Genomic DNA, 113552 nt, shown 5'->3' with positions numbered 1-113552 from the left:
GACTTGACCGTTTACCAGGCCGCTGACATGAACGAGGTGCGTCAATTATGGCAAGCTTCTTGGCTGACCACAGCCGCGCCAGTTGTTGTAACGGGGAGCTTTTATTTGATTCGCGCACTAGAGGAGGCGGCCATAGATGGCTAAATCGACGAAACCGCTGCTGGTCGCCGCGACCAACAATCCCTTTAAATTTGCGGAGTTAGCCCGTACTTTTGCCGCCAGTGGCTACTCATTGCAGCCGTATTGGCAATATTTGGGACGACAGCATTTTCCCGCTGAAGGGACGGAAAATTTTACTGACAATGCGATCGGAAAAGCCAATTTTATTGCCAAGCAGCTACCAGAGGCGATTGTTATCGGTGATGACAGTGGCTTGTTTGTTGACGCGCTTCCAGATCATTTTGGCGTTACGACGATTCGTGAGTTAAATGAGCATGCCAAAACGGATGCCCAGATGAATCAATACATTATTGACTTGTTGGCACCAACACGGGCGTCACGGCAGGCAATGTTGACAACGACCTTGACGGTGGTACCACCCAGTCGAACAGCTTTTTCGAAAACTGGATCAACGACTTTTACGATTCCTTTTCAACCAATCGGACGGTATAGTCACGGGTTTGATCGCATTATGTGGCTGTCCGAGATTGGCATGACCTTAGCGCAACTTCCAGATCAGGCGCGTATTCCGTTTACACCTCGTGGTCATGTGGTGCCGCAGGTGATTCATGAACTAGTCTTACACGGCGATTTTTAAACTAAAATTTTGCTAACATGACCGGTTAATTTAAGGAGTGATGAGCAATGATTGTAACTACATTGACGAGTACCGCTCAAGATTTGGCGGGGATTGCTTTAAGCGCGAGTTTAGAACGACAAGAAAAGCTGGCGTTGACATTTAGTGAGTTGACTGAAGGCGAACGCCAACGGTTAACGGTTCTGTTAGATAACTTAGATGCCATCGTTGTGCCGTCACCGATGGCAGTTGAAACGCTAATTGACGATGGCGCGTTACGAACTTTAACGGTCCAATTGCATAAACAATTTCATCAACCCAGCCTGGATCAGGCAATGGTTGCCATTCGCGAGGCTCGAGAAGTCCATTGGCGGGCTGGCCGATTTGATTTTAAAACATCCAGCCAACCAGTTATCTATGGCATTTTAAATGTCACCCCCGATTCCTTTTACGATGGTGGTCGCTATCAGGAACCGACAGCGATTTTAAACCACGTGATGACAATGGTTGAAGCCGGTGCCAACGTGATTGAAATTGGTGGGCAAACGACGCGGCCAGGGTTTACCCCCATTGATGCGACCACGGAAATAACACGAGTTGTGCCCGTTTTGCGGGCCATCAAACAACATTTTCCTGAAGTCGCCGTTGCCGTCGATACCTATAAGTATCCAGTTATGAAGGCAGTTTTAGATGAAGGTGTGGACATCATCAATGATGTGAATGCTTTTACGGACGATCCAGCCAAGTTAACACTTTTAGCACCGCAGGCTGTGGGGTTATTAACGATGCATGCGAGTCGTGGCAAAGAATATCAGAATTTAACTCAGGCAATGTCCCGCTTCTTTTCGGAAAACATCGCGGCTTTGACGGCTGCGGGAATTGATCCCGAAAGAATTGCGTTGGATGAGGGGATTGGTTATGCGAAAATTGCCGATGGTTATCAGGATTTCACAATGATGCGAAATCTCGATCAATTTCTTAATTTGAAACGACCACTAATGATTGCGATTTCACGTAAGGGGTTCGGCCATAAATTGTTTGGTCTCGCTAAGGAGGATCGCTTATCGGTGACGTTGATTGCTGAAGCTTATATGTATTTACATGGTGGGCGAATTTTGCGTGTTCATGACGTTTCAGAGACAGTCCAGTTGGTCAAATTACTCCAAACGATTGAACAGAGTTTCTGGTTTCCTGATCGTGAGGAACCAGGTCGAGTTTGAATTAGAGTTAATTAGCTTTTATTAAAAAGGCGGCAGAACAATTAACTGGCCGTCGTTTTTGATTCTGGCTAGTGTATAATTGGAGACTAAGAAATTAAAGGGAAGTTTGATTATTCATGGCAAAACGAAACTTAACCACGGAACAAATTGAAACCATCTTGCAGGAACATGATTTACTGGTGAAACTGGTTCATCCGCGCGAAGCGACTAACTTCACCGCGATTACTTATGATTCGCGGACTGCTACGGCGGGGAGCCTATTTTTCTGTAAAGGTGCGTTTAAACCGGCTTATTTGCAAGCGGCTGTGGATGCTGGGGCGATTGGTTATGTGGCCGAGCAGGCTGATTCCACGCAGTCCGTCACCGGGTTTATTGTCACTAACATTCAGCAAGCAATGGCTTTATTGAGCGCCGCCTTTTTTGGCTATCCACAAAATGACCTGTTCATCGTTGCCTTCACTGGAACAAAGGGTAAAACAACTTCCGCTTACTTTACACGGGGGATGCTGCAGGCTGCCACGGGCCAAAAAACCGCCTTGTTTTCCACGATTGATCGTATTTTGGGACCTCGGCCAGAACAAGAATTCAAGTCAGATTTAACGACGCCTGAATCATTGGACTTATTTCATGACATGCGTGAGGCAGTTGATTCTGGTATGACACACCTAGTGATGGAGGTTTCCTCTCAAGCCTATAAGAAGAATCGAGTCTATGGCTTGACCTATGATGTCGGCATCTTCTTGAATATTACGCCGGATCACATTGGCCGTAACGAGCACCCAACGTTTGCCGACTATTTGCATTGCAAGCTGCAGTTACTCGTGAATTCAAAACGTTGTATCATTAATGCTGAAACCGACCACTTAAACGATGTTTATCAAGCAGCCAAAGCAACGACACAACCTGAGAATATTTATCTATATGCACGAACAGGCTATCAGCCTAGTGTGGACGTGCCCCTTGATTTTCGTTTTAAAAGTAATGAAGATACTTTAAAAGATGCTAAATTTACGCTAACCACCGTCGCTGCCAAGCGACAGGAATTGGCCCTAGATGGAACGTATCAGCTGGCGATTCCAGGCGATTATAATGAAAATAATGCTGTGGCTGCCATCATTGCTGCCGGATTGGCCGGCGCAACTGTGGCTCAAGCCCAGCAGGCATTACCCACTATTACAGTACCAGGACGCTTTGAGTCGATCACGACGCATCAGCACGGGACAATTTTTGTCGACTATGCGCATAATTATGCATCGGTTAAAGCCTTGTTGTCCTTTTTAAGAAAACAATATGTCGATAGTCGGGTCATTGTCGTCGTTGGTAGCCCTGGAGACAAAGGGATATCTAGGCGCGAAGGATTTGGTAAGGCGCTTAGTGAAGAAGCCGACATTGCCTATTTGACTGCCGATGATCCAGGCTATGAAGACCCAGCCGCAATTGCGCAACAAATTGCGGCACATATTGATCATCAACGGGTGATGGTTCACACTCAAATTGATCGGCCAACCGCAATTCGACAGGCCATTTTAGCCAGTCGCCCAAATGACGTCGTGGTTTTAGCGGCTAAAGGCGAAGATCCTTATCAGAAAGTGCGCGGCGTGGACACACCGTATCCAACGGACATGGCCGTTGCGAAGACAGTTGTGGCTGAACTTGAGCCAGACTTGTAAGCATAAAAACAGCGTGCCTCACGGTTGATTGGTAAAATCAACACGAGAGGCACGCTTTTGGTTATGAACGATTTGAAATAGCTTAAAGCGCTAATGTCAAAGTAGCCAAGATGGTCAAGGTTAAGCAAATTGCTAAGCCCCAAAGCCAGCTGGCATCCACATGAGTCTCTTGTTTGTGGGCAAAGATAAACTCGACCAGTAGGATGGCAATAAGCACCAACACAATTTGACTCAAAGTCCATCCTAGCTGGGTTTGCCAAGTGGAGACGCCATTGATAATACTGATGACAAACAGCGTTAAATAAGTCACGCGACTCAACATTAGCCACAACTTGACCCGTTTTTCGGTTGAGCTGAAGCGACCAACTAAGACAAAAATAAAAAGAATAATTGTGATCCCAACAGCAACATTGAATAACTCGTACATAACAATTCCTTTCGTTCACCGAAAAGCCGACAGTCATTTTTTGACTAATAACCACCGCTTTTGCTTGACATGTTTCATCGCCTATCATAACATGTTCGAATTGCGTTATTGTTCTGAATTCACGATTTAATCATTGAGAGATAGGGAGGCGGCCTAATGCAAGACCTAACCAGCGGGAAGCCGCTGAAATTAATTTTCTTATTCACCATGCCATTATTAATTGGCAACCTTTTTCAGCAACTTTATAATATTTCTGATACCTTAGTGGTCGGGCAGACGTTAGGTGTCAATGCCCTAGCCGCGGTGGGGTCAACCGGCTCGATCAGTTTTCTGATCATCGGCTTTGCACAAGGGCTAACGGCCGGTCTCTCAATCGTAACGGCGCAGTGTTTTGGTGCTCGTGATACAAAGGGCGTCCGTGAGAGCTTCGCCGCAAGTATTTGGATCAGCTTATTTGTGACCATTATTTTGACCATTTTGTCGTTAGCGTTCGTGCATCCAATTCTTCACTTGATGCAGACACCGAGTGCGATCTATGCAGATGCGCAAACGTTTATTTCAATTATTTTCGCGGGGATTTTTGCGTCGGTAGCCTTTAACCTGTTATCGAACATGATTCGAAGTTTAGGCGATTCGCGAACCCCATTATATTTTTTAATTGCTGGAACAGTGATCAATGTTGTCTTGGAATTGATTTTTATTCTGGTGCTCCATTTGGGGGTTGCCGGGGCTGGTTACGCGACCGTGATTTCCCAGCTAATTGCGAGTGGATTATGTATTGGTTACATTGTCCGCCAAGTACCGCTCTTACAAATTACGCGACAGGATTTACGTACAGGTTTATCACAATTAGGTACGCATATCGCGACAGGATTACCGATGGGATTTCAAATGTCGATTATCGCAATTGGCGCGATCGTTATGCAAGCCGCATTAAACAGTTTAGGAACGGCTTCAGTGGCCTCTTCAACAGCAGCCAGTAAAATTGATCAAATCGCGACGATGCCAATGGCTTCATTTGGTGTCACGATGGCGACCTTTGCCGCGCAGAATATGGGGGCTGGGCAGTACGAGCGGATTATCAAAGGGGTCCGCCAAACATTGATTTTGTCGGGAACATTTGCCATTGTCGTCGGGGCCGGCGAAATTATTTTTGGACGTTGGTTAGTTGGCTTATTCATTAATGGTCACGATGAACAGGTCTTACATTTATCACAAACATACTTTAACGTGATCGCCAGCAGTTATGTGTTATTAGCCGTGTTGTTTATTATCCGAAATACTTTGCAGGGCGTTGGACAACAGGCAATGCCAACATTTGCTGGGATCGCTGAATTGGTGATGCGAACGGCGACAGCATTCTTCTTAGTGGGTCCATTGGGATATGCAGGGGCGGTTTCTGCTGAACCGTTGGCTTGGCTGGGGTCATGTCTAGTCCTAATCCCGTCATATATGCGGGCCATTCGGCAGTTACACAACTTGCAATACATGCATGATCAAAACGAAGCCGAGAAACGAGCTGAACAGGCGCAAACACCATCGATACCCGAGCACAACAGTTGAAATATTAAGCTATCTTTGGTACGATACAAACTCGTATGTACGATAATTAACCGCAGCCCCTGTGAAGACGGCTAAGCGGGGTAGAGGTGAGATGAATGGCTGAATTACATGTTGGTGATGTTGTGACGGCGAAGAAATTTGGACCGTTTGAACACGACTTTGGTGGTGAGCTGGAGAAAGTTTACGAAAATTCAGCGTTGGTCCTAATCGATGATTACAACGACGGGGATAGCATGACGGTCAGTGAAATGAATCGACGCGCCGTTGTGAAAAAAGATGCGATTAAGGTAATCAAGGCAGCGCCGGTTCCGGAACCGGCCGAAGATGATGACGATCCTGATCAGGATAACGCCTAAGCATTAATTGAAGAAGTTTCGGTCGCTTCATTGCTATTAATTACTGGCAATGAAGCTTTTTTGTTAGTGAAAAATGAGAATTTGGTTGACGTAAATCTCATTGTATTATAATATCATCACAATACAAATATTGTTGCTAAACTGATTAAACAGAGTCGCTAAGTCGTTGCGTTCAGCGAGTGTCGTCAGATGAAAGGACATCGTGACCGCTTAGTTAAAGGTTTAATCAGAGCGTGGCTTTCACGAGAGCCACCGGGCGCCATCCGCTATCTTGGTACCAGCTACGTTTAGATGCGTGGCTGGGAGGAATGACTTGTCATTCGAACTGAGGTGGTACCACGTCTAACAACGTCCTTGGAATCTAATTGATTCTGAGGACGTCTTTTTTAGTAACAATTACGAAAGGGGTCTTTTGATGGCCGAAACAAAGCAAACACAACTGAAACGAACTCTTACCAGCCGCCACATTACGATGTTGGCATTGGGTGGTGCAATTGGGGCTGGATTGTTTAAAGGTAGTGCTAGTGCTGTTCATACAGCCGGGCCGTCTGTTATCCTGTCTTATCTATTAGGTGGCCTGATCTTGCTGTTCATCATGCAGGGCATGGCCGAGATGGCGGCAAACAACCCGGAAGCAACTGGATTCTCGGGGCTTCTAGCGCCAATCCTTGGACCTTTTGCTGCCTATTTGATTGATTGGGCCTATTTCACCATGTGGTTTTTAGACATCACAGCGGAAGCAATCGCGGCGGCCAGCTTTATCCAAATTTGGTGGCCGCAGTTATCGACCTGGTTGATTGTCTTAGTGATTGCCGTAGTGATTTCAGGAATTAATTTATTATCCGTGCGCTGGTTCGCGGAAACGGAATATTGGTTAGCTATTATGAAAATTACCGTGATCGTATTTTTTATTGTCACGGGATTATTCTTGATTGGCCACAATATGATGACAACACAACATGCTTTCGCCAATTTGACCATTCATGGTGGCTTCTTTCCCCATGGTAGCTTTGGCTTTTTAAGCGCGATGTTGATTGTGATTTATTCCTTTGCCGGCTCAGAGCTGATTGGGATCACTCTGGGGGAAGTACAGGACCCACAAAAGGTGATTCCTCGAGCAGTACACGGCATTATGTTTCGCATTATTTCCTTTTACTTAATTCCATTTTTTATCATTGTCACCTTATTTCCATGGGATCAATTGACTGACAAGGTAAGTCCGTTTGTGGCAGTGTTTAGGCTATTAAACGTCCCATATGCTGGTGATATCGTTAATTTTGTCATTATCTTGGCACTGATTTCGTCGATTAATTCTGGTATTTATTCGGCCTCACGGTTGCTGTTCGTGCAAAATCAGCGCAATCGTCGACAAACATCCGTCACCAGAGCGTTAGTTCGCCTAAATAAGTATTCTGTGCCGTATATGTCCGTTCTAGTTTGCTCAGGATCCTTATTTTTGGGAGTGATCCTATCGTTTTTTATTGGCAATGATTTATTTAATGATCTCGTTGGCTCAATCAGTTACACCATTCTTGTGATCTGGATTCTTTTATGTCTTGGCCATATTCGTAGTCGACAGGTGGCCTTTGATTCGAGCACTTATCATGTTAGTTTTTATCCACTGACTTCATACTTTGCTTTAATCTCACTGGTACTAGTCTTCTTCGGTATTTTGTTTTCAACGAGTATCGTTGTGACGGGGATAACCGTTTTAATCTATGCCGGTTTATGCAGTTACTACTACTTCACACAACGAGCTAGTTGATCTCAAAATCAGCAATTGGTCCGATGGCGTTTAGCCGTGGCGATGGTCATCTTATTCGGTAGTTTCAACTGACAGAATGGCCTTGAATATGGCTGATTAGTTAGTGTTTGAACAGGATAAGCGACGTCATTTATGAGCAAAAATAAAGACGACCACCAAAGTGATCGCCTGGAATGATCCCGAACGGATAAGTTCAGGACTGATTAAGTGTAGCACAGTGAATGACTTAAGGAAAACAAAAGTTGGGACATTAGCGATATATCAGTCCGTTAAAATAACGTTTGCCTTACTTTTTGTGGGTGATGAAATGAGGAAAAGTCCATAATAAGACGTTTGAAATTAAACCAATAAAGACAAAAGGTGGCCACCACAAAGTAATGGCAAGTGATAACAAGTTGATCGCTAGAGAAAGCCATTCTAGAGAAGTGCGGGATTTAATTAGCTTAGCATGGCGAGAAATGTGTTCTCGCAGTAAACCAAATGAAATATTATAACAAACAATGTTAACCGCGTATAAAGTTGCCGGCACGTGGGCATTAATATCAGAACCCACCCAAGCTGTCGTAGCTGGTAAAATCGATGACCAAAATAACAAGTTAATGTTAAGCCAAAGGGTTATGTTTGTAATTGAGGTCACTTTTAAAAATAAGTAATGATGGTTGACCCACATTGTCGAAATTAAGATGAATGAGAAGATGTAAGCAAAGAATTGAGGCGCCAGGGCGGTTAGGGCATTCAAAGAGTGATCTGTGTTTGGCAAATGAAGTTCTAGCACTAAAATGGTTAGGATAATGGCCAAAACACCATCGGTAAAAGTTTCTAAACGATTTTTAGTCAAAAAAACACCTCTGGATTAGAATGTTCACGAGTCAATTTGCTAGTGTAGCATTGATGGGGAAGCTGGAGACTAAGGCTAGCGAGATAGATTAGTCGTTTGTCCTCAGCAATCGCTATTTGAACAAAAAGCCAAACAAAAAGCACTTCACTTAAGAAGTGCTTTTTACATAGCGTGATTAAATGATTTAAAAAGCGGGTGACGAGAATCGGACTCGCGACACAAGCTTGGGAAGCTTGGATTTTACCACTAAACTACACCCGCAAACTTTCAACTTATATAGTTTAGCATAGCGTCAAAATTATGTCAGCAGCGTTTCGAAAAAAACTGTAATTTTCTCAAATATTACCTTAGTGGTGAACCTCGTTACCAATTTCCATAAATCGTTGGAAAATCCGATTCTTAGTAATTTTGCCGACGACCTGTGTTTGATCATCAGGATTGACGACGGGCAGTGAGTCGACTTTGTGGGTTAACAGTAGGTTACCCACATGAATAATTGAGGTCTGGGGCGTTACTGTGATCACGTTAGGCATCCGTGTCATGATCATGCTGGCTAACATCGCATCAGAGTCCGCGTTGTTAAGACTGGCGCGTAATAAATCCTTTCGCGAAATGAGCCCTTGAAGATGATGCTTGTTGTCCACCACGTACAATGAGCCGACATCCTGCAAGAATAACTTGCTGACAGCTTCTTGGAGCGTTGTATCAGCTTGTATTTCAGTTGCTGGCAAGAGAATGTTGGCAATTTGGGTTTCATAGAGATCATGATACTGCAATTTTGCCATTTGTTGACCAGAATACATATACCCAACTTTAGGCTTAGCAGTGAGTTCTCCGACTGCAGTCAATAGCCGCAGATCGCCGCGAATAGTGGGTACAGCTAAATTTAAACGATCTGCGATGATCTCTCCGGTGAGGGGGCTGTTTTCTTTTAACATTTGAATAATGGCTTTTTGTCGATTCGTAAAATTCATGCTGTTTTCTCCGCTGTTTTATTCGTTATTACCGTTATTATAGGCGGTTATTGGTTGTTTCTCAATATGACGTTATACTTAATTAAAAAAACGGCTTGATTGCCTTTAAATGGGTAATCGAGTCGTTTTAATCATCAAGAATTGGTTTAGACAGTTTGTAAGGTTGGCTCAATTGCGCGTAAGTGAGCTTGGGCGGCAGCTAACCGTGCAACTGGTACACGATAAGGTGAACAGGAGACGTAGGTGACGCCAAGCTGTTCAAAGAAGTTGATCGAGGCAGGGTCACCGCCGACTTCGCCGCAAACACCAATTGGTAAGTCAGGGTTTGTTTTTCGTCCACCGTCCACGGCTAGTCGCATTAATGCGCCAACACCGTCAACATCAATTGTTTGGAACGGATCTGCTGGTAGAATGCCCTGTTCCAGGTAGGCGGGTAAGAAAGAACCAATGTCATCACGAGAATATCCGAAAGTTAGTTGAGTTAAGTCATTAGTGCCAAAGCTAAAGAAGTCGGCAGCCTCAGCAACTTGGTCGGCCGTTATACATGCCCGAGGCATTTCCATCATGGTGCCGACGGTGTAATCGACGGTCCAATGTTGATCGACTAAGGCAGCGTCGATTTGGTCAACGACAAGTTGGCGAACCCAGGCCAATTCAGTTTTCGAATCCGTTAGCGGAATCATGATGTGTGGATTGACGATAAGGCCTTCTTGATGCAAACGAATGACGGCGTTCATGATGGCTTGGATTTGCATTTGATAAATATCAGGAAAGGTCACGGCTAGACGATCGCCACGATGGCCTAGCATTGGATTGGCCTCTTTTAACGAGGCGACGCGAGCTCGCAATTGTTCTGGATCAATGTCGAGTTGATCAGCAACTTGATGGAGTTCGACCTCATCATGCGGTAAAAATTCATGTAAAGGTGGATCGAGAAGCCGAATTGTCACTGATTTTCCGTTGGCCAACTGATACAGTTCATAAAAATCGTTCTGTTGCATGTCTAACAGTTTTGCGAGTGGATCTTTACGACCATCAGCGTCTTCAGCAATAATTAATCGGCGCATTTGAAGTAGTCGCTCAGGTTTGAAGAACATATGCTCTGTTCGGGTTAATCCGATACCGTCTGCATCAAAGGCGAGCGCTTTTTTGAAATCAGCAGGTGTATCAGCATTGGTGTAGACGCCAAGCTTGGCAGTGGCTTTAGCCCAAACTAATAATTGCGCTAAATTTTCATCTATGGCAGCATCAGTCGTTGGCAGTTGATCTAGATATAAATTACCAGCGGTCCCGTCGACTGAGACCCAGTCACCTTCGTGAATCGTTAAGCCATTAATGTGAACAACCTTTTGGGTTTCGTCAATCTGTAATGCACTAGCACCAACAATACTAGTGGCGCCCATACCACGTGCAACAACAGCCGCATGAGAGGTCATACCACCTCGCGCCGTCACGATTGCTTCGCTGACCACCATGCCATCGATGTCTTCAGGTGAGGTGTCTTGGCGCATTAAGATAACATGCTGATGGGCATTATCATGGGCCTCTTTGGCAGCTGCAGCGGTGAAATAGACCTGACCACTGGCGGCTCCAGGTGAGGCGGGTAGTCCAGTAGCGATAATTTCGTGATCAAAGAGTGCCTGTGCTTCGAAAGATGCATGGAGCATGCTGTTGACTAACGCCGGCTGAATCCGCATGAGCGCCTCATTTTGGCTAATCAAACCTTCTTTGACAAAATCAACGTCGATTTTCACCGCGGCAGCCGGGGTTCGTTTGCCACTACGAGCTTGAAGCATGAACAGCCGACCATTTTCAATGGTGAATTCAACATCTTGCATATCGCGGTAGTGAGTCTCAAGGGTTTTGGCAATGTCTTGGAGTTGATCGTAGAGGTGGGGCAAAGTTTCTGCCAAGGTAGTCAATGGCTGCGGGGTTCGAATGCCAGAGACGACATCTTCACCTTGGGCATTGAGGAGATATTCGCCAAATAAAATATTGGCGCCAGTGGCTGGGTTACGCGTGAAAGCAACGCCAGTACCGGAACGGTCACCAATGTTGCCGAAAACCATTTCTTGAATATTAACAGCCGTTCCTAGCGTATCAGGAATATTGTTTTCCTGACGATAAACTTCCGCTCGATGATTATGCCAAGAATCAAAAACAGCGGTGACGGCTGCTAAGATTTGTTCATGTGGATCCTGCGGAAAACGACCAACTGCCGACTGTTGATAAAGGGTTTTGAAATCAGCCACGATCGTCTTTAAATCAGCTGTTGTGAGGTCTAAATCAGATTGATAATGTTGCCGTTGTTTGATTTTGGTTAAGACATCATCAAAAGCAGATTCAGCGATACCATAAACGACATTACCGAACATCGCTAGTAGTCGGCGATAGCTATCGTAAGCAAACCGTTCATTATTTGTTAAGCGAGCTAACGCGATGACGGTCTGATCGTTTAAACCAATATTTAAAATTGTATCCATCATTCCTGGCATCGAGATGGGCGCGCCTGAGCGCACTGAAACAAGCAACGGATTCGTCGTACTGCCAAATTCTTTTTCAGTAAGGTGACTTAAATCAATTAGGGCTTGGTCCAGATCATGCAAGAGGCTGGGTGTTAGTTGATGATGAGCCTGAAAGTCGTGACAGGCGGCGGTGGTGATGGTGAACCCACTCGGCACTGGCAGCCCCAAGTTCGTCATTTCAGCTAGGTTAGCGCCTTTACCACCTAATAAATCACGCATTGAACGATTTCCTTCAGCAAACGCATATATTTGTTTCATCATATATCACCTTTCATCGATAAATATAACATAACATTTATGAGCATCATGTTACATTACGATGGTTGGTATTGCAAGCGCTTTCTTTAACGATTGGATATACCAGGAGCTCTGAACGTGGTAATTAGCTTATTGCAATGCGGTTCTTAGTATGAGGATACCGGACTATTTGTGCTGGAGTAAAATTTCGACATGACGAATTTCGTTAATGGCGACATGTTGATCATGACTTAAGTAGACATCATTTTCTTGATAACCAAGCACGGTGCCCGTAATATCAGCCATGAGTTGTCCATCGCTGCGGTGGGAGAGGCATTGAATGCTAACCTGTTGGCGTTTGGCAAATGCTTGCGCCAAGATTGTTGTAATGGTGACGGCGCTTTGCTGTGGCTTGGCCAGGTGTTGCTCGTGCTTAACTGCCGCTTCTTTTTTAAGGGCACTTGTATGATCAGAAAGATAATATCCCTGCCATTTAAGCATCCCACGATCGACATAATCATGATCAAAGAACGCTTGAACGACTTTAGGATCATATTTATAAGGTTCGTTCTTCATCGACATCTTTCTTTCGTTGAATGATTCGCTGGGAGCGTGGCCAGCGCTGACCAGTAAAACCTTTAAAGTGTTGCGTGAGTTGCGTATGCTGTTGGATACCATTGATGATGGTTTCCAGATAGCCTAAATCATGGCGTTCGATTGTATGCAATGGTGTCGATCGGGTCCGATGTGCCTGTTGGCGAGATTCAAAAAAGAAATTGTAAGTTTGATCATAAGAATCATCGACGATAAGTAACCAATAGCGAACCCGTGGTGCACGGACGAATAGGGCGTCAATACGGTCGCAGATAAGGTTGAGATCATTAGTCATAAGCGTTGCCTCCGTTATGGCCACCCACCAACGCTGTCCGATTGGTTGCTGTTCCACCAGGCAATGTGCTGCGGGCAAAGATTGCGGACCGGAATCCGAAACGTTCACGCAGATAATCCACCATGGCTTCAAACCGTTCATTTTTTTGTTGACGCTGAGGATCGACAAACAGATCAAGCTGTTGGCCGGTGTTGGGGCGCAGATAACTGGTATAAACCGCAACATTACGTATTGTTTGGCCCGCCCAGTGATCGTGAAAAATGGTTAATAACGCCGCGACCAGTGGCTGATTATGGTCGGTTGGTTCAATTCGCATGGCTTGGTGAAAACCATCACGTCCGTCTGTTTCACTGGCGGCATAAGAAAACCCGATGCTAAGGGTGATGCAACCGGCGAGTTGGTGATGGTGGCGCAATCGTGCGCCTACTTGTTCGCCGATTTCTTTAATGACGGTTTCAATTTCATTCTGATTATTATAGTCACGTGGAAGCACCTGGGAGTTGCCGATACTGGCTTCATGAACCGGAACAAGTTGCCGTAATTGTGAGCGATCAATCCCCCAAGATAAGGCAAATAATTGGGTTCCGATCACCCCTAGTTCGGCCTTTAAGGCGTAAGGATTGTAATGTGCAAGCTCGTCCATAGAGTGAATTCCCATTCGATTGAGGTGTTGTGCAGTGCGCCGGCCAATGCTCCAAACATCATCAAGTTTAGTGATCGGCCAGATTTTTTCAGGAATCGTCTGATAGCGGATTTCACCAATTAGATCAGGCGCGTGTTTGGCATACAGGTCTAGGGCTAATTTGGCTTGAGCGGGATTTTCACCGATGCCAACCGTCACATAAAGTCCCAGTTCGCGTCGAATAGTATCTTGGATCAAATGAGCAACTGTCAACGGCCGGTCACCAAATAAACGCCAGGAGTGGGTTAAATCTAGGATTGATTCATCAATGGAGTAGGGCCACAAATCCTCGTCGGCCACAAAGCGACAATAAATATTATTGATTTGTAAATTACGCTTGATGTATAGATTCATACGCGGAGGGACGACGAGAATATCTTCATCTTGCGGTAAGTCTCGTTGGCGCGAAACATTGGCTTTTAGTCCATAGCGACGTTTGGCTTCCGGAGAAGTTGCTAAAATCAACCCGCCATTTGTGTTGGCTTGTTCACTCATTACCACTAAACACGTGATCAAGGGGTCTAAATCACGCATCGACGCTTCAACACTGGCGTAAAAAGATTTGTTATCAATCAAAAAGAAGACCCCGTGCGGTTCTTTTTGATCGTCGTAGTCATACGTTTTGTCCATTAAGATCACCTCACATCGGGCTAAGTATGTGTTGATAATACAAACATATGTTCCCTTATGTCAAGAGTAACCATTTTAAAAAATATGAATGGCACAAAAATGGGGCTGTAACATAACGCCGTTTTGCCAAAACGAAAATAGCACTGTTTCCCGAACTCTCGGGAAGCAATGCTAGTTATGTTGGATGGAATTGGCCGTAGCTTGGCGCGCATTATTGAGGCAATGTTCGTCTCACATATACTCATGTCACAAGCCCTTAAAAATAAGCTTAGCAGAGTGCATTAATGGTTGGCTTGTTCAACGGCGGCATCATATTGCTGTTGTAACAATGTGATTGCAGCGGGTTCACTACGCGGAGCAGTGTAGGGTTTCATGGCTAAACGCCGAACCATTGGATCATTATCACCATAGTGAACATCAAATAATTCGTGCACACTATCTGTTTGACCGTAATCGTTATGATCCGCATAGTTGAACGAAGCCCCGTTGATAATGGCGTTTCGCTCCTCGATCGTTAAGTTACGAACATAATTGGGGACATCTGTGACCGTCGCTAGTTGTGCCAAGGGAACAACCAAAAAAGTTGGTATGGGCACAGGTGTAATGATGAATTCACTGTGAAAATTGACTAACCGTTTAAAGTTCGCGGTGGGCAATGCTGGTAAAACACCGCGGGCTAACATTTCAGGCACCTTATTGTGTAGTCTTGATGAACTAGCTTGACTACTAGCTTGACCGTGTCGCCGCGCATCTTGATCAAAATTAATCAGGGCTTCTAGGTCAGTTTGCCCAGTTTGTTGAAAATTCTGTCGAATATAAGCGACGTTATGTGCATCAATATAATAACGCAGTTGATGAACAATTCGCGTATTTGAATCATCCAGCGCTAATCCATTGGGAAACGCCGTCCGAACCGTTTGTGATAGCTGGCCCCAAAAAGCGTCGTTGGGTGCCAACTGTTCGGCAAAGTCACGATCTAAGATTAAATCGCCAGTGGTCTGGTTTAAGTGAGCGCCAAGCGTGGTCAAGACGTGGCCTAATTTATCGGCGGCGGAAAGGGTGCTAGCCGAAAATAGTTGTGAGAACAAGGGACTGCCAGCCTGGATGCTAGCCGCACGCCATGTGTCAAATTGGGTTGCCAGATTGGTGTCGTTAACTTGATGCGCAATCTGTTTGGCTAACGCGGCAATCGCTGCTTCATCCCAATGATCATGATCGGCTAAAGTTACCAATAAGTCGTATGTACCATCCACATAGTTTGGCATATTTGAGCTAGACAAACTAACGGGGGGTTGAATAAAAGAAATTAATGTTTGACGTTGAACCATGGCACAAGCCTCCTGATGTATTAGAACAAGCCTACCATAAAAACAGGGCACGAGGTGGATTTCAGGCGTTTCATTATTTTTTTAAACAAACCGAATCCACTTTCTTAGGTACAAAAAACGCAAAGTCTTTTGTACCGACTTTGCGTTTTGTCTTTCCAGATTAGAAACGAAATTAAAGCGTTGTTTGATTAATCAGTGCTCTTGAACTGTTTGTGGATGTGCTTTTTCGTAACGGTATTCGAAATAAAAGTATAAAGTAATGTATAAATAGCACAGTGCGGGTACGACAAAAGAAAATTGCATGGAGCCCGACAAATCAGAAACGATCCCTTGGATAGCTGGTACAATTGCCCCACCGATTAGCGCCATTACGATTACTGCGCCGGCTGTTTCGGTATGTTGCTTTTCATGAACTTGATCTAATGTGTGGGTATAAATTGTCGGCCATTCTGGACCAAAGAAAAAGCTAGTCATGATAGCGGCGTAAACTGCAATCATATTGGGAACCGTGAAGGTAACGATTAAGGATAAAACTCCGAGTAACGAATAGGCGACTAAGGTTCCAGTAATTGAATATTTACTCATAAAGTAGTTGGCGATTAATTTTCCAATGAACCAGGCAATGTACGAGTAAATCATGAAGGTTGAAGCAGCACTATCGGTAATCTTAGGGTTAATGTTCAAGGCTAGCCGAATCGTGAAAGACCAAACCGTGGTCTGTAGACCAGCGTAAATAAATTGGGTAAAGACCCCTTTTTTGAAGGCGTTATTATGCCAAAGATAACGTAAGGTTTCACTAAGCGCTGGTTGTTTCTCTTCAACCATGTCATTATCAGTGTTAACACGAGTGGCTTTTGCTTGCGGCATTGGCACCAAGGCGAAAGCAATCAGCATGATTAAAAGTACAATCAGAATGTACTTATATGGACGTAATGTTAGCTGCAGCATTTGTTCGCCGTATACGATTCGTGCAGCACCGTGCATATGCGCCATTTTTGCGCTTAGATTACCAACGGCGCCAAAGATTAGAAATTTACCTAGTAAAATACCCGTGATATCACCGAGTGGTACCAGAGTTTGGGAGATGTTGAGGCGCAGGGTAGAAAACTTTTTCGGTCCTAACATCGAACTATAAGTGTCACTAGCCGTTTCTAAAAAGCTAAGGCCGATCGCAATCGCAAAAATAGCGACCAAAAACATGCTATAAGTGGCCACGCGCGAAGCGGGGAAGAAGAGCGAACAACCCAAAATATAAAAGATGAGTCCGGTCATAATTGCAAATTTATAGCTAGCCTTTTTGATGACCAATGAGGCTGGAATGGCAATCAAGAAATAACCGCCATAGAAAGCACTTTGAACAAAGGCAGTAGCTGCGTCATTAAGCATGAAAACAGTCTTGAATTGGGTAATTAAAATATCGTTTAGACTAGCGGCTGCGCCCCAAAGTGGGAAAATTAGGGAGACCATTAAATATTGAAAAATGGGTGTCTTGCTTAGATAACCATCGGAAAGTTGTTCCCAACCATGGCTTTTTTTGTTTTTGGCTTGAGTTGCCTGCATGGTAGCTGCTCCTTATGATTTTGAAATTTTAAGTAAAAGGTTTTACGTAGAAAACGAACGCTAAAAGGTAACCCCGGATTCTAAGATGATATTCGAGTAGGCCGACATTTCACCGGTTCGAACAAAAGCATGCGTTTGGGCTAAGTCACGTTTGAGTTCGACGTGTGGTAGAAAGACAATCTCGACATCAGGTAATAAGGCTTTAATCGCCGTCAGTTGTTGAGGATTAACTGTTTTTATTTCCTCAGCCAAATAAATCTTTTGCACGGCTAGTTCGCTGAGCACGTTTTCTAACACATCGATGAATCGTGGCAGATCTTTTGTCACCGCTAAATCGATCTTTTGGGTCCCGAGTGGTACTGGCATCCCTGCGTCACCGATGCTTAGCCAATCCATGTGACCCATTCCGGCGATGACGGTTGATAATTCCGAATTTATGACGGTTGTTTTTTTCAAAATTAGGACTTCCTTTCAATTTGTGAGGTAGTTATAAATTAGACTAATTTGTAAAACGTTTTACTTCAGCGATTAGCCGCAATCTGTTTTTGAAAACGCTATTAAAATTATCATGGCATGTAACCGATTGCAATACTTTTTTCGGATATTTGTTAAGGAATTGACTAAGCAGCACGACCAAGGTGACAAACTTTGCGCTTGACTTTTGCTACCCTCGCTATAAAATAGTAAGTAAATCAAAGGAGGGTTCGTTGATGACACCAATGGAAAACATGAGTAACGCAGAGTTGGATGATGTAATTAAGCGTGATGGTAAAGTGATGCTTTACTTTTCCGCAACTTGGTGCCCAGATTGTGCCTTCATTAAGCCAGTAATGCCCGATATTGAATCAAAGTATGATCAGTATCAGTGGGTTCACGTTGATCGTGATGCTAACCTTGACTTTTCCCAAGAGCTCGGTGTTATGGGAATCCCAAGCTTCGTTGCTTTTGAAAATGGTCAAGAAATTGGTCGCTTTGCCAATGCCGATCGGAAAACACGACAAGAGGTTGAACAATTTATTGATTCAGTTGAAGGTCAACCTGCCTAAGTTAGGACTGTTTAATATTAGCGTGATCACTTGTTAAGTGGTCACGCTTTTTTGATGACCTTCAGCTTAGCGCTGATTGAAAAATGACAAAAGTGCTAGACTGAGGAAGATGACTAAGGAGGATCGCATCTCATGTTTCTAACGATGAATGATGGCGTTAAATTAGCTTATAGTGATCAAGGAACCGGCCAACCGATTGTGATTCTGACCGGTTTTGGTGGTGCTAAGGAAATTTGGCAAGCACAGATTCCTGCGCTTTTAGCCGCGGGGTATCGGGTTATCAATGTCGACGCGCGTAATCAAGGCCAATCACAACACACGGTTAAGGGCCGTCGAATTAGTCGCCATGGGATGGATCTAGCAGAAGTGATCCAGCAATTAATGCTTAAGCACGTTATTTTACTGGGTAACTCGATGGGTGCTGCCACCATCTTTGCCTATTTATCCTTATTCGGTGATGCCAATGTTGGCGCCGTGATTGATATTGATCAGAGTCCCAAGATGATTAACACACCAGATTGGCCATATGGCTTCAAACAGGCAACGTGGACTGACTATCCTGATTATTTTCGGATGCCTTTAGGGCAGTCAACCTTCAAGCATATTGATGACAAGACGTTTGCATTAGTGCAGGCGGCTGCTCAAAAGGCGCCTTTTGACGCAAAGCTAAATGAACCATTCTTGTTTGATCATGCTGCGGCAGACTGGCGGGATGTTGTTGCTCAACTGAGCAAACCATTGCTGATTTTGGCCGGTGCTCAGTCACCATACTTTAACCCAGATTTTGCGGCGATAACTGCCGCCATGGCAGTTAAGGGTGAGGCTAAGGTTATTCAACAGGCTGGTCACATTGTGATGGCCGAACAAAGTCAGGCAACGACCGAAGCCATTTTATCATTTTTAAAACGTGTTTAACGTATCTAAAGACGCGACAAAATACGCCTAAGTGAACTGCTTGAATACCTTTATTGGCAGTTATCTAGGCGTATTTGTCTTGCTCAACAAAGCATAAAAGTTAATCTTCCCAGTGGTCAACCAATGTAAAGGTTACATTATTGCTACCTGAAACCAATTTGGAAACAGGACAGCGTGACTCAGCTAGTTCAAACCAGGCTTGAGCGGTTTGGCGATCAACCTCATCGGCGGGAATATATACGGTGACATCAACGAAGAATTGAAGTCCATGAGTGTCGTGGGCTTGATCAACGTCTGCTTTTACTTTGGTGCGATGTTCATAACCATTACGTTTCTCAATTGCTTCAAGTGTTGCATTAAAACATGTCGTCAGTGCAAGGCCAAGCAGCTGTTCCGGATTAGTTCCTAAATGATCGTTGCTAGTTGTATTAATCTTCACATCAATTTCATCGGTACCCACAGCGTAGGCATGGCCGATCAGACCATCTTCGTTGATGAGCGTTGTGTGATAGGTTGTTCGTGGACGTTGAGATTTATCGATCATGATTTGATCCTCCCGGCGGTTTTGCCCAAGTTTATTAGCCTTAGTTTAGCGATTTGAAAGCGATTACGCAATTAATTTGAACGCGTGATGCTAGATTAAGCACGATAAAAATCTAAATAGATATTTCAAAAGTATAAAAATAGGCGACTTAATTTGCATTATTTAAAAACAACGGTATAGTTACACTGTAAAATTAAATCGGAGGCACAGAGATGGCAGATCAATTAGATGAAGTCTTGAAGTTACATGCACGCCACAATGGTGTGTTAGGAATCGAGTCAGAAATGGCTGTCAAAAATCGTAGTGATCTAGGGAAGGCTTACACGCCCGGGGTGGCAGCTATTTCCAAGTTGCTGGCCCAGGATCCGAGTTTACGTGATCGTTATACGCTCAGTGGTAAGTTAGTCGCAGTTGTTTCAGACGGTTCGGCGGTCTTAGGCTTGGGCAATATTGGCCCAGCCGGTTCTTTACCGGTAATTGAGGGTAAATCGTTATTGTATAAAGATTTAGCTGGTGTGAATGCGTTGCCGTTGTCTGTTGCACAAGTGTCAACGGATGAATTTGTGGCAACGGTTAAGAACATTGCTGGTAGCTTTGCCGGAATTCACCTTGAGGATATCGCCGCGCCACGTTGTTTTGAAATTGAAGATCGTTTAAGTCAAGAACTAGATATTCCCGTCTATCATGATGATCAAGAGGGCACGGCGGTGGTGGTTATGGCTGGTTTGTTGAATGCTGCCCGGGTGGTTGGTAAGGATTTCGAAAACTTACGAGTTTTAATTAATGGTGCTGGCGCATCTGGGATTGCGACGGCCCGTTTGTTAGCCGCTGCGGGGATTAAACAGATCACCTTAGTTGACATCAATGGGGTCATTACACCAGATGATCAACGAGCTAATACCTATCAGCGTCAATTAGCCGCTCAGCTAGGGCAACACGTGACTGGTTCAACCTTGTCACAGGCGATTGTTGATCAGGATGTTTTCATCGGCCTATCAGATGCCAATGTTCTCAGTGCGGAAGCAGTCAAAACGATGGCCAAGCAACCGATTATTTTTGGGTTAGCTAATCCTGTGCCAGAGATTGACCCTGACGTTGCCCAAAAAGCAGGGGCAGCAGTAATGGCGACTGGTTCTAGTCAATATCCTAATCAAGTTAATAATATCTTGGTCTTTCCGGGCTTATACAAAGGTCTCTTAAGTAGCGGGCTAAAAAAAGTCAGTTTACAGCTAGAGGCCAATGTTGCCAATGCGTTAGCTAATATGGTTCAGGAGCCAAAATCAGATCATATCGTTCCCGGCGTATTCGACGAAGGCGTTGTGAGAACGGTCGCTGAGGCAGTGGTGGATTTTGCCAAGACTAACGCGTAGGCTTAAGTTAAAGTTACGCGATTTTTAGCTATATTCCGATGATTGCGGTTATTTGCTATTAACAAGTGATTCAAAGAGAAGCCGAAATAAGTCAATCATTGTTGCTTAAGTCAGCTTGATAACATGAAGAAAGTCGAGGCGTAGAAGCAATGACCCAATCCATTTTTTCGACTGGCGTCCCCCAATCGATTGCGGATGTATTGGCCAATAAAGATCAACGCGTTCAAAGCCAATGGCGCTTGGCAAAGCGATATCCAGGTCAGACAATTGTTACCTTAAAGTTGAATATTCCTGGACCAATCAAAAATAATGATGCTTTGACCCGAATTTTTGAAAATGGGGAAAGCACTTGGCAAACGAGACTTAATCAGGAACAGTTCGTTATGACTGAAACACAACAATGGGACAAAGAAACTGGCTGTGAAACTCTAATGGTCATTGACGGATCGGCCAAAAGTTTGAAGCAATTGGCGGTTCAATTCGAAGATGAGACGCCATTGGGACGTTTATTTGACGTGGACGTGCTCATTAACGACGACGAACAGTTACAAGCATTGTCACGGACGCAACTAAGTTTGCCGGTGCGCCAGTGTTTTATCTGTGGGCGACCGGCGAAGGCTTGTGCTCGATCGCGACGACATAGTGTCGACCAGCTGCAGGACCACATCAATGATGTCTATCAGGCAACATTCGGGGCAATTTTATGAAGGTTGAACGAACCGAACGACAACAACAAATTGAAAAATTAAGTCAGTTGGCCATACAGGCGCTCATAATGGAAGTCACGGTCAATCCTAAACCTGGCTTAGTCGACCCCGTGAGCCCGGGACCACATCCAGATATGGATGTTTTCACGTTTATTACGAGTGCAATGAGTCTCCAACCGTATTTCAAGCAAGCAGCTCAATTAGGTAGTCAGGCCGGTTTACAGGCTGGGCCTTCATTATTTGAACAGTTACGGGTAATTGGCAAAAGGGCTGAGACGAATATGTTTGCTGCAACCCATGGCGTTAACACCCATAAAGGCGCAATCTTTTCATTGGGAATTATTGTAGCTGCCGCCGGGGCAACAATTGATGTAGCTAGCAATATTCGATCAAATCAAATCTTTGCTATAACCAAGAAAATGCTGACTGGTGTATTGGAAAGTGATTTCAAACACCTATCCCACCGCAATCCGGAGTCGTTAACAGCCGGTGAACGGCAATTCTTGCAATATGGCAAGACTGGTATTCGAGGTGAAGCAGCCGCAGGTTTTCCAACGGTTAGCCAATTGGCCTTGCCATTTTTGCGGCAAACGACTGGCCCAACGATGGATCGGTTACTGGATACATTAATCAAAATTGCCGGCGCAACCAGTGATTCAAATTTAATCAAGCGCGCAGGAACTCCAGCGATTACTGAGTGGATGAATGAACAGAGTCGACAATACTTCGCTCGTGGGGGGAGCCAGACAACCGCGGGGCAGGCGTTTTTACGTGAGTTGAATCAAGTCTTCCTTGAGCGTGGTTTAAGCCTTGGCGGATCTGCCGATTTACTCATCTTGACAATTTATTTTGGCTTATTAGAAGCGTTGTTCTAGATAGGCCTAGATGAGTATGTTGACAGCAATGCTAGACGGAACGTGGGACATCGGTCGAACAGTAACTTCGGTTAAAAAGTTACTGCTCGATTGATGTCCCGTTTTTATTTAGATTTTGAGTGGCTCAATGACAAGTTTTGGCAACCTGAACTTAAATCTGAAGCCGCGACATAAGCGACCATTCAACCGTGCAAACTAGTATTAATTTGATGAACAACAAAGCGTAGATACAACCAATAACCAATCCAAGAGATTAAGTACCAGAGTGCAAAACCGCCAAGTGTCAAGCAGATGCTGAGAACGGATAGTGAAAACCACTGATAGACGGCGGCACAAGTTAAGTAGACCAGACTGGATGAGCCAATTATCAGAGCATATTTTAAAATTGGGACTAACTTAATCGAATTGAGCAAGTTAACCAGGCCTAATAAGAGACATAACCCCCAAATTTGAAGCACCAAATGGCCGAGATGATCCGGATCTTCGATGAGCAAGTTGATGGCCAGTAACGAATTTCCAATAAAAAATGAAATTAAAAAACTGGATAGTAGTTGTTGCCGCCAATTAATCATGAGACACACCTCCAGTTAAAGATTGTGAACGATTGTGAACAGCCTCGCGGAGTGAATGCACATATCGACGGGAAATTGCGATAGACAAGTGGTGATCTAGTTGCGCCATCATCGTCCCGGAGAATGATGCGTCGAGTCGATTAAGGTATCGTAGATTAAGTGCCGCGGACTGAGAGACTGTAAAAAGAAGTCCATCCGGTAGTGCCTTTAGGATTGCAGTCAATGAACCGAATGTATGATACGTCTGCGTCAGCGTTGTGATCGTGAGTTCCTTATGAGCGATCTCGATGGCAATAATCGTGCTTGGGTCCACCAATATTTGCTGACCGTGTTGGCGGATTAGCAGTCGATCATCCTCATCACTGAAATTTTCGAGATAAGTGATTAAACGGCCAACCAATGGTGTTTTTTGTGGTGCGAAGATCGTGACCGAAATTAATGGCTGGTTCCGTAATGCAAAGTTGATTTCCAAAAGACCTCGCCTCCTTTTGTGATTTTAGATTACCACGAGAATCCGCCAATGGAAGTCATATTGCCGATCTGGTCCTTTTAACTGCGTATGCGGTTAAAAAATTAATTTGAATGCGGTTTCATTACAAAAAGGGTACACTAGGGGCAACTAGAAAGGGAGGTTAAATCACTATGTCAAATCGTTTGAACGGTAAAGTTGCCATTGTAACAGGAGCTGCGGCAGGAATTGGTCGCGCAATTGCGGAAGGGTTCGTTCGTGAAGGTGCCAAAGTTGTTGTAACTGCAGATCATAACGTGACCGGTGGACAGGCGGTTGCTGAAAGCTTGGGGGATGCCGGTTTATTCATTCAGCAAAATGTCGCATCTGAAGCAGATTGGGATAAAGTAATTGCCGAAACCGAAGCCACATTTGGACCACTAGATGTTTTAGTCAATAACGCCGGCATTGGTGGCACAAATGGACCGGTGGAGAGTTTGAGTTTAGCTGATTGGCAAAAAGTGATTGACGTTAATTTAACGGGTAACTTTCTCGGGGTCAAAGCCGCCATTAACGCCATGAAAAAGAATGGTGGCAAAGGGTCGATTGTCAATGTCTCTTCTGTGGCCGGGTTGCGCGGCCTACCGATGGCGGCGCCGTATTCGGCAAGTAAAGGTGGATCGCGATTGTTGACCAAAGCCGCTGCATTGTCCGTGGCTCAAGAAGGCCTACAAATTCGAATTAATTCAGTCCACCCAGGTTGGGTTGATACCGCCATTATCCCAGAAGCAATGCGTGAGGCTGTGGTCCAAACAATTCCAGTTGGACACATGGGTCAACCAGAGGATATTGCGAATATGGCAATTTTTCTAGCATCTGATGAATCCGTGTATGCGACGGGGGCTGAATTTGTTATGGATGGTGGTCAGAACGCTTAGTTAATGGCCCCGCTTAAGCACACTTAAAAGCGACAACTTGCTGTTTAAATGACGGTGAAGCTGTCGCTTTTTTGCTGACACAGAGGCAAAATGTTATATACAAATTTTCAATAAAACCTATAAAACTACTTGCGGTCAACCAAGGTGGAGTGTCAATCTGTAATAAAGTACAACAAATCCAGGCTCTTCAGCTTATTGTATACGGCATCTTTCTAAAAATTTACGAGATCATTATTAATTCATTTATCATGCTCAGTATTTTGATCGAAAGCGCAATTTAGCGCTATTTGATCAAGATAGATGAGAAATCGAATCTATTTACGATAGCACAAACGGAAACAAGATTATTGTTAACCGGTGTAATATACAATAATGCATTAAACGGCGAGTTTTGCGCAGATTTTCCGATAAAATGATGCTACTAATTGGGTATAACAAAAAGCTAAAGAAGGCGCTTTCTATTTTTTGCTTAGCTTGTTATAATTTTCGGTAAAGCATTAAGGATATCTAAAGGTGTCACAATGGGAGGGGTAATTTTGGCTAAACGACAAAATCGAACGATCGCGACATTTGGTGCGCTGACAGCAATTCTTGCTGCTACTGGACCAAGCGTATTGGCCGCGCAAGTTAGACAGCGACCGGTGCCCATTCATCAAGATAAGCATTATCATGTTTCTTTGAAGTCGGTTAAAGCGTTGGATGAACTTCGCTCAAAGGCCGGGCAGGCTAAGGCGCCAGCAACGCATCAAGAAAAAATGGCCCCCAAACTTAAACAGTCAACAGTTACCCCAATCGATCCTAATTTGCCGCGTTATGTCGTGGAATCAGGTGATACTTTATGGGCGTTGGCTAATCAACTGGGGGTCACGACGCAGACATTGATGGATATTAATCATCTGAAAAATTCGGTCATTCATGTTGGTCAAACCATTGCCGTCACGGCACCGTTGAATCAAAGCGAAGATCAGTCAGCTGCAGTCGATGCAGCACCAGCCCAAACTAGTGAAAATGTAGTGGTGAGTGGCGACTCAACTGCCACATTAAACCAACCAAGTGTCGCAAGTGCTCCTACAAGTGCGGCGTCTAACGCTGAAGTTACCGTCCAATCGACGGCGGTTAGTCGCCAAGAACAGGCAACAATTGTTCAGCCATTAGTCGCCCATAACACGAAAATTCACTTAACTTCGACTCCTGATGCTGATCAAAATTCAGTCGATCAGGCCTCAGTCAGTTCAATTAGTCTTGACCCACAAAGTTACCTAACTTCAGTTAAGACACAAGCAGTCAACACGGCCGTTGGCTATGTGGATCAACAGATTCCATATCAACCAGGGGGCGCCAGCAACGCCGGAATGGACGGCTCCGGTATTGTCCAACAAGCTTACGCGCAGTCCGGCGTCACATTACCTCATAATACGGTCGCTCAGGAAGCTTATTTTACGCAAGAACCAGTTGATCAAGCGCAACCGGGAGACGTGTTATTCTGGGGAGCACCTGGAATGACCACGCAAAATGCCATTTATATCGGTGGCGGTCAGTATGTGACAGCTGTCGAGCCAGGACAAAATGTGTCTGTTTATACGTTAGATGGGCAAAGTGCGATGCCGAGCTTTAGTGGCACGTTGTCACAAACGACGACCATTATTTAGCCTATTTTAGGTTGCAACTATGTGACAATTCGAATACAAATCAAAATTATGGTTGCAGTACGGGGATTACTCATTAATTTCACAACGTTTCTAAACAGATACATCGATTGATAACAAAAGATATTGTATATAACATTAAATTGATTTTGCTTAATTAGTTTGTTCTACCAAAATCGAGCTAAATTACTGGCTGAAAATTAAAGACAAAAGTGTTCACAGGGCGCGGGAAAGGTGTTATAGTTGCTCGTGAATTTGAAGAAGCTTTTATTGCTTCCCTCATAATCTGGGTCATCGACCTATAGGATGAAATGGAGTGTTAAAGGTGAGTAACAAGTTAGAGATTCTTGAAGAGTATCGTGAAGCAACTGATGAATTAGCGAAACTTCAAGACCACTCGGCCAAGACCGAACCGGTTGCGTTTGAGGATAAGATTGATTTGCTTCGTGGTAAGTGTGATCAATTAGATGCGATTCTTGAGGCAATGGATGCAGCCGAAGATTAAACTGGTTTTTGGTTAGCCAATGCAAAAATAAACGTGAAGCGCCCTTGTCCGATATGATCGTACGGACAAGGGCGCTTCACGTTTTATCATGGCGAGATCTTTAATCACTCAGGTGTCATTTTAGAAATGGCCAGACGCTGCTGCTTGTTCAAGCAGTTGGTCAATTAGCAGACGTCCTTGCAACTGGCTTAGCCATTGTTGTGGCAAACTAGAAAGGTTCGTTTGCAAGGCCATTAAGCCGGCTGCAATACTGGTAATCGTGTCACTATCTCCGCCTAGGTTGACTCCGGTCACGATTAATTGAGCTAAGTTCAATGGTTGGACGAGAAGCCAACAAGCGGTAATTAGGGTCGATACGACATAGCCACTAGTATTGAGTTCTGCCGGCAATGAATCGGCAAAAGCAGAAGTGGTTAGATCAGTAAAATATGGTAGCTGATCGTTAAGCTGTGGTGTCTTGTGAACAAGACGCGCCACAGCAGTGACGGCCCGATTAACGGTTGTTACCGTTCTTGGTTGGTGAGTTAATAACTGAGCGGCTAATGAAACGTATATCAAGCAGGCCACAGTTGAGCGAGGGTGACGATGCGTCAACTGCGCTAAGTTAATTACTTGGTCAACCAGTTCGGGGTGGTCAAAAGGGGTTCCTTGGCCCTGATGACTCACATAAAGTGCCACTGGGAGCATCCGCATTAAAGCGCCATTACCATTATTACGCTCATGTGAACTACCTGAATGAAAGAGATCGTTAGTTATCTGATATTGCGTCAAGGCATCCTGCGTGCCGGCACCGATATCAAAAGCAACGCCAGTGGTCGTGAACTTACCATCACTTAACCACGATGCAAAGTTTTGCATCGTGGTTTTGAGTTGGTCCGACATGGTTATCGGCTGACTTAAGGCCGCTAAGGTTGCTAAGGTCAGACTAGTATCGTCGGACCAAGTCCCAGCAATTGTCCCTAAATCGCCGGGCATCATGGTTTGGATCAATGGATCTGATGAGTTGAGACGGTTACCTTGAAATTGGGTGGCCTGACCCAGTGCGTCGGCAATGGCCGTTGCGTAGATACTATCATGTAGATAATTTTGATTTTGCATCTTTAAAATACCTCGATTCAAAGGTTAAGCTGAAAGCTCAATGTTGATCGCTGGGAACAAACCAGAACGGATAACTATCGATGGATAGATAAATGTCATAGAAGCGGTTACCCATTTCTTCGCCATCAACTTGGCCGTTTTCCAATGAGGAGACGGTTAAATGTAATTGCCGGGCTTGATAGGTATGGACGGTTTTAAAACCCAGGTGACGTCCCATCGTCATCATCACAAATAAACCAACAAATTTTAAGAATGACATTTTTTCGGCCACGATCAGTGACAACTGACCGTCTGTGACGCGGGCCTGTGGAAGAATTGCGACACCACCGCCAAAGTAAGGGTGGTTGCTGGTCGTCAATAAAAAGGCGTTCTTAAAAACATCGCGTTGCTCGTTGATGTGAATGGTGACGGGAAAAGCATCTTGCTGACGGACGACTTTTAGTAGTTGAACTAGATAAGCAAAGCTACCCAAGCCGATTTGATTAAGTAAACGCTTATTAGAACTGTGGTTGGCCGCACTAACAACGGCAGCGTCAAAGCCAATACCAACATTGTTCACGAAGTAGCGGTGCTCTTGCTTAATGGTTTCCACATAGTGGCCAATATCTAATTGGCAAGGTTCAGTAGCCTGTAACACTTGGTCCAGAGCTGTTAATGGATCACGCGATAGCCTAGCCCCCCGAGCAAAATCATTACCGGAGCCAGCTGGGATGTAGGCAAGCGGCAACTGAACGGAGTCCTTGTGGGTTTGCAGCCCGTTTAAAACTTGGTTGAGGGTACCATCGCCGCCAATCACAAGAACAATTCGGGGCTGGTGCGTCATTGACTGTTGGTGTTTGGCGTATTGCTCGGCAATTAGTGTGGCATGACCAGGATATTTACTTTCAGCCATTTGATAATGAATATGTAATTCTGCTAAGCGAGACTGAATCGCTTGCCAAATTTGGGTAGCATGTCCACGACCAGCGTGACGGTTTAAAATAATAAAAAAATGGCGATTCATAAATAATCCTCGTAGTTATACAAAATTGTCACGACAAGTATACAGAATGTTCATCTGAAGACGACCCACTTGCTCGCGTTGTTTAGGCTTTCTTAAATTGTCGATCGCCCAATGATGATGATGAAATTAGCACTTGTGCTTTAAGTGGAAAGTGGTACGATAATTTAGAATGATTCTAATGGAAAGCCATGGCCTTTAATTAAGTTTACCGAATTAATGACAAAAAGGAAGCATGTCTATGGAAACTGAAGCACAAAAGCAAACCAAAAATGCAGGTTCATTAGCTCAACGAATTAATATTATGCGAGCCAGTGTCATGGGTGCCAATGATGGGATCCTATCAGTGGCAGGTATCGTTATTGGGGTCGCCAGTGCCACGAACAATTCCCATGCTATTTTTTTGGCGGGTATCGCTGGCATGCTGGCTGGCACCATTTCAATGGCGATGGGCGAGTGGGTCTCGGTTAGCACACAACGGGACTCTGAAAAACGAGCTATTCAACGAGAAACAGTCGCTGTTAATGATCATTTGGGTGTCGAAATTGACCATATTAAAGAAAAATATATGGATCAGGGCATCTCTGAGACTTTAGCCAACCGTGCTGCCCACGAGATGATGACAGGAAATCCACTTGAGACAGGTGTTCGTGAACGGTATGGCTTCGATCCAACGGTTAAGACCAGTGCGATTGGTGCCGCAGTAGCTTCGATGATTTCCTTTCCGACAGGCTCCATTTTACCACTGGTCGCGATCACCTTTTTTCCGGCGCGAATTCGTATTTTAGCAACCGTAATTTCGGTTATTATTGCGTTGTCGATCACCGGATATACGGCTGCCCGGTTAGGCAGTGCTGATCGACAGAAAGCGACGATGCGCAATGTAATTGCCGGGTTACTCACGATGATGGTGACTTATCTGATCGGGATTATGTTTGCTCGATAGGCGAGTTCGTTAGCGGAGTAAAGCGAGCAATAAAGTTTTAAATGACAAAAGGGGCGCATGTTTATGCAAGTATCAACAAAATCCAGTAAGCGAACAAAGCTGACAATGGCTGAACGCTTAAACACATTACGAGCCGGCGTATTAGGCTCTAATGATGGAATTCTCACTGTTGTTGGGGTTCTGTTTTCTGTGGCCGTGGCCACGACAAACCAATTCACCATTTTTATTGCAGGTCTATCGGATTTATTGGCTTGTGCTTTTTCGATGGCTTCTGGGGAGTACGCCTCGGTGAGTTCACAAAAAGACACGGAAAAAGCTGCCGTAGCAAAGGAAGCACAGCTATTAAAAGAACACCCTGAGCAGGCGGCCAAGGTCATTCGTGATTTTTATATTGGGCGTGGCGTATCAGCGGCGACTGCGCAAGAAATCACTGCCGAATTAATGCAAAAAAATGCGTTGGGTACTTTAGTTAGAATTAAATATGATCTTGATTTGGGACATTATATGAATCCGTGGAACGCTGCCTTTTCGTCATTGTTTGCAGCGGCTAGCGGTGGACTGTTTCCGTTGGTAGCGATGACATTTGCGCCAGTCAGTATTCAATGGCCAGTGACGATTGTCGCAGTGACTTTGTCCGTTGCGTTGACGGGGTACCTAAGTGCTAAACTTGGTGATGGATTAGTTCGCACGGCGATTATTCGCAACGTTATCGTCGGAATTGTCACGATGTTCATTCACTATCGAGTCGGCCTCTTACTTTAGCTTTTTGTAACAGGTATGTGGAAACCAAGGGGGTTGAAAACAATGCGGACAACGATTCAGGCTTTTGATAATTTGACAATTTATCAGTTACATATGCTGTATCAAGCTCGCACGGATGTCTTTGTTGTGGAGCAACAATGTGCCTATCCAGAAGTCGACGCAACGGATTTAACGGCCTACCATGTGTTGATTGAAAATGCACAACATGAGTTATGCGCTTATTGCCGACTGTATCCCGGTCAACAAGCGGCGACTTGGCACATCGGTCGCGTGTTAGTCCGGCAACAAAATCACGGCCACGGGTTGGCAAAGCAACTTTTGGACGCCAGTATTGCGTGGCTCAAATCGCAACAACAGGCTAGCCAGATCGAGTTAGATGCCCAAGTTTACCTAGTGCCATTTTATCAACAAATTGGGTTTGAGTCAGTGGGACAGCCCTTTGATGATTATGGGATTGAGCATCAACACATGCGCTTACAATAAGGCTTGACTGTGAAACCGGTGGATTTCCGGGTTCAGAGCTGGTCCATGGCACTCCAGTTGAATGCCTATGAATAATACTGTAAAGGTTTAACTTAGCTGTCGTCTAAGTGACTAACCTACTAAAAGTTGATCTCATCTAATCTAGGCGAAGCCCTTGTCTTTACGAGGACAGGTTGCTATAATATCGGTTATGTAAGGTACTGAAGGAGTAGTTTGATGGTCGTTTTTTTAGCGAGTCGCGTTGATGGGAGGCGACATTACGAGCAAACGAAGCGCGTCAGTGACCGATAATTTAATGATTAATGAGTGGGCGAATTAAAATTCGTCAAAAAGAGTGGTACCGCGGATCGCCGCCTCTTACATCCCTGTAAGAGGCGGCGTTTTTGCTTGGTAAATACCGAAAGGATGGCAGAATGAATAATAAAACAGTAATCGCAACGGCAATCAGTACGGAGCTAGACGGTGCGTTGAGTGTTGAAGAAGTGTTAGACAAATTAGAACAGCCCAAAACGTCTGATTTAGGGGATGTCGCGTTTCCAGCGTTTACCTTGGCGAAAACGATGCACAAAGCGCCTAATTTGATTGCCAGTGACTTGGCCGCCAAAATCGATCAGCGTCCCTTTGAACAGGTTAAGGCCGTTGGCCCTTATGTTAATTTCTTTTTGAAAAAAGGCTCATTTGCTGCCACGACGTTAGCTGAGGTTCTGACCAAGCAAGCCGAATATGGCCAACTGGACTTGGGCCATGGTGGTAATGTGACAATCGACATGTCATCACCCAACATTGCCAAACCAATTTCGATGGGGCATTTGAGATCTACAGTAATTGGAAACGCACTGGCTAATATTTTAGCTAAGACCGGCTATAACCCAATTAAGATCAATCATTTAGGTGATTGGGGTACGCAGTTTGGTAAACTTATTCAAGCCTATAAAATGTGGGGCAGTGAAGCCGAGGTTAAAGCCGATCCAATTAATAAACTGCTTGAATATTACGTTCGTTTCCACCAAGAAGACAAAGCGCATCCAGAATTGGATGATCAAGCGCGTGAATGGTTCCGCAAATTAGAAGCTGGAGACGAAGAAGCCACTCAGTTATGGCAATGGTTCCGTTCTGAATCGCTTAAATCATTCATGAAGATTTATGACGAGCTAGGGATTGGCTTTGATTCCTTTAATGGGGAAGCCTTTTACAATGACAAGATGGATGAAGTCGTTCAGATCTTAGAAGATAAGCAGCTGTTGCACGAGAGTAAAGGTGCTGAGGTCGTTGATTTGACCAAATATGACCTCAACCCAGCATTGATTAAAAAATCAGATGGCGCCACTTTGTATATTACGCGGGATCTCGCGGCGGCAATCTATCGTAAACGTGAGTATGATTTTGTCCAATCCCTGTATGTTGTCGGTGCTGAGCAGATTAATCACTTCAAGCAATTGAAGGCGGTCTTAAGTGAGATGGGCTTTGACTGGGCGGATGAAATTCATCATATTCCGTTTGGTCTGATTACCTTAAATGGTCAGAAACTTTCGACCCGTTCTGGTCGCGTTGTCTTACTGGAAGATGTCTTGCATGATTCAACGCAATTGGCAATGGCCCAAATTGAGGAGAAAAATCCCGACTTAGCCGATAAAGCTGAGGTGGCCCATGAAGTTGGGGTTGGCGCGGTCATTTTCCATGATTTAAAAAATGAACGAATGAACAGCTTTGACTTTAATCTGGAAGAGGTTGTCCGTTTTGAAGGAGATACCGGTCCCTACGTACAATACGCTCGAGCACGAGCTGAGAGTATCTTACGGAAGGCTGACAAGACCGATTTTGATTTGGATGACCTCACTCTCAGTGATCCGGACGCTTGGGATACACTCAAGTCGTTAAGTGAATTCAGTGGTGCGATTGAGCGAGCTGTAACGAGCTACGAACCCTCGATTATTGCCAAATATGCGATTAATTTAGCTCGTGATTTTAACAAATACTACGCGCATACGAAAGTCTTGGTAGCCGATGAAGGGCTAAATGCACGACTTGCGTTAGTGAAGAGTGTCAGCATTGTATTAAAAGAAAGCTTACGTTTGTTAGGCGTTCAATCACCAGATGAAATGTAAAGGTGGTGAGCTGATTGCGAAAACAAGAACGCCAAGCCATAATTTTAAAACTGATTGAACAATTTGAAATTGGCAATCAAGATGAGTTACAGACACGATTAGCCGACGAGGGTGTCTCGGTCACGTTAGCCACATTATCTCGTGATCTAAAAGAATTGCACGTGGTTAAGGAACCAGTTGAAATGGGGCGCGCCATTTATCGAGTTATGAAACCGACGACCACGCCAGATACTCACCATTTTCAGCAACGGTTTAGCGAGGTGGTGGTTGACTTTACCCAAGTTGAATTTATGAACGTGATTAAGACGACCCCGAGTGATGGAAACGCATTGGCAGCACTGATTGACGAATTAGATGAGCTAAAAATCACGGGGACTTTAGCCGGACATGATACGATTCTGGTCATCAGTCCGGATCGGCAATCAGCCACCCAATTACACGAACAGTGGTCTAAACTATTAGTTCAATAAAACGACTAAATTTATGCGCAATTCTTGTTCACTAAAGTGATCCTATCAGCATGCCATGTGTGCGGATAGGATTTTTTAGTCGATTTTAGTTTGCGTTTACTTGTTATGAAAATGGTTGGTTTAAATCTTTCTTAATTCAATCGGTCGTGGGAGTCTGATAAAAATGTTTTAAACCCATGGGCCTGCAGTCGTTGCCGACTCAGGATGTGGTACGATACATTGAATAACTTTTAGACAGAAAGGTTCAAGTCTATGAATCGAAATCAGCATCCAGATTCTAAACGTGCTTGGTACGAATCGGCCATTGTTCAGTGGCTGACTCGCGTTTGGCTGACGATCTGGCGACACATTCGGCAATTTTGGCATCGATTTCAGCTTACACGATGGTTCATTGTCATAATCTTATCGCTCGTTTTTCTATTGAGCGCTTACTTAACGTTTGAAGCGAAGACGGCGAATGTTAAAAATCTGAAGGCAACGCTCTCACAGCCGACTGTGATCTATGATCGCAACGACAAGAAAGCTGGTGAACTCTATTCACAAAAAGGCACCTATGTATCATTGAATAAAATCTCACCAAACATTCAAAATGCGGTGCTTTCAACCGAAGATCGAAATTTCTATCATGAACATGGCTATTCTGTAAAAGGATTAGCTCGAGCAGCGTTCTTGCTGGTTCGTAATAAACTTTTACATCGCGATTATATTAGTGGTGGTGGTTCAACGTTAACGCAACAACTTGTTAAAAATGCCTATTTATCTCAAGAACAAACGTTAACGCGAAAAGCAAAAGAAATCTTTTTATCCATCGAAGTCGAGAATGTCTATTCGAAACAAGATATTTTGGCGATGTATCTGAATAACGCTTATTTTGGACACGGTGTGTGGGGCGTTGAGGATGCCTCAGAACGTTACTTCGGTAAACATGCGACACAATTAACGGTGCCAGAGTCCGCCGTCTTAGCCGGTATGCTAACTTCACCAAGTGGCTACAATCCGGTTGATCAGCCGAAAGCAGCTAAGCAACGGCGGAACGTGGTTTTGGATTTAATGGCGGAAAACAAAAAAATCACGAGTGCTCAGGCGGCTGATTATCAACGAACACCATTAACGACGACGGATAATTACGCGCCTGATAGCTCATATCGTTATCCATACTTTTTTGATGCAGTGATTGATGAAGCAATTGCCAAGTATGGGTTAACCGAAGCGGATATTATGAATCACGGCTACAAGATTTATACGACCTTAGATCAAACACAGCAGACAGTGATGCAGACGCTTTTTAAGAATCCAGCTAACTTTCCCGCTAATATGGCCGACGGTACAATGGTGCAAGCTGCCAGTGTCGCGATGGATCCCAGTAATGGCGGAGTGACAGCTGTTGTCGGCGGCCGAGGTGAGCATGTCTTTCGTGGTTTTAACCGGGCGACGCAATCACAACGCCAGCCAGGGTCCACAATCAAGCCGTTTGCCGTTTATACGCCGGCGATCCAAAATGGCTATTATTATGATTCAGAATTACAGGATAAAAAGCAAGCCTATGGCGCTAATCACTATTCGCCTAGCAATTATGGGGATACTTATCGTGGTGAAGTCCCGATGTATCAGGCGTTGCAGAATAGTTATAACGCACCAGCCGTTTGGTTACTCAACAAGATTGGTTTGCAAAAAGGATTTGATTCAGTGCAACGATTTGGGTTAAATCTTGACACATCAGATGATAATTTGGCGATGGCGCTAGGCGGAATTAAGAAGGGGGTTTCGCCGTTGACAATGGCGCAAGCCTTTACACCGTTTGCTAACGGCGGCAAACTAACGCAAGCCCATTTTATTACGAAAATTGTGGATGCCTCTGGAAAAGTGATTGTTGATAATGATTATAAAAAGCCTAAGCGGATCATCAGCACAAATGTGGCCAACGAAATGACGAGTATGATGCTTGGCACGTTTTCTCATGGTACAGGTGTTTACGCCAAACCGGCTAACTATCAAGTCGCTGGTAAGACCGGGACGACCGAAGCTGACGGGGTCGATGATACGGCCGGTACGACTGATATGTGGGTTGATGGGTATACACCAGATATCGTGATGGTCAACTGGGAAGGGTTCGATCAAACCAATAAGGGAAATCACTTAGATGTTCCAGATGGCTATTCCGTTGCCCGGCTATTCCGGGCCGAAATGACTGATATTTTGCCAAATACGAAGCAGACACCGTTTACGGTCAAGGATGCTAATACTTTGGCCGCAACTGAAAATAATACCGCCTCTGGTAATATCTGGAATGATATTCAAGATGGCGCGAATAAGGTTGGTAAGTCGATTGGTGATGGCGCCGATTCGTTGATCCAGAAAGGGAAGGACCTTTGGAATCAATTTACGAGTCGCTTTGGTCAATAATCGTGATTAACGTAAATACTTCGTTTGACGGGCTTTTGCCAGTTCGATTGGCATGTTAAACTGAACAAGAACTTTAAAACACGTGGTTAATCATAGAGCTTGTGCTAAATGACAACCGCAAGAGGAGAAAAACATGGCGACAGATATTTTAGCGGATGCTAAACAAATGGCGACTGCCTTACAAGAAAGTGCAGAATTTAAAGCGCTGAGTGATGCTTATGAGACGATGAAGCAAAATCAGACGGCGTTTGAAACATTTAAAAAGTTTCAAACGATGCAGATGAATCTCCAACAAAAGCAAATGCAAGGTCAGGATTTGACGGAAGATGAAATGAATCAGGCCCGTGACTTAGCAAGCAGTGTTGGCAATTTTGAAGAAGTTAAGACGTTGATGCAAAAAGAAGAGGCCGTTAATAACCTACTGAACGACTTAAATAATGTCATCACGAAGCCGATTCAAGATCTTTACCGAGACTAATTGAGACGTTAGACAGTCTGGTGATTGCGGATTTTCCGTAGCACTGGGCTGTTTTTTTGATATTGGGCGGTTTCAGTTGGCAGCTGAATGAGTGTTAATGCGAAATGAATTTAAGCGGCGCTTATTTTACCAGAAGGAGTGGGAGCGACTTTGAAGTTTATTCATACGGCGGACTTGCATTTAGATAGTCCTTTCTTAGGCTTATCGCAGTTGCCTGAGTCGTTATGGCAGACGATTTACCAATCGCCAATGGTTGCCTTAACGCGACTAGTTGACGATGCAATTGCGGAAGATATCGAATTTATGCTCATCACGGGTGATATTTATGATCGTGCGGAGCGGTCTATTTCGGCGCAGGCTTTCTTTTTGAAGCAGATGCTGCGCTTACAAGCGGCGGCTATTCCTGTTTATTTAAGTTATGGTAATCATGATTTTTTGGCAGGCAATCAACAATCATTGGCATTACCCCCGAATGTTCATCTATTTGGACCAACAGTGACTGCAAAAACACTAGTGACCAAATCTCAGGTCCGGATCCAAATTAGTGGCTTTTCTTATGCGAACCGGGCTGTTGTAAATGATGTTGTTCCGGATTTTCCCAAACGCGAAAGTAATGTCGACCTAGCCATCGGCATGCTTCATGGATCATTAGCGGGCGATCAAACACACGCAACATATGCGCCCTTTACGGTGAGTGAGTTATTAACTAAACAGTATGATTATTGGGCCCTCGGTCATATCCATCAGCGGCAAATTTTGCATGAGGACCGTCCTTGGATTATTTATCCAGGAAATCTTCAGGGGCGTCAAATTAAAGAAACTGATGCTAAGGGTTATTATCTCGTGAACGTGGATCAAGCGGGTCTAACGCCAATTTTTCGACCTGTGGCCCCGATTGAATGGCATCGGGTATCTGTAACGGCTCAGGCACAAATGAGTACAACGGCGTTAACGGCGGCGATCTTTGAGCAGCTTGCAGCGTTGGACCAACCAGCTGATCACGTTCAGTTTCGACTGATTGGGGTGACCATTGCGAAAGCGGACCGGCTAGCGGCGGATACGGCAGAACGTCTGATGAATGGCAGCCTATTAACGTTGATTCAAGCACAAAGTCAGTTGCACGGAGATCCATCAGGATTGAATGTGGTTGTTCGTCTTGAGCCAATTTTTGCTTCGACGGCGACCAATGTGGGGCAAGAACTGGATCAAACGTTCTGGCAGCTCGCGGCTAAACAGGTCTTTACTGATGAAAACCTAGCGCAGATAGCGGGGCAGCTTTTCAGCGAACCAGAAATTGCTGGGGCGTTATCGCAGATGTCACCAACATTACAAGCCGCTGCGAAGCAGACGATTGAACATACTAGTGAACATACAGATTAAGCAATAGACTTAATTCACCAAGGGAGGGGAAGCGATGCGACTTAAACAGGCGCATATTGATGGCTTTGGCAAGTGGCAAAATCAAGATTTTACGTTCGAAGAGTCGCTGCAGGTCATTTATGGCCTCAACGAGGCGGGAAAAACGACGCTGCAGCACTTTATTTTGGGGGTACTATTTGGCTTCGCCAGTGGCAAACGACCCGCCGAGCAGTATTTACCCAAAAGTGGTGCTGGGTATGGCGGCTTTTTGATTGTGGCAACCGATACGAGTCCAACCATAACTTATAAAATTCAACGAACCGCTGGGAAAAACGGTGGGGATATAGTGGTCACCAATCTCACACTAGGTCAATCGGTGCCGCCTGAAGAATTAAACCGCTTGTTGAGTTCCGTCGATCAGGCCTTTGTTCAACAGACTTTGATGTTTGACTTGGAGGATTTGCGTCAGTTAACGGCAACGAGTGAATCTACCCTAACGTCAATGATTCAACGGGTTGGCGCTGTTGGCAGTCAGCATTGGTTGAATGTGATTGACCAACTGGCTAAACAAAGTGACGAAATCTATAAACCCCGCGGGCGAAAACCGGCTTTAAATCAAGCTTTACAGCATTATCATCAACTGCAACAAGAATTGACGACGGCGACTGCTAAATATCCAGCCTTCATTGAGTTACAAAGTACGATTAGTACAGCAGAACAGCATTTATCTGAACTGACTGAGCGCCAAAAGAAGTTACAAGCGGCTCAGGGGCGTTTACAGACTGCGCAACGGCTATGGCCGAATTACGCACAATATCAACAATTACAAGAGCGGGCAACGACCAAAAGTTTGCAGATTGACGAGCGAGATTATACGGAAGCACTCAGCCTCTATGCTAACCAGCAGCAACTCGCTGGTGCAGCGGCGCAACAGGTTGAATCGATCCAGGCTGATTCAAAGGAACCCACGGAAGAACTCGCGTTTTTTATGACTCATCGCTCAGAATTTGATCAACAAGCGGCAAAGTTTGATCAGGTCAATGCGTGGATTAATGAGCGGCATGCCAAACGTCAGCAGCTGCAAAATATCGAAGCCGAACAACAAGCGCTTGATCAACGAAATCATTTTAGTGACCATAAAATGACGCCTTTTTCTGAGTCAGAACAGACAACGATTCAGCAACAATTGGCCTCATCGTCCTCACTAGCCGCAAATGGCACCGCTGATAGCTGGTTGGTAGGAGCATGGCCGTGGTTAGCAACTGGGATTGGGCTTTTTTTGGTCAGCCTGCTGATCAGTGGTGGTTTTCGCTGGCTATTGATACTGATGGGAATCGCCTTAGTCATCTATGGCTGGAAACGACCGCAAGGGGCCAGCCGTGACCGTAGTTTACAAAAGGATGATATTAATCGGATTGGTCAGCAACATGGCTTTGATCACTTGCCTTTGACACAGTGGTTGGAGGTGCAACGTGATTTAACTCGTTGGCTTTCGTTGTCTTCACAAGGACATGAGCTGACTGAAGCGATCCAACAATTCAACAAGCAAATTACGCATTTTTTTGGTGAGTATGACTTCGCGAATAAGTGGCTGGCATTACGACCACTGAGTGCTAGTGAAGCATTAGCAACCGCTCGACGCGCATATCAGCGGTTGGCGACGCAGGCCGTTAACGAGGAGGCAGTTACGCGGCAGCGCGAACAGGCTGTCACACAGCTGGCAGATATCCAGGCGAAACAGACTCGCGCTGAGCAGTCGCTGGCGACATTATTAAAACGACTCCAAGTACCTGATGTAGCAACTTTAAAACAGGTCTATCAGACACAACTAAGCGATCTTCAAACAGTCGCGCAAGTCGATGCGATTGAAAATCAATTGACACCAGCATTACAGCAACAGTTAGCCGCTTATGACTCACAAGCCATGATTGATCAGCAATTAACGCAAACAAATCAGGCATTGGCAAGTACCCGCACCGACATAGCAGAACAGCAACAGCAGGTTGCCGACTCACGTGCTCAATTTGAGCAAATGGGGCGTGATCAACAAGTGCCAATATTACAACAACAAGTTGCTAACCAGCGTAACGTAGTCGTTTCGTTAGCTGAAAATTGGTTAGTTAATCGGCTTGCCATGCAATGGATTGACCAAACATTGACACAGGCCTCAGCTGATCGATTACCACAAATTGTGGTGCAAGCTAAGCAGTACTTTGCTGACCTGACCTTGAAGCACTATACTGAAATTAAGTTGAGCCGACAGCAGCTCACGGTGCTCGATCGTAATGGTCAGGAATTTGAGTTATTTGAATTATCGCGGGGCACTGTTGAACAATTGTATCTGGCCATCAGATTGGCTTTTGCGGCAATCATGAATGATCATTTGAGATTGCCACTAATGATCGATGATGCGTTTGTTGATTTTGATCAACCTCGACGTCAGGCGACAGCTCAATTACTTGAGCGGCTGGCTCAATCAAATCAAGTTTTGTATTTTACGGCTGATTTGAGCATGGTTCAAAGCTTCAAAACCGGCCAAGTCATTCGATTATCCAGTGATGAGTCAGCAACCTAGATTGAAGGAGTAATGATTATGACAGAAACACAGTTGATGGATTTTAAAGTCGATGAACCTTTTGATTTGTTTTTGTTATTAAAAGGAGCAGATGTGCGAACCGCGAAAAATGGTAAACGGTTTATTCATCTGACATTTGCGGATTCCTCTGGTGAATTGGCCGGTAATTTGTGGGATGCCAGTGAACAAGATATTAAGGCCTTTATTGCCGGTAAAGTTGTGCTTGTTCGTGGTAAAAAGGAACTTTATCAGGGCAATCCCCAAATAAAAGTTCTAAACTTGCGGCTTGCCAACGATGGCGAACCCAATGATCCTGCCCAATTCGTCGCTCACGGGCCAATGACGACGGCTGAAATGGAAGAAGAAATTTCGCAAATCATTTTTGAGATTACGAATCCGGAGTGGAATCGGGTGGTTCGAGCTGTTTTGCAGCGTCACGCAGAGCGTTTTTATCAATTTCCTGCGGCAAAAAAGAATCACCATGCATTTGCCGGTGGATTGGCGTTTCACACGATTTCAATTGTTCGGTTAGCTAAAACAGTCGCAGATTTACATCCCAATATCAATCGCTCGCTTCTCTATGCCGGGGCTTTGTTGCATGATTTAGGCAAGACTGTGGAATTATCAGGACCAATTGCAACTTCTTACACATTGGCCGGAAATTTAATCGGCCATATCGTATTAGTGGATGAGGAGATTGTTAGTGTTTGTGCAGAATTACATTTTGACCCTGAGTCAGAAGAAATGTTGTTACTTCGTCACATGATTTTGGCGCATCACGGGTTACTAGAATATGGGTCACCGGTTCGCCCCCGCGTCCTAGAGGCAGAGGTTTTACATGATTTGGATGAAATGGATGCTTCCATTCAAATGATGAGTAGTGCTGTTGAACAAACAGCGCCTGGTGAATTTTCTGAACGAATTTTTGGTTTAGATGGTCGGTCGTTTTATCGGCCCGAATCTGGGGAGCAAAACTAACTGCCATCCGTAACTAAACAAACACGCGCGCTTTACTAGTCAGACTAGCAAGGCGCGCGTGTTTGTTTAGTTATTTATTTTGTTTTATTATCGATCAGCTAGTTAGCCGAAGAGGTAGAAGTCGAGGTGTATTGTGACAGAACGTCTTTCAAGTCCTTGTCTTTGATCGAGACATTACCATTCTTTAATTCTTTAGCAATGACTGATTGAAGAACCGTCCCGCCATTTGAGGTATCCATATCTTGATCCCAAATTTGTTCTTTTAGATCCTGTTTATGGTCGGTCCACTTACCCTTAGCTGGTTTGTTGAGCATTTTGATGACGTAGTAGCTCTTTTCACCAGTAGAAGAATTCGTGTCTGTGACCGGTTCCTTCGTGTATTCACCGTTATTTAGCTTGAAAGCAGCTTTTTTGATGGAATCATCAACCGAAGTTGTAGCGTTATCAAAGGTTGGCACTTTACCACCCTTGTTTTTAGTTGACGAGTCAGTGGAGTATTTTTTAGCCGCATCGGCAAAACTAGTGCCATTGTTTAAGTCGTCAATGGCAGATTGAGCTTTAGCTTTGGAAGAAGTGACAATGACTGCTGTGGAAACTTTAGGTTCCCAGTCTTTAAATTGCTTCTTTAAGTCAGCATTCGTAATCTTGACGTCGTTTTTAACCGCTTCTTTCAGCAATAAGTTCATCCGCAAGGTGTCCTTTAAATCAGAAGTGGTCATCCCTTGTTGTTGAAGCATGCTACTAAAACTTGATCCATACTGTTTTTTAACGGTATTGAACTGCTTGGTGACTTTTTTATCAGAGACCTTGTCGCCATATTTTTTCTCCAACACTTTTTTAATAATCATTTGTTGAAGCACTTGCTTACCTTGGCTAGTGGTCTTCATACTTGAGTAGTATTGGTCTTGGGTGATCTTACCACCACTAGTTGTCGCAACTGTTTTATTACCACAAGCTGCCAGCGTGAGGGCCATTAATAATGCAGCCGGAATCAGTAACCATTTTTTCATAAACTATTTTCACATCCATTTTCCAAATTATTTGTCACAAGTAAATCGCATCCAAGAAACATCCTACCATAAATCGTGAGCAGTTGAGCCAACTTGGCTCCTCTTAAAGGAAAATTTGTTTTGACTTAAGTCATTTTTAAGCCAGTTTTTTGGCTTACTTTGAAATTCGGTGGTTCAATTCGTCCAGATCGTGATTGAGCTGGTCGATATTTTTTTGAAGTGCTTCAGTGCGACTGTCTATTTTAAATTGAAAACGGTCCACGGATCGTTGGATATCGTCGATTGTGCTTTGGGCTTTGTCAGCGGTGGCGGATAAATTAGCAGCGCTGCGGCGTAAGTTTGTCAAAGCTTGGGCGAACGTCTGAAAGCTTTGAATTAGCTCGCGAATAGGCGCAAAGATTTTTTTAAACATAATTACGCCTCCAAATGGTCGATAATATGTTGTTGAATCTGTTGATAAGCGGCGTCATCATATTGACTGCTGTTGTCTTTAAAAATCATTTTGAAATCATCGTGATCGCTATATCGAGGGACTAAGTGAAAATGGGAGTGGAACACTGACTGGTAGGCGACTTCGCCATTGTTGTTGACAATGTTCATCGCAATAATAGCAGGGTTAGAATCACGCACTGCCCGGGCAATTTTGGGAATTCTAGCAAAGACTCGCTGAGCTAGGTCTTCGTCGTAAGCAAAAATATCAGGGACATGGGTTTTAGGAATGACTAAAGTATGTCCGGGAGTGCCCTGTGAGATATCAAGGAAAGCTTTAACCTCATCGTCTTCATAGACTGTATAGCTGGGAATTTCATCTTTGATTATTTTACAAAAAATACAGTTGTCATCTAGCATTACACACGCCTCGCTTTATGAATTTCCTCCATTATACACACACCCAGTCCGCCAACAACAACCTGTCAGCTTACAGTAGGAAGATTATGCTATAATCGTACCATTATTCTAGACAGTGGAGGCAGCACATGGGTATTGAAGTGGATCATCTAGTGGGCGGGTATTCGCAGGTGCCCGTGTTAAAGGACGTCAGTTTTCAAGTCAACGACGGTGAAGTAGTCGGCTTGATCGGGCTAAATGGCGCCGGCAAGTCAACCACCATTAATCACATTATTGGCTTATTGACGCCGCAAAATGGCCGAGTTGTTGTTGGTGGGACGACACTAAGTGAAGATCCAATCCAGTACAAGCAACAGATCGCCTATATTCCAGAATTGCCAGTCTTGTATGACGAACTGACGTTGTCAGAAACATTATCATTAACGATGATGGCCTATGGATTAGAACAAGAAGTAACGTGGCAGCGTGCCCATCGTTTACTGAAAATGTTTCGCTTAGATAATAAGTTAGATTGGTTTCCAGCTAATTTTTCCAAAGGGATGAAACAAAAGGTGATGATTGTTAACGCCTTTATGACCAATGCCAAGGTCTACATCATTGATGAACCCTTTCTTGGCTTGGATCCGGTGGCCGTTCATGACTTATTGACGTTAATCGAAGCAGCCAAAAAGAATGGGGCAGCAATTTTGATGTCGACACATGTCCTGGCCAATGCTGAAAAATATTGTGATCGGTTCATTTTGCTCCACCAAGGGCAAATCAAAGTCGCTGGAACCCTCGCTCAATTACAAGCGGCCTTTCCTCAAGCTGGTAATTCTTTAGATGATATCTATCTTTCACTGGCTGATGGTGAACGAAATGAATGATTTAACGAACCTATTTTCGACACGCTTATCCCGGCATGCCGGACAAATATTGAAATATTTACGGCTCGTCTTTACGGACCACTTTGTGATTGCACTGTTTTTTTTCTTTGGTGCGCTTGGATTTGCCTATCAAAATGAATTAAAACAGTTGGCTGGTGGTGTGTGGTGGGGACCGTTAGTGACGGTCGTTATCTTAACGTTAGCCATTCAGGTTGGGCGACTGGCAACACTGATTGAGCCAGCAGACATTGCGTTTTTAATGCCAGCCGAAGCTGTTTTACATAATTACCTGCGTTCGGCACGCAATTATAGTCTGCTCATGGGTAGTTTAATTCAGGTTGCGGTTGGTGTCGTTTTGTTGCCATTTATGGGGCAGGCCGATCGACTATCCTTACCAGCAGCTGCGATTGTTATCTTAACAGCCTTGATAACGAAAGCGGCATGGATGAATCTTGCCTTGAATCAAACCGTTCAGCAGACCCGCTTAACGCCGCTTAACCTGCAGCTTGTCAATTGGTTATTGCCATTGGTAATCTTTGCCAGTGGGTTATGGATTCATCCTGTCATTGGGCTCATGCTTAGTATTATCGGGTTTGGCATGGTGACTTTTAGGCGCACCCAGCAGTGGCAGCGTGGTCAGTTGGCATGGACGACGTTAGTTCGTGATGAAGCAGGTCGCATGATGGGCTTATATCGCTTCTTTAATTTGTTCACCGATGTACCGCAAGTTGCCGCTAAAATTCGCCGTCGACGCTATCTCGATCCACTGTGGCGTTGGGTTAATCGGCGTCGAGCAGATCCATATTTATATTTATTTACCCGTGGTTTAGGCCGCGACAGTGATACGTTTGGCCTAATCACGCGACTGACAGTGATCGGTTTGTTGGCATTGATTTTTATTCATCAACAGTGGGCCAGCTTATTGGTCATGGTTTTGCTCGTTTACTTGATTGGTTTTCAATTATTACCATTCTATCGTCAATATGAGCGTAATGTCTTTACCCACCTGTATCCAATTACTAAGTCACGGCAGCTACAGGCGTTCCAAAGGGTTTTGACTGTAGTATTAACAATCGTCGGGTGCGTATTTGTGATCACAGATGTACTGGCTAATTGGTCATGGATCCGTCTGCTGATTGACACGGGCACGATGGTTCTTGAAGTTGGCTTGTTCATCGGTTGGTACAGCCAGTTTAGATTGAAAAAAATGTAGATAAAGATGAGGAGAATGTATGCGAGTCAGAAATAAACCTTGGGCGGACGATTTAATCGCCGAAAATCCGCAAGCGATCGTTTTAAATCCGGAGCATCATCGGGGCCAATGGCAAGCACGTTTTAAATCTGTACAACCGTTACATGTTGAAATTGGTACCGGAAAAGGACAATTTTTGATTGGAATGGCCGTTGCGCATCCAGAACTTAATTTTGTTGGGATTGAATTACAAAAATCGGTATTGGCTGCAGCACTCAAGCAATCGTTGCCAGCTAAATTGCCCAATTTGCAATGGGTATTGGCGGATGGTCAAGGTGTTAACCAATTCTTTGAACCCCAGGAAGTGGCCCAACTGTATCTTAATTTTTCCGATCCATGGCCAAAGACCCGCCACGAAAAGCGGCGCTTAACGTATAAAACGTTTTTACAAAGTTATGCTCAGGTGTTGGGGGCCGGGGGTCAACTGCAGTTTAAAACGGACAATCGCCATTTGTTTGAGTATTCAATCATGAGCATGACGAACTTTGGTTTGAACCTAACAGAATTGTCCCTTGATTTACATGCCGATGTAGCGGCCAGTCAAGGTGAATTGGAGAACATTGAAACTGAGTATGAACAAAAATTTGCGGCCAAGGGACAACCCATTTACCGACTAGTCGCGCAATTCCCGAAAAATGAAAATTAAGTAGGCGATTGCCAGATAGATAGCCATGATTTCAAATGGTTTAGTGGTTTTTCAGTGCTTGAGCAAAAGTAAAATTGAATTTGGGTTGCCATAGCGCAACAACAGTACGTGAAACATAAGTCAAGTGATATTGGCTTACAAGAGCAGTTCGCTTGTAATGCCCGTGACTTGAGGTCTTATGCTTCGCGTTTTTTGATTTGGTATAGAAATAGTCGATAGAAATCGACAGACTGTTGCAATCAGTGGTGACAAGCAGTATAAAAAGTGACAACATTGAATGATTAGTGAACTTTATTAAAAACATGAAGTGTGACTGCTGTGGTGAAGTGAGTCCAATCATGCCGACAATGATTTGGTGGGTGGTTTAAATGAAACGATTATGGACTTTTTTTCACGCCAAAAGTGCTGAAATAGCAATATCACTGCGTCAGCGACCCTTAACAAAGGTGGCACGTGATGCGTTAACCATCCTATTTCCGTTTGTATTACTGGATGTTTGGCTCAGCTGGTTAACCGAAGCTTGGTTTAATCCAGATGGCTATTACTACCAAGTCTTTCATTTTCAGGTGGCTGGTAAATGGTTAATCATGGCTGGCGACTCGCTATCTGATTTAGTGATTATGTTAAATGTCGTGATTAGTTTGTGTGCTGCTTTTTTAATCGCTTATTATTACGCTGACTATTACCATCAAGATAAAATGACGACCGGTTTGGCCAGTGTTACTGCTTATTTAATCTTGAATTATGATTTTCACAGTTCCGATAATTTATTTTTATTCGATAATTTTGGCCTGCGTGGTTTGTTTTTAGCCTTTGTGACTGGCGTTATAGTCGGCTTAATTTTTAGAATTCCATTTACACAAAAATTTCATAGTTATCAATCGGTTACTGAGGATGATCGCATTTTTTCGCGGTCACAACGGATGATTTTTCCATTGGGTTTGACCGTTCTATTATTTGTGATCGTCAGTTGGTTAATTAGTCTGCTGACCGTTCGCGGTCCACTGGGCTTATTAAACGAAGGGATTGCGTCGATTACTGTCGGCCGAGCGACCACGCGGGTCATTCCCGTGATTCTGTCAGCCATCATTAGTAACCTACTCATGTTTATTGGGTTAGCGAGTCCGATTGCTCAACCGCGCTTAGCTAGCTTCACGACGTATGCCGGGGCAAATTATCAATTTGCACTGGCTCATCACACATCCTTTGGTGCGCCTTTTCCGATCACGCTGCACACGCTGTACGATATTTATGGAAATATTAGTGGTGTTGGGGGCATGGCCGCGCTGATGATCGCTATTATTATGGTCGGTGGGGTTCATCGAGAACGGCGAGTCGCTTACCGTGGTTTATTGCCAACCTTCTCGAATATGTCTGGTATCGGCTTAGTTGGCTTGCCCATGATTTTAAACGCGCTGTATTTGGTACCAATGGTTCTTGTGCCAGCCTTTAACATGGCAATCGGTGCTTGTTTAATTAAGCTGCGATTATTACCCCCAGCCGTGTATCGAATTCCGTGGACGACGCCTGGCATCCTGCAAGGGTTTGCAGGAACGGGTGGTGATTGGGCCTCATTAGCCGTTAGCATCGGGTTATTTTTGATCGATGTATTATTATTTATCCCGTTTGTCAGAAATACTAACCGATTACAAATTTTGCTGATCGAACGGGAGCATCACCGGACGCAGAAAGTGAGGTCCACTAATGCCCAATAAGTTAAAACGATGGTTCGTGGTGGGGATTTTCTGTATTTTTGTCATTGCGGTTGGTGCGTTAACGGTTCCTTGGGTTAAACACTCGGTGACCAAACCGCGAACAATTCGTCAGTCAAGAATGTCACCGGTGATCTTTATTCCCGGTTCTTCTGCCGGTCAAAATCGCTTCGATGATTTATTTAAAACAATCAACTTGGGTCAAGGATTACCAGCTAATACTACCGGTGGCCGAACGCCAATTCAGCATAGTGTGGTCAAGGTCACGGTCAAAACCGATGATCGTTTGCAAGTCTCTGGGACGGTTCGGGCAGGTGACAATGCGCCATTTTTTGTCGTGGCATTTGAAAACAATCACGATGGCTATGCTAATATCCAAAAACAGGCCCGTTGGTTCAATATTGCCTTCAACTATTTGGCCAAGACCTACAATTTCAACAACTTTTCCGGATTTGGTCACTCAAATGGTGGGTTGATCTATACGTTATTTTTAGAAAATTATTTTAACCAATCAAAATATCGCATGCATGAGCTGATGATGCTCGGATCGCCATTTAACCTAGAGGGTAAGGACCAGAATCGCCGCGTCCCAATGCTAACTAACATGGTGGATAACCGAAATAAATTGCCGAAATCACTGAATGTGTATCTGATTGCTGGGACGGAAAACTATACGAATGATGGGATTGTGCCTGTTCAAAGTGTGTATGCCGGTAAATATGTGTACCAAGATCAAGTGGCACACTTCACCGAGTTGACAGTTACTGGTAGTGATGCCGAACATTCTGATTTGCCGCAAAACAAGCAGATCGTTTCGTTAATGTCGCAGAACTTATTACAGTTTCAAACGCGAGATCGACAGCGGGCTCGAAATAGTACGATTAATCAAAAAGGGAACCGCAACAATCCTAGTTCGACAAGCTCAAGTACCACTAAATAACATGATAAAAACCCCGCTAAGTCACGGCGGGGTTGACGATCCTAATTTAATTAATTAATCGCGGGTGCAATTTTCCAAACATCAACAACTTTGCCAGTCCGACTGTCTGCTAAAAAAGCGTAAATAACCGTGGAATCGGCAACTTGTTGAATGATGCCACCACTGTATACTTCAACAGAGGAGGTGCTGTCGATTTTACGAGTCAACGGGTGATGCTCAATCCAAGCGCCACTCAAAGGACCTGATTTACGGAAAGATGTCTTAACGTCCGTTAAAATACGTTCAGGTCGCTTTAAATGAGCTTTCTGAATCGCCGCGCCGATCGAGACGCCGGTGGCAATGCCTAAACTGGCAAAAAATAGAATTTTTTCGATGGGCTGATAGGTGCTCAAAATAGGCCTCCTCAAAATTTTCATCCAATAAATTTAGTCTAGTGTACACTTTTTTGGCGGAGATTAAAATTCGTCAAGGAGCCAAAGTACTCGTACAACTGTGAAAGCCTTGCTAACGATGGTTGACCCGTTAAGTCGCAGGCGATACACTTAAACAATGACAATTACAGGAGGTAGAACATGTTAATCACTAGCATGAACCAGACGTCGATGCCAGGCGTGCTGGTGGCGATTTTGGCACCTGATCATGATCAGCAACGGGTCGATGTGGCTAATCAGATTGCCCGTGTTTATGATCCCTTAACTGATCAGACGCTGGGTTACAATTTTCTGCAAGTTCAAAAAATTGATCCGGAAATTAGTGGTAACGGCGCGCTTGAACTGAGTCAGACACAAGTTGCGCATTTAAATGCTGCCTTAAGCGAAGCGGGATTTAAGCCAGAACTAATCTTAGACACGACGCCTAAGTTTGTCGTCGGGTATGTTGAAAAGACTGAGCCGCACCCAGACTCGGATCATTTACTGGTGACGCAGACACGTGTCGACCATGACCAAATTTTACAAATTGTCAGTGGCTCGCCGAATATGCGTGAACATATTTTTGTCGTGGTCGCAAAAGTCGGCGCGTTGATGCCGAGTGGTCAGATTATTTGGCCTGGTGAATTGCGAGGGGTTCCTTCCGATGGTATGATTACCAGTGGTCGGGAGCTCCACTTGATGAACGCTCCGCAAAAAAAAGGCGCGTTGATTCTATCACCGGATTTTGCTCCCGTGGGGACACCGTTTTCCTTTGAACAAGGCAACAAGCTTTTCAGTTAAACGGGTTCGCAATTAAGAGTAGAGATGAGTTAAGCTACCAAAGCTTAACCTGTGGGGAGGCGCAGGCCTCCTTTTTTCGTGAAACAAGATTTAATTAACTACTAATGAATTAAAATATTTGATTTAGGTGACGTGAATGAGACATTACGATGGGCCTACTTTTTTTCGGCAACATCCTGAAGAATTGGAGCGGCGACGACAGCAACGCACGAATCGCTTAATCGGCTCGCCAACGACAAAATCTGAACAGCCAGCAAGTAGCCAAGCGGTGCGATACGGTAGCGCAGAGATTGAGATTGATCGATCAACTGCTAGTCTTTATGCGGCTCAACAAGCGCGCGCCATTGCGCAGACGATTAATCCACATCGAAAATGGCATACACCAGCTAGCGCGGTAGCCAGCGCCGCCGTGGTTGATGCATCTGGCTACGTTTCGGCGGCTCCTAAGCTATTTAATCAAACCTCGGTGGCCTTTTCTGCCACCAATAAACCAGTTGCCAGTATTTGGGGTGATGATGATTGGTCTCATTCTGAATCAATCGCGCCCGCAACCGCTGCTTCACAATTGCCAATGCAACAGTCAGAGCTTCCCAACTCGGAAACTAGTCAGCTGACAAGCAACGCAATCCCGGCCAAGTCGCCGAAAGATCAGGTACATCAAAAGGCCGATCGCAGTTCAACGACGACAAGTACGAAACAAACAGCTGTCGACCATAATCAAGGCGTTTTAGGTCATGGATTAGCGGCTATTTTTGATGAGGAACAAAATGGGCAAAAAGCCTTAGCACTGTTTAATCATGATCGGGCTGATGCCGATGTCGCAAGTGAGGCCACCGCCGAAGTTATTTCTGAAGCGACCTCAGTACCCGTCCCAACCGAAACGATCCAACAAACTGGACGTAGTTATTCAACGGACGACGATCGGGAATTGTTGACTTATCATTTTCCAAGTCTAGATCTGTTAAAGCCGCCGGTTCAACGAGATGAGGCCAAGTTGGATGCGTGGTTAGACCACCAAATTGATGTCTTAAATCAAACGTTAGCCGCTTTTAATATCGATGGGGAAGTGGTCGATTTCACGGTTGGACCAACTGTCACTCAGTTTCAAGTTAGCTTAGGACCTGGCGTTCGAGTTAATAAAATTACTAATTTACAAGATGATTTAAAACTGGCGCTAGCCGCTAAGGATATTCGGATTGAAGCGCCAATTCCTGGGCAGAGTACAGTTGGGATTGAAATTCCGGATCTAAAATCACGGCCGGTCATGCTGTCAGAAGTGTTACGCTCAGAGGCATTTCAAAAGAGTACCTCACCGTTGACGGTCGCCTTGGGAGTTGATTTATTTGGTCGACCACAAGTAACTGATTTGCGCAAAATGCCTCATGGATTGATCGCCGGGGCGACTGGTTCCGGAAAATCAGTGTTCATTAATAGCCTATTGATGTCGATTTTGTATAAGGCAACACCTCAAGAGGTTAAGCTGATTTTGATCGATCCCAAAGCGGTTGAAATGGCACCGTATAATGGCATTCCCCACCTATTGGCACCGGTTGTTTCCGAACCTCAAGCCGCTGCCGCTGCCCTAAAGTGGACTGTCAATGAAATGGACGAACGCTATCAACGGCTAGCTGCTGCAGGTGCTCGTAATATTGAGCAATACAATGATAAAGCCAAACAAGCAGGTGATGAAGCGGCGCAAATGCCTTATATTCTAGTGATCATTGACGAATTAGCTGATCTGATGATGGTTGCCGCTTCTGAAGTACAGGACTACATTGCTAGAATTACGCAAAAGGCACGAGCGGCTGGGATTCATTTGCTGGTCGCCACACAACGACCATCAGTCGATGTGGTAACGGGAACGATTAAGAATAATATTCCGACCCGTTTAGCGTTCATGGTTGCTAGTCAAATTGATTCACGGACGATTTTAGACACGGCCGGCGCTGAGCGATTATTAGGACGCGGTGACATGCTCTATCTGGGCAATGGCAAGAGTCAACCGATTCGGTTACAGGGGACATTCGTTGACGCTGAAATTGATCCAGTGACAGATTTTGTCCGAGAACAAATGGCGCCACACTACGCGTTTGAGCCTAAACAACTGTTAGCCACAGAAATCGCGGCTGAAGACCAAGATGAATTGTGGCCGCAGGTATTGGCTTATATCGCTGAAGAAAAAAATGTGTCAACATCGAAGCTACAGCGCGTCTTTTCAATTGGCTACAATCGAGCCGCTAACCTAGTTGATCAATTGGAAAGCCATGGTTATGTTTCGGCTCAGCAAGGTTCAAAACCACGGGAAGTCTTTTTCACGGCTGAACAATTAGCCACTACGGTCGATCATGAAGAATCGTAAAAAAAACCTGCATCAACTGGCTGTTTAATTGAAATATTGATACATTATAATTAACCATTTTGGTGATACGTGTTTTAACGAAGGAGTCCATTTATGATGGAGAACACTGATACAACTTATTATTTTGTTGGGATTAAGGGATCGGGAATGGCATCCTTGGCCCTAATTTTGCATGATCGTGGTGATCGTGTTGAAGGGTCTGATATTGACCAGTACACGTTTACACAGCGGCCATTAGAACAAGCGGGAATTAAAATTTACGCTTTTGATCCAGCTAACCTACATGAAGGACTAACGGTGATCGCCGGAAATGCCTTTCCAGATACTCATCCAGAAATTCTCCGGGCTAAAGAATTGGGATTACCAGTCATTCGTTACCATGAGTTTCTTGGTCAATTGATGCGCGGCTACACGAGCATTGGTGTTGCCGGCGCTCATGGTAAGACGAGTACGACCGGGCTACTTGCTCATGTGTTAAGCGGCATTGCGCCAACGAGTTACTTAATTGGTGATGGTACCGGTAAAGGTACGCCAAATTCTCGCTTCTTTGTGTTTGAGGCAGATGAGTATCGACGCCACTTTTTAGCGTATCATCCAGATTATGCGATTATGACTAATATTGACTTCGATCATCCGGATTATTATACCGGGATTGACGACGTCGCCGATGCCTTTCAGACGTTTGCTAGTCAAGTGGGTAAGGCTATCTTTGCTTGGGGTGACGATGAACATCTGCGGCAGTTGAAGGCCAATGTGCCAATCTACTATTATGGGACGAACGACCGAGACGACGTACAGGCACGTAATGTTAAACGAACGACGAAGGAATCGAATTTCGACGTTTACTTACATGATGAATTGATCGGTAACTTTGAAATTCCTTTGTATGGTGAACACAATGTGCTTAATAGCCTAGCCGTGATTGCGGTGGCCCATTTTGAAAAAGTTGATATGAACGATTTGCGGCAAGAACTCCTTTCATTCAAGGGGGTTAAACGTCGGTTTGCAGAACGTTCAGTGGCAGATATGACCATTATTGATGATTATGCGCATCATCCGTCCGAAATTAAGGCAACGATTGATGCTGCCCGTCAAAAATATCCGGATAAGCAGCTGATTGCCGTATTCCAGCCCCATACGTTTACGAGGACAATTGCGTTGATGGATGATTTTGCTAAAAGCTTGAATTTGGCTGACAAAGTCTATTTGACGAATATCTTTGGCTCTGCTCGTGAAAAGACCGGGACGGTTTCTAGTGCCGATTTAGGTGCGAAAATTGTCAAAGGCGGTGATGTGTTAACCTTAGAAAATCTGTCGCCGCTATTGGATTATCATGATGCGGTCGTCATCTTCATGGGCGCCGGTGATGTTCAAAAATATGAACGTGAATATGAAACGCTGTTAAGCAACTCCAGTTTAACGAACGGTTAAATACAAACGTCGACAAACTGAGACAATTCACTTGCTCAGCACAAAATGGCGAGTTGTGACATAAGTATGTGAGACGAACGTTGCCCCATAACGCGTGCCAAAGGCCTGCCAATTCCGTCCAACATAAATAGCGCCGCTTCCCAAAGTTCGGGAAACAGCGCTATTTTCGTTGGTACTCGTTGGCAAAACGGAGTTATGTCACAGCTCCCATTTTGTCGATTGCGAATTTAATTAGTGGTGGTCGCAGACGTTAGACCGAGTAAAATCAGCCCGATAATTTCAAAAATGATGATCAAACTGATCATTGGAATTGAACTAGTTGAACCGAATAATCCGACAATTGGGGAGGCCAGACCACCGACTAATTCCGAAAAGGTGCCTAAAACGGCTGATGCGGTCCCGATATTAGTGGAAGTGCTAGCCATGGCAATCGCAGTTGTGATGCCATTATTGAAACCGATGGAGACAACCACGATCCAAAGCGCAATTGTAAAGAGCCAGAAGTTATTGACCGTGAGCGCGTTCAACAGCATCAAACCACTGCTGGCGATCGGAATCAAAAAGCCCCAACGAGTTAAATTACGATCAGAAGTTCGACCGGTCAGCCGACCCATGAGCTGAGCACCTAAAGCAATGCCCAGTCCATTAAAGGCGTAAATGAGACTGAATGAAGTTGTGCTTAAGTGAAAATCCTTTTGAAAGATGAATGACGAGGCGGCAATGTAGGTGAATAATGCCCCGTTAACTAAGGCCAATAAGCTTGCATTCAACATAAAACGGCGGTTTTTAAACACGGCCCTGAAGTTCAATGGTTCAAGATGGTTAGGAGTGACTTGGCCCGTTTCCGGTAAACCAAACAGACTTGCTACCAACAAAATGACACCGATAATCGTCAAGGTAACAAACACCGATTGCCATGGGAACAAGCTGACAAGGGCGGCACCTAGGATTGGGGCAATAACAGGAAACACCCCATTAATTGTCATTAACGTCGCGTAAAAGCGAGTTAGTTTCACACCATCAAATAAATCACGGGCAATCGCGCGTGACAGGACTTGACCGGCTGAGCCAGCAAGACCTTGAATAACACGGACGATCAGAAATAAACCGATGTTGTGGATGAAAATTAACGCGAGCGAAGATAATGTGAAGACGACTAATCCGACCATCAAGGGTTGCCGGCGACCGACCCGATCGCTCCATGGGCCAATAAAAAGCTGGCCAATCGCCATTCCAATCAAACAGGCACTGATACTGGCCTGAACGGCTGTGGCAGAAGTATGTAAGCTCAACTGAATATCTGGCAGAGCAGGTAGATACATGTCTAATGACAACGGTCCAAAAGCTGACAGCGTCCCTAGCAAGATGGTCAAAAAAAGGCTAGGATGTGAATTTGCTTTTTGTGGGATGTCAGATTGAATCATAATTACCTCGCAATCTTGAATTTAATTTATCGATATCTGGCTTATTTTAGTCGAGTTTGCGAAAAAAAACTAGACGACTTAAGCAATCGACTAATGCTGTAACTTATCTAAAGAATTTTTTTCTAACGGCAAAAGACTTGCTTGTTAACTGAATTCTGTTAGAATACTCTGTAAATAAGGTTAGTCAACATTTGTCAGACTAATGAAATGTTTTGAGAGAAATGAGGGATCAGTTGTGAACAATAATGAATATCAACAACCTCGTCGTGAGGTGAATGTCCAAGCTTCTGGTTTAAGCGCGTTTATGAGTCGCGTCTTCGGCTATATGGGTTTGGCAGTCTTAGTTTCTGCTGTGGTCGCGATTCTGGCCGGGGTGGTGTACCAGAAACAATATTTTAGTTTTCTAGCGGCTAATTCTTGGTTTATGTGGGTCCTCATCATCGCTGAATTTGGGTTAGTCATTGGTAGTTCATTCCAAGCAAGACGAAGTGCTAGTGCTGGCTTGGTGATGTTACTTGGCTTTGCGGCGATTAATGGCCTGATGCTATCCACGATCTTCTTGGCTTACACGAGCGCTACAATTTTCTCCGCCTTCTTTGCTTCCGCAGCAATTTTCGGTGGCATGGCAGTTTACGGCATGACGACACATCGTGACTTGAGTCGAATTGGCACGCAAATGATCTTTGCGCTATTCGGTGTGATCGTAGTCAGTTTAATTAATATGTTCCTTCATTCGTCAGTGATTAGTTACGTCTTTAGCTTTGTGATTGTTGGGATCTTTGTCGTCTTGACGGCCTGGGATACACAACGGATGCGACGAATTTATGAACAATATGGTAATCAGGTGGCACTGGGGGGCTTGGCAATTCAAGGTGCCTTCCAGTTATATCTAGACTTCATCAATATTTTCATCTATGTCCTTCAAATTTTTGGTTTCAGTGGCGGTAATCGAAACTAGCTCATCTGTTGAATTTAGATGTTTCGGCGAGGATCAATTGATCCTCGCTTTTTTGTTGAATGCTGTAGGTGGGATAACGATCTTGCTCAAGCCGTTCGTCCTACTCAAATGATTTTCCCTGGCTCACTACCGACTCTGTGTGTTTAGTTTAACGTCAGTGATTAGCCAAATACATTAGTCCATGGTCTATTTAAACGAATTAGGTTAATTATTGAAAACATTGCTGACTAATTTTGATTTAGGTAATCTCGATTTGGCGAAAAATGTGTCAATGGAAAGCCAAGCCAAAATTTGGTAAACTACTGATAATACAAGCATTTAACGATGTTGATCCTGAAAAAGAAAGAGACGGCCAATGAGTGAACAAATTGAATTATCAAAACAGCCGCGGTTATTATTAATTGATGGTAATAGTGTCGCATTTCGCGCTTTTTTTGCACTCCATCAACAACTAGATCGCTTTACGAATCATGATGGCTTACATACCAACGCAATTTATGCGTTTAAAACGATGCTAGATGCCGTTATCAAGGCCGTTCATCCCGATAAGGCGTTGGTTGCTTTTGATGCTGGGAAGACGACTTTTCGTACCAAAAAATTTGGTGACTATAAAGGCGGCCGCGCCAAAACGCCACCGGAATTATCTGAACAGATGCCATATTTACGCGATCTATTGACTGCCTACGGTATTAAAAGCTATGAGCTAAGTAATTGGGAGGCCGACGACATCATTGGCACGTTAGCTCAGGAAGGGGAAGCAGCCGGCTATCAGGTCATTATTGTGACCGGCGACCGTGATTTGACACAGTTGGCGACTGACCAAGCTACCGTTGCAATCACTCAAAAGGGGGTCAGTGAGATTGAGTATTATACACCGGCTCACGTTCAGGAGAAGTATGGTCTAACACCGCATCAGATTATTGATATGAAGGGCTTGACCGGCGATACTTCCGACAATTATCCAGGGGTGACAAAAGTCGGCGAAAAAACGGCCATTAAATTATTAACACAATTTGGCAGTGTCGAAGGGATTTATGACCATTTAGATGAGATAAAACCAAGTAAAATGAAAGATCATCTCATTGAGGATCAACAACAGGCTATCCTCAGCAAGGATTTGGCAACGATTCGAACGGATGCGCCATTGGCAGTGCATTTGGCCGATTTGGATTATCGCGGCCCCGATTTAGATAAGTTAGTCCCATTTTATCAATCAATGGATTTTAATAACTTCTTGAAACAATTGCGTAATACCAGTCTGGATTTGGACTTTGACCAAATAGGTACGGATCAAAACCAACTTAAGCCGGTTAAATGGACAGTGCTAACCGCACAAAACGTCGATTTGGTCACCCAATTTACCAAGGAAGTCAGTTTCATTCTGGAAATGCCAGATGAAAACTATCACCTTAGCGCCTTTTCTGGGTTCGTCATGACTGATGGACAGCAAACGCTGGTCAGTCGAGAAGTCGATTTATTGCAAACAGAACCAGTGCAACAATTATTAGCCAGTGACCAGATTAAAAAGAATGTTTTCAACGCTAAGGCCCAGTATGTTGGCTTACATCGCTTGGGGACATCTTTAGCCGGGGTCGACTTTGATTTATTATTGGTTTCTTATTTATTGGATACAAATGACAATTCCAACGATTTAGGCAGCTTGGCGCAACAACATGGGTACGAGGCCGTTGAATCAGATGAAATGGTGTATGGCAAAGGAGCAAAGCGAAGCATTCCTGATGACGATCAACGCTTTTTTGATCATTTGGCTCGGAAAGCTTTAGCCATACAGGAACTGCATGATCAACTATTTACTCAGTTAGATGAACATGAACAAGCCGATTTATATCGTGACATTGAATTGCCACTGACCTTTGTCTTGGCCCGGATGGAACTTGCGGGCATTACGGTTGATACAACGCAATTGACTGATATGCGTGAGAAGTTTAAGGAACAGTTAGCGACGCTTGAGCAAACAATTTACAACGAGGCCGGTGAAACATTTAACATTAATTCCACAAAACAACTGGGAACGATCCTGTTTGAAAAGATGAAATTACCCGTGATTAAGAAAACGAAGACGGGCTATTCAACCTCGGTGGACGTCTTGGAGCAACTGGCCAGTCAGGCACCAATTGTCGAAAATATTTTGAGTTATCGAGGCTTAGCTAAGTTACAGTCGACTTATATTGAGGGCTTATTAAAAGTCGTGCACAGTCGTGATCACAAAATTCACACACGGTATCTGCAAACGTTAACTCAAACTGGGCGGCTATCCTCCGTTGATCCGAATTTACAAAACATTCCAATTCAGACGCAACAAGGACGGGAGATCCGTAAGGCCTTTGTTCCCAGCCATCCGGATTGGGAAATCTTCTCATCGGATTACTCTCAAGTGGAACTTCGGGTCTTAGCACATATTACTGGCGACCATAATTTGCAGGAAGCGTTTGTTGAAGATGAGGACATTCATGCGGCCACGGCGCGACGAATCTTTGGTCTTAGTTCCGAAGATGAGGTAACACCACTGATGCGGCGCCAAGCGAAAGCCACCAATTTTGGGATTGTCTACGGCATCAGTGATTATGGGCTCTCACAAAATTTGGGTATTTCTCGCCCGCAAGCAAAACAGTTTATTGACACGTATTTCCGCGAATACCCGGGCGTTAAAAAGTATACAGAAGAAATTGTTGCTAAAGCAAAGGCTGATGGCTACGTAGAAACGATTACACATCGGCGTCGATATTTGCCGGATATTAATTCGAAAAACTTCAACCGTCGTTCGTTTGCGGCGCGGACAGCGATGAACACGCCGATCCAAGGCTCAGCTGCCGACATTATCAAAATTGCTATGATCAAAATGGAGACGGCCCTCAAACAGGCTGGCTTAAAAGCGACGATGTTGTTACAGATTCACGATGAACTCGTGTTCGAAGCACCTAAAACAGAAATCGAAACATTGACGCAATTGGTACCCAAAGTGATGGATTCAGCGGTGAAACTGGATATTCCGTTAAAGGTTGAAAGTGCTCATGGTGCCTCTTGGTATGAGGCAAAGTGATCTTGTAGTTGTTAAGGAGGGGTGAGATGCCTGAGCTACCAGAAGTTGAAACGGTTCGTCGAGGACTAACTAAGCTAGTTGTCGGACAAACCGTTACCGATATCGATGTGTTTTATCCAAAGATGATTTTAAACGGTGAAATAGCCTTCAAAAGGTTGTTAATCGGTCGTAAAATTACGGCGATTGATCGACGAGGGAAGTATCTGCTTTTTCGATTCTCAGATGGATTAACGATGGTGTCTCACTTGCGAATGGAAGGTAAGTTCTTCGGTGCACCGGCAAATACACCGGTTGACAAACACACCCATGTTATTTTTCACTTTGATCATGGTGATGACCTGTGGTACAACGATACGCGTAAATTTGGTCGAATGGTCGTGGTAGACACAGGACAAGAGAACCAAGTTGGGGGTTTAAAATCATTGGGCCCGGAACCGACACCGGCAACCTTAACAATCGCGTACCTAGTTGATAAAATGGCCAAGAGTCGTAAAGCGATTAAGACGTGGCTATTAGATCAAAATAACGTGGCGGGATTGGGAAATATCTATTGTGATGAAGTTCTTTGGTTAACCAAGATTCATCCCGAGCAACCAGCTAAGACGTTGACAAAAAAACAAATCAGTGCGCTTCGCGAAAATATTTTTTTAGAGTTGGATCAAGCGATTAAAGCGCACGGCACAACGGTTTTTACGTATAGTGCTTTTGGTCATGCTGGTGAATTTCAGAATCAACTACATGCTTATGGTCACGTAGGACAGCCCTGTGAACGGTGTGGGGCGACAATGGTTAAAATCAAGGTCGCCGAACGGGGCACCACCTTTTGTCCGCAAGAACAAAGGTTACATTTGTCTGATCAACAGGTAGCAAGTAAGCCGAAACGGGGCGCTAAATAAATGACCGTCATTATTGGACTAACAGGTGGGATTGCGACGGGGAAGTCAACCGTGGCCCGTTTATTTGCTGAAGCCGGCTGTTATGTTGTTGATGCAGATCAGCTTGCCCGACAAGCCGTACAGCCCAAGAGTCTAGGATTACAAAAGATTGTTGAAGCGTTTGGTCGCGAGTTACTCACGGACACCGGTGAATTAGATCGTAGCAAGTTAGGCAGTCTAGTCTTCAATGATCCAGATCAAATGGCAAAATTAAATGCCATTGTTCAACCGATTATTCGAGATCTAATCAGACAGGCACTGGCAAACGCAAAACTGACTCGGCCACGAGCAATTATCCTTGATGCACCGTTGTTATTTGAACAACACTATGAATCGATGGTTGATCTAATCGTGGTGGTGACCGTGCCTGAAAACGTTCAAAAAGCCCGGTTAATGGCACGTAATCATCTGAGTGACGCTCAAGCGCGTGCGAGGATGGCGAGTCAAATGCCGTTGGCTGACAAGGAAAAAAAGGCCGATTTTGTTATTTCCAATATTGGTACCATTGAAGCGACAAAACAGCACGTGGTAAAATTACTTGATCATTTAAGTGATTTTTCACGTTAACTTGAGCGACTTATCGCAATTAGGAAGTGGCAATGAATTAAAGGAGTTTTATAAATTATGCAGTGTCCACGCTGTCATCATCAGGAAACACGCGTTGTCGATAGTCGACCGACCGCTGAAGGTCAGGCAATTCGACGACGGCGAGAATGTGAAAAGTGCGGTTTTCGCTTTACAACGTTTGAACGCACTGAAGTCGCCCCTTTACTGGTAATTAAAAAGGATGGAACACGCGAGGAGTTTAATCGAGATAAGATCCTACGAGGAATTATCCGCTCAGCTGAAAAACGTCCTGTGACCATGGAACAAATGAATCGGGTCGTCGAGAATGTCGACGCGCAAGTCCGCTCATTAGGAGAGAATGAAATTTCAAGTCAACTGATTGGTGAATATGTCATGAACGATTTGGCAGACGTGGACGAAATTGCTTACATCCGATTTGCCAGCGTTTATCGTCAGTTTAAAGACATGGGCGTCTTTTTGGACGAATTAAAAGAAATGGTTGACCGAGATAAAAAAAGAGACACCAATCATTAATTAAGTGATGGAAAGGAGTTGCAAACGATGGCCGATACTTTGCCAACTTTAACACCGCGTGCAGGTTTCATCGTGATCAACCCCAGTCGCGATCAACTAACAACCAATGTCTGGCAGCGCTTGTATCAACCGATATTGGGTAATAATGCGTTTGGTTTATATAATGCATTGCAAACTTTCATCAGTGAGCAACCACAACTATCTAATCGCCGCGTTCACAGTCAGTTGTTAAGTTGGACCGACTTAGACTTGCCACATTTTCAGGCAAGTCGTCAACGCCTTGAAGCGTTAGGATTGTTAAATTCATACTATCAGCAGGATGCATTAGGCGATTTGTATATCTATGAATTGCATCAACCATTAGCTGCGGATACCTTTTTTCAGGATGATTTATTGAGTGTGTTGTTATTTCAATATGTCGGCCAAGCCCGGTATACCGAGCTTCTTGACTATTTTAATGCGAGCCGCCTCAATTTGAGCCGCTTTAAAAACATTTCTGCAGACTTTTTAGATGTCTATCACGTTGGTGACCAGCAGTTAGCGCAGCGACCGGCTCAATTGGTTGACTCGAAACAATCCGCGCATCAACCACGGGTGACTAATGCGCCGTCACTGGATTTTCATTTATTAGGTGAGTATCTAAAACGAGAATCGGTGGACCTCACAAGTGTTGATGCTGCACAAGATTTGCTTCAAGCTGAAGCATTACTCTATGGGTTAAATGAGCGGGAATTGGCCAACTTAGTTGTGAAAGCGACTAGTGTGACCACTAATAGATTTGACCCCGACCGTTTTAGAGCAATCGTGGTTGATCAGTTTCAGCAACTGCGCGCGCAGACAGCCGACTCGGTGCCATCGTCGGCCTCGTCTCAAACTGATAGTCAGGCAGCTCCAACAAGTGCACAAGCACCTGACGAATTGCACGCGATATTAGCAGCGGTCAAGGCATATGCTCCTGCTGACTTTCTGGCGGTTTTAAAACAAGAAAAGAATCAATATGTAACGAGCGGTGAGCAACGAGTTTTAAGTACCTTCATGCAACGCCAGTTATTTGCTCCCAGCGTTGTGAATATGCTGATTTATTACCTAATTGCCGATCGTGATCAGAATGTGTTGTATCAAAATAGTGTTGATCGCGTGGCAAATGATTGGGCGAAAGCTAAGGTTCAGACGCCGGAACAAGCGGTTAAACACATGCAAGCATTTGCGCAAGCGCAGGCGACTCGTCAGCAGAGTCGATCTGGTAACCGACCAACTAAATCACGAGAACAATTACCCGATTGGAACCAAACGGCCGGTTCATCTGCTAACAGTGATGGCAATGCAGCTGATGAAATCGCTCAATTACGGCAACGTTTATCCAAGGCTAAAGAAAGTCAGGAGGATCGGTCATAATGCAAGATCTGGGAAAATCCATGCGCGATCTATTAAATCGACAGAATCTTAATTCGGATTATCAACAGCTGATTGCCAATGCGGCAAATGATGGGGAAGTCCAGTCCTTTATCCAAACCCATCAAGCGGAATTAGCTGATGATGCCTTAGAGCGCAATGGGTCTAAACTTTATGAGTTTGTTAGTCAACGTGATAAGGTCCGAGCTGGGGCCCAAGTGTTTGCACCAGGGTATGAACCCCGGTTAGTGGTCAGCGATCATTATATTGAGGTTACTTATGTTCCAACAGAGGCGACGCTGTTAGCGCAAAAGCGTTCTTTATTAAAGAAGCGAGTGCATGCGGTTTCGATGCCCAAGATGATCGAGCAAGCCTCCTTTAGTGACTATGATGTGGATGGTGACGAACAACAACGTAGCGATGCTTTGCGTCAAGCAATGCAATTTGTGGCCGACTATTCGCAAAAACCACGCGTTTTTCATCAGGGATTATACTTTTATGGCAATTTTGGCGTGGGGAAAACCTATTTATTGGGGGCCATTGCCAATGAATTAGCGACCTTGGGTTATCAAAGTACGTTAATGCACTTCCCGAGTTTCGCCGTTGAAATGAAACGATCGATTGGAGAAAACTCAGTCGCCAAAAAGGTGGACGCGATCAAGCAAGCACCGATCCTGATGATTGATGATATTGGCGCTGATTCGATGAGCTCTTGGGTGCGAGATGAAGTCCTGGGTGTTATTCTGGAATACCGAATGCAAGAAGAATTACCAACGTTCTTTACTTCTAATTTTTCAATGCAATTATTAGCCGATCAGCATCTTTCCATTAATCAACGGGGGGAGACTGAGACAGTCAAGGCGGACCGGTTAATGCAACGCATTCGCTTCTTAAGCCATGAGGTTTTAGTTGCTGGGCCAAACCGGCGACCACAGTAAAAGAATATTTTAATGAGAAAAGCAACCGTTGGGCGTCATAATCAGCGATTGCTTTTCTGTTTGTTTGGAAATTTCTGTGTTTTAGAGGAACGAAATCAGAAACGTTCATAAACTGCCAAATTATTTCAAAAAAGCGACGAGGTTGTTCGTGTTTCGTGGAAACCGGTTCGTGTTTTACTTTAAAAATCAGAAGTAGTATGATTTATCTCGTGGTTTCATAAAACATATCCGAACATTGAGGAGGTTCAATGTTTGAATAATTCAGAGGAGTGCTATTGTGAACGAAAAGCTGAATCATTACTTTATGATTGACGAGTTACATACGACTGTTAGACGGGAAGTCTTGGCCGGATTTACGACCTTCATCTCGATGGCCTATATTTTGTTTGTTAATCCCAGTGTGCTAGGAGCTGCGGGTGTTGATAAGGGCGCCGTCTTTACGGCGACAGCCCTAGCTAGTGCGATCGGTTGTGTGTTGATGGGGGTGTTGGCACGGTATCCAATCGCGACAGCACCTGCATTAGGAATTAACGCTTTCTTTGCTTACTCTGTCGTGATTGGGATGAAGGTTCCCTGGCAGACAGCAATGGCAGGAGTGTTCGTTGCTTCACTGATTTTCTTAGTCATTACAATTTTTAAACTACGGGAAATGATTATCAACGCAATTCCGTCGGATCTTAAATACGCCATCTCTAGTGGGATTGGATTGTTCATTGCTTTTATTGGTTTACATGACGGCGGATTGATTGTTGCTAACAAGGACACGGTGGTCGGCTTAGGTTCTTTCTCAACCACAACAACGTGGTTGACAATCTTTGGTCTTATTTTAACGGCCATCCTGATGGTTATGCGGGTACCAGGGGGAATCTTCATTGGGATGGTTGCCACCTCTATCGTCGGTTTAGTGACGAAATTGATTCCGTTGCCACAGCATTTACTCGCCGGGGCACCAAGTTTGGCACCAACTTTTGGTGTTGGTGTGCGCCACATGGGTGATATTAATTCATTGCAGATGTGGGTAGTTGTGTTGACTTTCTTGTTGGTCACATTTTTTGATACTGCCGGGACTTTAGTTGGGTTAGCACAGCAAGCTGGCTTCATGAAAAATAATCAAATGCCGCGGGTTGGTAAGGCCTTGATGTCAGACTCCACCGCGATGTTGGCCGGTTCAGTACTGGGGACATCACCAGTCGGGGCTTATGTTGAATCGTCAGCGGGGATTGCGGTTGGTGGTCGTACTGGATTGACCGCAATCACGACTGGTGTTTTGTTTGTGCTTGGTATGTTCTTTTCACCACTACTTACTGTTGTTACTAGTCAGGTGACTGCACCGGCCTTGATTATCGTCGGTGTTTTGATGGCCCAATCCTTGGCCCATATTAACTGGACTAAAATGGAAATTGCGATTCCGTCCTTCTTAATTGTGTTAGGGATGCCGTTAACTTACAGTATCTCTGATGGTCTGGCCTTAGGTGTGATTACGTATCCAATTACAATGATTGCCGCCAAGCGCGGACGAGAAGTGCATCCACTAATGTATGTCCTGTTCTTCGTCTTTATTGGTTTTATGGCGATTCTAAATATCGGTAAATAGTAAAATAACCAACTCGCAAACTGAGTTGGTTATTTTTTTAAAACTGTTACAGATTCGAGATGAACGAAGTAGAGAAAAGACAACAGGTATTTAGTGCTGTGTTGATTTTTTTGCTTAACAACGGTACCGATCACCACCGTAAATATTGTCAATGTGTTGAGGGGCAAAATAAACAACACTATACAATATAGAAACTTTGATATGTCGAAGCATTAGGGCATCAGGCGGTCATTATTGCACAAACAGATTACTTTTAAGGTTTAACATAAGCATAACCATCCATCTGTAGTTGTGTTAAATCAACAATTCCAGCTGGCACAATCTCGATCGAATCGGGTAAATCTTGGTCAGTCATCTTGTGAGCGTTCATAGAATTACGGCAGGCATGGAACTTAACGTTGGAAAGTTGTGCGATTTTTTCTTTAATTTGTGTGTTTTTATAACCCGTGATTGCGTCACCATTTGCTACCAGAATCAAATCTGCATTGGGAACTAAGTTTAAAAAGTTTTGTAGATTGCTAAGTGCATGAGTCCAATTTGTAGGGTTGTCGACATGGACAACTGCTTTCATAATGACATCTTGATTCATAATAAGACCTCTATTTGTTTTCAGCTTTTGAAGTGACTAACGTTTGGATTTGTGATGTTGATGACCTACCCAAGGACCGCTTTTATAATTATTGGCGTAATATAGCCTTCGATTAACCCAGCTACAAGAAGAATTGGAATAACGATCAAAACAGAATCAACAATCGTATCCGTTAAAAGGTTCTTAAAGATAACGTTTTTAACACGATCCCTACGAAAAATACGATCAAATACGTACCACATTAGACGAGCACTAATTGCAGCCGTTAGGAGTTGTGAAGGAATTTCAAAAATTCCATGAGGGAGGATGGCGGCGACGAAGACCATCAATGGATTGCCAGTAGTCAAAACCACCCCTACAGTGACAGCATTAAAAATGACGAAGAATAAATATATCGGGATTGGAATGATTCCCAGAAGGGAAATAAGAATACTTGTCTTTACATTATTTCCGAAGATAGATAAAAAATTATGAGTAGCGGTATGATGGCCATGAACATTCATTGCTCGTGCTAGAAATCTCAAAAGTGCGTTTCCTTCACCCGTTAACTTAAGAATGAAGTAGGTGATGATCCAAACAGCTACCATGATGAGGAAATATTTAAGCATCCGCTTAAAATAAATATTTTTAAAACGTTCCGGTATTTCACGTACAGATCTTTGCATATTAAATTCTCCTGTTTTCATTGACAAAATCTTCTTTTTTGTTGGCATGCTTACTTCTTTTACGCGACCAAATATTTTTAGTAATTATTGCTGCAACAAAGCGTATTAGAGATATTGATGCTGGTAAAAAAGATTTTTGATTTGTAAACTTAGTATTCATCGTTTCAGACCTAGTGTTCAAGTGTGCTTCTAGTAGATCAAATTTTTGAGATAATCAATCTGCAGTTCGTTTCAATTCTTTGTGAGTCACGAAACCATTGTTCATAAGATTGTCCCAATTACCAATGTTGCTTGGGTCAATTGTAGTAATTGGTCTACTCTTGATTGAAATTTTAAATATGTGTGGGCAAGATAGTTTTTAAAAAATTTTTGTTTGGATAAGTACTCATATGACCTTCACCAGGCAAGGGGGCTACGGTAAATGATGTTTCAGCTGTGTTCACAAACATACAAGTAGAATTAACCGTTCCTTGTGTAACCCCTTATTATCCATATCTTTGTGCCCTATTTAATGAGTGTCTGATTTTAATAAAGGAAAGTTGATCCTGATTAAAGTTAGTCATGGAAGGCGATGACTCACTGGTATTTTAACGAGATGAATTCGTAGCTATCAGCCGTTAGTTCAACAAAGGGGAGTTTGGCGGCACCGTTGTTAAAGTCAAAAACAAACGGTTCAGCCGAAAAATCTGTCGTCGGATTGTTCATGAACGCTGTTGGCTCGGTGAAATCGTTGGTGGCAGTGTTGGAAAGTGTTTGAATCTGATCAAATACTTGTAGTGGGTGACCACCTTCAAATGAGTTCACCTCAGTTTTTCGCAACCAGCCGGCGAAAAGTTGCGGTAAGTCGGTTAGTTCAATTAAGGTGAGGTTACCGGACGGGCTTCTGTGCCAATACTTCGCTGTTTGGCCGGAAAAATCAAAGAAATGCCCGGTCCAGATTTTTCCTTTGGCATCTCTAAAAATCGGTTGAAGCTCATTTCTATGCACGTGTAACACATATTCTAATGCCTGCATTTGTAAAATTGTTAGTTCCATAAGCAACTCCCTTTATTTTTATTGACCCCGCTTATTATTACACACACATGGCCGGCGGATGTAGGAACCGGTATCCACGATTGATCTTGAGTTACTGTTGATTGATTAAGCAGCGAGGGCAAGCTTGTTGGCGGAGTGCTGAAATTGGGACAATCTTTTCGTTTAACAGATTTTGACATCTAGCGCAAAAAAGCGGTCAAAGGGCCTTTGCTGCATTTTTTGTGTTTTTTGATGGAAAAAGATTTGCACTCGGCTATCATTGTCGAACTAGAACATGATCGATTACAGAAAAAAACAGGCCTTAAGCCAAGCCTGCTTTTTGAATTTATTTATCGTGATCATCTTTGACATCATCAATTTTATCTTTAACAGTTTCTTGTGCATCAGCTAATTTCTTTTTTGCCTTACCAACTAAGCCTTCCGCTTTACCCTGCAACTCGCGGCCTTTATCATTAGTTGCCTTGCCCTCAAGTTCTTTACCTTTACCAGTTACTTGATCCTTAGCACCGTCAATTTTTTTATCCATGCTCATGCGATGTCCTCCTTGTATCGGTAATTGGTTATAACTAAGCTTAATTGAACAATATCATGCCACATACTGCGGGGCAAATAATGTGCTTAATTCTGATAAGAAACGGTCTTTGAAACGGTGTTGATTCTGCTACTCGCTCATTTAAATTAATAACAAAATCGTCATAGTTGATAGAGAATCAGTCTGATTTCATCTATCGGCTATGACGATTTTTTTTCAATAACAGACCGTTAGCGGTTTAACCTGGGCGTCTGATATATTTGACCCGGTATATTTAGGAACAAAAAGAGAACAACTAAAAAGAAAACTTGATATATCAATGCACCAGGTGCGCTTAAAACCGTCGCCTAAACCCATTGATACCAGTGGTTTACAGCTGTCGATTTTAAAAACGGCAACGAAATGGCAACGAGTTTTTCGTCTAGTCAGTCGCCCAAAACTTTTGTCTGCATAAATTCGGTTCTCAGAGCCTGGCTTTTACGTTTAAGATCCTCAGTTTCAAGTACATAGTATTTTTGCAAGGTATCCACGGTATGACCTAGAAATCCAGCAATGAACTTTGGATCAACTTGTGCATATGTCATGAGCGTAGCTTGCGTACGACGCCATCCATGAGAGGTAATTCTGGTGATTCCAATTGCTGCACACTGATGAGCCAGGTATTTGTTAACCGCAGTAGGGCTGATGGGTTCATTATTTCCGTTAGTGTCAACAAACAGATAGTTGTTAATATTGAAATGAACCACTCGCTGATTAGCCAATTGTCGTTGTAGCCATTTACGATATTCTGACAGATAGTTGAGCAGAATAGGTTCAACAGTAATAATTCGAGGCTTGGTATGGTCTTTCAAGTGAATCCGCGTTTTACTCAGAGAATAGTCATATTGACCATCGATTGTAATTTCATTACGATCATAATTTATTTTTGACCATTCTAGTCCGAGTGCTTCACCAATTCTCATTCCTGTGAACGCCTGCAATAGGCATACATATTTTGATGCGCAGTTAGGGGATGAGTTAATCTGAGTAAGCAATCGCTTAAACTCATCCAGAGTCAGCACTTTTTGCTTGGCAATTCTTGATTGTGGATTTTGGATACCAGCAAATCTTGCACCTTTACATGGGTTACGTACGATAATGCCCTCATCAACTGCTGTTTCCATCATTGCATTAAATGTATGGTGCATTGTTCTAACCGTCTCGTGTGACAGGCTCTTAGCCTCTGTATTGAGCCACAATTGATAATTACCCTTGGTAATTGCATCAAGGTGTCGACGAGGGGTAAAGAACCTTAAGGCATGGTTAACGTCAACAGTGATGCGCTTTAGTGTTTTCTTTTCGACAAAAGGTTCTTTATAGAGTTTGAGCCAGTGCGGAAAATACTCACCTAAAGTTACACTCTGAGACGTTCGTCCCATGTTTGCGTTAGCCAATGTTTCAGCTTGCCAAGCACGAGCCTCAGCAGCCATATTAAACGTTTTTGTCTTACTAGTCCAAGTTCCTGTTACAATGTTCTTATAGCGAGCAACAACTCGCCATTTTCCATTAGCTTTCTTTTGTGGTTTTGTCATAATAGTCTCCTTTTTTGGAGACGATGACGATCATGGCATTCAGTAGGTTAATCTCCCAATCGCGGATGGGAGAGGTGGACTTGTGGCATCACTTCCTTTCAGGTATATTTGTATATGAAAAGGGCGCAGTTATTGCGTTGCTTGCTTAGCACACTCAGGACTCTTGGCGGGGGAATGAGTGTGCTTTTTTATTTGAAGAACAGAACCTTTATCAGCATTATGAGTAATGGCAAGATAATTCCTGACACTAATATGCCTGCTAGCCAATATATTGCAGTGGTCAGCTTGTCAATTCTGTTGTTGGAATCATTAATCCTTTGGCTGACGGAATCCATGCCGAGCTTAAACTCAGAATGCGTCACAAAATCATCATTCATATTTCCGCCACCTCCGTTTCCATTAATTGACTTCATTGTAGCATGGATATTAGTGGTTGATGTGTCCACACTATGTGAAAGATTATCAGACAAGGGGATGATTTCAGCTTTTCTACTAGTCATCGTCTTCCACTTTTTTAATTGTGACGTACGTACTTATTTTATCTTCAGTGACAACCGATTCATCAATATGTAGATCTAACAAATCAATTTCAATTTTATAGTTAATTTCTTTTGTAATATTGACAGTAGGAGTTAATAACCTAACAGGTATACTGGCCTTGGTTTTAGAAGAGTCAGTATAATTAAATTCTTGCAATGAATTTGTTTTAATGTTAAATTCGTTCGTCGAGTCTATAACAAGATTTTGTTCAGAATCATAAATTCTAACAATAACTGTATATGATTTTCTGATATCAACATTGAACAGAATTAAGTAAAGTGGAAACTGGTAATTAATCGGTAACTTGTCAATGGATAAACTAGCTACCGGATTATTATCAGAGTCAACACAAGCTAAAAATCCAATTTTAGCAACGAAATCGTTTGACAATTAAATACCTTCTTTCATACAAGCACATCCAACTTCTTGGCGGGAGGGGATGTGCTGTTTTTTGTCTGTAATAATTTCTGACTTATAACAGTTATTTCCAGCATTAGTCTGAATATGTCACTTAATAATCTAATTCATCAAGAATTGAATCAACCTCTTCATCAGCTTTTTGTTCAGCCATTTTCGTTTCCTTCGAGTGAAGTTGCTCTATTTTATACTTCGATAGAATCGCATTAGTTATAGCAGTCGTATGCCTGTTGAACTTGTTTGTATGAGCATAGGTTTTTGCTAGCATGTTGTTAAAAATGGTGTAGTTTAGATCGTTCTCCATTGTGATTTCGTTCATTGACCAATCATCTAAAGTATCGTACTTGTCATTTTGAGCCCGTTTAAATACTGTATTTAGACGGGCGGCCGATTGTTTAGCCTTGCTACTCCAATATGTATCAGGGAGACTATTTGAAATTGATACAAGGTCTTTTGATGCCTTTTCTGCTTTATACATTCTGTAATCAGACGGGTGTAGTGAAGCGTTGATCATTAGCTTCTCATCACTATTTGCTCTTTCAATCTTTTTAGATTGCGAAGCCCAAACGAACGTATCATCTCCATAAATATTTACAACGGTCATTAGTAAAGAGAAAATTAAAACAGCAGATATACCCACAGAAGCACATGTGATCATCGATAATTTTCTGTGCTTGGATTTTCTTATTAAAGTTACAATTAGCCAAATGATAGTTCCAACAAATGCAATAAGAAGAATACAAAATATAAGAGAACCAACGAGAAAGAAATTGTTTGCAGTCATGATAATATCCCCCAGAATACGTACAGCTTTTAAAGTCATCAGATTTTTTGGACATAATAATTAAGCGTAAATAATGTTTTTTACTAACGGTTCGAACCAACTCGGTAGATTAAATTCATTCATAAAATTTAGCCAATTGATTTGATCTTTAGGAACATCTTCGTACATAAGGCGTGCGATCATACGAATTGCTCGCTCGTTAGTTTCACGTTCTTCTTTATTCTTTGTGTAAGGAGAGAACGTGTATAGGAATGTCGGTTTAGAAAATAAAATATGGCTAATCTCATGGGCCAAACGAAAGGCCACACTAATCTCGCTGTCGAAGTTGCTATTTAAATTAATGATTCTCTGTTTGCAAAATGCAATGTCTGGATCGGATGACGAACCCTTAATATCTGTAATGGTAATCTCAGCTCTATCAGCGATGTACAGCAACTTCTTAAAAAGCTCTTCGTGCATATGCTACTCACCGCTATTCTTATTGGCCCGTAACATGGCTAGCAGGGCCTTTTTATATTCCTCAGACAATGGCTTTCCGTCAAACATCGCCATGCCTTCTTCGGATAAGGCTTCATCCAAATCAATTGGTTCAGATGGATTGTTTTCAACATTTGGGTTGTCAGTTCTTCCAAGAAGATAATCAGTAGAAACATGAAAGAAGTCAGCAACTTTTTGTAATTTATCTACAGACGGCTTGCTTTTCTTCCAGGCATAAAGTGAGTTTCTACTGAATCCCAACTTTTCTTCAAGTTCAACAACGCTAATATTATTCTTATCTGCAAGTTTTTTAATTATGTCAAACGTCGGCATAGAGGCACTCCCTGAGTGCTTATTGGAATTGTCTAAAAATAATTGTAGATAATTGGTTGACATCTACAAAACTATTTAATATACTTTTCCTGTAAGCTAATTTGATTTAGTTATTTCCACAATATGAGTAGAGCAAATCAACGTTCCCCAACGGCAAAAGGCTCTGCTGTGTTATTTAACTATGCCCTAAGTCTACAATTTTATGTAGAATCGGTCAACGAATTTCTGCAAAAAATAATTAAATTAGCTTACATACATAAGAAAGGAGGTCAACAAATGCCGACAACTTTAGCAGGGCGGGAATTGATTAAGAAGTATCTCGATAAGAACAACATCAGTATCACAAGCTTAGCTACTACGTTCGGTGTCGGGAAGATGTATATGACACAAGTGTTGAGCGGCGATCGCAAGTCTGCGGCAGCTAACGCTTTGGTGCTCAACATCATTGAGACATTTAAGATTCGTGAGCACGACAACACCGAGTAGAGGAGATGAAAAGTAATGAAAATTGAATTATGGAACAACCACGAAATCCGATTTATTGAAATAAACGGTGAGTGGTGGGCGTTAGGCAAAGACGTTACAGATGCTTTGGAATATGTAAACAGCCGTAAAGCAATCGGTGACCATGTCGGATTAGAGGATAAAAATACCGTAACGATTCGTGACGGTATTCAAGGTAACCCTAACCGGGTGATCATCTCAGAATTTGGAATCTACGATTTGGTTAGTTCTAGTCAAATGCCTGAAGCTAAACAGTTCAAGCGCTGGATGTACGGAGTTATTAAGAACCTTCGAGAGGCAAGCGGGCTTGAAGGGTTTGAGGTATTTAAGACTTTAGACCATGAGCATCAGCGTCGCATGATGAACGAGCTTAACCAGAAATTGTCTCACCCGGTTCGTTTAGATTTCATGAAGGCTAACACGATCGCTAACAAAGCTGTATCGAACGACTTCGGATATCAGAAGATGGTGAAGAAGGGTGAGATGACACCAGACATGCTGAAGCAGCGAGAGAACGTGCTAGAAGACACCGTCACGTTGATGGCATTAGTCGATAAGTACCACTTGAACTTGTCGGTTAGCCAAACGATCTATAACCGAAATGGCGTTGATCAGACAGTGTAGAAAGAAGATGAAGAGTAATGGAAAAGCCATTTATGCAAGTAGATATTCAATTAAGCAAACTTGAGCAAATTAAAGAGCTGCTACCCGAAATAACAGCTCTTCAGCAGAAATATAATCTTCAGATTCAGATTAACGTTTCTCCTCAAATGGATCTATCGAACCCTCGATGACACCGAGAATGTACTTGTAGTTGTTGCCAACTACAGTGGCATTGATAACCCCATTTTTGCTTGCACCTTCGCCACCATTTATAGCGCCTGTGTGTAGCGACGCGTTGTGGTTAAGAAGTGCAATGGTCATCTCGGCTGCCAATTCTTTATCTGATTTCTCAGGCATATTTATCACCTCTAATCTTTTGGAATAACTAATTATCTCACGAAAGGAGTAGCAGTATATGGAAAATTTAGTAACGGTCAGAAATGACCAAGCAGTCACATCAACACGGCAAGTTTCAATCAAATTGGCTTTGTTAAAGAAGCATATGACGCAAGTTGAGTTAGCGGAATTGATTGGTGAGAACACTCAACAATTAAACCGAGCGATTCATGGCGACATGAGTCCGAAGTCTGTTGAGATTCGTAACAAGATGTGTAAAGTTATTGATTTCTAAAAGCACGACAACGTGCATTAAGGCGGTGCCGATCATGGATTCAGTAGGCAAGTATTTAGACGAATGTATGCAACGCATGCGAGTCGTCATTACCAAGGACGTAATAGCGGACGTCCGGCGACAAGAAGAGGGCTTGCACGCATGCATTAGTACACAGAAAGCAATGGAGTTCACAGAATATCGTGACACGAAGTCGTTCCTAAAGAAGTTCACAAACGATCCAGAAGTTATTAAGCGCAAGTTGTTCATTCGGGAAGGCAGCGGCAAGAAGTACACGTACAAGTGGCGCAATCCTGAATGGTCACAGTGGTATCACGACGAGTATTGGAGGCGTAATGGATGACTCAGCTCTACACATTAATCAAATCATCAGCGATGAACTACGACATCTTCATGGCGCTTATCCTCATTCCATTAGGCATTTGGCTAGGCATTGGCAATCACGCTGACGTAGCTGTTGAGAAAGTCAGCCAAGCGGGGATGTGGTTACTGACGAAGGTGTTTGGATAAACGAAAAAGCTCGGCAGATGGCTGAGATAGGAGGTGTCTTATGAAGTATTGGTGGTATGGAATAAGGCTGCGCATTACTGATTGGTATTTGATCAACATAAAAAAGCCACACTGCGCCTTGTGTGGGCAGGTGGCTACGTTACGAAATGATGATGGTTCATGGATATGTGAAGAGTGCGCTCAATCTATGAATGACTTTGGAATTGATTATGACATTACGCACGTAAAACAGTAGGTGAAAGTATGGACGATTTTAAACGTGAAAAAATTCTTCTGGAATTAAGGACACTTAATAGTTTGAAGTCAGAAATCGACTTTACTATTTCGGCTTTAACTGTTGATCTGAAGCAAGCCTTGAACGAGCCTCACGAACATTCTGATCATTCAAGATGAAGAAGACGGTTGTTTGGATATATTCTTTCAAATCATCGACGGACCAGTCGTGTTTCCGATAGTAATGAGTTTCATCGTTACCAATTTTTCCTGCCACTAACCCAAGGACTGAAATGTCATTCAAATCTAATTCGGGAAGAACTGTGCTTAATGATTTTTTTATGATTGCTTCCTTGTCTAAAGGACTGAGAAAAATCGCATAATCCTTGGCTAAAAACTCTAATGATTTTCTGTATCCCATGCCGGCGATTTCATCAAGACCGCTTCGTTCGGACATTAGAGATTGGCCGTATATCTTAATGAACTTTGGAGAGATTTCAGAAATTGAATCGGGGAAAGCGAGTTTCTTGGGTTTAATGGTTTGCCGTTCTGGGGTACCGAGCGTGTAAGGAGTACCGTCACTGCGCCTCGTTGAAATTTTATAAGTAACGAAGTTTAAACGTTGACAACCAGGACATTTAAAGACGATGAAATAAGTGCCTGACTCTCTATACATTCTAGATACATTTGAACTGTATTTTTCAGAAATGATGTCAGTATTTTTCGACAAATATTCATCGCAATATTCGCATCTTGGCGGCAAATAAAGAGTCAAATTTGTATTTAAAATTTGGACATTATGTTTCAACCCACTCATAAAATTCATCTCCAAGTAATTAGTGAGTTCATTATCCCATACGAAAGGGGATGAGCAAATGGAATTGTCAATGGTTGTCAGCATCAAGAATTTGCATGAGTTAAACGATCACCTTAATAAGGCCCAGGTCCTATCCGAGTTATTACAGAACGAGATTAAGCAGATTGACGAATGGAAGCCAGATGTAGAGGCGAAGCTTAATGAAACTAACTAATCGTAACTTGTTACTTGCTGGGTTGCAGAGTATGCAGCCACGAAAAAAGGTCAAGCAGAGTGGCAGCTCTGATCGACCGGTGAAGAAAAATATTTACGAACACATTATTTACCAAAAAGGAGCTAAACACAAATGGACCTTGAAGAAGTAAATCAATATGTAACTCAAGCTCAAATTGAAACAACCGAGCATTTTATCACTCTCTTGGAGAACCGCATTGAACCATTGCGTAAGCAGCTGCTTGCAACACGCAGTTTACCAGAACACAAAGCCGGCCAGATGCTGATGGCTACAAATATTTATGACGACATCAATAACTACCTCAAGGAACTAACGGAGGCTGCTAATGACTAACGCTAAAGATTTAGAAAATCACATGGTAGCTGATCCAGTTGACGATCGTATTCTATTTGATCGAGATTTTCAAGGCAACGAACTGTTTACCTGCGATGAGGTTCGCTCACTAACGCTTAACGGTGTGGAATACCTGTTCAAGGCAGAGGATGCTGGCAAGTTACTCGCTCAACTTAAGAAACACAACAGCAGCTTACTGTTAGGCCAGCTGACAGGTGTATATGCCGGTGAGTTACTTGACATGTTATTCCAGGATGCAGGCTATGAGACACCACTCGATATGCTTAACGATCTAGGCGCAATCATCATCAACGAAGGGGATGTGGCGTAATGGCAAATGAAGTTATTAATCAAAAGGACATTACTGACCAAGTGTCAAGCCGCATCAAAGGGCTAGAACAAGATGGATTACAGTTACCAGCCAATTACAACGCCAACAATGCGTTGAAGGCGGCATGGTTCACAATTCAAAAAGTGCAAGACAAAAATCGACGCCCAGCTCTTGAGGTCGTTACGAGAGAGTCTGTCGCCAATTCCTTGTTGAATATGGTGACACAGGGATTGTCACCGGCTAAAACCCAAGCTTACTTCATTGTTCGGGGGAATGAACTGCAACTGCAACGCTCTTATTTTGGGACGCAAGCGGCAGTCAAACGGCTAACAAACGTTGATGATATTTGGGCCGAAGTTATCCATGAAGATGACACCTTTGAAATTGGTGCTGACCATGGCCGGACAGTAGTGACCCAGTTTAAACCCAAATTTGCTAATCAGGATAAGCCATTGATTGGTGCCTTTGCAGTGGTTAAGAAGACTGATGGCGAGCAAGTTTACACCGTAATGACTAAGGCCGAGATTGAACAAGCGTGGTCTCATCGCCAAAACCATGGTGATGTCCAAAAAGAATTCCCACAGGAAATGGCAAAACGGACGGTCATAAATCGGGCTGCTAAGAACTTTCTTAACACGTCTGATGATTCTGATTTATTGGTTGAGTCCATTAATAACACGACTGCTGATGAGTACGACAACGATCGTAAAGACGTGACACCAGATGAGGAGCATGACAGCACGCAACAAATGCTTAATAACTTTCAGAAATCCGACGCCACTGCTCAATCTGAAAATGCATCAGGGATTGCAGCGACTGAAAGCGAAGCAGAGCAACCAGTAAGCGAAGCTAAGTCAGCTATGACTGTTAGTGGTGAAGCTTCATCAGAGACTACCGCTATGGTGAAAGATTTTATAGCAAAGGAGGCGGCCGAAAGTGAAGAACCAGATGTCCATCAAGGAAGCATCTTCAACTCAGCCGATAACCCTGTCACAAAGTAATTACTACAATCACGATACCGACTTCCAGTACATGAGTCCGTCAGTTTTCAAGATGATGATGCAATGCGAGGCTGCTGAACTGGCGCTACTAAAAGGCGATTATGAACCATCAAACAAGGATGCTCTTCTGGTTGGTAACTTCGTTCATTCATTCTTTGAAAGTGCAGAAGCCCATCAAAAATTTATCGATGAACATCCGGAAATCATTAGTACCCGAGGTACAACGAAAGGGAAATTAAAAGCCTCGTTCAAGATCGGGCAGCAGATGATTGATCGATTATGCGATGAAGAGCTGTTCGTCAATCTCGATGAAACTTGTGAACACGAAGTAATTCTAACTGGAAAGCTATTCGGGTACGACTGGAAGGGCAAGGTTGACGCGCTAAATGTCGATAAAGGGTTCTTCATGGACTACAAGACAGTGGATGACATCAACAAGCGCAGCTGGTCAGATAAGTATTACGGCATGGTTGACTTCATTCGAGCACGCGACTACTTGCCACAAATGTGGGTGTACAGGCAGCTGTTGGAACAAAAGTATGGCAAGCCATTTACCTGCTTTATCTGGGCGGTTAGCAAGCAGACTCCTAGTGACGTGCAGCTGATTAGTCCCAGCTCGATCTGGTTAGATCCAGAAGAGTCATGGATCCAAGAAAACATTGATCGAGTGGAGCAAGTGTTGGCTGGTGAGGTCGCACCAAAAGCTTGCGGACATTGCGAGTATTGCCGAGGTCACAAGTCGATTCATGCGGCAATCGATGTCGGACAGATTTTAACAGTGGACTAGGAGGCAGGGAATGATTAATAGAGCAGTACTAACAGGACGTTTGACACGTGATCCAGAGGTCAAGTACACGCAGTCAGGCACTGCTGTTGCTACGTTCATATTGGCGGTTGATCGTCAGTTCACTAACCAACAGGGGCAACGTGAAGCAGACTTCATCAACTGTGTTATCTGGCGAAAATCTGCGGAAAACTTTGCGAACTTCACGCATAAAGGATCCTTGGTGGGGATCGAAGGTCGGATTCAAACCCGAAATTACGAAAACCAACAAGGCCAACGCGTGTACGTCACAGAAGTGATCGTTGAAAACTTTGCATTACTTGACCCTCGAACCAAAGGCAACGAGTCACAAGATGCGCAACAAACTCAAAACACTGCGAGCGCAGCGGATCCGTTTAAGGGTTCAACTAACGTAGATGAATCAGACTTGCCATTTTAGGAGGGAGATTAGATGACCCAGATGGAAAGCGGGTGGATCTCCCTTCAAAGAAAAATCCAAAATTCATTTGTATGGGCTGACTCGCGAGTTCTTAAACTATGGGAAATCTGTTTATTTAAGGCAAGCATCAAACCAACTAGGTTTTTATTCAATGGCGAGGAAGTTGCTTTGGACAGGGGTCAGTTCGTCACAGGCCGCTATACACTGCGGGATGAGTACAACACTGGCGTAAAAAGTGGTCAGCAAGTGTCAGCCACAAGTATCAGTAGATGGATGAGAAAGTTCCGAGATTCAGGGATGTTGGACATCCGAGCAACCAACAGATATAGCGTCGTGACGGTGATTAAGTATGACGAGTATCAAAAAGTCGGACAACAGGTGGACAGCAACCGAACATCAAGTGGACATCAAGTGGACACATTAGAACAAGATAAACAAGATAAACAAGATAATAAAAAGAATAGTGCGAAAAAAACTCGCACGTATTCTTCAGACTCTCAGGAATTTATTTTAGCTAGTTATTTGTTAGAAAAAATGAAACTCAACAATCCGGATGTTAAAGAACCAAATCTGCAAAGTTGGGCTGACGATGTCCGCTTAATGATTGAACGAGATAAAAGGGAGCCATCAAAGATTCGCAAGATGATTGATTGGTCTCATAGCGACAGCTTCTGGTCAGGAAACGTTTTGTCAGTCAAAAAGCTGCGCAAACATTTTGATCAGATGGCAACTCAAGCTAACAAGCAACATATGGCTAACAAGCGAAATGGATCCGCAAAGGTTAGTCGTGAACACCTCAATCTAGACAATGTGGAGGATTTCTGATGGCAGATGGAACTTTAGCTGAAGCAATCAACAAGATGTTCGCCAATCGAAAACTGGTAGCAGTAGCTGATTATCCCTGCCCAATTTGCGACGGGCCGATGTATTGCTTCAAGGGATCGAAAATGTATCAAGATGGTCATCCAAAATATGCCTGTCCAAATCCAGATTGTAAATATAAAGAGGGGTCTGACGATAAGATTGCTAGCAGTGTATTAACGCCAGAGCAACTAACAATGTCATCAGTCAGATCAGATGCCATTAGGTATATGAAGCATAACAGCGTCATCAGTAATACGGGAATGTGGTCCAAGCGTTTCAGTGACTTCATCGCCAGTACTGAGGTTGAGCAAAACGTCTACAACAAATCACAAGCCTATGTAAAGCAAATTGTCGCCGGGGGAACCAATCACATGATTATGGCCGGAGAGACTGGCGTAGGTAAGAGCCACCTAGCAATGTCAATCTTATGGGAATATTTGCGCCAAACAAATTATGGCAAGCGTGTGACGAGAACTGTTAGCGATGGTCGCAAATACTCATCACCGACAGCACGACACGTTCTGTACTGTAATTTTAGAGACTTACTTGAGCTGCTTAAGCAAGGTATCGATGACAAAGCAACTGGTTCCATGATGACGCAAGTAAGTAATGAGCTAAAGGTGGCCGAGCTAGTCGTAATTGATGACCTTGGTGCTGAACTTGCCAATCGAGATGTAGCTTCACCATATGCAATGGATCAAGCACTGAGCATTTTCGAAGCACGGCAATATAAGCCAACGGTTATCACAACTAATCTGCACAAAGATGACATCGTTAATGCCTACGACGCAAGAATATGGAGCCGTTTAGCAGGAAACTCTAGAGGGTTCATCTTGAACTTCAAAGGAATTGAGGATCACCGGCAGATGAAAGGAGTGTGAGCATGACAATATGGATAACAAAAAGCGTGGACTACATGAGATCCATAATCGGGCTTATCCAGTCTCTGATTGGTTAGCTGATCGACTGGTAAAGTACAAGGTTGATAACAAATTCGCCAATTACGAAGTGGCTCTAGGCCATTTGCTAGCGCTAGGGATTAGAGAACAGGAGATACTTAAATCTTATGAACAACAGAAGCGGACGCACTAATAAAGTTATACTGCCAACGCCATTAAGTCATAACGACATCCACAAGCACGATGGATTTCCAACTAACGGGTGGGCAGCAAAATTAGAACACGAGAAAAATCCTACAGTGTGGCAGCATATTAAGTCACTACTAGTGTGGGCGTTAGGAGTTATCTGATGGGAACAGGCTATTACATTACAATGGGCATCGTAATTGCCGTACTAGCAATCATGACCATCTGGGATGTTCACAACGGCGGAGGGAGGCCAATGCATTGAACTCGCCAACAGCGCTGAACAAGCGTGGAACCAAGATTGAAAAGTGGGGACAGAAGTTTGACAGCCAAAAAGAGCTGGACTTCTACGAGCGGTTCATTCTTAAGCAAGTCAATCCTGATCACGTATCAGTGCATCCACATTTCGTACTTGCTGAGAAGAAGCTGATTAGCCAAGGCGCATCAATCAACAGCATTCGATACACGCCCGACTTCGTTATCTACGATGACTTCATGCACATTCTACACGTGTACGACGTTAAGAACTCATTTGGCCCATACGGCATCGATAACGGCAATAAGCTGACGTTTCGGTTATTCGCAATGCACACAGGCGTTCCAGTTGAAGCAGTCGTCGTTAGACGTCACGACTTCAAGGCGGCTTGTATTGGAGTAACGAAGCAGCTCAATCTAACCGGAAAGGCAAGTACGCCTAAGCCGATTGTCAGAAACGATGTGTTTTACAACTGGAAAGAGGCGACTAACTATTGATTGACTATGTAAAGGTTTATCGCGATTGGATGACGCGTAAATTTGAAGACCAGAATCGTGACATGACTAAAACGATCATCTGGTGCAATCAGCACTGGACGCAGGAACAGAACCACAATGTAAATTTGAGGGAAGCATTGAAGGTGCTAACTACTCAACAGAAGAATCAAGTTATCCATGAGCTGACGATGGGAGATGAGGTCAATGTTAAATATTAAGCTTGATGACACTTTCAAAATTACCAGCGATCAGTTTAATGTGATCCTTAATCAGAAACGAAAAAAGGGCGACGGATTCGTCAAACAATATTATCCAAACTTAAAGATGGCTCTCGAAAGCTATCAGACGCTGTCAGTTAATGCTGGGCTAAAAGTAATCGATAGTTTGGATAAATACTTGGAAGAACTCGACAAGAGGCATATGAGCGTTTTAGAAGTGTTAAAAGACGTTAAAACTAAAGAAGATATTTTCTAGGAGGAAATAATCATGGCTAAAGAATTAAAGGACAACAGCTTCTCATTCAAAGGTGAACTTGCTAACGTTCAATTTAAAACTCGTAAGGACGGCAAGATTGCAGTGTTACGTGTGGAAGCACCAACGCAAGACTTGAGTGCTGAGGTTGCAGCCTTAGTACAAGCACAAGGATCATCAGTTGGTATCACTATGATGCCTAGTCAAACAGAGTTAGATACAGAAGAACCGAAAGAAGCCGACGGCCAAACTGAGCTTGATGGGGTGGCTAATTAATGGAAACGACAGTAATTGACTCTTGGTTCGTCATCCAACTGGGCGATCTATTCCTATCAGACTTTAGTACACAGGGCGCTCATATTACTGACTTTAAGTTCGTCGCGAAAGTGCTCAAATCTAAGCGCTTTGGTAAAGCTGAAAATGCGGAGAAGACTGCCAAGGCTTGTGGTGGGAAGATTGTGCCGGTAATGGTTAGCGTTGGAATTCCACAGAATTAATGCACGAAAAAAACCGCATCCACAAGGACACGGCCATCCGTAATTAAATCAGCAACTTAATTATAGCAAAGGATGGCGGTTTAATGAACGAGGATGCGGTGATCAAAGCGGCAAAACATGAGCTTAGCAAATGCCGGGGTCTTATGCGCAGAGCTGGCAAACGAATGTCTGATTTGAAGTCACCAACATTTGACAGCCAGCCTAAAGCGGTAAGTTATGAGAACGGTGTTGAGCGAGCAATGGTCCGAAGAATAGATGCTGAGAACGAGTTGGCATATTATGTTGCAGCTATTGAAATGTGTGATAAGGACTGTATCAAAGTTATCTATGATCTTTATTTTAGTAAGGACGATGATTCACGAACTGAGGTCATAATGAATGGAAACTACAACGACCGATCGTTTTATAGACTGGAGCGAAAAGCGTTGTACCAGTTTGCAGAAGCATACAGGGCTGGCATATTGTTTGATGTTGCAGCTGAAAATTGTCAGAAATCTGTCAGTTTATTGGCAGAATAATGGCAGCAAATTGGCAGTAGTTTGACAGTAATCGAATGGATTTACGTTGTATATTGGTAACATCAAATAAGTGAGATAAGGTATCACATCATCCGTATGTGATACCTTTCTTAATTCAATTTAAAGAAGGTTAGTTATTCGACTACTTCTTAATAATGTGTTGTCCTTCACAATTAGGTGATATACTAATTAAGGAATGATATTAGAACTGGAGGATACACATTATGGATATGATAAAGTTCCATGCAAAGTTGGACGATGTAACTAAAGTAAACTTTCCTGATGCTGGTCCCGTTAAAGTTGTAACTCATAAACTAGGAAACGATTTTTATCAGTTTGATATCACAACGGCAAATGAACATTTCTCTGAAGTTGAAAAGGTAAAGAATGACCATTGCATGTTGCACATTGACGAGATTCCAGTTGTAGCAGAACTCACAGATTAAAGTTAATAATATATATGCTTCAGATGTATGCCAGATTAACGGTTAGCGGTTAGTCATAAAGACTGACCGCTTTTTATATGGATAAATATAATCAAAGCTCGCAATTAGTAACTGTGACTGGTTGCAACTAATGGTGGTTCGATTCCATCACACGGTATGGCCTCTTATTGAGGCAATGATAGATCAACGACGCTGCTCCATTTAGTTGGCAGATACGTTCTGCACAGCGCCTTTATTGTTACCCGTGAAGTTTAGTTCGGAAGGAACGAAGTCACGATAAGCCAAGCATGCTGGCGGGGTAACGTGTCACTGTAGCTCAGTCGGTAGAGCATTATAACAGTAGGTAGGCAGCTCCTACCGAGAGGTCGTTAGGTTCGAATCCTAGCCGGTGACATTGTGCGCTTTAAACTTAACCAATAAGGATGCAGGAACATCCAATGCGCAGTTAACTTTAATCAAATAGCCACTTAATTGTGGCGTTACATAGTCATCAGTCCTCATTGACTGAAAAATAAAAGAAGGCTTTCCGCCTTCTTGATAGTGACTATTTGTCATTCTTCTCTTTGAGGTCATCGATTTTGTCTTTGACATCTTCCTTGGCCTCTGACAATTTTTCTTTAGCCTTACCTAGTAAGCCCTCCGCTTTACCTTGTACTTCGCGGCCCTTATCGTTTGTTGCCTTACCCTCGACTTCCTTAGCCTTACCAGCTAATTGATCCTTTTTGCTCTCAAACTTTTCCTCTTGAGTCATAAATGAATCTCCCTTCGTTGAAAATGTAGTATGTGTACCTCATTAGAATAACAAATATGTATTTAGCTTATCAAAAGATACGCTTGAAAGGAAAAAATATGAAATGGTTAGTAATAATTCTCACAGCAATGTTTGAGGATAATGAAGATGCCTAGAGTACGCAGGTGTCGTCAGCCAGGATGCCATCAGATGGTGGAACTACCAGATCACTATTGCAGTGAGCACTTTTTATTTGGGGGAATTATGAAACAGACTAATAGAAGCTTGGCGATTGGTTATAAATTAAAGTGTGCAAAGAACTCTGCCCGTAAATTGAGGAAGGCAGCGAAACGGTGGCAGAGACGCAGACAACCACGAGTACGCATTGAGTTCGATGGAATCACTCAAGTACCAAAGGTATGGATTGATGGTAAGCGAGTGGACGAATTGATGGACATTCACATTGATTGGAACACAGATGATAATAAGCGCAGGAACAAGCAAGTAGTGATTGACCACATTGTAAAGACTAATAAGAGTACGTACGTTGATTCATTCAAGCAACGGACTCCATGGTGATTGTTATGCGGAGAACTAAACGAGGTATGAACTACACGTCAACCATCACGTCCATTTGGGCAGGCGACAGAGTGTACGTCTCATTTGACCAGAACGGCAGACGAATTGAGACAACTGACTTAGCAATGATTAAGGCAAGGGAGATAAGGAACCATGACACCAAAGCATCAGTGTGCAGTGCCGAGTTGCCACGTACTCATTGACTACGATCAGCGATACTGTGACAAGCATCAAGGGTATGGCAATCGACAGTACAACAAGCATCGACAGCAAGAGCAACATGATTACTTACAGTTCTATCACAGTAAGGAATGGAAGAGAGCGCGTGAGCAGCAGCTAGTCCATCAACCACTATGTGAGGAGTGTCTAAGACATCAACACATTACACAAGCAACAACAGTTCATCACATCATTGAGACTAAGGTTGATTGGTCAAGACGACTCGACAGCAGCAACTTAGAATCAATCTGTAAGAGCTGTCACGAAAAGATTTACAAAGGCCGATGGTACGGACGTTAGGCATGCCTCAGTATTTTGTGGGCGTGAGAGGGTACCCCATCGACCATGGGGCCTATGATTAAAATTTTAGCGAACAACGTTCCCCTCTTTTCTTTGTATAAAATTCCCAAAATTAAAAATTCCGAATGAGTGCCGTTTTTATAAAAGAAGGTGATTATATGGCGGGTAGACCGCGAAAAAACAGTGAACTTGTTTCTGGACACCGAACTAGGGACGAAATGGAGTCAAAAAGCATGGCTGAAGATATGGCTGGCGATTTTACTAACTTAGCAACTGCACCGCCATTGTGGCTTGATGATGTTGCCAAAGAAGAGTACAAGCGAGTAATGCCGTCGTTAAAAAAGCTTAATATAACAGCACTAGATCGGACGGCTGTTGCGTTATATGCGAACTCGTATTCGAAGTATTTGGCAGCCGCAAAAGACGTTGACGATTATGGAATCTTTATGCATGAAAAAAGTCGAAATGGCCGCATCGTGACTAATACAACTAAGAAGAATCCGGCTATAACCATCATGACGGATATGTCTAAGGAAATTAGATCGTTTGCTGGTAGTTTAGGGATGACATTAGATAGTCGGATGAAGCTGGTGGCACCTGACAAAAAGGAAGATGAAAGTGATGATCCATTCGCTACTAAATATGGTGGCGGATCATGAACGATCCAGTAACTGAATACGCTCAAGCAATTGTCGACGGTAAAATTTTAGCCGGTCGGAAAACGGTTCAGTCCTGCCAACGGCATTTGAATGACTTAAAAAAAGTTGCGGATAAAGATTATCCGTATTTTTTTGATCCTAAAAGGGGAAATGAAGTCGTTGACTTTATCGAGCATCTTCCCAACTCAAAAGACAGCAGTAGGTTGCGACTTGTTAACTTCCAGAAATTCATTGTTGGTTCCATATTTGGGTGGCGAAATAAACAAACGGGTTACCGGCGTTTTACTAAAGCAGTTATTTCAATGTCTCGTAAACAGGGTAAATCGCTAATTGTTGCCGGCATGGCTTTGTATGAATTGCTGTATGAATCAACACCACGCTTTGATCGTCAAATATACTGCGCTGCTAACACACGGCAACAGTCGATGGTCGTTTACAAGATGATTGTAAGTTTCCTTCGTGATTTACGTGGAAAGTCTAAGTACATCAAGAAGCGGGTTAAATCGTTACGTTCTGAAATACGCGATGACGAATCAGGAAGCTTTATCCAGCCGTTGTCGTCGGACTATAACTCTTTAGACGGTCTTGATGTGTTGCTCGGAATTGTTGATGAGCAATCCAAGAGTGAGGATTACGGGATTGTTAGAACGCTTGAAACATCTCAAGGACAGCAAGCTCAACCGTTAATATTAATTATTTCAACTGTATCAGAGAAAGTTAATGCCTGGTTTCATGAGCAAGAATACGAGTATGTCACTAAGCTGCTGAATGGCGATATCGAGAACGATCAGTATTTTACTGTCTGGTACGAGCAGGATAGTGAAGAGGAAATCGAAGATGAAGATAGTTGGATTAAATCCAATCCCATTCTATATGACAAAAATGTAGGGCAATCGATTTTGAATCGAATTAGAAGTGGTTGGCAAGAAGCGCTGGATAAAGATAGCACCAACGGGGCGCTGATCTATTACTTCAACATGTGGCAGTCAGCTTCATCCGAAAGCTATATTAAAGTTCAAGACTGGAAAGCAGCGGAGATTCCTATTGAGCCGGTTCTTGATGGGAAAGACGTTTATATTGGGATGGATTTAGCCCGTGTTGGTGACCTTTCTGCCGTATCTTGGGTTGTTCCATTGGAAGATGAAAATCATTTCTACACTGATTCGCATGCATTCGTTGGAACGCGTGGCGGTATAGAAAACAAAATGAAGCGGGATAAGATTAACTATGAGGCATTGCGTGAAAAGCAGTTTGCGACCTTTTCAACTCTTGACACTGGTATTATCGATGATCGGCAAATAATAGAATTCATTGATACACTAGTAGCCAAATATAATTTCAACGTTAAGGCAATTTGTTATGACCGAGCTTCGGCTAGTATGATCGTCAATGATTTATCAGAACGATATGAAACAGTTGACGTTGCACAAGGGTATCTAACGTTGTCAGAACCAACCAAACAATTTCAAAAATATCTTCAAGATTTGCAGATATTTCATACCAAGAATCCATTGCTTGAAATTGCTGTAAACAATGCAATTCTGAAGCAAACAAATGATGCAGTGATGATTGATAAGTCTATGTATCGAAACAAGATTGACCCATTGGCAGCATTGATAGATGCGTGGACTAGAGCCATGTACCATGATTTCCAGCATCGAGACGTTGCAGATAATGATTATTACATCAATGACTTTACTTTCTGAGGTAGTCTATGAAATTTATTTTGAGGAATATCAACAATGTTCTAATGCTAAGCGGTTTAACAGCTGCCAGCATTGGAGCATTTTTATTTGGCAGCACAATTGGCTTTTTGGTCATGGGGAGCTTGTTAATTGCGGTTGCCATCTATAACGACATGACAGAAAGGAGGAGATAGCCTATGGGTTTTTTCCAGCCTGTGGCACCAGGTGGTTCTGAGCGTGAGTTCTGGGACTACGTTACTAATGGCTATGACGGAAAGCCATATGCACCAGCTGGTTATCTGCGAAACAGTGATGTATTTACGGCCGTTAAAACTGTTGCTCAAGATGTTGCTACCAACCCGCTAAAACTGATGCAAGACCAGGATAACGTCATGCCTAGTGATCTGGAGTATCTGCTGAACGTTAAGCCCAACGATCTAATGGATGCCTGGCATTTTAAATACATTATGGCTGCTAATATGCTGTTATGTGGTAACGCATACGCACGAATTGTGAAGACTAAAAACGATTTCGTAGAACTGGACTTGCTCAAGCCATCATGGGTGACTATTTATAAAAATCCGTTGAAGTATGAAATCTATGACGACGACGGCAACCACTATTGGTTACAGCCAGAAGAGATATTGCACTATATGTACGCTAGTCGTGATGGTTACGTTGGTATTTCGCCGTTATATTCACTTGGCGATGAGATTCGCATGGAGAATAACGGTAATCGAATGATGGGTGACTACCTTAATTCAGGGCAGCTGACGCGTGGTGCTTTAAAAATCAACAAATCAGATTTGAGTAACGAAGCAATGACTGCTCTGAGAAATAAATTCGTTGAAGCTAATGGGCCGACAAACAAGACTGGTGTCACGGTGATTCCATCTGAAATGGAATATCAGGATATCCAGATTGACACGTCTATTCTTAAGCTCGTCAACAGTAACAATTATTCAACGCGACAAATTGCCAAAGCATTCTCAATTCCAACATACAAATTGGGCATTGAGGGATCGCATACTAGCATTGAGCAGGCTAACCTGGACTACATTCAAAACTCGCTAGATCACTATTTCAGTGCCATTAATGCAGAGAACAACATTAAGCTGTTGCCTAGGAACAAAGCTGGCACTCAACGATTCGAGTTCGATGTTTCTCGCCTGTTACGTCTTGACACTAAGACAAACATCGAGGAATCAATCAAGATGTACCAGAACGGTGGCATCGACCATGACGAGTACCGTCGACGCTTAGGCTACAAGCCAGCAAGCGACACATCAGACTTCGTAGTCATGAGTAACTATGTTCCGTTGGATAAGATTCCAATAACAACACTGAAAGGAGGAAATGCCAATGGTACAGAAAATGGAGACACGGGTAGTGAACCTAAAGCTGGAGACCAGAAGTGATGATGGCGAGGGCGATAATGCTCGCAAGGTTTCTGGAACCGCCGTTGTTTTTGATCAAGCTAGTGAAGACCTAGGCGGATTTACAGAATTCATTGATCCACAAGCTTTTGATGGTGTTGACCTGTCACAGGTTCGCTTGTTGTATAACCATAATTTCGACAACATTTTGTCACGTGAAGACGCCGGCACCTTAGCTATTACGATTGATAATGTCGGATTAAACTTTGATGCAACGTTACCTGATACGACATTGGGTCATGATGTTCTGACAAATATTCGTAACGGAAACATCCAAGGATGCTCGTTCGGATTCACAGTTGCAAATGATGATTGGACAGATTCTGGTGATGGATACGTTCGAAAAATCACTAAAGTTGATGAATTGATTGAACTATCTCTCACGCCAATTCCGGCATACACCGAAACTGATGTGAGCGTAGCCCAACGTTCGTTGCACAAGGTTCAAGAACGAAGAGAGAAGGAGCATTTATCTCTGGAACTCGCGCTAACTAAATTAAAACTTTAAGCCGCTGATTAGCGGTTTTTCTTTTACCAAAAATTAAGGAGGAACACTTAATGTTCACGGAAAAAATCAAAGAACTGCAAAACCAAATCGACGAAAAGCGATCTGCTTATAACAAAGATTTGGACAAATCCCAAGAATTTGTTAAAGACGATAAATTTGAAGAGGCTCGGTCATTGCAAGCAAAACTAGAACCAGCAAAGAAGGAAATTGAAGAGCTTGAGAGTCGCATGGCTGATGTTAAGTCTCTCAAGGAGCAAGCTGATGCTGAAAAACGTAATAAAAAGCCTGTAACTGTTGACACTGGTGATGGTAAGAAAGAACAAGGAACTGACAAGCGGGCTTTGTTAAACCACTTCATTCATACAAAGCAAGAAGTCCGTGACGCCGCACCAGCTGACAATACCAACGGATTGAAGTCAACGGATATTGGGGTGCTAATCCCAGAGGATATTTCCTACAAGCCACAAGAAACGCCTCAAACGGTTGTCGATTTGCGGCAATTTGTTCATGTTGTGCCAGTCTCACATCAATCTGGGAACTATCCAATTCTTGGAAATCCAACAGACGTTGTTCCAACTGTTGCAGAATTGGAAAAGAACCCAGCATTGGCCAAGCCAAACTTTACACAAGTTAAGTGGGAAGTAGCTACACACCGTGGTGCGATTGCTTTGGCTCAGGAATCAATTGACGACTCAGAAGCTGATCTGACTGGAATTGTTATCGAAGATACTAACAAGAAAGTGTTAAACACCTCTAACGCTGATATTGCGTCTGTTATTAAGACCTTCGCAGCAAAATCTGCTACTTCGTTAGATGACATTAAGACAATTCTTAATGTGAGTCTTGACCCTGCATATAATCAGCAAATTGTGGCCTCTCAATCGTTCTACAACATGGTTGATCAAATGAAAGATGGACAAGGACGTTACTTGTTGACGCCTGATGTACGTGCGCAATCCGGTTACTCATTGTTAGGACGTCCAGTTTCCGTTGTGAATGATAACTTATTGGGTGCTGCTGGAGAAGCACACGCGTTTATTGGTGACCTGCAGCGTGCTGTTCTATACCTCAATCGCGCACAAGTTGCTTTACGGTGGGTTGATGACACTGTGTACGGTCAATACCTTGGGGTTGCGTTCCGTTATGGTGTCGCAAAGGCTGATGAGCATGCTGGTTTCTTTGTAACAATGACTGCCCCAGCGTCAAAATAGAGGCCCCGTCAAACGGCGGGGGTTCAGTATTTGATCCCAACGGCTCAGTAAAGCCAACAGATGCTAATACAATCGCTGACATCACAGCTTGGTTAGCGGCACACGGTATTGACACACAAGGCAAAACCTTAAAGGCTGATTTATTGGCCTTAGTGCCATCCGATTAGTTAGGAGGTACTAACTAGTGGAACTTGACGAGTTAAAGAATTATATGAAAGTTGACTACTCAGAGGATGACAATCTGATTAAGTCGCTTTATAAAGCCGCTTGCCAATATATCGTCAATGCCATTAGCGCCGAGGCCAATGTGGAGGATTTTGCAGATGATGAAATCTTTGATCGCGCAAGTGTGTTGCTGACTGCTCATTGGTTTGCTAATCGACTGGCAACTGTTCAAACGAACACGATGTCGTCCGTTTCACAATCAGAAATACCATTTGGCGTATTGCCACTGCTTAATCAGCTGAGAGGAACGTATTGGCTTAAAAAGGAGCGTGAAGCGAATGATCATACGTAACATGACTCAGCGAATCACGTTCGTTAATCCGAATGGTGGTGTCAACGAAGATGGCGAAGCAATTCGTGATCCGACTGACGAATTTACTTGTTGGGCAGAGGTTCAGACGGGAACGTTAAAAGAGTTTCGAGAAAACTCAACGGGCCTCACTGAAAGGAGAGAAACATTTGTGTTCCTGATTCGTCATCAGCAGAAGAAGGCAATCGATACTACCTGGCAAATTAGATTCAAGGACCAGTATTACGAGATTATCCAATACGATCCTGATTACTCAAATCAAGACATGGATAAAATTAAAGGGCAGCAGGTGATGTAATGGAAAGTGACATGCTCGAACGTCTGCATGCTTTAGAAGTTGGTGCCCAAAATAATGCAAGAGCAGCAGTCCGAGATGGAACGAATAAGGCTGTCGAAATATTGCAAAAGAACACGCCAGTGAGCGACGGTCATGGCGATGGTAAGTGGAAGCAAGCGCGTTCAATAAAGAGCACGGGCCATGTTCACTTGGCAGATGAAACAATGGCTGGAACGTTGAGCACATCAACCGGAAAGCTGGAACAGCAATATGGCTATGGTGAGGCCGGGTGGCGTGAACACTTTCCAAATAATGGAACAATTCACCAGCGCCCGCAGCATTTCGTTGAGAAAAGCATAGATGAAGCTCGTGAGCCTGTACTCGCAGAGTTCGTAAAGCACATGAAACTAGGTGATTAAATGAGTTTGCCCGAGGTTGTTGTTCGCAATCTGTTGAACGGGGATGCAGGACTAAATGCGTCGATCAATAAGATTCGCGGCAAGACTGTATCACCGCAACCAATTTATACGTATGAAATCCCGGAAAGCTTTCAATCGATTGGTGTAGCACCGATGATTCGCGTTACACCAATTAATGATGTGGGTGCCCTTTACGCTGATGATATTCGTCAGCTAACGGAGTATACCGTGCAGGTTGATTGCTGGGCCAAGTTTGCAGCGGATGTCGCCCAACTACAGAAAAATATCGATCAAATACTGCAAAACAATGGCTGGGAAGCATACTACTCAGACCGGTACAGAGACCCCGATCTGGCCGGTTTGATTATGAACGTAAGAGAATACATTTATGTAGGCAATCAGCTTGAGTAGTTGGTTGCTTTTATTTTGAAAAAAATAGGAGGTACCCAAAAATGGGTAAAGCAAAACTAGGTGTTGAGGGATTCCAATACTCCGTATTAGGAGCCGATGATTTTATCACAGGTGATGGGCCAGTTAAGTTGCCAGGGCTTTCGTCTGTAAAATTAGATATTACTAACGATGTGGATACGTTCTACGCCGATGACGGTCCATACGTAGTTATTCCAAGTGGCATTACGGCGCTGTCAGAAGAAGTTCAATTGATGGATATTCCAACCTCGGCTCGTGTTGCTATTTTAGGAGTCAAGGCAAACAATGGTATTCAGGTATACCAAAAGGGAATTAATCCACCGTATGTTGCAACAATGTTTAAAACACCGATGGATGACAACAACTCTGCCTACTTCGCAACTTTGAAGGGCAAATTTAACCTTCCAAACTTCGAAGGAACAACGAAAGACGATAAGAACGCGGTCAACCAAGACACGATCACTGGTAAATTTTCATCACGTGGCGATGATGACGTGATGATGTTAATCGGCCGTGAAGATGATCCTAACTTTGACTTAGCAGCATTTACAGCAGCAGTCTTTCCTAAGACAGCTGCTGACTTGGCCATTCTTCATTCAATTGTTACGGGGACAGTCGTTCAGCCCTAAAAATAGAGGTACCATCTGAATCTGCTGGATCAGCTTCCACAGATAGTAAAAATATTAAAGCTGAATAGGGCTTTGCCCTATACATAGGCTGTCGATTGGCAGCCAATTAAAAACAAGGAGATTGCTATGACTTACAAATTGAGCTTACAAATTGATGGAAAAACAAAGGAATTTGTACGTAATGAGGGTCCAACGCTTCGTGACACTGGCAACGCGATGATTTTACAGAAGCGTCAAATTGACCGTCTCGTTAAAAATGCGGGTGGAAAAGAAGCAAGTGAAAAGGACGTTTGGGACAACATTAATGACACTGCCGATATGATGAGCAAGTTCTTTCATGGACAATTTTCCAAAGAAGATTTCATTGATGGATTACCAACTAACATGTTTGTTGGAGACGATATCGAGGACAGCTTAATCAGCAATATTATGGATGACTGCTTAGGCAATCCAGAACATAAGCATAGTGACGAGGAAGAAGACCCAAAAAAGTCAAACGTCAAGTAGACGAGGCTTATAATAATCTACTTGATTTCTACAAATCGCTTATGCAGGGAGACACGCCGTACCGCATGGAAGATGTGGATGCGATGACACTTGATGATGTCGATCGTATGAATGAAATATTTAAGTCAGAGGACGAGAAAGAGACCACGATCGATAAGGCCTTTCCGTTCCTTTTTTAGTTCACAGGAAAGGAGGATAAAAAATGGCAGGTGGTTTAGGACATATTGCTGGGACGGTCAGCTTGGACATCAACCCGTTTGAGCAATCGTCACGCGTGCTGGAACGTCAGATTAAGTCTAATCAGCAAGCAATTAGGGCACTAGAGACTAGTACCAAGGGCGCTGGCAATAGCATTAATGGCATGCGAGCAGTTTACGCAAGCTATAACTCACAGTTGCAGGCTAACCAAGCTAAGCTGTCACAGAGCCGTACTAAGTACGAAGAGCTCAAGACCAGCATCGGCGATGTTAATAAAGCAACCGATGAGCAGAAGATTAAACTGGCAAACGCTGCCTCAGCAGTTAATAAAGACACAGCCGCTCTTGAGCAGACAAGAGTCAAGATGAACGCGTTGTCGAAAGAGATCGCTGTTCAGAGTAGCCACTGGACACAATCTGGTCAAAAGATGGTCGCGTTCGGTAATCAAGCCAAAGCAATGGGGTCTGTATTAACCAGTGTTGGGACAGCTGCAACATTTGGCATGACAGCACCAATCGTTGCTGGACTTGGTATGGCCGCCAAGAAGGCAGTCGAGTTTCAGAACACGATGAACACTACCAAGAACTTGTTAATAACTGGTGGTGAATCTGCTAAAGCAGCCATTTCAGGTGTCAAAACAATGACGGCGGATGCTACTAAGTATTCGGATCATTACGGGAAGTCAACGCAATCAATTGCTGAAGGTTATCAGAACTTAGTTAAGCGAGGTTATACCTCTAAGCAAGCAATTGGGGCCATGAGAACTGAACTTGAGGGTTCAGTAGCATCAGGTGATGACTTCAATGATGTTGTTAGCGTTGCTTCGCAAACGCTTGAAGCATTTGGTATGAAGAGTAACACGACGGCTGGCATGACTCGGAATACGAAGAAAGCTGTCAATGAATTAGCGTATGCAGCCGATTTAACTTCGACTGACTTCCAGAGTCTAGGGGTCGGTATGTCCTACGTTGGAGCAACTGCGCACCAAGCGGGTTTTAGTCTATCTGAAACGTCTGCTGCTATGGGGCTACTGTCTAACAACGGCTTGGAGGCAGACAAAGCTGGTACAGGGTTACGTAAGGTTATTAATAGTCTAGTTAGCCCGAGTCAATCCGGTGCTGATTCACTTGGTAAGTTAGGATTAAAGACTTCTGATTTCGTTTCAAAATCAGGCAAGATGAAGTCGATGACGGACATCTTCGGTCTGTTAAATGCCCACATGAAGGGTATGAGTGATTCAGCTAAGATGGATATCTTCCATGCTCTGTTCGGTACTACAGGGCAACAAGCCGGTGCCATTCTGGCTAACAATGCCGATCAACTTGGAAAGCTGAATGACAAAGTTAAAGCCTCAGTCTCACAAAACTATGTCGGTAACTTAGCTGAGAAGAACCTTCAATCAGCTAAGAACCAAATTGAAATCTTCAAACAGTCAGTCATCAATCTAGGTATGACGATGGCTAACACTTTGCTACCTGCAATCACTCCGATTATTCATGCGGCAAATAACATGCTGCAATCATTCGAGAGTATGAGCGCTGGAAGCAAGCGAACCGCTGCTGCATTATTACTAACTGCTGCGGCTGTTGGACCAGTGCTTATTGCGTTCGGAAAGCTGTCTACTGGGATAGGCGCTGCATCTGATGCCATCGGTAGGTTTAACAAATGGGTTGGTAGCAAGGCTAAATTTGTTGAGATTGGTGAAGGAGCAGCAGAGGCTGGCGGAAAGGTCAGCAAGCTAGGTACTGCTGCAAATGAAGCAGGTGGTGCGGTTGAGAAGTCTGCCGGTGGATTTACTTTATTCGGTAAGTCCCTGACTACGGCCGAAGCAGGTGCTGGCGTATTAGGTACGTCACTAACGCCACTTGCAGTTGGAATCGGTGCTGTGACTGTTGCTGCTGTTGCTGGGGCTGCAATCTGGGAATTATGGGGCAAAAAGGCGTATGAATCAGCCCGTTCAACATCTCGATGGGGTAGTGATGTCGGTGTAGCAGCTGATAACTCATTGGAAAAGATGCAGGGCTTCGTTAATAACTCGCAGGTTAGTCTGGATCAGTTGAAGACTACCGGCAGTGGATCAGCAAGCTCACTAAAAAAAGACTTCAGTGATGCGTTCTCACAGATGCAATCTGACTCTAAGCGCACATTGAAAGACATGCGCTCAGATATGAAAAACTTACCTGATGACGCAAAGGCTGAAGCCGAAAAAACTTATAACGACAAAAAGGCTAATAACGCCAAACTGCTGAAAGAAGATCAACAATACACCAACAATGTCGACAAGATTCTATCTAATGCTAGTAAGGGGCATCGAAAGCTCACTGCTGACGAGGCAACCTATGTAAAAAATGCCCAACAGAAATTGGCTGATGACGAAGTATCAATCCTAAATGTTTCTTCTTCAAAACGTCGTGCAATTGAAAAAGCTCTTTCTGGTGATGTTAATACCATCAAAAAGGGTGATCAAAAGGCTGCACTTGAAGGTGTGCAGTCGTTAATGGGAGCTGAGCAAAAATCATATGAGCAGACCAAAAAGTCGCTTGATTCAAGTCATAAGGCCGGATTAATCTCAAGCGCCACTTATTACGATGATCTAAACAAGCTTAATAAGGATCACAATGCCAAGACCAAGCAATACTTGACCGCTGAAGCTCAGCTATGGAAGCAACAAGGTATGAGCATTGATAAAATTAACCAGGCATTATCTAGTTATGGCGTAACCTACCAATCTTTGATGAAGAAGAATGCAGCCGCAGCACAAAAGGCATCAAAATCGCAGTCAACATTAGTTGATACTACGCAAAAGATGTCCAAGTATGGCAAGAATGCTGCCAAGGATTGGAACAATCTCATCTTCGATCCGAAGACAGGAAAGGTATCTACTAATGCGCGTGAAAAGGTAATTGAGGCTGGCAAGGACTTCAATACCTGGAACAAAATGGAATGGCTGTTGAAGCATGCCAATTTGAACACTAACGCCAAGAATATGATTGGCGACGCGGCTCTTGCTAATGGTCAATGGGACACCATGACATGGAAGGAACGAAACGCTGTCATCGTGTCGAAGGGTGGTCAAGAGTTAACCAAGATGCTTGAGAACGCTCGTAAATTCAAAGGCCTAACTCTTGAGCAAAAGGAAGCCATCATCAACGCTAAGAAAGATGACTTGCTTGGAGCATTACGTGATGCCGGCGTCTGGAATACGTTGACACTTAAGCAGCAAGAAGCTGTGATGAAGGACTCTGCTAGTCCTGTTATGAAAGACGTCAACATGTCTGTTCAGCGATGGAACACACTATCACCAGCCGTTCAGAACGTTGTAGCTCATGCAAAAGGTAAAGGTGACGTTGACGCAGCGGCTTTATCAATCGAAACTTGGAACTCAATCCCGACTGACATTAAACAGGCGATGATCTATTCCAAAGGCGGAGAAGACCTTGAAGCCAACCTTACTAAGTTGGACCAGTGGGATGGTCTATCCGTTGATGTTAAACAAGCCATTGTTAACAGCAAAGGTGGCCCCGAGCTTGTAACAGCACTTGGCAAATTAGACGAGTGGAAGAATCTGACTCCTGATCAGAAGAATCTTGTTGTTAACGACAATGCATCTGCTTGGGCCAAAGCTGCTGGGATGTCTGTTAAAGATTGGAATAAATTACCTCAATCTATTAAAAACTTAGTTGCCAATGACTATGCGACTGGTAAAGCCGATGCTGCTAGTTTTGCACTAAATGGATGGAACCAGTTAACTCCAAAAATGCAACAATTAGTTGCCAATGATTTAGCGACTGGCAACACGAAGCAAGCCATGTGGATCCTTAATCAATATGGACAGGTTGACCCTGGTGCTAAGAACTTACTTGCTAAAGATAACGTTAGCGGACCAACAAACAACGCAAACTGGTCACTAAGTAATTTTGGAAATAATAATCCTGGTCCGAAATTTCCAACTGCATACGATTTAACATCTGGACCAACCAATAACGCAACTCAGTCATTAAAAAACTTTGATTGGACTAATCCTGGTCCAAAATTTCCAACAGCTTATGATCATACTTCCGGTGACACTGGCAGGGCTACACACTCGTTGAACGTATTTGATGGAACTAACCCAGGCAAAAAATACCCGACCGCCATAGACCATGCATCACATGACGCTGATCGAGCGACTGGATCAGTTAAAAACTTTGCTCGTCAGAGAGATCACACTGTTACCTTGACGACCATCATCAATGAGGTTCATAACTTCTTCGCTCATCATGAAAACAAGGCAACTGGTACCGATTACTTCGGTGGTGGTCCTGTCATGGTTAACGATCAGGTTGGGCCTCGTTACAAGGAAGCAATTCAGTTTCCTGGTGAAGAGCCATTTATCCCTCAGGGGCGTAACGTGATGCTTAATGCTCCTCTTGGTACGAAGATTTGGAACGCGACACAAACATCAAAAATGTTTGGCGATTTAGCATATATGGCGACTGGTAATATGTCTAATGCGAAAGCAATCAAGACGTTCAACAATTTAGCACCAGAGATGACATCGGTAAGCGTGCAAAGCACTGACGGATTCGATTCAGGTTCAAACAACGAGTTAGCCAATTTAATCAGTGATTTACGTACTGATATGAATGAAATGCTGCAAAAGATCTATGAAAAAAGTAGTGATGTAATTATGGATAGTCGAAAAGTTGGTGAGCAAGTTGCACCAACTGTTGATAAGGCCATTGATAGGCTTGAAGCATATAAAGGGCGTACTGTTGGGAGGCGATTATAATTATTAAAATGACCTATAATGGCGTTGATACGTCGGACTTGTTTATGATAAGTTCCGTTGATCGCGATTTACTTCCTGAATTAGAAAATAGCACGGTCCAGGTAGGTGACTCAGACGGATATTACTGGAAACATCAGCGAATTAAGGACAAAAAAATAACTGTCACATTAGCATATGTGGCAGATGACTATAACATCAGCCGTAATCGCCGAAAGATTGCGGCTGTTTTATATACCAAGAAGCCTGTAAAAGTCATCTTTAGTGATGAACCGGACGTCTATTATATGGCTGTTCTAGATGGAACTTCTGACTTGAAAAAGTCATTTAGAACAGGAACCGGGACCTTGAATTTTATTGTTCCAGATGGGGTAGCACATGCTGTTGATGAGAAGCGTTTTCCGTTAGACTCAGCTAATCATCAAGACGTTGTCATCTCGTTTAAGGACAAAGTCCGCGGTGATGACTCAGGTAAGGGGATTTGGTCAGCGTGGGGGCCGCAAATCGACATGGAACTGCCAGCTGACTTCTGGTACGAGTTACCACAATCAGACTACCAAGCCATCAGTCAAGACGATGGCAACAGCTCGCTTCAAGTCCGCAATACGCCTAACTGGCAGACGGGGGTAATCGAGCGATATAACCTGTTTAAGGCGTTGGACGTACAACTCAACGGCTTATGGGGAAAGCTTGGTATTACTGACAACGCTTCGAAGTGGGATTGGTGTGTTAATAACATCGACCGTTGGAATGTTCGGGCTAAGGTTTCGGGCCACTCAAAAAACGCTAATAAGGTGACCGGCCATCTATATAGTCGTACTGGGACATGGGATGGTGGCACCAACAACACTGCGAGTGAGCCTCAATACATGGAGTATGGGACTAACCAAAATGTTCCATTACGAACGTACCTGCAGGACAATGGTGACCTGATTTTCATGCAGTACGCTGAGGCTGCCGGTTATGATAGCAGTAACTACACACAGCATAAATGGGCGAATACGAAGCCTGACCAGTTTCGACCGATTGCAAATAGCCCTAAAAATAACTTGCTTAAGAGTTCTGCAACATGGGGTGGCTGGTACATTGATGATACAGGAGCTAATAGCGTTAAAGACAGCAACTGGACACAATCAGGGTCAAACGATGGAAGCTATGCATTTGTTGAAGATGGCTTTGTTGTCATTCACCAAAACAACACAAACACTTTAATCGCCTATTTAAACGGGCTTCGTGGTGTACCGCTGTATTATGACGAGCGCTTTCCTGGTCAACCCTGGCATACCATACAAGCAATCGAGGGTAAAACTGCTGGACGAGCTGGTTACTTTGATTTCCCGATGAATCCCGGTTACGAATATCGAGCACCGCGGCAGTTTGATCCTAATGATTTAGGCGTAAGTATTTTAGACCCACAACATACCGGTGAAACTGTTTCTGCTACTAATGTTACTAAACCTATCAATGCTGGTAGCTATAATTACTGGGACAATGTTTATAAAACATCTGATTTGCCTGGTAAAAAAGTTTATCTGTCGGTGGACTTAGTCGCTAAAAATGTTCGAGCTATTAACGGTGAACGAAATCGAATCGGTGTGGAAAACATCGTGCACTACACAAATGGAGATGTTTACCAGGGAGCGTGGATTGACGTTAGTGGTTATTCTGGTCAAGACATCCAAACAACATTGGTAGCATCGGATTTAAGATTTGATAGTACGCAGATCAATTCTCTTAATCCATTTACCTGCTGGTGCCAAGCCGCCGCAGATAGTGTTGAGTTTTCAAATCCGCGATTTGTTGTTCTCGACGAGGCACTTACTGTTGGTGGGACAGATAGCAACGCCTGGGCTCCGAATTTAGATGACTTAGATTGGAACCTGCTTCAATCCGATGCCCGAACTCACATGCAAAGCTGGAGTAATCACGGCAGTTATGGTTATCAAACTGTCAACTCGGAGACGGTCAGTGGTATTGATTTAAATTATCGTGAGGCGTTCGAATATATTAGTGACCTCGGCAACGCAGCGCAACCCGGGGAGGTCTGGCACGCTAGTTTTCTAGCTCGTGTAACGAGCGGCTCGGCTAAGGCTTGTATTAGAACTTGGGACACGTCTTCGACGTGGAAAGAAATCTGGCGTAGCCCAGAACAACAATTGAGTAATCAGTGGACGTTGGTGACCTGGACACTTGGCCCAAGTAAAAACGTCAACATTGACTTCTTGACTGAAGCTACTAGTAATACAACTCACGTTGAGATTACCCGTCCAGCCATCTTTTCGGGAACGATTAACCAGGCGACGGGTATGCCGTGGAACTATCATCTTTTTGACCACATCAGTAACCCAACCAAAGCGGTTGATTCACCATTAGTACCTTATTCAATTGGTGATTTTAATTCAGACACAGGTGTGATAAATATCAAAAATGAAGGTGACGGTGATTATCTAGTCGTCAATGTTCCGATCAGTCAGCACGCCCTGTGGTTGTATGGAAATCAGACTCATTTTGTCTTGGATATGGATGTTCGACAATATGGAACTGGAAACGACCCGAAAGGTAAACGAGTGCGCTTATTTATGCGTGACGCCGACAACGGAAACTTCGAAATGGTGACCGCTGAATATCCGTTTACCGGTGATGATAGTCATTTTCGAATCGACTTTGAATTGCCTAAAGCTTTGAACCACTACACAAATATTTCGATGGATTTACTTGGTACAAAGAACACTAGAGACCAAGGACAATATAGTGGTGTGATTGTACCGTATTCGGAAAATTGGTCAGATATATATACGAGCACCTTTGAAAACGGCGTTAATCAAACTGGATCAGCTGATGGGCAGTATCTTCCATGGCAGGGTACTTACACGGGGCCAACCGCAACGAATGCCTACCAGTTCGATTGGCAATCCCGTAACGTTGGCGAATTTGCTGGCGATACGCAGGTTGAAGCCGGAGATGACGGCACAAACTGGGTACGGATTGACTACGCTGATCTGCAGCTTGGTGTTGATGTCCCCGTCACAAGTACCATATCGATTGAAAATAATGGGACCGAGCCGACCCCCATCAATCTGCACGTGAGTCTGCCGGGGGACAACGGGTATGTGGCTGCTTCTACCGCAAGCGAGAAGGTGCTGTTAGGTAATGTTTCGCAACCAGATATGATTGCGACTCAAGTTTCTAAAACGGTGCACAAGGCTGACTTTAACAGCACGAGTTGGTACTCGATTAATGATCCTAAAGCGCTATTTAAGGATGACCGTTTCGGTAGCAATTTGAGCTCTGGCACAATGGGCGGCGGCTGGGCAGCCGCCGGTAATATCCAATCACGTTACCGTCTGGATGTTAACAATACGGGCGCCTATAGCGATGGTATCCACGGAGCAGACGCTTACATGCCGTGGAGTGAGTCGGCTAGCAATTGGTCAGTTAGAGCCTATGTTCAATACCAGGGCGGCGGTGTCGGCAGTAATGCGACCGGTGCCTCAATGTTAAACATCCAGTCGGATAGCGAGTTGATCGCTTCTTTGCAGTTGTGGTATTGGTACCAAACAAACGCGACGATCCGATTGCGTATCGGCAATCAGGTATTTGAAGAAAATACGCAGTTGCCGGAATTTAATGACTATATCGGTGAGATGTGGCTGAAGCGTCATGGCAATCACTTTGAGTTTAGTATGACAAACAACGAGCTTGGCGGCGCTTCACGGACGTGGTCTTACGATATTAACGAAACTAACACGATGTTTGAGTCTGATTTATCTAACCCCAATCATGAGGCTCACGCTTCAAATTGGTATTGGGGCAAGTGGGGCAATAGTGCATTTGTTGGTGGCTGGCTGCTGGATCATCAAGCCTGGAAAGACAACGTGACCCAGATCAGTGACATTCCTAACACCTTTAAGCAAGGAGACGTCGTAGAAGTTAATTCGGAAGACCACAAAGTCACACCGTATTTAAATGGCGCAGTTAACTTCATGTTAGGCGATGTCGGCAATCAGTCTTTGATGGCTCCTGTTGGTACCTCGTATCTACGCGTGCAGTGGTCTAATTGGGCGAAACGTCCGGAAGTTTATGCCACAATTCGTGAGCAATTTGTTTAAGGGGTGAGAGTTAGATGATTATGTACATCTCAAATAGAAGTGGGGGTATCATCGCAGAATACTCCCATTTCTATAATGACAAGCATCATCGTGAGTTAACAGCTGGTGCCTCAACGTTTGAGTTTGATGTTGACAATAGCCTAGAAGATACAAGCGCATTAGTAACTGGCAATGGGATTATTTTGCGAGATAACGCTAATCGTGACTGGTACTTTGTCATTCTGACAGTTGACCGAGACCAAGATCGTTGTCATGTGTATGCTGAGGATTCCAGCATTGAATTACTTAATCGAATGATGGATGAGTTGCCAAACACTGGTGCTCATCCTTTTTCGTACTACGTCAATCAAATTATCGGTAAAACACCGTGGCGATTAAATGTCGATCAAACGCAGGGCAAATCGCGCGCGTTGACTTACACGGGTCAAGACACAGGACTAGGACGATTGCTCTCTATCGCTAAGGGATTCGATAACGTTGAGCTGTCGTTTCACGTACGTTTGGCTGGCATGCAGATTGCTGATTACTACATTGATGCGGTAACTCGTATTGGTTCTGATCGGTCAACGGACATTCAAATTGACTACCAAAACGAGTTAAACAACATCACTCGGACAGAAAGCCGTGCTAAATTCGTCACATCAATGCGCGGAATTGGTTCAGTTATCCAACATGAGGGCGCAGAGCAGCAACAGCCTGAGCAGCATATTGACTTTAGTTCAATTGAGTATGACGACGGTCAGTTTCGGTCACCAAAAGGTGACCCGTGGATTTATGCCGACGCGGCTAACCGTGCTTTCAATGAGCAGTACAGCTACATTGAGGGTCTTTATTCTTTTGACACGGATAGTCCGCAGGAGCTGTTCAACCGGACACTGAGCCAATTGAAAATCTACAGTGAGCCAAGTGTCACTTACGAGGCCGATGTAAAGAAGATTGATCCAACACTTGATCTTGGTGATACGGTGCGAATCATCGACCACGCCTTCCCGAATCTCTATTTGTCGGCACGAGTGAGTCAATTAGATAAGTCCTACACGGACCCATCAACCAATGCTGTTGTCTTCAGCAATTACGAGGTTCTTACTAGTAATCTGGATGAGCGAATTGCTTACGCAGTTGGACAATTACCACAACAAAAAAACTTTCTCTGGCTGGCATATGCTGATGATGACCAGGGGAACGGTTTTTCGCACACGCCCGCAAATAAGGCCTACATCGCGTTCAAATATAATAATCCGACTAATGTCCCATCTGACGATCCAGACGACTACAAAGGATTGTGGACAAAAATTCTAGGCCCAGAGGGCGCTAAAGGGGCAGACGGCAAGAGCGGTGTGACGTACTACTTTCATACCGCGTGGGCGGACACGGTTTCCGGTGGTGGATTAACTACGGACAAAACTGCCGCGGCAATCAAGAACTATCTTGGGACGTATACCGACACTAATATCGACCCGTCGACAGATCCAGCGTTATATACCTGGGTCTATATCCGTGGTCCGCAGGGTGAAACACCAGACATGAAAGATGTCAACCGAATTTTTAAACAGCATGAACAACCGGTTGGAACCGATAGCGACCCGATTAAAACAGGTGACATGTGGTGGAAAATCAGCAATGGCACTGACGGTGAGGGAATTGCAGTTGGAGAAGTTATTGCAATGTATGTATATAACGAGAGTCTAGACAATAAGTGGCAATCAATGCCAATTAATCAAAAAACTTTGAACATACAGTCCCTAAATGCGGTAACCGTCAATGGTTCAACTATCAATGGATCTGAATTTACAATTAATTTCAGAAAAGAAAATCCACAATTCAATTCTGTAGATCAGGGAACTATGCGTTTGGCGGATGGCGTATACAGCATTAAATCAGATACTTCGACAGACAACGGTAAGACCTTTCCCAACCATCAGATAACTGAATTAACCACGGACCATTTCATGTCTCGTGCATTGATGGATGGTACTGCCGGTAATACGCCCGAAAATCCTGCTACGTCGATAAATATTGCTTCTACTGGAATTGACGGTTCGCTGTTACCTGCTCCAATGCAAGACGAGAATACTCGACAACTATTTCAGCTGTCTGGGACGGGACTACTTTTGCAGGATCTGTGGGAATCAATTCTGTTGAATCAGCGCTATCTGCATTACACGCAGAAACCTGAGTATGGTGGTCACGCAATTAAGATTGACCTGCTTGACTTGGCGACTCACGGTGCAATTGTTGACGCAGGTTATACTGCTAACGCGAGTGTTCATATCGTTAGGCGTCCGCGAATTCATATCGTGCCAAACCTATCAGCGTCTGGCCGGGGATTCTGTGTCATGATGTACGCTTATTCGACTGACCAGGACCAACCGGCGAATGTTGATTGGGTGCCTTTCACCGGAATCAATGGTGACTTTCCAGGTCCCCGAGACGATTACAATACGGGCATGATTCAAGCTGGTGGTAATGCGCTTGAAGCGGCGTTCTTTAACGGAGAATTACATGAGCGAACCGCTAGTTGGCAAAGTCTCGGCAAGAATCTAGTCCGATATGGACAATTGATGTGGGGGTATTAATATGAAGCGCTGGTTCAAGATGAACGCTGACAATGAATTTGTCATGTTCGGCAGTTATGAAGAACGGCCTGAAGACACTGAGCTTGAGAAGTGGACGGACGTCCCAATTAATGGCGATAGCGATATGCAGGGATTTATGGATGGCTCAAAAGCTATCTTTGATGAAGAAACGCAAACGTGGCATCCCTACAAGAAACCTGTTGAGCCTAGTCCAGAGATGCAAGCAATCAATCAAATTGGGCTGCAGGTCGCTAAGTTAATGGCAGGAGGTAAATCCAATGGTTAGTTTTGTAAAAATGATGGCAGAGGCGGGGTGTGACATTACTGAATACGTCAAGATTGGTACGATCACAGAGGCGCAATACGAAGACTTTACCGGTAAAGAATATGCAGGAGGTGAGACTTAATGCAAAAGCCCTCAGCGGCACGTCTTTATCGTCATTTCAAAAAGAATCAGTTCTGGTTTTGGACAGCACAAGAGATTTACGCGATTGGGATTTTCTTTATTATCCGCGTCAATTTCTTCGATCTACAACCACCGCAAGGAACGCTGCTAGGGATGCTTGATGATCCCGGCAGTATTTTTTTACTCGCGATTGCGGGCACTCTAGTGATGACCTACTCGATTTGGGATTACCATTGGTTTTATGCACGCAGCATCGTCATCATGATTAGTTTCTTTGTATTCGCATTATTTTTCGGTGCCTTTGCCTTACATGACTACCAAACCGGTTCGCTAACGTTAGAAACGTTCTTTGCGGCTGCGGTTATCTGCAGAATCACTAGCTACGCATTTACAGGAGATGATTAATGATGCACGACGCTGTTGCAGTGGCTTTAATCTCTGCGATTGCCTCAGTTATCGTCGGCAATGTGCCCATCGCTTTGGCACTCATTAATCGGCCAAAACACAACAGCGCTGAAGATGAAAAAGACGCAGAACTAAAACGACTGCGCGATGAAAATACGCGCTTGAAAAGCTTAGAAAAAGGGCGGCTTCCTAGTAGCAATAAAAAGCCGAACCCGAAAGACGGAGGTAATAACTAATGATCACAAAACTGAATCTGAACGATATTGTCGCTTGGCTAATCGCCAGCGGCTTTTTATTTGCAGCCTATTTTAAGGTGCTGTCACCAGCTGCACATCAGTGGATTGCTACCCAGAAAGCTAGCAAGGCACGTCAAGTTGAAGAATTGCTAATCAATCTTGCAGACACAGCAGTGCAGGCAATGAGTACGTTTTACGACACGCAAGGTGCCGTTAAGAAGAAAGCTGCTGTTGATAAGGTCAATAAGGCCCTAGCCGACAAAGGCATCAGCATTGATGACAGCCGTATTAATGACGCTGTCGAGCGTGCTGTTCAGCAGTTCTATACGACAGACGCCCCCGCAGTTAAGAAGCAGGCCGAAATCAACGCAAGCGATGTTAAGCAAGATGGCGGCCCTGTTGCACCTGCCAACTTGCAGACACCATCTGGTCAACCAGCAACAGTAGCACAAGCAACTCAGCCGAAAGCTTAGGAGGTACCTTGATGGATAAATATAAGGTTATCCAGTGGTTCCGTGATCGCATCGGGGCATTGACTTACTCGATGTACGGATCACGCAATGGTAACGATGGCACTGCTGACTGTTCTGGGTCAATGACACAAGCTATGTTCGAGGCCGGTGGGTCACAACCCGCTTACCTGTATTCCACTGAAACGTTACACGACTACCTGACTGCTAATGGCTATCAATTAATCGTTGAGAACGATCAGAACGGATTTAATGCTCAGGCTGGAGACATTGTTATCTGGGGTCAACGTGGTGCATCAGCAGGTGCCGGTGGTCACGTTGTTGTGATGACGAACGAAGACGACTGTATTAGTACCTGTTACTATACGGGCGGTGAATATGGCACAGCAGTACAGGAGCTGAATTACAATTACTTCGTTAGTCTTGACGGATATCCGTACTACTATGTATACCGTCTGACCGACAACACATCTCAACAACAAACGACTGATAATCCACAAGAGCTGACGACGATTCAGAAGTTTCAGCAAGCCGGCAATGCGGTTACATTTAACAAGACTGCTTTCGAGATTAACTACATTGATTGGCAATACGGCATGTGGCAGTTTATCTCAACCGAATTATCAGCCGGAGGAGCAGACTGGCTGCTTAATGGGATTCCATTAGCGCTAGTGACACTGACTGATAACTCTAATCAGAGTGACGCTCAAGTCGGCAATCATTGCACTTTTGATGCTGCCGAGTACGACATCATCGCATATGATGTGCCAACTAATAGCATTTGTGTTGACGCCAAAGGGTTAGGCAACTTCTGGGTTAATGCCGATGTTGCTTGGAATGCCTGAAATAGTGACTTCTATGAATTGATTAAGCGTCTGCCAAATTTTAAACGGAAGCACCATATCATACGGCCTGAACCTTTGATATTATTTAGGAGGTTTAGATTATGAAATGATAGGTGCTTTTAGTGAACAAGAATAATAAGAGGCGTCATTCTACTAACAAAAAGAATGTACCAAGGGTTGATAATGCCAATATTATAAGACAATTTGCTGAAGAGTTGGCTGGGATTTTATTTTGTATCCAAATTTGGGGAATGAGATTTCAAACTGAGCTTTGGTTAGCAAGTACGGTGTATTTTATCAATGCGGTTGTACTATTTTCATATTCGGATAGAAATGCATATGAAAATGTCACAATTTATAGGAAATGGTTGCTCCGAGTAATTTTGATTGTGGTAGGTACTCTAGTTATTGGCTCCAGTATCCATAGAACCTTGCTGATAATTGTCATTGAAAAGGCAATTTTAATGATTTGCTCAGTGTCGTTTATTCTACTGTCGGCGCTTTTAAATGGGAAATCAACATCATCATTGGAACGCTTTCTTGATAAAAGAATGTGGTCTCATACAGATATAAAGGAAAAGGGGCGGTGATAAATGAAAATGATTGGATTAATCCTTATGTTGTTTCTGGCTATCCATTATTTTTATATGTGCTATATGGATGTGACGCGACTAACGATGGCCGTATCAAAGGCTCCTATTGGTGTTACGCTATTGCTTCCTTGGTACGCGCTACAATTCATAAACACTAATACTGATGCAAATTTAAAAATTCGTCTTACTGTTTGGGTACTAGCACAGCCTATTGTAATGCGAATACTGGCAAATGTTTTATTAATGTCTAAGGCAAAAGAATCTGGAATAATTGGTATTAAGTTTGAGAAGGATAAAAAAGCTTTTACTTACTCCGAGATTAAGAAGGCCTCTAAGACAAAGGTAGACGGTCTCGATTTTAAGACCATGTTTGCCTGAACAACTATGTAAAATAACAATTTGAACGCAGATACGATTACTTCTTGATGCTGAAAGCCCACTTCCATTTGGAGGTGGGCTTTTTTGTTCGGCTAATGGATAAAAACATGTCTTTTATTATCTTAGTAAAAACAAATTACTGTCTCAGTTGCCAGCGACGTTCAGCATCTGAAAATGTTTTGCCTTGTGAAAGTCGCCATTTTTGGCGACCATCTGGTTCATATCCCATACTAATCAAAATGATTCGTGTTCCAATTGTGTCGATTCCCAATAATTTTTTTGCATCGTTTTCTACCCAATATTTTTGCTTCGTTACAATGGAGAATAACGCAGGTACGGCTAGTTTATTTTGAGCAAAGTGGCGAGCGTACCGATGAATCTGTTTTTGATAAAGCTTATTGTTAAAATCTTTTGAAATTAATACGCTAATAGGAGTAGTAATTAATAGTGGGGATAAAAGGTTTAAAAATTGTGTCCACAATTCCATTAGAGAAAAGGCACTGGCTGAGCCAATTCCCAAAGCAGAATTAAAAATAATCGTTTGACCATCCCAGTCCACAAGGCCTTGCTCACGTAAACTGACAAGGACTGAAATCGTCCAAGGCGTGTCAATGGTCGTATAAGCGCCCATGAGTTGGCCCTCTTGATTAAGAGTATATTTCAGTGGTTCAATGAGATCAGTGTAGTTGCCATGCTCAGGTAATAGAATTACAAAAAAAGGAGTCTTTTTAAGGCTTACAGCGTTGTTAGATAATAAGTAATCTTTTATTGGAGGTTCTAGTGCTAGTTCTCGAAAAATCGTATCTATAGGTTGCGCAACATCAACACTTTTTTCTGTTACAACACAGGCCCATTCGCCCTTTTTCAATGTAGAAGGGTATCGATACACGAAACGGAATGCTTTTTGCATGAATTTATACTCCTAGATCACTATTTTTTTCTTATGGATATTAACTTGACCTCGAAAAAAGCGAGAGGCATGTCCCTTATGTGATTTTAACTCATAATTAGATCATCTCGTCCAATAATGTAATTGTAGAACCGAAGGTTCAGTTCCAGAAAAACAAAGCAAATAAAAACTCCTCTCAAAATTGAGGGGAGTTTTTATGTATGATCGTCATCGTCTTTTTTTGTTAAATTTGGCAACGAAAAGGCAACGGCAACGACGAAAAAGCAACGAATATGACGTATATTAATCATGTTCTAACAGCCGATAATCTCAATGGTATCAACGCATACGGAGCCTATTCACCCATTGAAGAATGTTCCAATATTGCACCAGGTGGGGCTCGAACCCAGAACCCTTGGTTTCGAAGACCAATACGCTATCCAGTTGCGCCACTGGTGCGGAAGTTGTGACATCACAACTATCCCATCTTAAAGCTCTGATAAAAATTCGTCAATGGTTTGCTGACGAATCTTTAACGTTGGGCTCCACATCGATTTCGATGGTGTGTTCACCACGACCTTGGATTGGCGTGAAGCGGGGGACTTCTTCGAGGCGTAAATGCCGAATATGCCAATTTCGTTTAGTTGGTTTAGTCCGACGGCGACTGTAGATGACTAAAGTGACCGCTAACACAACAATCAGAAAGCCGCCCATCACCAGGGCGTAGCTGACAGTTGCTAACGTCGTGCTCGTCGTTGGCAAAAACGTTGAGCTAAAGACGATCATAGAGCCAAGCAGACCAATAATGCCGATAAGAAGACAAGTTAAGCGACCTCCTGGAATTTTAAATGAGGCCTGTTTGGTCTTGTTGGTTAGATTAAGGTAAATAAAGGCAGTGAATAATAAAATATACATCACCAAATACAACATCACGGTCAGCGACATGGCCATTGAAAAGGCTGCGTTGTTGCCACCGAACCCAATTGTCAGAATTGCCGCAATAATTGAGACGATAACGCCTTGCAAGATAACCAAACGTACTGGTACTTGGTGGCGGTTCACCTCATGCCAACGTGTTGGCAAAATTTCGTCTTTGGCTGTTACTAATAACGATTTGACCGGCCCCACAATCCAAGAACTGATTTCGCCGAGCATGCCCATGGCCATCAGTAGACCTAATAAATTGACCAATATGGGCAATGTTTGGCCAAAGATTAGTTTAACCATTTTACCCATTGCGACAATGACGCCTTGGTTGAGTGATAGTTCACTAGCTGGCACAACGGCAGCCACGGAAAGGCCGCCAAACGAATCGAGTAAAATAGCAAAGAAAACAAGAATGACCATAATTAAAGGATAATTACGGGTTGGTCGTTGCAGATTATTGATGTAGGAAGCAGATGCCTCAATTCCAGTAAAGGCTAAAATGTAGGGCACGATTACAGTGATCGAGCCAGTTTTGGTGATCGACTGTAGGTCACCAGCTAGATTGAGGTCAAACTGCAACGGGTGACCTTGACCCAAATAAATCGCGCCTAATACGAGCAACACGATGGCTGGCAACACGATGCCTAGGGAAAAGGTCCATTTCACTAAACGGTCAGTCCCTTTAATGCCACGCAATTGGATCGCAGTCATCACCCAGTAGATGATGAAAAAGGCACTAAATTTTAACCAAGGATTTGAATTTAACTGGGTAAAATGCGTTGAATAGGCAATTACACCGATAATGAAATAAATCATCGTGATAAAGTTAACCGTGATTTGTAACCATTGGAAAAAGACGGCAATAAAACCGGCGCGCTGACCAAGACCGCCCTTAACCCAGGTGTAGACGCCGCCATCGCCCCAGCCTGGCATGGTGGCCAATTGCGCGGAAACCAAGGCAACCGGCAAGAACCACAGTAAACCAGCAACACCCAAGAACAAGGTGGCCTTTAAGCCAGACTGGGCAAAGGCGGGGTACTCATCGGCAGACATCAGCATCGCAGCCGTTAAGGTAAAAAAGCCAAATCCAGTTAATGATCGGTTTTGTTTCATCAAAAGAGCCTCCGGTGAGCTTTAATAAGTTAAGATTAGCATGAAATTCTTCTTAACGATAATTACCAGCATAAAATCAGCTGGCAAGTGGGGATATTCATGTTCAAGAACCGGTCGAAATGTTAAACTAGTTTGGTATCGCGAGGTGAAGACGGATACATGGAAATCGAAAAAAATGACCGAATTAACTCACTGTTTGGTTTTTATGAATCACTGTTAACGGCAAAGCAAAAAGCGTATGTCGAACAGTATTATGGTGAAGATTACTCATTAGGCGAAATTGCGGAAAACTTTGCCGTTAGTCGCCAGGCCGTTTATGACAATATTAAACGCACCGAGGTTATCTTAGAAAAGTATGAACGCAAACTGCAGCTCTACGCCGACTTCTTGCGGCGCAATCAAGCTGCGGACGCGGTGGCAAATTATGTGGCGGAACAATACCCAGATGATCGTCAATTGCACCGGTTAATTGCGCAGTTAGAAACAAGTGAAAGTATTTAAACAATTCGGATCATGAACTGGAGGAATGATTATGGCCTTTGAAGGGCTGACAGAACGGTTACAAAATGCAATGAAACACTTGCGGGGCAAGGGAAAAGTCTCCGAGAGTGATTTGCGCGAAACGATGCGAGAAATTCGCCTGGCTTTGCTCGAAGCTGACGTTAACTTTGATGTGGTCAAAACGTTTGTTAAAACGGTGCGTGACCGTGCAATGGGCAGCGATGTGTTAGATGGGCTGAATCCTGCGCAACAAATCGTTAAAATCGTTGACGAAGAATTAACGAAAACGATGGGATCAGATGCCAGCGAACTGAATAAGGCACCAAAGATTCCAACTATTATCATGATGGTTGGTTTACAAGGGGCTGGTAAGACCACCACTGCCGGCAAATTAGCTTATAAATTAAAGAATGAACAACAAGCTCGGCCCCTATTCATTGCCGCTGACGTCTATCGGCCAGCTGCGATCGATCAGTTACAACAGGTGGCTGACCAAATTGATGTGCCTGTTTTTGAATTAGGGACAGATGTCGATCCGGTCGAGATCGTGCGCCAAGGGCTTGACCAAGCGGTCGCAAATAAGAACGATTACGTCATCATTGATACCGCTGGTCGGCTCCAAATTGATGAACAGTTGATGGATGAGTTAGCTAATATCAAAGCGTTAGCACATCCCAATGAAATCTTGTTAGTTGTTGATGCCATGACCGGGCAGAATGCAGTTAATACGGCAACTGGTTTTAATGATAAATTAGATATCACCGGCGTTGTCTTGACTAAGTTAGATGGGGATACTCGTGGTGGGGCTGCCTTGTCCATCCGCGCGGTCACTGGTAAGCCAATTAAATTTGTCGGTGAAGGAGAGAAGATGTCTGCTTTAGACACCTTCCATCCCGACCGAATGGCGTCGCGAATTTTAGGAATGGGCGACATGTTAACGCTGATCGAAAAGGCGCAACAGGTTTCCGATGAGAAGCAGGCAGCTGATCTTGAACAAAAGATGCGAGAAAATTCCTTTGATTTCAATGATTTTCTTGATCAGATGGATCAGATGAATAAAATGGGCGGTATGGAGAGCATCATGAAGATGATTCCCGGCTTAGCGAATAACCCAGCACTCGCCAACGCACAGATTGATCCAAAAGATTTAGCCCATATGCGCGCAACTGTTTATTCAATGACGCCACAAGAACGAGAGAACCCCGATGTGTTGAATCCTAGTCGGCGTCGGCGAATTGCAGCCGGTTCCGGACGGCCAATTCAAGAAGTCAATCGACTCATTAAACAGTTTGATCAGATGAAAAAGATGATGAAGCAAATGTCCAATGGTAACATGGGCGCTTTAGATCAACTGGTACCTGGTGGTTTAGGCGGTATGATGGGCAGTGGCTCCGGAATCTCTGGTCGCTTAGGTAAGATGGCAGTTAGTCGAATGGTTCGTCAGACGCGTAAGAATAAGAAAAAACGAATTAAAAAAAATAAACGTAGTCGCTAATGCCGCGTTCATTCATAAAGCTGATCATGACTTGGTATCTACCAAATGATGGTCAGTTTTTTTGGTTTCCGTGTTGCGAGATCGTGGTGGGGCTGCAGCCCATGGCGCAGCCTGGTGGACATTTTATTGGCAATCGTCATACAATTTTGCTTTTTGTGTAACAGAACCGAAGAGTCGTTTAAAAAGCAAGAACTTATGAACAGATTACGGCCAAACAATTGTGATTCATTAATGTAAGCG

The 113552-nt window shown here is 43.7% G+C and carries 125 protein-coding genes and 3 tRNA genes (1 of these 128 only partly in view); 91 read left to right on the top strand and 37 right to left on the bottom strand.

The genetic code is table 11. The annotated features are described in order from the left end of the window. From AC27FN_RS02545 to AC27FN_RS02530, 4 genes are all read left to right on the top strand, one after another. On the top strand, nucleotides 1–144 hold the 3' portion of the coding sequence (locus tag AC27FN_RS02545; RefSeq protein WP_487166457.1) for a bifunctional folylpolyglutamate synthase/dihydrofolate synthase. 1194 nt of this gene lie to the left of the window's left edge; the window shows 144 of its 1338 coding nt (coding positions 1195–1338); the start codon falls outside the window, past its left edge; its stop codon occupies nucleotides 142–144. Next, nucleotides 137–757, top strand: coding sequence for a non-canonical purine NTP pyrophosphatase (locus AC27FN_RS02540; protein ID WP_487166456.1), 621 nt, complete (start codon nucleotides 137–139; stop codon nucleotides 755–757). Before AC27FN_RS02545 ends, AC27FN_RS02540 begins: the two co-directional genes overlap by 8 nt. Before the next feature lie 47 nt (nucleotides 758–804). Beyond that, the gene (gene folP, locus AC27FN_RS02535) at nucleotides 805–1956 is read left to right on the top strand and encodes a dihydropteroate synthase (protein WP_487166455.1); all 1152 of its coding nucleotides are present in this window, start codon (nucleotides 805–807) and stop codon (nucleotides 1954–1956) included. A gap of 116 nt (nucleotides 1957–2072) precedes the next feature. After that, nucleotides 2073–3626 carry a UDP-N-acetylmuramoyl-L-alanyl-D-glutamate--2,6-diaminopimelate ligase gene (locus tag AC27FN_RS02530; RefSeq protein WP_487166454.1) on the top strand — a complete coding sequence of 518 codons (1554 nt, stop codon included), beginning with the start codon at nucleotides 2073–2075 and terminating at the stop codon, nucleotides 3624–3626. Between the two features lie 82 nt (nucleotides 3627–3708). On the opposite strand, the gene AC27FN_RS02525 is transcribed toward AC27FN_RS02530, so the two are convergent. After that, the gene (locus tag AC27FN_RS02525) at nucleotides 3709–4053 is read right to left on the bottom strand and encodes a DUF1516 family protein (RefSeq protein WP_487166453.1); all 345 of its coding nucleotides are present in this window, start codon (nucleotides 4051–4053) and stop codon (nucleotides 3709–3711) included. Between the two features lie 156 nt (nucleotides 4054–4209). Between AC27FN_RS02525 and AC27FN_RS02520 the strand changes: the two genes are divergently transcribed. The 3 genes from AC27FN_RS02520 to AC27FN_RS02510 all read left to right on the top strand — a co-directional run bounded on the left by AC27FN_RS02520 (nucleotide 4210) and on the right by AC27FN_RS02510 (nucleotide 7737). Continuing rightward, nucleotides 4210–5616 (top strand): MATE family efflux transporter, encoded by a 1407-nt coding sequence (locus AC27FN_RS02520; protein ID WP_487166452.1) that lies wholly within the window; start codon nucleotides 4210–4212, stop codon nucleotides 5614–5616. Between the two features lie 95 nt (nucleotides 5617–5711). Next, entirely contained in the window at nucleotides 5712–5972 is a 261-nt protein-coding gene (locus AC27FN_RS02515; protein ID WP_407882188.1) for a DUF2187 domain-containing protein, read from the top strand. 415 nt (nucleotides 5973–6387) lie between these two features. After that, on the top strand, nucleotides 6388–7737 hold the full coding sequence (locus tag AC27FN_RS02510) for an amino acid permease (RefSeq protein ID WP_487166451.1): 1350 nt from the start codon (nucleotides 6388–6390) through the stop codon (nucleotides 7735–7737). 286 nt (nucleotides 7738–8023) lie between these two features. On the opposite strand, the gene AC27FN_RS02505 is transcribed toward AC27FN_RS02510, so the two are convergent. The 10 genes from AC27FN_RS02505 to rbsD all read right to left on the bottom strand — a co-directional run bounded on the left by AC27FN_RS02505 (nucleotide 8024) and on the right by rbsD (nucleotide 17856). Next, entirely contained in the window at nucleotides 8024–8575 is a 552-nt protein-coding gene (locus tag AC27FN_RS02505) for a TMEM175 family protein (RefSeq protein ID WP_487166450.1), read from the bottom strand. Nucleotides 8576–8765: 190 nt separating this feature from the next. Next, nucleotides 8766–8836: transfer RNA gene (locus AC27FN_RS02500), tRNA-Gly, on the bottom strand. Nucleotides 8837–8922: 86 nt separating this feature from the next. Continuing rightward, the gene (locus AC27FN_RS02495; RefSeq protein ID WP_487166449.1) at nucleotides 8923–9549 is read right to left on the bottom strand and encodes a helix-turn-helix transcriptional regulator; all 627 of its coding nucleotides are present in this window, start codon (nucleotides 9547–9549) and stop codon (nucleotides 8923–8925) included. Between the two features lie 146 nt (nucleotides 9550–9695). Beyond that, nucleotides 9696–12335: a pyruvate, phosphate dikinase gene (ppdK, locus tag AC27FN_RS02490; protein ID WP_487166448.1), complete on the bottom strand. Its 2640-nt coding sequence runs from the start codon at nucleotides 12333–12335 to the stop codon at nucleotides 9696–9698. A 162-nt stretch (nucleotides 12336–12497) separates the two neighbouring features. After that, complete coding sequence (locus tag AC27FN_RS02485; protein ID WP_487166447.1) at nucleotides 12498–12887, bottom strand: hypothetical protein; 390 nt, start codon at nucleotides 12885–12887, stop codon at nucleotides 12498–12500. Continuing rightward, complete coding sequence (locus tag AC27FN_RS02480; protein WP_487166446.1) at nucleotides 12868–13200, bottom strand: acetyl-CoA carboxylase; 333 nt, start codon at nucleotides 13198–13200, stop codon at nucleotides 12868–12870. The genes AC27FN_RS02485 and AC27FN_RS02480 overlap by 20 nt, the downstream gene beginning before the upstream one ends. Next, the gene (locus AC27FN_RS02475; RefSeq protein ID WP_487166445.1) at nucleotides 13193–14512 is read right to left on the bottom strand and encodes a Y-family DNA polymerase; all 1320 of its coding nucleotides are present in this window, start codon (nucleotides 14510–14512) and stop codon (nucleotides 13193–13195) included. Before AC27FN_RS02475 ends, AC27FN_RS02480 begins: the two co-directional genes overlap by 8 nt. 281 nt (nucleotides 14513–14793) lie before the next feature. Next, nucleotides 14794–15840, bottom strand: a complete 1047-nt coding sequence (locus tag AC27FN_RS02470; protein ID WP_487166444.1) for a DUF3114 domain-containing protein — start codon at nucleotides 15838–15840, stop codon at nucleotides 14794–14796. A 192-nt stretch (nucleotides 15841–16032) separates the two neighbouring features. Beyond that, nucleotides 16033–17400, bottom strand: coding sequence for an L-fucose:H+ symporter permease (fucP, locus tag AC27FN_RS02465; protein WP_487166443.1), 1368 nt, complete (start codon nucleotides 17398–17400; stop codon nucleotides 16033–16035). A gap of 60 nt (nucleotides 17401–17460) precedes the next feature. Beyond that, nucleotides 17461–17856, bottom strand: coding sequence for a D-ribose pyranase (rbsD, locus tag AC27FN_RS02460; RefSeq protein ID WP_487166442.1), 396 nt, complete (start codon nucleotides 17854–17856; stop codon nucleotides 17461–17463). 254 nt (nucleotides 17857–18110) lie between these two features. Between rbsD and AC27FN_RS02455 the strand changes: the two genes are divergently transcribed. Next, nucleotides 18111–18446, top strand: coding sequence for a thioredoxin family protein (locus tag AC27FN_RS02455; protein WP_487166441.1), 336 nt, complete (start codon nucleotides 18111–18113; stop codon nucleotides 18444–18446). Between the two features lie 132 nt (nucleotides 18447–18578). Continuing rightward, nucleotides 18579–19361: an alpha/beta fold hydrolase gene (locus AC27FN_RS02450; RefSeq protein WP_487166440.1), complete on the top strand. Its 783-nt coding sequence runs from the start codon at nucleotides 18579–18581 to the stop codon at nucleotides 19359–19361. 100 nt (nucleotides 19362–19461) lie between these two features. Here the strand turns inward: AC27FN_RS02450 and AC27FN_RS02445 are convergent, their stop codons facing one another. Continuing rightward, complete coding sequence (locus AC27FN_RS02445; RefSeq protein WP_487166439.1) at nucleotides 19462–19905, bottom strand: OsmC family protein; 444 nt, start codon at nucleotides 19903–19905, stop codon at nucleotides 19462–19464. 212 nt (nucleotides 19906–20117) lie between these two features. On the opposite strand from AC27FN_RS02445, the gene AC27FN_RS02440 reads away from it, so the two are divergent. The 3 genes from AC27FN_RS02440 to citG all read left to right on the top strand — a co-directional run bounded on the left by AC27FN_RS02440 (nucleotide 20118) and on the right by citG (nucleotide 22857). Beyond that, a complete protein-coding gene (locus tag AC27FN_RS02440; protein ID WP_487166438.1) occupies nucleotides 20118–21275 on the top strand; it encodes an NAD(P)-dependent malic enzyme in 1158 nt (385 codons plus the stop codon). 149 nt (nucleotides 21276–21424) lie between these two features. Continuing rightward, nucleotides 21425–21982 carry a citrate lyase holo-[acyl-carrier protein] synthase gene (gene citX / locus AC27FN_RS02435; RefSeq protein ID WP_487166437.1) on the top strand — a complete coding sequence of 186 codons (558 nt, stop codon included), beginning with the start codon at nucleotides 21425–21427 and terminating at the stop codon, nucleotides 21980–21982. Next, nucleotides 21979–22857 (top strand): triphosphoribosyl-dephospho-CoA synthase CitG, encoded by an 879-nt coding sequence (citG, locus tag AC27FN_RS02430; RefSeq protein WP_487166436.1) that lies wholly within the window; start codon nucleotides 21979–21981, stop codon nucleotides 22855–22857. Before citX ends, citG begins: the two co-directional genes overlap by 4 nt. Before the next feature lie 182 nt (nucleotides 22858–23039). Here citG and AC27FN_RS02425 read toward each other — a convergent pair whose 3' ends face one another. Then, the gene (locus tag AC27FN_RS02425) at nucleotides 23040–23429 is read right to left on the bottom strand and encodes a DUF3021 family protein (protein WP_487166435.1); all 390 of its coding nucleotides are present in this window, start codon (nucleotides 23427–23429) and stop codon (nucleotides 23040–23042) included. Next, entirely contained in the window at nucleotides 23422–23901 is a 480-nt protein-coding gene (locus AC27FN_RS02420; RefSeq protein WP_487166434.1) for a LytTR family DNA-binding domain-containing protein, read from the bottom strand. The genes AC27FN_RS02425 and AC27FN_RS02420 overlap by 8 nt, the downstream gene beginning before the upstream one ends. 170 nt (nucleotides 23902–24071) lie before the next feature. Between AC27FN_RS02420 and AC27FN_RS02415 the strand changes: the two genes are divergently transcribed. From AC27FN_RS02415 to AC27FN_RS02405, 3 genes are all read left to right on the top strand, one after another. Further along, nucleotides 24072–24815 (top strand): glucose 1-dehydrogenase, encoded by a 744-nt coding sequence (locus tag AC27FN_RS02415; RefSeq protein WP_487166433.1) that lies wholly within the window; start codon nucleotides 24072–24074, stop codon nucleotides 24813–24815. Nucleotides 24816–25351: 536 nt separating this feature from the next. Further along, complete coding sequence (locus AC27FN_RS02410; RefSeq protein WP_487166432.1) at nucleotides 25352–26464, top strand: NlpC/P60 family protein; 1113 nt, start codon at nucleotides 25352–25354, stop codon at nucleotides 26462–26464. A 322-nt stretch (nucleotides 26465–26786) separates the two neighbouring features. Continuing rightward, on the top strand, nucleotides 26787–26966 hold the full coding sequence (locus tag AC27FN_RS02405; protein ID WP_487166431.1) for a hypothetical protein: 180 nt from the start codon (nucleotides 26787–26789) through the stop codon (nucleotides 26964–26966). Between the two features lie 120 nt (nucleotides 26967–27086). Here AC27FN_RS02405 and AC27FN_RS02400 read toward each other — a convergent pair whose 3' ends face one another. Both AC27FN_RS02400 and AC27FN_RS02395 read right to left on the bottom strand, forming a co-directional pair. Beyond that, complete coding sequence (locus AC27FN_RS02400; protein ID WP_487166430.1) at nucleotides 27087–28064, bottom strand: ADP-ribosylglycohydrolase family protein; 978 nt, start codon at nucleotides 28062–28064, stop codon at nucleotides 27087–27089. A gap of 37 nt (nucleotides 28065–28101) precedes the next feature. Next, entirely contained in the window at nucleotides 28102–29067 is a 966-nt protein-coding gene (locus tag AC27FN_RS02395; RefSeq protein WP_487166429.1) for a diacylglycerol/lipid kinase family protein, read from the bottom strand. 238 nt (nucleotides 29068–29305) lie between these two features. Between AC27FN_RS02395 and AC27FN_RS02390 the strand changes: the two genes are divergently transcribed. The 10 genes from AC27FN_RS02390 to AC27FN_RS02345 all read left to right on the top strand — a co-directional run bounded on the left by AC27FN_RS02390 (nucleotide 29306) and on the right by AC27FN_RS02345 (nucleotide 41623). Continuing rightward, nucleotides 29306–30010: a VIT1/CCC1 transporter family protein gene (locus AC27FN_RS02390; RefSeq protein WP_487166428.1), complete on the top strand. Its 705-nt coding sequence runs from the start codon at nucleotides 29306–29308 to the stop codon at nucleotides 30008–30010. Nucleotides 30011–30073: 63 nt separating this feature from the next. Beyond that, entirely contained in the window at nucleotides 30074–30772 is a 699-nt protein-coding gene (locus AC27FN_RS02385) for a VIT1/CCC1 transporter family protein (RefSeq protein ID WP_487166427.1), read from the top strand. 42 nt (nucleotides 30773–30814) lie between these two features. Further along, nucleotides 30815–31255 (top strand): GNAT family N-acetyltransferase, encoded by a 441-nt coding sequence (locus tag AC27FN_RS02380; protein WP_487166426.1) that lies wholly within the window; start codon nucleotides 30815–30817, stop codon nucleotides 31253–31255. A 413-nt stretch (nucleotides 31256–31668) separates the two neighbouring features. Then, entirely contained in the window at nucleotides 31669–33360 is a 1692-nt protein-coding gene (gene argS, locus AC27FN_RS02375) for an arginine--tRNA ligase (protein ID WP_487166425.1), read from the top strand. A gap of 14 nt (nucleotides 33361–33374) precedes the next feature. After that, nucleotides 33375–33830 carry an arginine repressor gene (locus AC27FN_RS02370; RefSeq protein ID WP_487166424.1) on the top strand — a complete coding sequence of 152 codons (456 nt, stop codon included), beginning with the start codon at nucleotides 33375–33377 and terminating at the stop codon, nucleotides 33828–33830. A 252-nt stretch (nucleotides 33831–34082) separates the two neighbouring features. After that, the gene (locus tag AC27FN_RS02365; RefSeq protein WP_487166423.1) at nucleotides 34083–36233 is read left to right on the top strand and encodes a PBP1A family penicillin-binding protein; all 2151 of its coding nucleotides are present in this window, start codon (nucleotides 34083–34085) and stop codon (nucleotides 36231–36233) included. Between the two features lie 133 nt (nucleotides 36234–36366). Beyond that, a complete protein-coding gene (locus AC27FN_RS02360) occupies nucleotides 36367–36711 on the top strand; it encodes a YlbF family regulator (RefSeq protein WP_487166422.1) in 345 nt (114 codons plus the stop codon). Between the two features lie 150 nt (nucleotides 36712–36861). Next, nucleotides 36862–38091 carry a metallophosphoesterase family protein gene (locus AC27FN_RS02355; protein ID WP_487166421.1) on the top strand — a complete coding sequence of 410 codons (1230 nt, stop codon included), beginning with the start codon at nucleotides 36862–36864 and terminating at the stop codon, nucleotides 38089–38091. A 34-nt stretch (nucleotides 38092–38125) separates the two neighbouring features. Beyond that, nucleotides 38126–40645 (top strand): ATP-binding protein, encoded by a 2520-nt coding sequence (locus AC27FN_RS02350; RefSeq protein ID WP_487166420.1) that lies wholly within the window; start codon nucleotides 38126–38128, stop codon nucleotides 40643–40645. Between the two features lie 18 nt (nucleotides 40646–40663). Then, nucleotides 40664–41623, top strand: coding sequence for a 3'-5' exoribonuclease YhaM family protein (locus AC27FN_RS02345; RefSeq protein ID WP_487166419.1), 960 nt, complete (start codon nucleotides 40664–40666; stop codon nucleotides 41621–41623). Nucleotides 41624–41721: 98 nt separating this feature from the next. Here the strand turns inward: AC27FN_RS02345 and AC27FN_RS02340 are convergent, their stop codons facing one another. From AC27FN_RS02340 to AC27FN_RS02330, 3 genes are all read right to left on the bottom strand, one after another. Continuing rightward, a complete protein-coding gene (locus AC27FN_RS02340; protein ID WP_487166418.1) occupies nucleotides 41722–42633 on the bottom strand; it encodes a peptidylprolyl isomerase in 912 nt (303 codons plus the stop codon). 154 nt (nucleotides 42634–42787) lie between these two features. Continuing rightward, nucleotides 42788–43045: a hypothetical protein gene (locus tag AC27FN_RS02335; protein ID WP_487166417.1), complete on the bottom strand. Its 258-nt coding sequence runs from the start codon at nucleotides 43043–43045 to the stop codon at nucleotides 42788–42790. Between the two features lie 2 nt (nucleotides 43046–43047). Continuing rightward, on the bottom strand, nucleotides 43048–43482 hold the full coding sequence (locus AC27FN_RS02330; protein ID WP_487166416.1) for an HIT family protein: 435 nt from the start codon (nucleotides 43480–43482) through the stop codon (nucleotides 43048–43050). A gap of 128 nt (nucleotides 43483–43610) precedes the next feature. On the opposite strand from AC27FN_RS02330, the gene AC27FN_RS02325 reads away from it, so the two are divergent. From AC27FN_RS02325 to AC27FN_RS02305, 5 genes are all read left to right on the top strand, one after another. Then, nucleotides 43611–44348, top strand: coding sequence for an ABC transporter ATP-binding protein (locus AC27FN_RS02325; protein ID WP_487166415.1), 738 nt, complete (start codon nucleotides 43611–43613; stop codon nucleotides 44346–44348). Then, the gene (locus AC27FN_RS02320; protein ID WP_487166414.1) at nucleotides 44341–45561 is read left to right on the top strand and encodes an ABC transporter permease; all 1221 of its coding nucleotides are present in this window, start codon (nucleotides 44341–44343) and stop codon (nucleotides 45559–45561) included. The genes AC27FN_RS02325 and AC27FN_RS02320 overlap by 8 nt, the downstream gene beginning before the upstream one ends. A 19-nt stretch (nucleotides 45562–45580) precedes the next feature. After that, nucleotides 45581–46246: a tRNA (guanosine(46)-N7)-methyltransferase TrmB gene (gene trmB / locus AC27FN_RS02315; protein WP_487166413.1), complete on the top strand. Its 666-nt coding sequence runs from the start codon at nucleotides 45581–45583 to the stop codon at nucleotides 46244–46246. Between the two features lie 368 nt (nucleotides 46247–46614). Continuing rightward, nucleotides 46615–47961, top strand: a complete 1347-nt coding sequence (locus tag AC27FN_RS02310; protein ID WP_487166412.1) for a hypothetical protein — start codon at nucleotides 46615–46617, stop codon at nucleotides 47959–47961. Next, nucleotides 47951–48898 (top strand): alpha/beta hydrolase, encoded by a 948-nt coding sequence (locus AC27FN_RS02305; RefSeq protein WP_487166411.1) that lies wholly within the window; start codon nucleotides 47951–47953, stop codon nucleotides 48896–48898. The genes AC27FN_RS02310 and AC27FN_RS02305 overlap by 11 nt, the downstream gene beginning before the upstream one ends. A gap of 50 nt (nucleotides 48899–48948) precedes the next feature. Here the strand turns inward: AC27FN_RS02305 and AC27FN_RS02300 are convergent, their stop codons facing one another. Next, nucleotides 48949–49290 (bottom strand): hypothetical protein, encoded by a 342-nt coding sequence (locus AC27FN_RS02300; protein ID WP_487166410.1) that lies wholly within the window; start codon nucleotides 49288–49290, stop codon nucleotides 48949–48951. A 180-nt stretch (nucleotides 49291–49470) separates the two neighbouring features. Here AC27FN_RS02300 and ytpR point away from each other — a divergent pair, with 180 nt between their 5' ends. The 3 genes from ytpR (at nucleotide 49471) to murC (ending at nucleotide 53899) form a co-directional block, all read left to right on the top strand. After that, nucleotides 49471–50109, top strand: a complete 639-nt coding sequence (ytpR, locus tag AC27FN_RS02295) for a YtpR family tRNA-binding protein (RefSeq protein WP_487166409.1) — start codon at nucleotides 49471–49473, stop codon at nucleotides 50107–50109. A gap of 136 nt (nucleotides 50110–50245) precedes the next feature. Next, on the top strand, nucleotides 50246–52468 hold the full coding sequence (locus AC27FN_RS02290) for a DNA translocase FtsK (RefSeq protein WP_487166408.1): 2223 nt from the start codon (nucleotides 50246–50248) through the stop codon (nucleotides 52466–52468). Nucleotides 52469–52564: 96 nt separating this feature from the next. After that, a complete protein-coding gene (murC, locus tag AC27FN_RS02285) occupies nucleotides 52565–53899 on the top strand; it encodes a UDP-N-acetylmuramate--L-alanine ligase (protein WP_487166585.1) in 1335 nt (444 codons plus the stop codon). 227 nt (nucleotides 53900–54126) lie between these two features. Here murC and AC27FN_RS02280 read toward each other — a convergent pair whose 3' ends face one another. After that, nucleotides 54127–55323 carry a multidrug effflux MFS transporter gene (locus AC27FN_RS02280; protein WP_487166407.1) on the bottom strand — a complete coding sequence of 399 codons (1197 nt, stop codon included), beginning with the start codon at nucleotides 55321–55323 and terminating at the stop codon, nucleotides 54127–54129. Between the two features lie 235 nt (nucleotides 55324–55558). Here AC27FN_RS02280 and AC27FN_RS02275 point away from each other — a divergent pair, with 235 nt between their 5' ends. The 8 genes from AC27FN_RS02275 (at nucleotide 55559) to AC27FN_RS02240 (ending at nucleotide 65302) form a co-directional block, all read left to right on the top strand. Continuing rightward, complete coding sequence (locus AC27FN_RS02275; protein WP_487166406.1) at nucleotides 55559–56281, top strand: Bax inhibitor-1/YccA family protein; 723 nt, start codon at nucleotides 55559–55561, stop codon at nucleotides 56279–56281. A gap of 355 nt (nucleotides 56282–56636) precedes the next feature. Next, nucleotides 56637–59342, top strand: coding sequence for a DNA polymerase I (gene polA / locus AC27FN_RS02270; protein WP_487166405.1), 2706 nt, complete (start codon nucleotides 56637–56639; stop codon nucleotides 59340–59342). Between the two features lie 26 nt (nucleotides 59343–59368). Then, the gene (gene mutM, locus AC27FN_RS02265; RefSeq protein WP_487166404.1) at nucleotides 59369–60238 is read left to right on the top strand and encodes a DNA-formamidopyrimidine glycosylase; all 870 of its coding nucleotides are present in this window, start codon (nucleotides 59369–59371) and stop codon (nucleotides 60236–60238) included. Beyond that, nucleotides 60239–60844, top strand: coding sequence for a dephospho-CoA kinase (gene coaE, locus AC27FN_RS02260; protein WP_487166403.1), 606 nt, complete (start codon nucleotides 60239–60241; stop codon nucleotides 60842–60844). A gap of 57 nt (nucleotides 60845–60901) precedes the next feature. Next, complete coding sequence (nrdR, locus tag AC27FN_RS02255; protein WP_487166402.1) at nucleotides 60902–61378, top strand: transcriptional regulator NrdR; 477 nt, start codon at nucleotides 60902–60904, stop codon at nucleotides 61376–61378. Between the two features lie 27 nt (nucleotides 61379–61405). Continuing rightward, entirely contained in the window at nucleotides 61406–62773 is a 1368-nt protein-coding gene (locus AC27FN_RS02250) for a DnaD domain protein (RefSeq protein ID WP_487166401.1), read from the top strand. Then, a complete protein-coding gene (gene dnaI / locus AC27FN_RS02245) occupies nucleotides 62773–63708 on the top strand; it encodes a primosomal protein DnaI (protein WP_487166400.1) in 936 nt (311 codons plus the stop codon). The genes AC27FN_RS02250 and dnaI overlap by 1 nt, the downstream gene beginning before the upstream one ends. Nucleotides 63709–64012: 304 nt before the next feature. Continuing rightward, on the top strand, nucleotides 64013–65302 hold the full coding sequence (locus tag AC27FN_RS02240) for an NCS2 family permease (RefSeq protein ID WP_487166584.1): 1290 nt from the start codon (nucleotides 64013–64015) through the stop codon (nucleotides 65300–65302). 253 nt (nucleotides 65303–65555) lie between these two features. Here AC27FN_RS02240 and AC27FN_RS02235 read toward each other — a convergent pair whose 3' ends face one another. The 10 genes from AC27FN_RS02235 to AC27FN_RS02190 form a co-directional block, all read right to left on the bottom strand. Next, nucleotides 65556–65891, bottom strand: coding sequence for a DsrE family protein (locus AC27FN_RS02235; protein ID WP_487166399.1), 336 nt, complete (start codon nucleotides 65889–65891; stop codon nucleotides 65556–65558). A 65-nt stretch (nucleotides 65892–65956) separates the two neighbouring features. Then, the gene (locus AC27FN_RS02230; protein WP_487166398.1) at nucleotides 65957–66577 is read right to left on the bottom strand and encodes a stage II sporulation protein M; all 621 of its coding nucleotides are present in this window, start codon (nucleotides 66575–66577) and stop codon (nucleotides 65957–65959) included. 555 nt (nucleotides 66578–67132) lie between these two features. Next, nucleotides 67133–67591, bottom strand: coding sequence for a hypothetical protein (locus tag AC27FN_RS02225; RefSeq protein ID WP_487166397.1), 459 nt, complete (start codon nucleotides 67589–67591; stop codon nucleotides 67133–67135). A gap of 325 nt (nucleotides 67592–67916) precedes the next feature. Beyond that, nucleotides 67917–68123 (bottom strand): CsbD family protein, encoded by a 207-nt coding sequence (locus tag AC27FN_RS02220; RefSeq protein WP_487166396.1) that lies wholly within the window; start codon nucleotides 68121–68123, stop codon nucleotides 67917–67919. Nucleotides 68124–68548: 425 nt separating this feature from the next. Continuing rightward, a complete protein-coding gene (locus tag AC27FN_RS02215; RefSeq protein WP_487166395.1) occupies nucleotides 68549–69694 on the bottom strand; it encodes a tyrosine-type recombinase/integrase in 1146 nt (381 codons plus the stop codon). A gap of 188 nt (nucleotides 69695–69882) precedes the next feature. Beyond that, nucleotides 69883–70194, bottom strand: coding sequence for a hypothetical protein (locus tag AC27FN_RS02210; RefSeq protein WP_487166394.1), 312 nt, complete (start codon nucleotides 70192–70194; stop codon nucleotides 69883–69885). Beyond that, nucleotides 70187–70624 carry a hypothetical protein gene (locus tag AC27FN_RS02205; RefSeq protein WP_487166393.1) on the bottom strand — a complete coding sequence of 146 codons (438 nt, stop codon included), beginning with the start codon at nucleotides 70622–70624 and terminating at the stop codon, nucleotides 70187–70189. The genes AC27FN_RS02210 and AC27FN_RS02205 overlap by 8 nt, the downstream gene beginning before the upstream one ends. A 121-nt stretch (nucleotides 70625–70745) precedes the next feature. Next, the gene (locus AC27FN_RS02200; RefSeq protein WP_487166392.1) at nucleotides 70746–71435 is read right to left on the bottom strand and encodes a hypothetical protein; all 690 of its coding nucleotides are present in this window, start codon (nucleotides 71433–71435) and stop codon (nucleotides 70746–70748) included. A 60-nt stretch (nucleotides 71436–71495) separates the two neighbouring features. Next, on the bottom strand, nucleotides 71496–71894 hold the full coding sequence (locus AC27FN_RS02195) for an ImmA/IrrE family metallo-endopeptidase (RefSeq protein ID WP_487166391.1): 399 nt from the start codon (nucleotides 71892–71894) through the stop codon (nucleotides 71496–71498). Nucleotides 71895–71897: 3 nt separating this feature from the next. After that, entirely contained in the window at nucleotides 71898–72245 is a 348-nt protein-coding gene (locus AC27FN_RS02190; protein ID WP_057809433.1) for a helix-turn-helix domain-containing protein, read from the bottom strand. A gap of 276 nt (nucleotides 72246–72521) precedes the next feature. On the opposite strand from AC27FN_RS02190, the gene AC27FN_RS02185 reads away from it, so the two are divergent. Next, nucleotides 72522–72731: an XRE family transcriptional regulator gene (locus AC27FN_RS02185; protein ID WP_487166390.1), complete on the top strand. Its 210-nt coding sequence runs from the start codon at nucleotides 72522–72524 to the stop codon at nucleotides 72729–72731. Between the two features lie 15 nt (nucleotides 72732–72746). After that, a complete protein-coding gene (locus AC27FN_RS02180; protein ID WP_487166389.1) occupies nucleotides 72747–73373 on the top strand; it encodes a BRO-N domain-containing protein in 627 nt (208 codons plus the stop codon). 129 nt (nucleotides 73374–73502) lie between these two features. Here AC27FN_RS02180 and AC27FN_RS02175 read toward each other — a convergent pair whose 3' ends face one another. After that, nucleotides 73503–73709 (bottom strand): hypothetical protein, encoded by a 207-nt coding sequence (locus AC27FN_RS02175; protein ID WP_487166388.1) that lies wholly within the window; start codon nucleotides 73707–73709, stop codon nucleotides 73503–73505. Between the two features lie 58 nt (nucleotides 73710–73767). On the opposite strand from AC27FN_RS02175, the gene AC27FN_RS02170 reads away from it, so the two are divergent. The 4 genes from AC27FN_RS02170 to AC27FN_RS02155 are packed head-to-tail and all read left to right on the top strand — an operon-like array spanning nucleotide 73768 to nucleotide 74728. Continuing rightward, on the top strand, nucleotides 73768–73983 hold the full coding sequence (locus AC27FN_RS02170) for a helix-turn-helix domain-containing protein (RefSeq protein ID WP_487166387.1): 216 nt from the start codon (nucleotides 73768–73770) through the stop codon (nucleotides 73981–73983). A 34-nt stretch (nucleotides 73984–74017) separates the two neighbouring features. Further along, nucleotides 74018–74326 carry a hypothetical protein gene (locus AC27FN_RS02165; RefSeq protein ID WP_487166386.1) on the top strand — a complete coding sequence of 103 codons (309 nt, stop codon included), beginning with the start codon at nucleotides 74018–74020 and terminating at the stop codon, nucleotides 74324–74326. Further along, nucleotides 74323–74493 carry a hypothetical protein gene (locus AC27FN_RS02160; protein WP_487166385.1) on the top strand — a complete coding sequence of 57 codons (171 nt, stop codon included), beginning with the start codon at nucleotides 74323–74325 and terminating at the stop codon, nucleotides 74491–74493. The genes AC27FN_RS02165 and AC27FN_RS02160 overlap by 4 nt, the downstream gene beginning before the upstream one ends. Nucleotides 74494–74533: 40 nt before the next feature. Then, a complete protein-coding gene (locus AC27FN_RS02155) occupies nucleotides 74534–74728 on the top strand; it encodes a hypothetical protein (protein ID WP_487166384.1) in 195 nt (64 codons plus the stop codon). Between the two features lie 84 nt (nucleotides 74729–74812). Here AC27FN_RS02155 and AC27FN_RS02150 read toward each other — a convergent pair whose 3' ends face one another. Next, the gene (locus tag AC27FN_RS02150; protein WP_487166383.1) at nucleotides 74813–75523 is read right to left on the bottom strand and encodes a hypothetical protein; all 711 of its coding nucleotides are present in this window, start codon (nucleotides 75521–75523) and stop codon (nucleotides 74813–74815) included. 58 nt (nucleotides 75524–75581) lie between these two features. Between AC27FN_RS02150 and AC27FN_RS02145 the strand changes: the two genes are divergently transcribed. From AC27FN_RS02145 to AC27FN_RS02060, 18 genes are all read left to right on the top strand, one after another. After that, a complete protein-coding gene (locus AC27FN_RS02145) occupies nucleotides 75582–75737 on the top strand; it encodes a hypothetical protein (RefSeq protein ID WP_487166382.1) in 156 nt (51 codons plus the stop codon). Further along, complete coding sequence (locus AC27FN_RS02140; protein ID WP_487166381.1) at nucleotides 75724–75888, top strand: hypothetical protein; 165 nt, start codon at nucleotides 75724–75726, stop codon at nucleotides 75886–75888. Before AC27FN_RS02145 ends, AC27FN_RS02140 begins: the two co-directional genes overlap by 14 nt. Then, nucleotides 75870–76091 carry a hypothetical protein gene (locus AC27FN_RS02135; RefSeq protein ID WP_487166380.1) on the top strand — a complete coding sequence of 74 codons (222 nt, stop codon included), beginning with the start codon at nucleotides 75870–75872 and terminating at the stop codon, nucleotides 76089–76091. The genes AC27FN_RS02140 and AC27FN_RS02135 overlap by 19 nt, the downstream gene beginning before the upstream one ends. Continuing rightward, nucleotides 76084–76422 carry a hypothetical protein gene (locus tag AC27FN_RS02130; RefSeq protein WP_487166379.1) on the top strand — a complete coding sequence of 113 codons (339 nt, stop codon included), beginning with the start codon at nucleotides 76084–76086 and terminating at the stop codon, nucleotides 76420–76422. The genes AC27FN_RS02135 and AC27FN_RS02130 overlap by 8 nt, the downstream gene beginning before the upstream one ends. Beyond that, nucleotides 76422–77423: a recombinase RecT gene (locus AC27FN_RS02125; RefSeq protein ID WP_487166378.1), complete on the top strand. Its 1002-nt coding sequence runs from the start codon at nucleotides 76422–76424 to the stop codon at nucleotides 77421–77423. Before AC27FN_RS02130 ends, AC27FN_RS02125 begins: the two co-directional genes overlap by 1 nt. Beyond that, on the top strand, nucleotides 77359–78210 hold the full coding sequence (locus AC27FN_RS02120) for a PD-(D/E)XK nuclease-like domain-containing protein (protein WP_487166377.1): 852 nt from the start codon (nucleotides 77359–77361) through the stop codon (nucleotides 78208–78210). The genes AC27FN_RS02125 and AC27FN_RS02120 overlap by 65 nt, the downstream gene beginning before the upstream one ends. A gap of 10 nt (nucleotides 78211–78220) precedes the next feature. Further along, complete coding sequence (ssb, locus tag AC27FN_RS02115) at nucleotides 78221–78646, top strand: single-stranded DNA-binding protein (protein WP_487166376.1); 426 nt, start codon at nucleotides 78221–78223, stop codon at nucleotides 78644–78646. Between the two features lie 12 nt (nucleotides 78647–78658). After that, nucleotides 78659–79471 carry a replication protein gene (locus AC27FN_RS02110; RefSeq protein ID WP_487166375.1) on the top strand — a complete coding sequence of 271 codons (813 nt, stop codon included), beginning with the start codon at nucleotides 78659–78661 and terminating at the stop codon, nucleotides 79469–79471. Continuing rightward, nucleotides 79471–80391 carry a P-loop NTPase family protein gene (locus AC27FN_RS02105; protein WP_487166374.1) on the top strand — a complete coding sequence of 307 codons (921 nt, stop codon included), beginning with the start codon at nucleotides 79471–79473 and terminating at the stop codon, nucleotides 80389–80391. Before AC27FN_RS02110 ends, AC27FN_RS02105 begins: the two co-directional genes overlap by 1 nt. Nucleotides 80392–80401: 10 nt before the next feature. Next, the gene (locus tag AC27FN_RS02100) at nucleotides 80402–80602 is read left to right on the top strand and encodes a hypothetical protein (RefSeq protein WP_487166373.1); all 201 of its coding nucleotides are present in this window, start codon (nucleotides 80402–80404) and stop codon (nucleotides 80600–80602) included. A gap of 254 nt (nucleotides 80603–80856) precedes the next feature. Continuing rightward, complete coding sequence (locus AC27FN_RS02095) at nucleotides 80857–81348, top strand: DUF1064 domain-containing protein (protein ID WP_487166372.1); 492 nt, start codon at nucleotides 80857–80859, stop codon at nucleotides 81346–81348. Next, nucleotides 81345–81566, top strand: a complete 222-nt coding sequence (locus AC27FN_RS02090) for a hypothetical protein (RefSeq protein WP_487166371.1) — start codon at nucleotides 81345–81347, stop codon at nucleotides 81564–81566. Before AC27FN_RS02095 ends, AC27FN_RS02090 begins: the two co-directional genes overlap by 4 nt. Next, the gene (locus AC27FN_RS02085) at nucleotides 81553–81822 is read left to right on the top strand and encodes a hypothetical protein (RefSeq protein ID WP_487166370.1); all 270 of its coding nucleotides are present in this window, start codon (nucleotides 81553–81555) and stop codon (nucleotides 81820–81822) included. Before AC27FN_RS02090 ends, AC27FN_RS02085 begins: the two co-directional genes overlap by 14 nt. Before the next feature lie 12 nt (nucleotides 81823–81834). Next, complete coding sequence (locus AC27FN_RS02080; protein WP_487166369.1) at nucleotides 81835–82095, top strand: hypothetical protein; 261 nt, start codon at nucleotides 81835–81837, stop codon at nucleotides 82093–82095. Then, nucleotides 82095–82316 (top strand): hypothetical protein, encoded by a 222-nt coding sequence (locus AC27FN_RS02075; protein ID WP_487166368.1) that lies wholly within the window; start codon nucleotides 82095–82097, stop codon nucleotides 82314–82316. Before AC27FN_RS02080 ends, AC27FN_RS02075 begins: the two co-directional genes overlap by 1 nt. An 83-nt stretch (nucleotides 82317–82399) precedes the next feature. Continuing rightward, complete coding sequence (locus AC27FN_RS02070) at nucleotides 82400–82834, top strand: ArpU family phage packaging/lysis transcriptional regulator (protein WP_487166367.1); 435 nt, start codon at nucleotides 82400–82402, stop codon at nucleotides 82832–82834. A gap of 224 nt (nucleotides 82835–83058) precedes the next feature. After that, nucleotides 83059–83280, top strand: coding sequence for a hypothetical protein (locus AC27FN_RS02065; protein ID WP_487166366.1), 222 nt, complete (start codon nucleotides 83059–83061; stop codon nucleotides 83278–83280). A 305-nt stretch (nucleotides 83281–83585) separates the two neighbouring features. Beyond that, nucleotides 83586–83674 (top strand) — tRNA-OTHER (locus tag AC27FN_RS02060). A 150-nt stretch (nucleotides 83675–83824) separates the two neighbouring features. Here AC27FN_RS02060 and AC27FN_RS02055 read toward each other — a convergent pair. Then, complete coding sequence (locus AC27FN_RS02055) at nucleotides 83825–84031, bottom strand: CsbD family protein (protein ID WP_487166365.1); 207 nt, start codon at nucleotides 84029–84031, stop codon at nucleotides 83825–83827. Nucleotides 84032–84742: 711 nt separating this feature from the next. On the opposite strand from AC27FN_RS02055, the gene AC27FN_RS02050 reads away from it, so the two are divergent. The 24 genes from AC27FN_RS02050 (at nucleotide 84743) to AC27FN_RS01935 (ending at nucleotide 108387) form a co-directional block, all read left to right on the top strand. Beyond that, complete coding sequence (locus AC27FN_RS02050; RefSeq protein WP_487166364.1) at nucleotides 84743–85108, top strand: HNH endonuclease signature motif containing protein; 366 nt, start codon at nucleotides 84743–84745, stop codon at nucleotides 85106–85108. 233 nt (nucleotides 85109–85341) lie between these two features. Beyond that, nucleotides 85342–85767, top strand: coding sequence for a phage terminase small subunit P27 family (locus AC27FN_RS02045; RefSeq protein ID WP_487166363.1), 426 nt, complete (start codon nucleotides 85342–85344; stop codon nucleotides 85765–85767). Continuing rightward, entirely contained in the window at nucleotides 85764–87473 is a 1710-nt protein-coding gene (locus AC27FN_RS02040; protein ID WP_487166362.1) for a terminase large subunit, read from the top strand. Before AC27FN_RS02045 ends, AC27FN_RS02040 begins: the two co-directional genes overlap by 4 nt. Before the next feature lie 8 nt (nucleotides 87474–87481). After that, nucleotides 87482–87646, top strand: coding sequence for a hypothetical protein (locus AC27FN_RS02035; RefSeq protein WP_487166361.1), 165 nt, complete (start codon nucleotides 87482–87484; stop codon nucleotides 87644–87646). A gap of 3 nt (nucleotides 87647–87649) precedes the next feature. Further along, the gene (locus AC27FN_RS02030) at nucleotides 87650–88870 is read left to right on the top strand and encodes a phage portal protein (RefSeq protein ID WP_487166360.1); all 1221 of its coding nucleotides are present in this window, start codon (nucleotides 87650–87652) and stop codon (nucleotides 88868–88870) included. Further along, nucleotides 88815–89396, top strand: coding sequence for an HK97 family phage prohead protease (locus AC27FN_RS02025; protein ID WP_487166359.1), 582 nt, complete (start codon nucleotides 88815–88817; stop codon nucleotides 89394–89396). Before AC27FN_RS02030 ends, AC27FN_RS02025 begins: the two co-directional genes overlap by 56 nt. Nucleotides 89397–89446: 50 nt before the next feature. Continuing rightward, nucleotides 89447–90607, top strand: a complete 1161-nt coding sequence (locus AC27FN_RS02020; protein WP_487166358.1) for a phage major capsid protein — start codon at nucleotides 89447–89449, stop codon at nucleotides 90605–90607. 184 nt (nucleotides 90608–90791) lie between these two features. Then, on the top strand, nucleotides 90792–91124 hold the full coding sequence (locus tag AC27FN_RS02015; protein WP_487166357.1) for a head-tail connector protein: 333 nt from the start codon (nucleotides 90792–90794) through the stop codon (nucleotides 91122–91124). Next, the gene (locus AC27FN_RS02010; RefSeq protein ID WP_487166356.1) at nucleotides 91111–91440 is read left to right on the top strand and encodes a phage head closure protein; all 330 of its coding nucleotides are present in this window, start codon (nucleotides 91111–91113) and stop codon (nucleotides 91438–91440) included. Before AC27FN_RS02015 ends, AC27FN_RS02010 begins: the two co-directional genes overlap by 14 nt. Continuing rightward, nucleotides 91440–91838 (top strand): HK97-gp10 family putative phage morphogenesis protein, encoded by a 399-nt coding sequence (locus AC27FN_RS02005; RefSeq protein ID WP_487166355.1) that lies wholly within the window; start codon nucleotides 91440–91442, stop codon nucleotides 91836–91838. Before AC27FN_RS02010 ends, AC27FN_RS02005 begins: the two co-directional genes overlap by 1 nt. Continuing rightward, nucleotides 91839–92249, top strand: a complete 411-nt coding sequence (locus AC27FN_RS02000) for a hypothetical protein (protein WP_487166354.1) — start codon at nucleotides 91839–91841, stop codon at nucleotides 92247–92249. Between the two features lie 41 nt (nucleotides 92250–92290). After that, nucleotides 92291–92896: a major tail protein gene (locus tag AC27FN_RS01995; protein WP_487166353.1), complete on the top strand. Its 606-nt coding sequence runs from the start codon at nucleotides 92291–92293 to the stop codon at nucleotides 92894–92896. Between the two features lie 126 nt (nucleotides 92897–93022). Further along, nucleotides 93023–93403 carry a phage tail assembly chaperone G gene (gene gpG, locus AC27FN_RS01990; protein ID WP_487166352.1) on the top strand — a complete coding sequence of 127 codons (381 nt, stop codon included), beginning with the start codon at nucleotides 93023–93025 and terminating at the stop codon, nucleotides 93401–93403. A 202-nt stretch (nucleotides 93404–93605) separates the two neighbouring features. Continuing rightward, the gene (locus AC27FN_RS01985) at nucleotides 93606–98372 is read left to right on the top strand and encodes a phage tail tape measure protein (RefSeq protein WP_487166351.1); all 4767 of its coding nucleotides are present in this window, start codon (nucleotides 93606–93608) and stop codon (nucleotides 98370–98372) included. Between the two features lie 8 nt (nucleotides 98373–98380). Beyond that, on the top strand, nucleotides 98381–102478 hold the full coding sequence (locus tag AC27FN_RS01980) for a distal tail protein Dit (RefSeq protein ID WP_487166350.1): 4098 nt from the start codon (nucleotides 98381–98383) through the stop codon (nucleotides 102476–102478). A gap of 14 nt (nucleotides 102479–102492) precedes the next feature. After that, nucleotides 102493–105054 (top strand): phage tail spike protein, encoded by a 2562-nt coding sequence (locus AC27FN_RS01975; protein WP_487166349.1) that lies wholly within the window; start codon nucleotides 102493–102495, stop codon nucleotides 105052–105054. Nucleotide 105055: 1 nt separating this feature from the next. After that, nucleotides 105056–105340, top strand: a complete 285-nt coding sequence (locus AC27FN_RS01970; protein WP_487166348.1) for a hypothetical protein — start codon at nucleotides 105056–105058, stop codon at nucleotides 105338–105340. Next, complete coding sequence (locus AC27FN_RS01965; RefSeq protein ID WP_487166347.1) at nucleotides 105333–105461, top strand: XkdX family protein; 129 nt, start codon at nucleotides 105333–105335, stop codon at nucleotides 105459–105461. Before AC27FN_RS01970 ends, AC27FN_RS01965 begins: the two co-directional genes overlap by 8 nt. Then, nucleotides 105461–105865, top strand: coding sequence for a hypothetical protein (locus tag AC27FN_RS01960; protein WP_487166346.1), 405 nt, complete (start codon nucleotides 105461–105463; stop codon nucleotides 105863–105865). The genes AC27FN_RS01965 and AC27FN_RS01960 overlap by 1 nt, the downstream gene beginning before the upstream one ends. Further along, nucleotides 105865–106101 carry a hypothetical protein gene (locus AC27FN_RS01955; protein ID WP_487166345.1) on the top strand — a complete coding sequence of 79 codons (237 nt, stop codon included), beginning with the start codon at nucleotides 105865–105867 and terminating at the stop codon, nucleotides 106099–106101. The genes AC27FN_RS01960 and AC27FN_RS01955 overlap by 1 nt, the downstream gene beginning before the upstream one ends. Next, complete coding sequence (locus tag AC27FN_RS01950) at nucleotides 106101–106574, top strand: phage holin, LLH family (RefSeq protein ID WP_487166344.1); 474 nt, start codon at nucleotides 106101–106103, stop codon at nucleotides 106572–106574. Before AC27FN_RS01955 ends, AC27FN_RS01950 begins: the two co-directional genes overlap by 1 nt. 11 nt (nucleotides 106575–106585) lie before the next feature. Next, nucleotides 106586–107416 (top strand): peptidoglycan amidohydrolase family protein, encoded by an 831-nt coding sequence (locus AC27FN_RS01945; protein WP_487166343.1) that lies wholly within the window; start codon nucleotides 106586–106588, stop codon nucleotides 107414–107416. A gap of 122 nt (nucleotides 107417–107538) precedes the next feature. After that, nucleotides 107539–108006, top strand: a complete 468-nt coding sequence (locus AC27FN_RS01940) for a hypothetical protein (RefSeq protein ID WP_487166342.1) — start codon at nucleotides 107539–107541, stop codon at nucleotides 108004–108006. A gap of 3 nt (nucleotides 108007–108009) precedes the next feature. Next, entirely contained in the window at nucleotides 108010–108387 is a 378-nt protein-coding gene (locus AC27FN_RS01935; protein WP_487166341.1) for a hypothetical protein, read from the top strand. Nucleotides 108388–108523: 136 nt separating this feature from the next. Here AC27FN_RS01935 and AC27FN_RS01930 read toward each other — a convergent pair whose 3' ends face one another. The 3 genes from AC27FN_RS01930 to AC27FN_RS01920 form a co-directional block, all read right to left on the bottom strand. Then, nucleotides 108524–109297: a hypothetical protein gene (locus AC27FN_RS01930; RefSeq protein WP_487166340.1), complete on the bottom strand. Its 774-nt coding sequence runs from the start codon at nucleotides 109295–109297 to the stop codon at nucleotides 108524–108526. Between the two features lie 364 nt (nucleotides 109298–109661). Further along, a tRNA-Arg gene (locus AC27FN_RS01925) sits at nucleotides 109662–109735 on the bottom strand. A gap of 51 nt (nucleotides 109736–109786) precedes the next feature. Beyond that, a complete protein-coding gene (locus AC27FN_RS01920; protein ID WP_487166339.1) occupies nucleotides 109787–111316 on the bottom strand; it encodes an amino acid permease in 1530 nt (509 codons plus the stop codon). 159 nt (nucleotides 111317–111475) lie between these two features. On the opposite strand from AC27FN_RS01920, the gene AC27FN_RS01915 reads away from it, so the two are divergent. Further along, nucleotides 111476–111817, top strand: a complete 342-nt coding sequence (locus tag AC27FN_RS01915; protein ID WP_487166338.1) for a putative DNA-binding protein — start codon at nucleotides 111476–111478, stop codon at nucleotides 111815–111817. Between the two features lie 31 nt (nucleotides 111818–111848). Further along, nucleotides 111849–113312, top strand: a complete 1464-nt coding sequence (ffh, locus tag AC27FN_RS01910) for a signal recognition particle protein (RefSeq protein WP_487166337.1) — start codon at nucleotides 111849–111851, stop codon at nucleotides 113310–113312. Nucleotides 113313–113552: the final 240 nt, after the last annotated feature.

This window comes from Furfurilactobacillus sp. W61-4 (assembly GCF_057545565.1).
The sequence above is the reverse complement of the archived record's forward strand: the minus strand, read 5'-3'. Positions and strand labels throughout refer to the sequence as shown.

What these genes read in the sequence shown, in the direction of transcription:
- AC27FN_RS02540 (WP_487166456.1), top strand. Translation starts at nt 137, where the DNA reads ATGGCTAAATCGACGAAACCGCTGCTGGTCGCCGCGACCAACAATCCC.
- folP (WP_487166455.1), top strand. Translation starts at nt 805, where the DNA reads ATGATTGTAACTACATTGACGAGTACCGCTCAAGATTTGGCGGGGATT.
- AC27FN_RS02530 (WP_487166454.1), top strand. Translation starts at nt 2,073, where the DNA reads ATGGCAAAACGAAACTTAACCACGGAACAAATTGAAACCATCTTGCAG.
- AC27FN_RS02525 (WP_487166453.1), bottom strand. Translation starts at nt 4,053, where the DNA reads ATGTACGAGTTATTCAATGTTGCTGTTGGGATCACAATTATTCTTTTT.
- AC27FN_RS02520 (WP_487166452.1), top strand. Translation starts at nt 4,210, where the DNA reads ATGCAAGACCTAACCAGCGGGAAGCCGCTGAAATTAATTTTCTTATTC.
- AC27FN_RS02515 (WP_407882188.1), top strand. Translation starts at nt 5,712, where the DNA reads ATGGCTGAATTACATGTTGGTGATGTTGTGACGGCGAAGAAATTTGGA.
- AC27FN_RS02510 (WP_487166451.1), top strand. Translation starts at nt 6,388, where the DNA reads ATGGCCGAAACAAAGCAAACACAACTGAAACGAACTCTTACCAGCCGC.
- AC27FN_RS02495 (WP_487166449.1), bottom strand. Translation starts at nt 9,549, where the DNA reads ATGAATTTTACGAATCGACAAAAAGCCATTATTCAAATGTTAAAAGAA.
- ppdK (WP_487166448.1), bottom strand. Translation starts at nt 12,335, where the DNA reads ATGATGAAACAAATATATGCGTTTGCTGAAGGAAATCGTTCAATGCGT.
- AC27FN_RS02485 (WP_487166447.1), bottom strand. Translation starts at nt 12,887, where the DNA reads ATGAAGAACGAACCTTATAAATATGATCCTAAAGTCGTTCAAGCGTTC.
- AC27FN_RS02480 (WP_487166446.1), bottom strand. Translation starts at nt 13,200, where the DNA reads ATGACTAATGATCTCAACCTTATCTGCGACCGTATTGACGCCCTATTC.
- AC27FN_RS02475 (WP_487166445.1), bottom strand. Translation starts at nt 14,512, where the DNA reads ATGGACAAAACGTATGACTACGACGATCAAAAAGAACCGCACGGGGTC.
- AC27FN_RS02470 (WP_487166444.1), bottom strand. Translation starts at nt 15,840, where the DNA reads ATGGTTCAACGTCAAACATTAATTTCTTTTATTCAACCCCCCGTTAGT.
- fucP (WP_487166443.1), bottom strand. Translation starts at nt 17,400, where the DNA reads ATGCAGGCAACTCAAGCCAAAAACAAAAAAAGCCATGGTTGGGAACAA.
- AC27FN_RS02455 (WP_487166441.1), top strand. Translation starts at nt 18,111, where the DNA reads ATGACACCAATGGAAAACATGAGTAACGCAGAGTTGGATGATGTAATT.
- AC27FN_RS02450 (WP_487166440.1), top strand. Translation starts at nt 18,579, where the DNA reads ATGTTTCTAACGATGAATGATGGCGTTAAATTAGCTTATAGTGATCAA.
- AC27FN_RS02445 (WP_487166439.1), bottom strand. Translation starts at nt 19,905, where the DNA reads ATGATCGATAAATCTCAACGTCCACGAACAACCTATCACACAACGCTC.
- AC27FN_RS02440 (WP_487166438.1), top strand. Translation starts at nt 20,118, where the DNA reads ATGGCAGATCAATTAGATGAAGTCTTGAAGTTACATGCACGCCACAAT.
- citX (WP_487166437.1), top strand. Translation starts at nt 21,425, where the DNA reads ATGACCCAATCCATTTTTTCGACTGGCGTCCCCCAATCGATTGCGGAT.
- citG (WP_487166436.1), top strand. Translation starts at nt 21,979, where the DNA reads ATGAAGGTTGAACGAACCGAACGACAACAACAAATTGAAAAATTAAGT.
- AC27FN_RS02425 (WP_487166435.1), bottom strand. Translation starts at nt 23,429, where the DNA reads ATGATTAATTGGCGGCAACAACTACTATCCAGTTTTTTAATTTCATTT.
- AC27FN_RS02415 (WP_487166433.1), top strand. Translation starts at nt 24,072, where the DNA reads ATGTCAAATCGTTTGAACGGTAAAGTTGCCATTGTAACAGGAGCTGCG.
- AC27FN_RS02400 (WP_487166430.1), bottom strand. Translation starts at nt 28,064, where the DNA reads ATGCAAAATCAAAATTATCTACATGATAGTATCTACGCAACGGCCATT.
- AC27FN_RS02395 (WP_487166429.1), bottom strand. Translation starts at nt 29,067, where the DNA reads ATGAATCGCCATTTTTTTATTATTTTAAACCGTCACGCTGGTCGTGGA.
- AC27FN_RS02390 (WP_487166428.1), top strand. Translation starts at nt 29,306, where the DNA reads ATGGAAACTGAAGCACAAAAGCAAACCAAAAATGCAGGTTCATTAGCT.
- AC27FN_RS02385 (WP_487166427.1), top strand. Translation starts at nt 30,074, where the DNA reads ATGCAAGTATCAACAAAATCCAGTAAGCGAACAAAGCTGACAATGGCT.
- AC27FN_RS02380 (WP_487166426.1), top strand. Translation starts at nt 30,815, where the DNA reads ATGCGGACAACGATTCAGGCTTTTGATAATTTGACAATTTATCAGTTA.
- argS (WP_487166425.1), top strand. Translation starts at nt 31,669, where the DNA reads ATGAATAATAAAACAGTAATCGCAACGGCAATCAGTACGGAGCTAGAC.
- AC27FN_RS02365 (WP_487166423.1), top strand. Translation starts at nt 34,083, where the DNA reads ATGAATCGAAATCAGCATCCAGATTCTAAACGTGCTTGGTACGAATCG.
- AC27FN_RS02360 (WP_487166422.1), top strand. Translation starts at nt 36,367, where the DNA reads ATGGCGACAGATATTTTAGCGGATGCTAAACAAATGGCGACTGCCTTA.
- AC27FN_RS02350 (WP_487166420.1), top strand. Translation starts at nt 38,126, where the DNA reads ATGCGACTTAAACAGGCGCATATTGATGGCTTTGGCAAGTGGCAAAAT.
- AC27FN_RS02345 (WP_487166419.1), top strand. Translation starts at nt 40,664, where the DNA reads ATGACAGAAACACAGTTGATGGATTTTAAAGTCGATGAACCTTTTGAT.
- AC27FN_RS02340 (WP_487166418.1), bottom strand. Translation starts at nt 42,633, where the DNA reads ATGAAAAAATGGTTACTGATTCCGGCTGCATTATTAATGGCCCTCACG.
- AC27FN_RS02335 (WP_487166417.1), bottom strand. Translation starts at nt 43,045, where the DNA reads ATGTTTAAAAAAATCTTTGCGCCTATTCGCGAGCTAATTCAAAGCTTT.
- AC27FN_RS02330 (WP_487166416.1), bottom strand. Translation starts at nt 43,482, where the DNA reads ATGCTAGATGACAACTGTATTTTTTGTAAAATAATCAAAGATGAAATT.
- AC27FN_RS02325 (WP_487166415.1), top strand. Translation starts at nt 43,611, where the DNA reads ATGGGTATTGAAGTGGATCATCTAGTGGGCGGGTATTCGCAGGTGCCC.
- AC27FN_RS02320 (WP_487166414.1), top strand. Translation starts at nt 44,341, where the DNA reads ATGAATGATTTAACGAACCTATTTTCGACACGCTTATCCCGGCATGCC.
- trmB (WP_487166413.1), top strand. Translation starts at nt 45,581, where the DNA reads ATGCGAGTCAGAAATAAACCTTGGGCGGACGATTTAATCGCCGAAAAT.
- AC27FN_RS02310 (WP_487166412.1), top strand. Translation starts at nt 46,615, where the DNA reads ATGAAACGATTATGGACTTTTTTTCACGCCAAAAGTGCTGAAATAGCA.
- AC27FN_RS02305 (WP_487166411.1), top strand. Translation starts at nt 47,951, where the DNA reads ATGCCCAATAAGTTAAAACGATGGTTCGTGGTGGGGATTTTCTGTATT.
- ytpR (WP_487166409.1), top strand. Translation starts at nt 49,471, where the DNA reads ATGTTAATCACTAGCATGAACCAGACGTCGATGCCAGGCGTGCTGGTG.
- AC27FN_RS02290 (WP_487166408.1), top strand. Translation starts at nt 50,246, where the DNA reads ATGAGACATTACGATGGGCCTACTTTTTTTCGGCAACATCCTGAAGAA.
- murC (WP_487166585.1), top strand. Translation starts at nt 52,565, where the DNA reads ATGGAGAACACTGATACAACTTATTATTTTGTTGGGATTAAGGGATCG.
- AC27FN_RS02280 (WP_487166407.1), bottom strand. Translation starts at nt 55,323, where the DNA reads ATGATTCAATCTGACATCCCACAAAAAGCAAATTCACATCCTAGCCTT.
- polA (WP_487166405.1), top strand. Translation starts at nt 56,637, where the DNA reads ATGAGTGAACAAATTGAATTATCAAAACAGCCGCGGTTATTATTAATT.
- mutM (WP_487166404.1), top strand. Translation starts at nt 59,369, where the DNA reads ATGCCTGAGCTACCAGAAGTTGAAACGGTTCGTCGAGGACTAACTAAG.
- coaE (WP_487166403.1), top strand. Translation starts at nt 60,239, where the DNA reads ATGACCGTCATTATTGGACTAACAGGTGGGATTGCGACGGGGAAGTCA.
- nrdR (WP_487166402.1), top strand. Translation starts at nt 60,902, where the DNA reads ATGCAGTGTCCACGCTGTCATCATCAGGAAACACGCGTTGTCGATAGT.
- AC27FN_RS02250 (WP_487166401.1), top strand. Translation starts at nt 61,406, where the DNA reads ATGGCCGATACTTTGCCAACTTTAACACCGCGTGCAGGTTTCATCGTG.
- dnaI (WP_487166400.1), top strand. Translation starts at nt 62,773, where the DNA reads ATGCAAGATCTGGGAAAATCCATGCGCGATCTATTAAATCGACAGAAT.
- AC27FN_RS02240 (WP_487166584.1), top strand. Translation starts at nt 64,013, where the DNA reads ATGATTGACGAGTTACATACGACTGTTAGACGGGAAGTCTTGGCCGGA.
- AC27FN_RS02235 (WP_487166399.1), bottom strand. Translation starts at nt 65,891, where the DNA reads ATGAATCAAGATGTCATTATGAAAGCAGTTGTCCATGTCGACAACCCT.
- AC27FN_RS02230 (WP_487166398.1), bottom strand. Translation starts at nt 66,577, where the DNA reads ATGAAAACAGGAGAATTTAATATGCAAAGATCTGTACGTGAAATACCG.
- AC27FN_RS02225 (WP_487166397.1), bottom strand. Translation starts at nt 67,591, where the DNA reads ATGGAACTAACAATTTTACAAATGCAGGCATTAGAATATGTGTTACAC.
- AC27FN_RS02220 (WP_487166396.1), bottom strand. Translation starts at nt 68,123, where the DNA reads ATGAGCATGGATAAAAAAATTGACGGTGCTAAGGATCAAGTAACTGGT.
- AC27FN_RS02215 (WP_487166395.1), bottom strand. Translation starts at nt 69,694, where the DNA reads ATGACAAAACCACAAAAGAAAGCTAATGGAAAATGGCGAGTTGTTGCT.
- AC27FN_RS02210 (WP_487166394.1), bottom strand. Translation starts at nt 70,194, where the DNA reads ATGACTAGTAGAAAAGCTGAAATCATCCCCTTGTCTGATAATCTTTCA.
- AC27FN_RS02200 (WP_487166392.1), bottom strand. Translation starts at nt 71,435, where the DNA reads ATGACTGCAAACAATTTCTTTCTCGTTGGTTCTCTTATATTTTGTATT.
- AC27FN_RS02195 (WP_487166391.1), bottom strand. Translation starts at nt 71,894, where the DNA reads ATGCACGAAGAGCTTTTTAAGAAGTTGCTGTACATCGCTGATAGAGCT.
- AC27FN_RS02190 (WP_057809433.1), bottom strand. Translation starts at nt 72,245, where the DNA reads ATGCCGACGTTTGACATAATTAAAAAACTTGCAGATAAGAATAATATT.
- AC27FN_RS02185 (WP_487166390.1), top strand. Translation starts at nt 72,522, where the DNA reads ATGCCGACAACTTTAGCAGGGCGGGAATTGATTAAGAAGTATCTCGAT.
- AC27FN_RS02180 (WP_487166389.1), top strand. Translation starts at nt 72,747, where the DNA reads ATGAAAATTGAATTATGGAACAACCACGAAATCCGATTTATTGAAATA.
- AC27FN_RS02175 (WP_487166388.1), bottom strand. Translation starts at nt 73,709, where the DNA reads ATGCCTGAGAAATCAGATAAAGAATTGGCAGCCGAGATGACCATTGCA.
- AC27FN_RS02170 (WP_487166387.1), top strand. Translation starts at nt 73,768, where the DNA reads ATGGAAAATTTAGTAACGGTCAGAAATGACCAAGCAGTCACATCAACA.
- AC27FN_RS02165 (WP_487166386.1), top strand. Translation starts at nt 74,018, where the DNA reads ATGGATTCAGTAGGCAAGTATTTAGACGAATGTATGCAACGCATGCGA.
- AC27FN_RS02160 (WP_487166385.1), top strand. Translation starts at nt 74,323, where the DNA reads ATGACTCAGCTCTACACATTAATCAAATCATCAGCGATGAACTACGAC.
- AC27FN_RS02155 (WP_487166384.1), top strand. Translation starts at nt 74,534, where the DNA reads ATGAAGTATTGGTGGTATGGAATAAGGCTGCGCATTACTGATTGGTAT.
- AC27FN_RS02150 (WP_487166383.1), bottom strand. Translation starts at nt 75,523, where the DNA reads ATGAGTGGGTTGAAACATAATGTCCAAATTTTAAATACAAATTTGACT.
- AC27FN_RS02145 (WP_487166382.1), top strand. Translation starts at nt 75,582, where the DNA reads ATGGAATTGTCAATGGTTGTCAGCATCAAGAATTTGCATGAGTTAAAC.
- AC27FN_RS02140 (WP_487166381.1), top strand. Translation starts at nt 75,724, where the DNA reads ATGAAACTAACTAATCGTAACTTGTTACTTGCTGGGTTGCAGAGTATG.
- AC27FN_RS02135 (WP_487166380.1), top strand. Translation starts at nt 75,870, where the DNA reads ATGGACCTTGAAGAAGTAAATCAATATGTAACTCAAGCTCAAATTGAA.
- AC27FN_RS02130 (WP_487166379.1), top strand. Translation starts at nt 76,084, where the DNA reads ATGACTAACGCTAAAGATTTAGAAAATCACATGGTAGCTGATCCAGTT.
- AC27FN_RS02125 (WP_487166378.1), top strand. Translation starts at nt 76,422, where the DNA reads ATGGCAAATGAAGTTATTAATCAAAAGGACATTACTGACCAAGTGTCA.
- ssb (WP_487166376.1), top strand. Translation starts at nt 78,221, where the DNA reads ATGATTAATAGAGCAGTACTAACAGGACGTTTGACACGTGATCCAGAG.
- AC27FN_RS02110 (WP_487166375.1), top strand. Translation starts at nt 78,659, where the DNA reads ATGACCCAGATGGAAAGCGGGTGGATCTCCCTTCAAAGAAAAATCCAA.
- AC27FN_RS02105 (WP_487166374.1), top strand. Translation starts at nt 79,471, where the DNA reads ATGGCAGATGGAACTTTAGCTGAAGCAATCAACAAGATGTTCGCCAAT.
- AC27FN_RS02100 (WP_487166373.1), top strand. Translation starts at nt 80,402, where the DNA reads ATGGATAACAAAAAGCGTGGACTACATGAGATCCATAATCGGGCTTAT.
- AC27FN_RS02085 (WP_487166370.1), top strand. Translation starts at nt 81,553, where the DNA reads ATGTTAAATATTAAGCTTGATGACACTTTCAAAATTACCAGCGATCAG.
- AC27FN_RS02080 (WP_487166369.1), top strand. Translation starts at nt 81,835, where the DNA reads ATGGCTAAAGAATTAAAGGACAACAGCTTCTCATTCAAAGGTGAACTT.
- AC27FN_RS02075 (WP_487166368.1), top strand. Translation starts at nt 82,095, where the DNA reads ATGGAAACGACAGTAATTGACTCTTGGTTCGTCATCCAACTGGGCGAT.
- AC27FN_RS02070 (WP_487166367.1), top strand. Translation starts at nt 82,400, where the DNA reads ATGAACGAGGATGCGGTGATCAAAGCGGCAAAACATGAGCTTAGCAAA.
- AC27FN_RS02065 (WP_487166366.1), top strand. Translation starts at nt 83,059, where the DNA reads ATGGATATGATAAAGTTCCATGCAAAGTTGGACGATGTAACTAAAGTA.
- AC27FN_RS02055 (WP_487166365.1), bottom strand. Translation starts at nt 84,031, where the DNA reads ATGACTCAAGAGGAAAAGTTTGAGAGCAAAAAGGATCAATTAGCTGGT.
- AC27FN_RS02050 (WP_487166364.1), top strand. Translation starts at nt 84,743, where the DNA reads ATGACACCAAAGCATCAGTGTGCAGTGCCGAGTTGCCACGTACTCATT.
- AC27FN_RS02045 (WP_487166363.1), top strand. Translation starts at nt 85,342, where the DNA reads ATGGCTGAAGATATGGCTGGCGATTTTACTAACTTAGCAACTGCACCG.
- AC27FN_RS02040 (WP_487166362.1), top strand. Translation starts at nt 85,764, where the DNA reads ATGAACGATCCAGTAACTGAATACGCTCAAGCAATTGTCGACGGTAAA.
- AC27FN_RS02035 (WP_487166361.1), top strand. Translation starts at nt 87,482, where the DNA reads ATGAAATTTATTTTGAGGAATATCAACAATGTTCTAATGCTAAGCGGT.
- AC27FN_RS02030 (WP_487166360.1), top strand. Translation starts at nt 87,650, where the DNA reads ATGGGTTTTTTCCAGCCTGTGGCACCAGGTGGTTCTGAGCGTGAGTTC.
- AC27FN_RS02025 (WP_487166359.1), top strand. Translation starts at nt 88,815, where the DNA reads ATGGTACAGAAAATGGAGACACGGGTAGTGAACCTAAAGCTGGAGACC.
- AC27FN_RS02020 (WP_487166358.1), top strand. Translation starts at nt 89,447, where the DNA reads ATGTTCACGGAAAAAATCAAAGAACTGCAAAACCAAATCGACGAAAAG.
- AC27FN_RS02010 (WP_487166356.1), top strand. Translation starts at nt 91,111, where the DNA reads ATGATCATACGTAACATGACTCAGCGAATCACGTTCGTTAATCCGAAT.
- AC27FN_RS02005 (WP_487166355.1), top strand. Translation starts at nt 91,440, where the DNA reads ATGGAAAGTGACATGCTCGAACGTCTGCATGCTTTAGAAGTTGGTGCC.
- AC27FN_RS02000 (WP_487166354.1), top strand. Translation starts at nt 91,839, where the DNA reads ATGAGTTTGCCCGAGGTTGTTGTTCGCAATCTGTTGAACGGGGATGCA.
- AC27FN_RS01995 (WP_487166353.1), top strand. Translation starts at nt 92,291, where the DNA reads ATGGGTAAAGCAAAACTAGGTGTTGAGGGATTCCAATACTCCGTATTA.
- gpG (WP_487166352.1), top strand. Translation starts at nt 93,023, where the DNA reads ATGACTTACAAATTGAGCTTACAAATTGATGGAAAAACAAAGGAATTT.
- AC27FN_RS01985 (WP_487166351.1), top strand. Translation starts at nt 93,606, where the DNA reads ATGGCAGGTGGTTTAGGACATATTGCTGGGACGGTCAGCTTGGACATC.
- AC27FN_RS01980 (WP_487166350.1), top strand. Translation starts at nt 98,381, where the DNA reads ATGACCTATAATGGCGTTGATACGTCGGACTTGTTTATGATAAGTTCC.
- AC27FN_RS01975 (WP_487166349.1), top strand. Translation starts at nt 102,493, where the DNA reads ATGATTATGTACATCTCAAATAGAAGTGGGGGTATCATCGCAGAATAC.
- AC27FN_RS01970 (WP_487166348.1), top strand. Translation starts at nt 105,056, where the DNA reads ATGAAGCGCTGGTTCAAGATGAACGCTGACAATGAATTTGTCATGTTC.
- AC27FN_RS01965 (WP_487166347.1), top strand. Translation starts at nt 105,333, where the DNA reads ATGGTTAGTTTTGTAAAAATGATGGCAGAGGCGGGGTGTGACATTACT.
- AC27FN_RS01960 (WP_487166346.1), top strand. Translation starts at nt 105,461, where the DNA reads ATGCAAAAGCCCTCAGCGGCACGTCTTTATCGTCATTTCAAAAAGAAT.
- AC27FN_RS01955 (WP_487166345.1), top strand. Translation starts at nt 105,865, where the DNA reads ATGATGCACGACGCTGTTGCAGTGGCTTTAATCTCTGCGATTGCCTCA.
- AC27FN_RS01950 (WP_487166344.1), top strand. Translation starts at nt 106,101, where the DNA reads ATGATCACAAAACTGAATCTGAACGATATTGTCGCTTGGCTAATCGCC.
- AC27FN_RS01945 (WP_487166343.1), top strand. Translation starts at nt 106,586, where the DNA reads ATGGATAAATATAAGGTTATCCAGTGGTTCCGTGATCGCATCGGGGCA.
- AC27FN_RS01935 (WP_487166341.1), top strand. Translation starts at nt 108,010, where the DNA reads ATGAAAATGATTGGATTAATCCTTATGTTGTTTCTGGCTATCCATTAT.
- AC27FN_RS01930 (WP_487166340.1), bottom strand. Translation starts at nt 109,297, where the DNA reads ATGCAAAAAGCATTCCGTTTCGTGTATCGATACCCTTCTACATTGAAA.
- AC27FN_RS01920 (WP_487166339.1), bottom strand. Translation starts at nt 111,316, where the DNA reads ATGAAACAAAACCGATCATTAACTGGATTTGGCTTTTTTACCTTAACG.
- AC27FN_RS01915 (WP_487166338.1), top strand. Translation starts at nt 111,476, where the DNA reads ATGGAAATCGAAAAAAATGACCGAATTAACTCACTGTTTGGTTTTTAT.
- ffh (WP_487166337.1), top strand. Translation starts at nt 111,849, where the DNA reads ATGGCCTTTGAAGGGCTGACAGAACGGTTACAAAATGCAATGAAACAC.